This is a genomic window from Bradyrhizobium erythrophlei (assembly GCF_900129425.1).
GTDB classification, from domain to species: domain Bacteria; phylum Pseudomonadota; class Alphaproteobacteria; order Rhizobiales; family Xanthobacteraceae; genus Bradyrhizobium; species Bradyrhizobium erythrophlei_C.
In genome coordinates, this window is the sequence record NZ_LT670817.1 from 6,050,574 (window position 1) to 6,161,963 (window position 111,390).

Here is a 111,390-nt window from a genome sequence, read left to right on the forward strand (position 1 = left end):
GGCTCGAAAGGGGACGTCACCAGGGCAATGCCAATTCTCGAACAAATGTGCCGCCGTATCGAACATGTTGGCGAGCTCGGTTCGGGTTCGACCATGAAACTTGCTGTCAATCTGCCGCTGCTGGTGTACTGGCAGGCGCTCGGCGAGGCCCTGACGATCTGCAAACCGCTCAATCTTCCCGCCGACCGGTTGATCGATATTCTGTCCGACACCGCCGGCACCCCGACCGCCATGAAGGGGCGTGGCGCCGTTATCGCCAAGGTATTGGGCGGAGCCCCGCTGGGTGAAGCCGCATTCGGCCTCAACGCCGCCAAAAAGGATCTGGCCACCGCGGTTCAATTCGGCGCCTCCATTCATGCCGAGCTTCCGGTCACGGCGAGCGCGGCCGCCTGCTATGAGGAAGCCGAAGCGGCAGGCCTTGGCGATGCCGACGCAACCGCGATTTCGACCCGCTGGGGGCAACGCTCGACGCCCGCGGCAAAATCGTAGCCACTCGACGCGTCGCCGCGTTCCGAACAATCAATTCAACAGCAGAGTCATATCAATGATCGACCGCAAGAACCGCTACGGCCGCACTGCCGCACGTAATCACGACGCCGACGGCCTCGCCCGGCGGCCGTCATCGGCTACGATCGATATACACGCTCACATCGTGGTGCCCCAGGCCGCCAAGCTGGCGCAACCGCATGTCGACATCAGCCGGATCCCGCTCGCCTATTTCGCGGATGGGCCAACCAGGGAAATCAACGCGCAGCAGGAGAAGGATGTCAGCGAGGTCATGACCACGATTGATCGCCGTCTGTTCGATCTGGACAAAATGGGCATCGATATTCAGGTCGTGGCGCCGGCGCCGGGCCAGTGCTACTATTCGGTTGATTCCAAAATCGCGGAAGCCGCCCATCGCCTCGCCAACGACGGCGTGGTGGAATATTGCTTGCGCAAGCCCGACCGCTTTGTCGGGCTCGGCGTCGTCACCTTGCAGGAGCCGGAAATCGCCGTTCGTGAACTCGACTACATCATGAAGGACCTGAAACTGAAGGGGGTCGAGATCCTGACCAACGTCGACGGCCAGGAATTGTCAGATCCGAAATTCAGGCCCTTCTTTGCCAGGGCCGAGCAACTCGGGGCATTCATCATGATGCATCCGAACGGATTCACTCATGGCGAACGCCTGACCCATTTCTACCTCAACAACGTGCTCGGCAATCCGCTCGATACCACGCTTGCGCTGCATAACCTGATCTTTTCGGGCACGCTGGCGCGCTTTCCCGATTTGAAGTTGATGGCGGTGCATGGCGGTGGCTATTTGCCCGGCTATTCCGGGCGGATCGATCACGCCTGGGGCGCGCGGCAGGATTGCCATGGCGAATTGCCATTGCCGCCGACGACCTATCTGCGGCAGGTTTATCTCGACACCGTGGTTTTCTCCTACCACCAACTGGCATATCTGATCGATGTCTTCGGCCCGGACCGCATCGTGATGGGCACCGACTACCCGTTCGACATGGCCGAATATAATCCGATCGGACATGTCGCCGGCGTGAGCGGCATGGACGAGGGAACGCTGGCCCAGATCGCCGGCGGCAACGCCGCCAGGGTGCTTGGCCTGGATGTGTAGCTTGCAACTGCCTCAGTGGTGCGCAGTTGCAGTCTTATAGCCGGGCTGTTCGAACGGATGTGAGGTCGCGAAGGCCGGCATCGCAAAGCAGCGGTCGGCAAGTTGAGCCACCGCCGGAAATGCGTTCATTTCGAGTTTGAGAAAATGCGCGCCCACGACCTGGCCGGCGATACAGATATCCGCAAGGCCCGGCTCGGTACCCAAGGCAAAGGGAGCAGGCGCACGACGCTCGAGCAGCCGTTCGTAGGTCGCAAGGCCCTCGGTTGTCCAGTGCTTGCCCCAATCCTCGATCGCTTTGGCATCGGCGCCAAACGTCTTCGCGAGATGGTTGCGGACGCGTGGCACAACGAGCGGATGCGCATCGGCAATCGTCATCAGTGCCAGCGATCGCGCATAGGCGCGCTCCTTGGCGTCCTCCGGCATCAACCGCGGTTCGGGTTGGATATCGTCGAGATATTCGATAATTGCCAGTGACTGGAATACGGAATGGCCGTCGTGAATAAAGGTCGGTACGACGCGTTCGGCATTGACAGCCTCATAGCCCGGCTTGAATTGCTCTCCGACGAGAATGTCGATCGGAATTTCCTCGAACGGCAGTCCCTTCAACCTCAGGGCAACCCTCACCCGGAATGAAGCAATCGACCGCCAGAAACCGTAGACCTGTATGCTCACCGGGAAACCTTTTGATAGCCGTCGAAACGCTGCTGGAACATCTGCCAATACATAGCACCTTTCAGACAAGCCGATTGTCAATTACTCTGCAATATCGCACCATTAAACGCCGGAAACCGCCGAAGTGGAAGACATGTCCCGCCCAAAAAACGTTCTCTGGATCATGTGCGACCAGCTTCGCTTCGATTATCTGGGTTGCACAGGGCATCCGACCCTGAAGACGCCGAATATCGATGCGATGGCAAGGCGGGGGGTGCGTTTCTCGAACGCCTACGTGCAATCGCCAATCTGCGGCCCATCGCGCATGTCGTTCTATACCGGCCGCTACATGCGTTCGCATGGCTCGCACTGGAATGGCTGGCCGCTACGGGTGGGTGAACCGACATTGGGCGATCATCTCAAGAAAATCGGCGTGCGCAACGTGCTCGTCGGAAAAACCCATATGGCGGCTGACCTTGAAGGCATGAAAATGCTCGGGATTGCGCCGGATTCGATCATCGGCGTGCATGTGGCGGAATGCGGTTTCGAGCCCTATGAGCGCGATGATGGCCTGCATCCGACCGGCAAGCCCCGCCCCAAATACGATGCATATCTGCGCGAGCACGGATACGACGCGCCCAACCCCTGGGAGCATTGCGCCAACTCGGGCGCGGCCGCGGACGGTACATTGCAAAATGGGTGGCTTCTCGTCCACGCCGACAAGGCGGCTCGTGTTGCAGAGGAAGATTCCGAGACGCCCTACATGACGCGCCGTGCGATGGATTTCATTGCGGAGTCGGAAGCGGACGGGCGGCCGTGGTGCCTGCATCTGTCCTACATCAAGCCGCATTGGCCCTATATCGCGCCTGAACCCTACGCCGACATGTACGGCGCCGGCGACATAAAGCCGGCGATTCGCTCCGAGCAGGAAAAAGAGAACGCACATCCGGTTTTCGCTGCCTACATGGACATGCGTTACTCGAAAAACATGGCGCGCGACGAGGCGCGCGAAAAGGTCATTCCAACCTATATGGGCCTGATCAAGCAGATCGATGATCAGATGGGCGTGCTAATGCATTTTCTGGAAGCGCGCGGCTTGCTGGACACCACCATGATCGTATTTACGTCCGATCACGGCGACTACCTCGGCGACCACTGGATGGGCGAAAAGGATCTGTTCCACGATCAGTCCGCCAGGGTTCCGCTGATCGTGATCGATCCGTCTGACGCGGCCGATCGTACAAGGGGCACGGTATGCGACGCTCTGGTCGAGGCGATCGACCTTGCGCCGACCTTCATCGAATATTTCGGCGGCAAGCCGCCGGATCACATTCTTGAAGGACGCTCGCTGATGCCTTTCATGCGTGGCGAAACGCCGGCCGACTGGCGCAAGGTGGTATTCTCGGAATACGACTATTGCATGCAGGATGTTCGGCTCAAGCTTGGCCAGCCGATCGAGCAATGCCGACTGTTCATGGTGTTCGACGGGCGCTGGAAATATATTCACGCCTCCGGCTTTCGGCCGATGCTCTACGATCTCCTTGATGATCCGGAGGAACTGATGGACCGCGGGCAGGACCCCTCCTGCGCCGATGTTATCGCCCGGCTGCAGTCAGCGTTGTTCGACTGGGCGCTGCATCCAAAAGGTCATATTACGACCAGCCGGGAGAAGATCGCTGTCTATGCGAACCAGCAGCTCCAGGTCAAAGGGGGAATCCTGATTGGTATCTGGGATGAAGCCGAGCTATCTGCGATCCGGCAAAAGATCGGTATGACAGAGCTCAATTCGTGATCTTATAGCCGGTAGCCTTGACGATCGGTTGCCAGAACGCGGTGTTGGCCGCCAACTCCTGGGCGAGGCCTTCGGGCGTTGTCCCAACCGGGATTAGCCCGATTGCCAGCAGCTTCTCGCGCACATCCGGCTTCGCAAGCGAGGTGACCACCGCCGCACTGAGTTGCCTGGCAAATTCCTTGGAGCTTCCCGCCGGCAGCCACATTCCGTACCAGCCATCGGCGACGAGATCGATGCCGTTCTCCTTCAGAGTTGGGACATCGGGCAGGAAGGGGGAGCGCTCGGCGCTGCTCACCGCAAGGATTTTGATGTTGCCTGCACGATGTTGCGGAATCGCATCGGCGATCGTGACAATGGCAAACGGCAGGTGGCCCCCGATCAGGTCGTTGATAGCAGGCGCACTGCCGCGATAGGCCACCCGCGTCATCGGAATCCCCAGCACCTCTTCGAGCTTCGACCCCGTGAAATGCGGAATGGTGCCGTTGCTCGGCACGCCAAATGTCGCCTTGGTCGGGTTGGACTTGAGCCAGGCCACAAATTGCTTGAAGTCCCTCGCATCCACCGCAGCGCCTGCGACAACGCCGAACTCGAAGCGCGCCAGTAGCGAGACCGGCACAAAATCCTTGTTAAGGTCAAAGCTCGGTTCGGTCTCGACCATGGGCAGCAGATACATGGTCGGACCTGTCGTCACGAGGACGGTGGTTCCGTCGGGCTTAGCATTCTGGACCCACTTGATGCCGATCAGCCCGTCTCCGCCGGTGCGATTTTCGACGATGACAGTACGATCGAGCAATTGGCCTGCATGTTGCGCCAGCAGCCTGCAGAGCGTGTCCCCGCCACCGCCGGCCGAGAACGGAAAGATCATCTTCGTCAGAGGGCCGGCCTCCCCCAACGCATCGCCCGCTTTGGCGGCCAACGACAAACCAACGCACCCTGCCATGAAACTTCGGCGATCCACGCTTTTTCCTCCCCGATAGATTTGGCCTATTACACCAGACTGCGATGCCGATTGAAACCGTCCAAAGGGCTGGCGGAGCAAGCCGCACAGCGGCCGACGTCAGGCCGTTGAGGTGTGGCGCCAGCTTAGCCGTGACGGATCATCGGATTTTTTCAGAACTAAATCATCCAATCCTTGTATCCGACCTTAGTCGGGCCCGATCGTTGCAGATCGCTGCCTCACGTCAGCACGCACCTCGATCGCCCGCCCACGTTGAACCCCGATCCGTTTCGGGGCGACACATGGCGTGCTGGCTTCGCCGGCACATTCTGCATGCCGGGGGTACCATGGAAGACCTGCTCCAATTCCTGTTCGGCGCCAGCGGGCGTATTAACCGTGCCAAATACTGGCGCTCGGTTCTATTCTTTAGCCTCACCGGGCTGATGACGGCCGTGATCCTGTTCACGGCCGTCAGCATTGCCGCGTCGTTCTTCATCGTTATGGTCGTCCTGATCTTCATCCCATGGCTGCTTTGGGGGTTCTCCTTCACAACCGAGCGGCTGCATGACCGTGACAAGAGCGCGTGGTGGTTGGTGGTTTTCTACCTGGCGCCCGGCGTGATCGGCCAGTTCGCGAAAGCGGCATGGTTTGCCGGAAGCGCAGGCGCGGTTCTTCACTACATGCTGGCGCTGGCAGGATTCGCGATCACGGCCTGGGGATTTGTTGAAATCGGCTGTTTGCGCGGCACCGCCGGATCGAATACATATGGACCCGACCCGCTCGTAAGGGTTAAACGTCTACGCTGAGAGAGGGGCGATGGATTCAACACGCTCCTACCGAATGCCGAAGGCACCGAGATCGCCGAGCTCAAGTCGAAGCTGTCAGCCCGCCGCTAAAGCGGCGGCCCAGCTAAAACCGTAATGCGAGCTTACCGCTTTCATCACAACGACTGCGGCCAGCACAAAAATGATCTGCACCAGGGTTTTGGTCGTGAAAACCTTGCTCAACAGCGTCATGTGATGCTCCCTCGCTTTCGTATAGGGCATCATGAGGTCCGATACAATCGGCTACCGGCAATGCCCAAAAAGCAAAAAAGCCCGGTGGCCGTCAGGCCACCGGGCGGGTTCAGGAATTTCAGTCCGATGCCGATGCCTCACAAGGGCACGGTTGGAGCGCTCAGATCATCGCAGCATCTCTGGAGCAGAACATACCGCACCATCTCATTTGTTCAGAGTGCCCAGCGGGAGGTGATCGGGACGCTTACTTTCATTTGATGCGCTTGCGCCTGATGGATTTGCGCCAATACAGCGTGTTCGGCCACGCCCACGGATATTGCGGCCGGTACAGCCGATAGCCGGCCCGGATGAAATTGTTGGCGGAGGCCAGATTGTCGGTGGTATCCGAAATAATGCAGGTCCATCCATTGTCTCGCGCGCGAGTTTCCAATGCGCGCATCAGGCGCAATTGAAGGGCGTTGCCGCAGTGCTTCTTCAACACGCCGACACGACAAAAATATCCCGCATTGAAGGCACGCTTCGACGGGACGACGCCGGCAAAGGCCACCGGGATGGTCTCCTGGAAAGCGAGCCACCAATGCCCCCAATCGAATTCCGGAATGGAAGCGCCGTCAAAAAATGTCAGGCGGTGAAGGTCGGTAAGCGTGTCCGCGATTTCGTCGTCATGGCCATCGACCTCCCGAATTCTGTACATCGGCCGACCTTCATAAATCACTGCCATTGAATCGACTGAATTTCCGCCCCGCCCGGGGGTCGGCTCACGCCGCCATTTTTGGTGCCCGGTCAGAATTCAGCGTGGTGCGGCCGGCGAACTCTGCTCGGTAAAAATCGGTCACAACGCAACTTTTGACTTGCCGAGGCTGCTCCCCGCCCCTCGGCGCTTGCTGACGCGCCGTCGCAATTGCCAAAAATGCAACAATTCCGAATGGAACTTCAGCGAATGAAGCTTGTTGCAGGATGTGCGGAGATTCAGATGGCGCAAAAACACACGCGACGAAGCAGGAATGTCGTTCCGGCACCCGGCAAGATTTCTGTGGCGCTGATTGTCAACGGACTCGAAACAAAACTCGAAGTTGCGCCCTGGACGACTCTGCTGGACGCATTGCGGGATCGTCTCGACCTGACCGGTACCAAGAAGGGGTGCGACCACGGTCAGTGCGGTGCCTGCACAGTGCTCCTAGACGGGCGGCGTATCAATTCCTGCCTCACCTTCGCCGTGATGAAGGACGGCGCCAAGGTAACTACTATTGAAGGCCTGGGGACGGAGGGCGCCCTGCACCCGCTCCAGCAGGCGTTCATTGACCATGATGCGTTCCAGTGCGGCTATTGCACGCCAGGCCAGATCTGTTCGGCGGTAGGCTTGATTGCCGAAGGCAAAGCGAAAACCGCCGACGAAATTCGCGAATTGATGAGCGGCAATATCTGCCGCTGTGGTGGGTATCCGAACATCGTGGCAGCGATCCAGCAGGCAATGGATCAGACTGGCAGCATGCCATGATCAATTTCCAGTACACGCGGGCAAACGACGTCGCCGACGCGGTGCGCCAGATCGCCGCTGATCCGACCGCCAAATTCATCGCAGGCGGCACCAATCTAATCGATCTGATGAAAGAGGATGTCGAACGCCCTTCCCGGCTGATCGACATCTCGCGGCTGCCGCTCAAAAGCGTGGAGGAGACGAAAGACGGAGGGTTGCACATCGGTGCGCTGGTATCGAATTCCGACGTCGCCTATCATCCGTTGATCGAGCAGCGTTATCCGCTACTCTCGAGCGCAATCCTGGCGGGCGCGTCGCAGCAGTTGCGGAACATGGCGTCAACCGGCGGAAATCTCTTGCAGCGCACGCGCTGCTTTTACTTCTACGACACGGCGACGCCGTGCAACAAGCGCGAGCCCGGCTCTGGATGCTCGGCGACCGGCGGCCTCAACAGGATCAGTGCCATCCTCGGAACCAGCGAGGCCTGCATCGCGACACACCCTTCCGATATGTGCGTGGCGCTCGCCGCGCTCGAAGCCAGAGTGCATGTAGCGGGCCCCGAAGGAGAACGGGCAATCGCGTTCGACGATTTCCATCGACTGCCCGGAAACACACCACAGTGCGATACTAGCCTGCATCCGAACGAGATCGTCACCGCCATCGAGCTTCCCGCGCAGGGTTTTGCGAAGAACTACTCCTACCTGAAGATCCGTGATCGCCTCTCCTATGCCTTTGCGCTGGTATCGGTCGCCGCCGCATTGGAGCTCGATGGCGGCACGATCAAGCAAGCGCGGCTGGCACTCGGCGGCGTCGCCCACAAGCCGTGGCGCGACATGGCGGCGGAAGCTGCGCTACGCGGGAAGCCGGCCAATCAGGCGGCCTTCGCGCACGCAGCCGATCTTCTGCTGCGCGACGCCAAGGGTTTTACGCACAACGCCTTCAAGATCGACTTGGCGCGGCGCAGCATCTTCCGGACGCTGACGCAGGCTGCGCAGGCGACACCACAATCCCAGTCCGACAAGAAAATCCGATGAGCCAGCGCACGAATTACATCGGCACTCCTACCTCACGCGTCGACGGTCGCGCCAAGGTGACCGGCGAGGCTAAATATGCCGGCGAGTTCAATGCCAGCGGCCTCGCTTATGGCACCGTTATTGAGTCGACCATCCCCCGCGGCCGCATCGCGCGCATCGACACCAGCGAGGCGTTGCGCGTCGAGGGCGTCCTCGACGTGCTGACTCACAAGAACCGTCCTCCGATGGCCAGCACCGACCAGGCATGGAAGGACGATATCGCGCCGGAGGAAGGTTCGCCGTTCCGTCCGCTCTACGACGACAGGATCCTGTTCAACGGCCAACCGATCGCGTTGGTGCTCGCCAAGGAATGGGAAATCGCGCGGTACGCAGCCTCGCTCGTTCACGTCGAGTACGAGAACCACGGGTTCGTCACCGACCTGCACAAGGGGCGCGAGCAGGCGTTTGTCGTCAAGAAGCCCGAAAAGCAGCGCGGCGATGCCGGCCGGGCCTATGCAGCGGCCGAGGTGCGTCACGAAGCCGAATATTTCATTCCAACCGAGCACCACAACCCCATGGAATTGTTCGCCTCTACCGTGATGTGGGATGGCGGCGGCAAGCTCACAGTCTATGACAAGACGCAGGGCGTTCAGAACGTGCAGCGATATCTGTGCGGCGTATTCAACAAGAAGGCGAACGAATTGCGTGTGGTCTCGCCGTTCGTCGGCGGAGCGTTCGGCGCCGGGCTCCGCCCGCAGTATCACGTGGTACTGGCGGTGTTGGGAGCGCTGGCGCTGGAACGCTCGGTACGCCTCGTGCTCACGCGCCAGCAGATGTATGGGCTCGGCTACCGCCCGGCCACCATTGAGCGGCTTGCGCTCGGAGCGCAGGCGGGTGGAGCACTTGACGCGGTCACCCATGAGGCGATCGCCGTCACGTCGCAATTCGAAGAGTTCTCCCGCAACGACACCGGTTGGGCGGCGCAGCTCTACAAGTCCGCAAACGCGAAATACGTGCACAAGCTGGTGCGGCTCGACGTTCCCACATCAAGCGACATGCGTGCGCCTGGCGCGGCTACCGGCGTGTATGCACTCGAAAGCGCGATGGACGAACTGGCGGTGGCCCTCAAGCTCGATCCAGTGGAACTACGACTGCGCTGCTATTCAGATCGGGACCAGAACGAGGATATTCCCTACACCAGCAAGCAGCTCCGCGAATGCTATCGCCAGGGCGCGGACGCCTTCGGCTGGCACAAGCGCAAGGCCGAACCGCGCTCGATGCGCGACGGCAACGAACTCGTGGGCTGGGGCATGGCGACGGGCATCTGGGAGGCATTGCAGGTGCCCGTGGCTGCCCGCATCGTGCTGACCGTAAACGGACACGCGGAGGTCTCATGCGCGGCTTCCGATATCGGCACCGGCACCTACACGATCTTGGCCCAGGTTGCGGCCGACACGCTCGGGCTGCCGATCGAGAATATCAGCATCAAGCTTGGCGACTCGACGCTGCCGCAAGCACCAGTGGAAGGCGGATCGTGGATGGCAGCCTCTGCATCGCATGCGGTCCTAACGACCGCCAACGAGATCCGCAAGGAACTGCTGGCCTTGGCGAGAAAAATGAAGGATTCGCCGCTGGCCGGCGCAACACTTGACGACGTCGTGCTCTCCGACGGCAAGGTTATGAGCAAGCAGGAGGCTGGCCGGGCCGTCTCGATCCCCGATGCAATGCGGCACAGTGCGATCGACAGAATCGAAAAGGAAAAGACCAACAGCTTTCCGGAAGACAGCTCACACGCGCGCAACACGCATTCGGCTGTGTTCGCCGAGGTGAAGGTCGATGACCAGCTCGGCGTGATTCGCGTCACCCGTGTCGTCAGCGCGATCGCAGCCGGGCGCATCCTGAACACCAAGACGGCGCACAGCCAGATTGTGGGCAGCGTCGTGGGGGGTATTGGCATGGCGTTACACGAGGAAACGCTGTTCGACCACAGGTTCGGCCGCGTCATGAACGCCAACATCGCCGAATACCACGTTCCGGTGAATGCGGACGTGCAGGATATCGACGTGATCTTCGTCGACGAGCCGGACGATATCATCAATCCGCTCGGACTGAAGGGACTGGGTGAAATCGGCATTGTCGGCGTTGCAGCGGCAATTGCAAACGCGGTCTATCACGCGACCGGTAAACGCGTACGCGATCTGCCGATTACGCTGGACAAACTGCAACGATAAGAGGAGCCGCGCCCGTCGAGATTCCTGCGCTTTGGCCGGTCCTCGTAACGCTCTTCAGGAAGCCACCACCCCAGTGAATTTCGGGTGCGACGCTGGACCGCCGTCGCGGATCAGGAAGACGCAGCGCCAACAGAATCACTTGAGGCACCGCCTCGCCGTCTCGATCTCCTTTTCCGAAATGCCTTTTGCTCGCGCCCATGATTCCACGGCCGCCTCGCCATATTCAGCGACGGCTTTTTTCACCACCCAGCAGGGAATGGCGTGCGCCGGGAATGATAATGAAAGCCCGACGACTACGACGCAGGCGCGGATCATTTGCCAAGCATGACCTTGACGCCGAGCCACACCGCGCCGACGAGGCCAGTGACGATGACAGTAATAACCGCCTTGAAGGTGTAACTCTGCATGCCGCGAAAGATGATGAGGCCGTCGCCGGGCGTTTCGATCTTGTCGCTGAAGATTTTGAAGTGGCTGCCGACACCCAATGCGGCTATCTTGCTTTCGATCAGGCGCTTGGAAGATTGCGCCAGCGTCCTTTGTGCTTCGCGAATGCAGACCGCCGACGTGCCGCGCTCGGCCTGACAGGTCTCCACCAGAAGTTCGCCGAAGAAGTGCGATTTACCAGAGCCCCTCCCCCCATACACCGCCTTGTACCGGCAGCGCTGCAAAAGGGGTTCGAAGATTTCAGCTGTCGGGATTTTCAGGGTGGACAATGACGCGCTCGATTCGGTGGATCAGTTCGAGAGCGCCGTCTTCGCCGGTCTCGATTGGCTGCGTGGCCTTGCCCCAGCCGCGGTCCAGGATGGCGTTGGCGGCGGCAATGCGCGCCGGCGGCGGCGCCTTGGTGTTCCGCATCACTGCGACCAGCACATTGAGCGCGTGCCTGGTGTGGCTTCGCGCCAGCGAGCGGATTTCGGTAAGGGTTTTAGGCATCTCTGGATTCCACCGGCGGCGTTTCCGGCCAGACGTATTCGCAAGGCGCGGTATCGGCATGGTCCATAGTGAAGTCGTCGGGCCGTACCGCTGAGCGAAATACGATGGTGGGAAACTCTGTCCGCTGGGATTTGCGGTTAGGGCATATGAATTGGATGATCTCTGCACTCACGAGAATGCCTCCCACACCGCGATCGTGACCAGGCCGGCCAGGGAAAGCGATATCAAATATGCGGTCATGTTGCTGGCCTCTCTTGCTATCGTCTTGTCATTGCGAGAAGCAAAGCGCTGGAGCAATCCAGTCTTCGCGACTCAAACCTGGATTGCATCGCGGCTACGCTCATCGGGAGCGTCCGCGATGGCCGTGGGCTCGCAATGACGAACAAAATATGCGGCATGATCGCTGACGCAATCATTTCAGGCGCGAACCCTATCCCTCCAAGCGCGATCCGCATGGCGGATCGTCGCGGCGAGACCGCGTGCGACGTGGACTAAAGCCCACGCCGCGGCCGGCACGTTCGCGCGCGCCAGCCAATAAGGCAGATCCGGAAAAGTGTGTTACGGTTTTCCCTCCGGACAAACGCGAAGCGTTTGCCCGGAGATCAGCCAAACTATAAGGGTTCGGACGGCAGCTCGCTTGCAGACGCGTCTTGCAGCGTTGCGCTGACGTGGGAGGATGGTGCGTCGCAAATGCGGCTACCGTCCGATTGAAAAAGCCCGCGACCGGTTTCCCGGCGCGGGCTCTAAAATTCTTGCGATGATGAAGATATGCCGGTGATTTGCCCGACGTGTCAAATTTTTTCCAAATCGTTTAGCGACGATCGGATTGCTTCTTCGCTTTGCACCTCGCAATGGCGAAAAAACGCGGCTCGATTGAAAAAGCCCGCGGCCAGTTTCCCGGCGCGGGCTCTGAAATTCTTGCGATGATGAAGATATGCCGGTGATTTGCCCGACGAGTCAAATTTTTTCCAAATCGTTCGGCGACGACTGGATTGCTTCTTCGCTTTGCTCCTCGCGATGGCGAAAAAACGCGGCTCGATTGAAAAAGCCCGCGGCCAGTTTCCCGGCGCGGGCTCCAAAATTCTTGCGATGATGAAGATATGCCGGTGATTTGCCCGACGTGTCAAATTTTTTCCAAATCGTTCGGCGACGACTGGATTGCTTCTTCGCTTTGCTCCTCGCGATGGCGAAAAGCGCGGCTCGATTGAAAAAACCCGCGCCCAGTTTCCCGGCGCGGGCTCTAGAATTCTTGCGACGTTGAACATATGCCGGTGATTTGCCCGACGTGTCAAATTTTTTCCAAATCGTTCAGCGACGATCGGATTGCTTCTTCGCTTCTCTCGCAACGGCGAAAAAGGCAGCACGATTGAAAAAACCCGCGACCAGTTTCCCGGCGCGGGTTAGAAATTCTTGACGTTGAACATATGCCGGTGATTTGCCCGGACGGGGCAAGAAATTTTTGAGAGCGTCATTGCGAGCTAACCCGTCGCGCAACCGCGATGCAAAGGCGTCCGCGCCAGGAAAGCGTGCTGCTGGGCAGCGGTCACGATGATTTCGCTGGCTTGGCTAACGCCCAAACCCGTGGTTTCATCGTTTTTCGATGAGCAATCTTACATTGTACTCTAGCATATTTGGTTCTCCAGCGTGTATTTCAACCGCTGAAGCTATCCGGTCAAAGACAGCCATCCGTCTAACTTCTGTTGTTAAAATAATATCAGCCGGACCGGACGGCGGCGGATTGCGCTCCCCGAACCCCGAAATTGCTCCCGGATTTGGAAAATGGCAGGAATTCGGGGCCACCGCCGAGGGCAGTTCTGGACACCAAGTTTGGCCCGGCCCATCATCCACCGGCGCCAGTTGGGGGGCGAGCATAAATGGATGTCGGGACTTGGCTACGCGGTCTCGGCCTCGGTCAATACGAAGCTGCTTTTCGCGAAAGCGAGATCGACATCGACGTTCTGCCCGAGCTGACCGATCAGCACCTCAAAGACCTGGGTGTTTCGCTCGGGCACAGATTGAAGATGCTGCGGGCAATCCGCGAGCTTGCCGGTGATGCACCGATCAAGGTGCAGCGGCAGGACGCCGCCGATCGACGTCAATTGACCGTGATGTTTTGCGATCTCGTCGGCTCGACTGCACTGACGGCGCAACTCGACCCGGAGGACATGGGCGACCTGCTCCGCGCTTTTCAGGGCGTGGTCGCGACCGCCGTAGCGCGCTTTGACGGCCATGTCGCCAAATGGACGGGGGACGGCGCGACGGTCTATTTCGGCTATCCCCGTGCGCATGAAGATGACGCCGAACGGGCGACGAGGGCGAGCATCGCGCTGAACGAAGCTGTTGGCAAACTCGGTCGCGAACGGGGCGTCCCGCTGGAGGTGCGCATCGGCATTTCCACCGGCCTGGTCGTGGTGGGCGAACTCATCGGCGAAGGCGAAGCGCTCGAGCGCGGCGTCGTGGGGGATACGCCGAATCTGGCCGCGCGACTGCAAGCCATGGCCGAGCCTGGCAGCGTCGTGATCTCCGAATCGACGCGACGGTTACTCGGCAAGACCTTCGAACTGAAAGCGCTCGGGCTACAGGAGCTGAAGGGGTTCAGAGCTCCGGTTCCAGCCTGGTCAGTCGTGCGCGAGATCGAAAATGTCAGCCGGTTCGAAGCGTCGCGTTCGGAGGTGTTGACGCCGTTCGTTGGCCGCGAGCACGAGATCGCGCTGCTCCTTGACCGCTGGCGCAGTGCCACGGAGGGCGCGGGTCAGGTCGCGCTATTGTCGGGGGAAGCGGGCATCGGCAAGTCGCGCATCCTGGCAACGCTGCGCGAGCGCATCGGCAGTGAACGCCACCTTGCGCTGCGCTATCAATGCTCGCCGCATCACGTCAACGACGCGTTCCATCCGGTGATCGGCCAGATCTGGCGCGGCGCGGGTTTTGCGAGCGGCGAAGCACCTGCCGCGCGGCTGGACAAACTGGAGACGATGATCGCACGCACGGGCCTCGAAAGTGGCGGGATCACGCCTTACCTGGCATCCCTGCTGGCGATCCCGACCGAAGGGCGGTATCCGGCGCTCGAAATGGCGCCAAGCGAGGTGAAGGAGCGGACCATCGCCGCGATGATCGCTCTGGTGGTCGAGCTTGCGAAAACAGTGCCGCTGCTGATGCTGCTTGAAGACGCGCATTGGATCGACCCCACCTCACTCGATCTGCTCGGCCGGCTCGTCGAAAAAATACAGCACCTGCCCGTGCTGCTCATCATGACGTTCCGGCCGGAGTTTGTAGCTCCCTGGGTCGGCCGCGCGCATGTCACCGCCCTCTCGCTCAACCGCTTTGGGCGAAGCCAGGCCGTAACGATGATCGATCGCATTACATCGGGCAGGACGCTGCCCACGGAAGTGCTTGAGCAGATCGTGGCCAAGACCGACGGCGTGCCGTTGTTCATGGAGGAGTTGACCAAGAGCGTGCTCGAATCCGGCCTGTTGCGCGAGGAGAACGGGACCTATGTCCTGGCCTCCGCACTGACGCCGCTGGCCATCCCATCGACCTTGCACGACTCACTGACGGCGCGGCTGGATCGCCTGTCGCCGATCAAGGAGATCGCCCAGGTCGGGGCGGTGATTGGGCGCGAGTTCTCTCATAATCTATTGGAAGCGGTATCGCCGATCACGGGGCGGGCACTGGATGATGCCCTGCACCAACTGATGGAAGCCGAACTGATCTATCAGCGTGGTGACGCGCCGATGACGAGCTACATCTTCAAGCATGCGCTGGTGCAAGATGCCGCCTACGCCTCGCTGTTGCGCAGCCGGCGTCAGCGCATCCACGCCGACATCGCGCTGGCGCTGAAGCAGCATTTCGCCGACGAGGAATATCCGCCGGCCATTATCGCCCATCATTTCACCGAGGCGGGTCTCGCCGAACAGGCGGCGCCCTGCTGGTTAGCGGCGGCGGAACTGGCGCTCTCGCAGTCGGCCCCAACGGAAGCGGAGCGTCACGCCAGCGCCGGCCTGGCGTTGATCCCGCGCGTGAGGGAGGGACCGGAACGCGACGCCCTCGAACTGGGGCTTCTGGTCGCCCGCGCCAACGCCCTGGTGCCGCTGAAGAGCATTTCCGCACCGGAAACATTCGTCGCCCTGACCGCGGCCAAACAGCTGCTGGACCGAGGCGTCGGCACCAATTTGCAGCGCGTTTCGATTCTGTTCGGGCTTTGCTCCGCCACCACCCTAAGGGCGCGAATGCAGCCGGCGCTCGACCTCGCCCATCAGATCATCGAAGTCGCCGAACGGCAGGACGACCCGACCTACCAGCTTGTCGCCTACCGTATGCTCGGCACCAATCAATATTATGCGGGGCAGAACCGCGAAGCGCTCGAGAGCCTGCAGAGGGGCAAGAAATACCGCGACCCGCGCCGGCAAAGGGCGCTCAGCTACCGTTTCGGATGGGATCCAAGCCTCGCTGTTCTCTGTTTCGAAGTATTGGTGCGGCTGTCACTCGGCCTTCTCGACAGCGCCGCGCAACTCAGCGAACAGGTGAGAACCGAAGTTTCAAGCCACGGGCATGCCACCACGATCGCCTCCGCCACGTTTTGCGCCGGCACCTGGCCCCAGCTGGTGCTGGGCGATCTTGAGGCATTGGAACGCGATAGCGCCGAGCTCGCTGCCTATTGCGCCGAAAAAAAGGTCGAGCAGATCCGCCTGCTGGCCAGCTATCACTACGCCTACGCCCGCGCCATGCGCGAACCGGTTGAGGCAAACATCGCCGCTCATCGCGCCGCCCTCGATGGGGTCCGATCGGCGGGTGGGCTCATCGCCAGTTCCTTGCTTCTATGCAATCTCGCCGAAGCTTCTTTGATGGCGGGTGATGTGGCCCGAGCCGGGGCGGATCTGGAAGATGGCTTCGCCTTCGTCGAACAATCCGGGGAAGGTTATTGGCTTGCCGATTTGCATCGGCTCAGCGGGCATGTTGCGCTCAGGCGGCCGGGGCCGGACCGGCTGCGCGCGGAGGCCTTTTTCAAAAAAGCAATTGAGGTCGCCCATAACCAGGAAGCCCGCCTACTCGAACTGCGCGCTGCGACAGACCTCGCCCGGCTTTGGCGCGACACCGCGTCGGATCGTGATGGCCGCGCGCTGCTGGAGCCGATCCTGGCCACGATCGAAGGCGGCGAGACGACCAGCGATGTCCGCAATGCACGCGCCTTGCTTGCAGGGATCGTTTGAATGAGAGGGTCTTCCGCGCGGCCGTGATCGGCAGCCGTCGCTGCCTGGGCATTCAAATCGACAAATGTCGTAACGTTTGCAAACTTGGCATCAACAGGAATGCGACGCCTTGCAGTCTCACGAAATCAATCAGTCCCTTGATCGCAATCGTGCCCTTGTCGGTGGGAATGCTGAAGGTTGTTGATGCACTGGGTATCGACCGGTTGCCGACCAGGGGATCCTGGCCGTGTCGGTCGCGGTACACGTCGCTGAAATCGGTCTTTCCGATCCAGCGGGTCAGGGAATAGATCTGTTGATTGATATTCGCGCACAGGAACATTCCGACGATTCCGCGATCGCATCCGTCGTCCGTCTCGCCGGTCAAGGGTGGCCCATAAGGCGATCCACGGCGCAGCACACGCGGGAATCCGGCGGGAAACATGGATTTGTTGACAAAATTCAGCGGCTGATCCCGGCCATTAACAATCCGGATGTGCGCGGCGAAAGGGCATTTGAGCCCGTTGGGATCATCCGCATATCCAAAGTCGTTCGCCGTCGCCAGCGCCGGGTTCATCCCGTCGGGAGACAGGCTTAAAGGCGTCCCGTCGCGCCAGCGCCCCATCAATTTTGCCGCAAGCCATTCCTCGGCATCGCCCTGCGGCAAATGAGGTGCGGCGACGGGAGCCCGCTCCCTGAGAAATTTGTTAAAGGCGGCCACATCCTGATGCAGCCAGAAATATCCGACATATGATCCATCCGTCGTCAGCGCCTTCCACGGATCGTCTTTCGGAAACGATTGTGCATTTTCCAGCCAATCGCCAAGCAGGAATTGTCCGCGCGGCAACAGATCCGGCCTGTCGGGGACATCGTCCCAGTTGATCGGCGGATGCGAGATCCCGTCTTCATAACCGAAATGCAGCTTACGCCCGTCATAGGCCCTGCCGGTTATTGCCTCGCCACCGGACGAGGCAAACAGCTCCCGCAATCCCGTCCTGGCCGCGGATTCTCGAAGCCATGTTGTTGTGCTTTCGAGGGCCGCTTCGGTCATGCAGTAGAGGTGGCAAATCAAATCGATGTCGGCGCTTTTGAATTGCTGTCCCCACCAATTGGCCGGTGCACCGGCGCCGAACGCGCCGAGGGATTCCTGATGCGGATCGTCGCGAAAATCCCAGGGAAAAGCCGCTGCCGCCTGATCGACGCCGCCGTTATCGTCGAACGCTCCGATTTTCACCAGGCCGGTCCAACTGATGGCGATATTGATGAGCGGCTCAGGCGTTGCGCTCAGATCGCGACCACCGTGCGCTACGGAATCAACCCATTCCCTCACGAACGCGCGTGCACCCTTCTTGTTACCGATCGAAAAGATCAGATGCCGCGAGATCGGATAGGCGCAGGGCTTCAGGATTATGGCCTGAACATTGCTCCGATCGAACGGCCGGCCCATTGATTCCTCCACTGCAGCAGCGCTGCACGGGCGATCGCCGCCAAAGACAGGAAGAGCTATCGCGCGCGACGCGCCCCTAGTCGGCGAGTTTCGCCAATATGTCTTTCACTTCCCTCTGGCCGTAAGCTGAAAACAAATACCCCGCCACACCGCCGTTAGCATCGGGTTCACCTGTCGTCGATTCGCCGAGCGATCGAACCTGCAGAACTTTCGAAGCGTTGAAAAAATCGTTCTGGTTGTTGATTTGATCCCAGGGCGGGGCACCTTCCGCGAGAGAAAACATCATTTTGAACACGTCGGGCAGATTTACGCGAAAGAATTCCGTGTAGGCCAGGTGATCTCCGTCATACTCGGTCAGGACCATCATATAGCGATCGTCAATCACCAGGATGCGGGCGAAATGAACGAGCTTGCACGACGTGAGCACCGAGTCGATCGCTGGCTGAATCTGGCTGGCGAAAACCTTTTTTACGTCCTGGAGTTTCTGAAGTGTCTCAGCGTCCTGCTTGATTTTAAAAGTCAAATTCAACGCATGTGCCATGGCCTTGTTCTCCTCGCTGCGGGGTCCTGTTCGGCTGTATTCAACACGCGAGGAAGCGGACCCTTACGTTCCATTCCGCGCCGGATCGGCCCACCCAGGACCGCCCACAATTTCATTGCAAATATCAAGTTCAACCAGCAAACTGCACAACGACCGGTTCAGAAACAGGTCATGTGCAACCTCTCAGTATAGAGGCCAAAAAACATAGAGGCCAATAAAAATATTGAAGCCAAGAAATGACCGTTTTGATTTTAAGCGGGCTTTTCAATGATCAACGCCCTACTCGCTCCGCTCCTGGCTATTTTTCGCGATGCCCGGCAGTGGCTTTCCGGACTTGCCGGTCGGAGCCCTGCTGGTGGGCGTACGACGGCGTTAACCGCCGACCCGAAGACACGATGATTGATCGATTGCATCATAGCGCGAGCTATACCGCGCGATAACTTTGGAGGAGAATCCGATGTCGCAAACTGCCGATGGACCGAGCCTTATCGACAAGCTGCGTAGTTTTGAAAGGACAACCGCTCAGGGCCTCAGTTCGATGTGGGGTTTGGTGCTTGACCACCTTTCCGAAAAACATGCCAAGGCTGCAGGCTCCTGGGCGGTCGAGCAGGAAGGCGGCGTCGGGCGCACCTCGGATGGCATTCTGGTGACCAGCAAAGAACTGGTGATGCAGGTTCTGCTCAACGCAGACGGAAATTATACCATCGAGGGCTATCAGGCGCGCATGAACCAAAGCATTGGGCTGATTTATCTCGGCATGGATTGGGGACCGGAATACGTAAAGCAATCGACCAGATCCAACGAAGCGATTGGAAAAGTCACCAGGAGGGAGGCGTTCGAACGCGCACTGAAGGAGACGCGTGCCGCGCTCGCTGCGTTGCCAGATCCCGGCGCCTTCGACATCCAGGAGATTTCGGATGTCGTCTTCGCCGCCTTGTGCAACTATTGGTTCGATATACCCGACGGGGAATTCGTGAGGGCGGGTGGCTTTCGGTTGGCAAATGTTCTTCCGCCAGGACGCTGCCCGGGCGATTACACCCCTCCTTCCGGTTACATTGTCCATCCCGACCCGGATGTCCTGCTCACCTTCCTCGGCCAACGAACCGGCCAGATCCTCAGGGAGGCGGTCGGCAAGTTCGTGGCTGCGCGCCGCGCCTCGGGAAACCCTCCGCTCGGCTCCATTACCAAGGCGCTGTTCGAGGAATTTCCAAACAGTCCCGGCGATGACGACCTGCTGGCGCGGACCATTGTCGGGGTCATGATGGGCGCGCTGCCGACGATCAACGGCAACCTCGTCACCATCGTAAAGACCTGGCAAAAAACCGCGACGCTGCTGGCGCTGCAGGCAAAGCTCAAAAGCAGCACCGAGCCTGACGAGTTTGTTCGCGCCCACGAGGTGATCGAACAGCCGATGCAAGAGACGATGCAGATGACGCCCACGCCGGACGCGCTGTGGCGCATGGCGGTCAAGGACCACACGCTCGGAACCACACATCCGGTGCAGGTCCATGCGGGCGACAAGATTTATCTCAGCGTCGTGAGGGCCACTCAGGAAGACCTCGGTAACGGCATCACGGACGTCCATCCGCTGTTCGGCGGCAATCGAAGCGTGTCGCCTCATCCGACCCACGCCTGCCCAGGGTTTGAGATGGGATTCGGCATCTTGCTTGGCGTCGTCTACGGGGTTGTGGACTGGCGACCCAAAACGAGCGGCGGCTAAGGACGCAATGGCTCAACAAAAGCCCCGGCCGATGCCGGGGCTTTTTACTTTGCTTGTTAGAAACTGAATCAGTACAGCCGGCGACGAGACGGCAAACCCGTGTTAACGCCGGACCAAGTCATATCGAGCACGCGTTGACGAAATAGCCGCACGCGATGGCCTTCTAAAATCCAAAAAGCGGCTTCTTTCGAATGGAACTCGCGGCGAGCAACCCTGAATTTTCTTGATTGCCGGCGAAAAACCACGAATGTCAATCGCGCACGCTTTCCGATTCAATTGATCTCGAACATCAAAGGATTTCATGGCCGAACCCATTCGCTTGGAGACCAAGAAGACCAAGACCGTAAAAGCCAAAAAGCCGGTGAATATGGTGCTTCGGTTGCTCGGGCCGGGCCTGGTGACCGGCGCCGCCGATGACGACCCATCGGGCATCGCAACCTATTCGCAAGCCGGGGCGCAGTTTGGTTACGGCCTGCTTTGGACGGTGTTTTTGACAACGCCGTTCATGATTGCAATCCAGTTGGTGAGCGCACGCATCGGCAGGGTAACCGGCAAGGGACTCGCCGCCAATGTGATGGAGGTGGCGCCGCGCTGGCTGGTGCTGGCATTGGTTTTTCTGCTGGTCGCAGCCAACACGTTCAACATCGCGGCCGATATCGCCGCGATGGGAGAATCGCTCTCGCTTGTGATCGGCGGCCTCAATCACGAACATGCTCTGATCTTCGCAGCGGCATCGACCTTGCTGCAAGTCTTCGTGCCGTACCGCCGGTATACACCGGTGCTGAAATTTCTGACCCTCACGCTGTTCGCATATGTAGCGACCGCGCTGACCGTGAACATTCCCTGGAGCACTGCGCTGCTGGCGGCGATCTGGCCAAAGCCCACCATCAACGCGGACTATTTCCTGATGGTGGTGGCCGTTCTGGGTACCACCATCAGCCCCTATCTGTTTTTCTGGCAGGCTTCGCAGGAAGTCGAGGAAATGAATCAGGGCCGAATAAGCCGTCCGCTTCGGGATCTGACCAGAGGGGGTGACCCGGAGCTTGACCGCATCAAGATCGATACAACAGTTGGCATGATCTTCTCCAACGTGATCGCCTTCTCAATTATTCTGACCACCGCCGCCGTTTTGAACGCCAACGGCGTCACCAACATCAACTCGGCAACGCAAGCTGCCGAAGCCCTGAGACCGCTGGCAGGTGATTTTACTTTTCTGCTCTTCGCCCTCGGTATTATCGGCACGGGCATGCTGGCGATCCCGGTGCTGGCCGGCTCCGCTGCCTATGGAGTGTCCGAAGCCTTCGGATGGCACGCCACGCTGGAAGCAAAAGCTCCGGATGCAGTCGGATTCTATACGATTATCGCAACCGCCACCGTTATCGGATTCGGGCTCGGCTTTACCGGAATAGATGCCATTCACATGCTGGTCTGGAGCGCCGTGCTTAACGGAATCGTCGCGGTTCCGATCATGGCCATGATGATGGTGATCGTCACGAATTCCAGACTGATGGGACGGTTCAGAGCCAAGCGCTGGCTAGTTGTTTTGGGTTGGGTCGGTACCGGGTTGATGGCGGTAGCGGTTGTTGCTTTGTTTTGTTCGTTCCTCCTGGGATAGGAGGCTAACTCGCATAGAGCGGTTGCGGCTATTTCACCCGCCGGCCCTGATAGAAGCCCTTGTTCGTCGTATTTTGCTTGATGTTGGCAGTGTCGCCCTGTTCGGCGGTATTTTGCGCATGATCCTCCTTCACCGAGGTATCACGGGCGGCATCCGCATTGGCGGGTTTGGGTCCCTTGTTGCTTCGATTCCCTGGCGGGATGGGCGGCATATGACTTGTCATCGCGGTTCCCTGCTATTCAAAATGGTCTAGCACCGACTCAAGTTTCGCCTCGGACAATCGTTCGGTGTCATCATCGGCTGATTTCACGCTTGCGTCGCGGGATCAATCAAGCCAGCCTCACCGCACGCCTCAGTGCGGTTCTAGCAAAACTACGCTGACCAAAGTTGTGCCGTTGCCAATCATATCGAGTTCGCGCGCGGCAGCACGGCTTACGTCGATGATGCGACGACGGCCATAGGGGCCGCGATCCGTTATCCGCACGATAACGGTCTTTCCGTTACGGAAATTCGTCACCAGCACGTTTGTGCCAAACGGCAACGTGCGATGAGCGGCTGTAAGTCCCGTCGGACCTGTTACCTCGCCGCTCGCAGTGCGACCGCCGCCGTAGAACGAAGCCATTCCGTTTTCAGCGCGAAGCGAGGTCGTAGCCATTGAAAGCAACACAACTGCTACTGCTACGGACAATTTTAAGACACTCATCGGTTACGAACGCCGGATGAACAACTAAGTTCCCGCTACGGCGCGCCTATAGTTGAACGTTGGGCCTAGATGGCAATCTGCCGCCCGATCTCGACGACCTGATCGGTGGGGAGATTGAAGAAGTCGCTGATATGGACAGCGTTGCGCTCCATCACAGCGAAGAATTGCTCCTGCCAGGCGGGCAAGCCTTTGCCGTCCTCGCGTCCGATCACCGTCTCGTGGCCGACGTAATAGGTGACATCGTCGAGGTCGATCGTACACCCCAGCGCTTTGCTGGCGGCGAGCAGTTCCGGAATATGTGGCCGCTCCATGAACCCGAAATGCGCTTCGGCGCGCCAAAAATTCGGTGCGACTTCCGTAATTGCAATTCGGTTGCGGGATGCGACCCAGGGCACTGACAAGGTATCCACGCGCAGCACGAACAGATGCTCGTGCAGGGCGCGGTTATGCTTGACGTGCCAGACCATAACCGGCGGCGTATCCCGGTCGGTCCGGGTCGGGAACACGGCCGTGCCGGGAACGCGCGGCATGTTTCTTGCGGCGATCTTGGCCATGAATTCCGGGACCGGGATCAGCGCTTCGTGTATCCGTTCCGCGACAGCCGCGGAGCCGCGGTGCCAAATCCACATCACGCTGTAGACCAACACAGCCAGGATCAACGGGACATATCCGCCCTCGGCGATCTTGGTGAGATTGGCAAGAAAGAAGGCACTGTCGACGACAAGAAAACACCCCGCGACTGAGCCGGCAGCCAACGGGCTCCAGCCCCAGATCTCGCGCATCGCAATGAACAGCAGCGCCGACGTCATCAGCATGGTCAGCGACACGGCGATGCCGTAGGCGGCCGCCAGATTGTCGGATTTGCCAAAGCCGATCGTCAACCCGACGGTCACAATCATCAGCAGCCAGTTGACGGCGCCGACGTAAATCTGCCCATACCCTTCCGATGAGGTCTGCTTGATCGAGAGGCGCGGCAACCAGCCGAGCTGGATCGCCTGCCGTGTCATCGAGAAGGCGCCGGTGATGATCGACTGACTGGCGATGATTGTCGCCACCGTCGCCAGCACAATCAGCGGGATCAGCAGAACCGCGGGACAGAGCCGAAAGAAGATGTTGCCGTCCGTCGGGGCGCCTTCAAGCACGAGCGCTGCCTGTCCTGCATAGTTCAGGATCAGGCTTGGAAAGACCACCGCGAACCAGGCCAGTTTGATTGGTCCCCTGCCGAAATGTCCCATATCGGCATAGAGCGCCTCGGCGCCGGTGACGCAGAGAAATACCGCGCCCAGCACCAGAAAGCCTGTTGCGCCATGCGAGAGCAGGTAGGACAGGCCGTAGGCGGGGTTGAGTGCGGCGAATACGGAAGGATGCTGCACAATGCCGGAAATCCCCATCGCCGCCATTGCGAGAAACCAGACCAGCATCACCGGGCCAAACCAGTGACCGATCGATGCGGTTCCGCGTGATTGAATCGCAAAGAGCGCGACCAGGATGGCGACGGCGGCGGGAACGACACAGGGCTGCAGGGCGGGTGTCGCCATGTTGATGCCCTCCAGCGCCGACAGCACCGAGATCGCCGGTGTAATGGCGCCGTCACCGTAGATCAGTGCCGCTCCGAACAAGCCGAAGGCGACGATGGTCGGCCGATGCTGCTTCTTCACCCCCAACAGGGCCATTAAGGCAAGGATGCCGCCCTCGCCGTCATTGTCGACGCTCATGGCAAACGAGACATATTTCACGGTGGTGATGATGAAGAGAGTCCAGAGCACCAGCGAAAGCGCGCCGAGGACAACACTTGCGTCGGGCGAAGCTTCAGCCGTGCCAAGAATGGTTTTGAACGTATAGAGCGGACTGGTTCCGATATCGCCAAACACGATGCCGAGTGCCGACAGGGCGAGAACGGGCAGCTTGCCCTGCGGAGGTTGCCGGGCAGTTTCGACCGCAAGGGGTGCTGGAGTTTCGCTCAATGTGCCGCCAATTCTGTGATGGTATCAGCAGCAGATAAGCCGAACTCAGAGCAACAGCCAATCGGTTTCGTGCAATTATCGCCTTCCATTGCGACAGCTAAACGACCGACGGGCCGATTGTTCCAACCGACCGCGTGCTTCCGGGCCCTATTCCGCGGCCAGCCCGAACCCAGTCGTTTGCCCGTCGGGGGTGGCGATCAGCCGCTCTGGGACCAGCAGCAGGGTTGGAAGGATCAGGGCATAGACGATCGTGATCGCGATGACGCAGACCGTAAAGCCGCCGAAGTGGTCATAAAGGCTGGTCCCGAGAACATCACCAAATCGCGAAACGACGAAATAGAGGCTGCTCGACATCATCAGCGTCGTCCCCTGCAGGCCGCGAGGGCAGGAGCGAATGATCAAATCCATATAGGCGCCGGTGGCGACTCCGCCCATCAGGCCGATGGGTACCGCGGCGATCAGGGCCCCCGTCATCGTATGAATGAAAAGCAACGGAATCATCTGTGAAACGGCAGCAACGGTCCCCCACAACAACAGCGTTTTGAGGGGAAACCTGCGGCAGAGAAATCCGTACGCGATGAACGTCGGAATGAACGAGGCGGCGAAGATCGCATTCCACTGCCCCCATTGGGCATCGGTGGCATGCAGGCTGTTCTGCAGGTGATACTGAAGCGGGGTGGCCGAACCGGGCGCGAAATTCCAGAGCAGCCAGATCAGCAGAGCCGGATAAATCGGCCGGTGACGGACCAGCCGCTTCACATCCGCCATCGGGTGACCGTCGGTCACGTTTTCGACCCTGACGTTGTCGAATACCTCTCGCGGCTTCGACAGCGCATAGAGGGCCACGGCGGTCATGATCGCTGCGCCTACAAGAAACAGGATACGGACGGCCTGATCAGGGTTTTTGACTTCGAGCAGGTCACTAAGCGAGCCCCCGATCAGCAACGCCACCACAGTGGGAATTGACAGAAAGACATTCCACACCGCGCTGATTTGCCCGGTCATCGCGTGTTGCTGTCCGATCGCCGAAGTCAGTCCGTTTTGAGCGCTGGCGACAAAAAGGAATGAGGTCGTCAGCAGGACGACGGCGGCAAACAGTGTTGCGTAGCCCATGGGCGTGAACGCGAAGAAAACGTAGAGCAAGGCGCTGATTCCGCCGAACACCAGCATAAATCCGCGATCCCGCATCCCGAGCGGATTCCATGTATCGCGGATAAATCCGAACACAAACGAGAGATATAGAGGGATCGCAGCTGCTAATCGGAAATTGGCGACCTCATGCGCTGTCAGGTGCAGCCTATTCTTCAGAAAGAAGCTGATCGGAATATCGATCAGGCCGCCTGAAGGTCCACCGAGAGCCAACAGAACGATCAAGATGCCGAGATAAAGAAAAATGCGCAGGCGCACCGGACGTGACAGGTCGGCGGGACCGACAGCGACAGCCTCCGCCGTGTCTGCGGAACGGTCATCCGGCGTCGCACGCGATCTGTCCTCAGGAAATGACAAAGCGAGGCATTTCAAATGTCACTCACGGGTATCGCACCCCAGGGTGCATTTGCGGCAATCACCCTGCAAACGCTGCGATGGCCGCGATCGCTGCCGCGGTCGCAACGCTCAATGGCCAACCGCACGCGCCACCTGGGCAGCGAGTGACTCAGCCAGCATGTGACAGCCCTCGGGAGTCAGATGCACGCCGTCGGGCTGGTGTGGCAATCCACCAAACATGCTGTTTCCGAGCATGATGACCGGAATATTTCGGGCAGAAAGGCGGCTTTGAATCTCCGCCGTCCGGTCAACCGTTCCCTTTCGCCGGTCGTTTCCACCGGGTTGCAAAATAACGGCACTCGTCCCCTTCGGTACGGCCTGGTCTAAACGTCTCAGCATCCCTTCCGTGGTGTCGCCGTTGATCCCGGCATTCACCACGTGGACGCCGGACCCCCTCGCCCGCAATATTGCCTCGAGCTGCGCGGGATAGGCCTGGTTGCGCGCGACGCCCTTGCCGTAGGTATTGCTTGCACCGAGCGCTACGACCGTGGCCGCCTCCGCCGGTGTCCCAAGCAGCAGGATCGCCCCGAACAGCGTCAAGCATCCAATGAGCATCGGGTGAAGAAAACGTGCTTTCATATTTTTCTCGTTGAAAAAATCGCTGAAAATCGAACGAGTGAGACGCCTGTTGGTACCTGAAATCAGAAGGCCGGGGAAGCTCGATGCCGTTGGCCGTCGCCTCATAAACGACGGTGCGTTGATGACTCTGTGCTTCTACACCAACCCTAATTCGGCCGGATGGACCCCCGCAAAAATCCTTCCAACGCTCGCGGCTCTCAGCCGAAACACGCGCTGGCACAGCCATGCGAACATCGCATGATAGTCGGTCAGGACGGGATAGTCCCGGTTTTGAAAAAGATTTGCCAGGTCGATTTTGACCTGTTCGCCGAGAATACGGCCGCCATTAATGCCCCCAGCCCATCGCCCAATAGACCCCCTGCCGTGGCCGTGATCCCAGTTCTCCCGAAGATCGGCCAAACCCGGAGATCACGACCACGACAGAGCCGCCCTCGGAATTGGTCCTCTGGAACAAATTTTCTCCCAAAGGCTTATCCGGAAATGACCGATCCTCTCGAACAGATTCTCGCTCCAGCCGTGGTCGAACGGGCCATGAGTATCTATGAGAGTTTTAGAGACCGTCAGCATGCCGATATCGTTCAGGCGCGCAAAGCGCTCACCCGGCATGTCTACGGTTTGATCTGCGGCGGAGAGACCAGCGGCGAACGGCTGACGGTTTCAGGATTGACCTACCTGAAGCAGCTAGAGCGCGAACGCCAAACCGTTAGGCGAAAGCTGGGCAATCGATGAAAATCCGCAAGCACTCAGAGAGCCATCTGGTGGAACTCGATGACGGATCGAAATGGCAAATCTTTCCCGGTGACCTTGACGTTACCCTGAACTGGCAGCCGGACACGGAGCTGAACCTGGTGCGCATCGCGAACGATGCCAGTTCCCATGCGCTCGTCAGCGAGAGCGACAACAGCAGGGTCCGCGTATTGCCGCAGGACGAGAACTGGCCGGTGAAAGAAGTGAAGAACACTCTCAAGGACGGCTGAGGGATCGGCTAAGTCACAAGAAGCACGGCGATAACCGCACTGGCGATCAACGCAGAATGCCGGATTTCCAGCCGGGTCAGTCCGATGTCGTTGTGGGCGACGTGTCCGAGCATGACGGCCACCAGAGCGGCGCAACCGGCCAAGACGGTAAGCGCGATCATCAAGCCCAGCCGCTTCCTCATGACCCCAGGATCCCCCTCCGAAGCTGCTCTAACCCGCCAGTTCCGAATACCGCGTTGTCGGTACCTCGGCCTCGATCGCCCGCTCCTCGGCGATTATCTTCGGCTTGCGCAACCAGACATAAATCTGGGCTGCGATCAGCACGACGCAGATCAGGAGGAAGAAGGCGCTGATCGGACGATCGATAAAGGTCGTCAGATCGCCGCGCGAGATCAACAGACTGCGTCGGAAGTTTTCCTCGAAACGCGGCCCAAGCACGAAGCCAAGCAGGATCGGCGCGGGGTGGAAATCGAGACGCAGCAGGATGTAGCCTGCAACACCTATGACCAGGGTCTCGCCGACCTGGAACATGTCGTTGTTGGCGGCATAGACCCCGATGCAGACGAAGAACATCGCGCTCGGATAGAGGTAGCGGTAGGGGATGCTCAGCAGCTTCACCCACAAACCGATCATCGGCACGTTGAGAACAACCAGCAGGATGTTGCCGATCCAGAAGCTCGCGATCAACCCCCAGAAGATGTCCGCGTGCTGGCTGATGAGCTGGGGACCTGGAACGATACCGTGAATGATCAGCGCGCCCAGCAGCAACGCCATCACGGTGTCGCCGGGAATGCCGAGGCTCATGGTCGGGATGAAGTCGCCCTGCACCGAGGAGTGCGTCGAGGCCTCGGGACACGCGACGCCTTCGATGGCGCCGTGGCCGAAACGTTCCGGCGTCTTCGATATCTTCTTCTCGGTGGCGTAGGACACAAATGACGCAATCGTCGGTCCGGTACCCGGAATCAGCGCACAAAGACTGCCGATAAAGGTGCCGCGGATCATCGGCCAGAACGCCAGCTTGAGATCGGCCTTCGACGGAAACATGTCGGAGATTCCGACCTTGGCGTATCTCATATCGACGGTTTCGGTATTGTTGATGCTGTTCATGAATTCGGCGATACCGAACATGCCGAGCGCCAGCGCGATGATTTCGACGCCGTCGAACAGTTCGGTGATCCCGAAGGTAAAGCGGGGCTGCCCGGTCTCGATATCGGATCCGACGATACCGACCAGCAGGCCGAGAACCGTCATGGCGATGCCCTTGAGCGGCGATCCCTTCGCCAGTGTCGAGCCTGCGAGCAATCCCACCAGCATCAGTGAACAGACTTCGGCGGGCCCGAATTCGAGCGCCATCTTGACGAGGAACGGCGCCAGGAAAATCATCTCGGTGATGCCGAAGGATGCGCCGATGAAGGCGGCGATGATGGTGATACCCAGCGCTGTGCCGCCCTTGCCCTGCTTTGTCAGTGGAAACCCATCCAGACAAGTCACGGCGTGAGGCGGATGACATGGCAGGTTCAGCAGAATCGAGCAGATAGCTCCGCCGTATTGGGCGCCATAGTAGACGCCGGACAGCATCAGGATCGCGGGCACCGGCGGCATTCCGAAAGTCAGCGGGAGCAGAATTGAAATCGTTGCGACGGGTCCCATTCCCGGCAGCACGCCGACGAGGTTGCCGACCAGCACGCCGAGAAAGCAATACATCAGGTTGTGCGGCTCAAGCGCTACACCGAAGCCGTACCAGAGATCGGTAATTGCAGTTGAAATCACAGGTTGACCCCCCGCAGCAGCGGGAACGGAATGCTCAGCAGATAATGGAACAGCAGCACACCGAACACAGTGACACCGGCCGCCAGGATGGCCGAGGATTTATAGGTGCCCGTCTTGTCTCCGAGCGCGCAGACAAAGACGCAGGTGAATACGGCCGGGATCATGCCGGCGTAGGTGCCCAGGATGATGAACAGGATCGGACCGCCGATGATGCAGAGCCAGCCGAACCATTGCGGGTTGTCCGGAAGGAATTTCTTGTCATCGTCTTCCGACGGTCCCAACGCGGTGCCCGCGATCAGGATGCCAAGAAATGCCAGGACGATGCCCAGCATGACCGGCATGAATCCGGGGCCCATTCTGGCGAGGCTGCCGAACTTGTAGCCGGCACCTGTCACGGCGGCTCCCACGCCGAGCAGAAGCATCAGTCCGCCGGCATAATAATCGCGTTTTAGCTTGAAATTCCCCAGCAAAGGTGTCCTCCCAGGACGGTTTTTGAGCGTTTTGACCCTACCCGTAGAGGCGAGGCCTGTCGATATAGTCCGGGGAGCGGACATTCATCAAGCCGGAACGGCTGTTTGGCGCCGCGACGAATTGGCCGATTTCGATTTCGAGCCAAATCCCCGCGACCGTGGCCTGCGAACGAAGATGACCGTTGCGCGTTGAGCCGAATGCCCAACAAAGCAACACCACCCGTGGAGAGCACCGGGCCTATGGGAATGCAGCCGGCGGAGCATGGCCGGTCGGCGCCGATGCAGATGCTGCCGGCGATGCCGGGCGCCAAGGGAGAAATGAAGGAAGAAGCGGCGGAAGAGAGCAAATCGACGCCCCCCGAGAAGAAACCGCGAACTCGAACCGAAGCCGTTCGCGCCGCGCGCGCCAGAATAACCCGGCGGAAGTCCCTGCGAAAGCAGCGGGACGCCCAGAAGGCCTAGGGGAGCGCCGTCCGCGCGCTGTCGGGGGAGCCCTAGCTGTGTCGCGTTCGCGATCGAGGTATTGCAAATAGATAAGCCTGTGAACGGACAGGCAATGCGGATCATGCTTGCCTTCCATAAAGACCTTCCAAGGATGCTGCGACAGGCGCCCCCGGGTACCCTGTAGCTCAATCGGGCTCGCCTCGTACGCCCTGGTAGTTCGATCGCGCTTCGGACCGGTTGCAATCGCCTTGGGTGACCCGGCGGGCCCATGCGGCGCTACGAAAGTCGACCTTGGGACGCACGAAATCAAAGGGCGACGGCATTTCCGTCTTAGAGGGGTATCGATCGTCGCCCGCCTTCCCTGAGGTAAAGGCAGCAGGCGTTTTCGTTCCGAAAAACTTGCAGCTTCCTTGAAGCTATTTTAGGGGGGCAGACCGGCCGCAAGGGCTTTGCTTTGGCAGAACACCGCCGGGCGCTATAGCCCCCAAAGGCCTAGGCTCCAATCGCCGCTCTCAGTGCATTGACTATTGAGAAATGGCTGGGGGCGGTGACCCAGGGGTCAATGACGCGCAATTCATCATCGGCCCGCCTTCGCGCGACCCGTACGCGGTCGCCGGGTGCTGCCAACTATTCGCTGGTCATTGCCGCCGGCGTCGGGTGAGAAGTCATTCCGCCCGAAATCTGCGATGCTATGAGAAATGCCGCAACGACGGCCGGCAGGCTTATAAGCCTGAGAAATTGATCCACCGAGAGCATAGCGATCGTCCCCCCAAGAGCCGCTTCAGAAGGCTGAGTTCAATTTACCCTTTGCGCGGCCTGCTGACCGCTGGTCAGAAGCTGGTCTGTGTAGGCCGCCCCGGAAATCGCGAGCAGCGCCAAAATCGATATAACGGCCAGTGTCCTCATACCGCGATCGTCGTTTTCGATTGTGGCCAAAAGCGTCAAAGCTTGGCGCATTTTTGAGGCCAACAAGGGAAACATCGTGGCGGCTACTAAGGTGCCGGGACGCTTATTCGAGGCCCCTCGTCAGGGCCGAGCGCCTTGGCGGTCTTGAGATTGACCACGAGGTCCAACTGGCTGGATCGCTGGACGGGAGGCAATTGCCGCCGATGTCATACTCGAAATCGGTAAGGCCGTGATATTTCCGCCCTACCCCGCGGGCGTTCGGCGGACGAGTATTGCCATCAATTGGTCGGCAGCCTACGCCGCTGCGGCGGTCCCGCGCGGACTCAATACGTACTCTTTAAGAACCGTGTTTTTGGCATCGACTTCGACGAGCGATACGTCATAGCTCCAGAGATCGGCAAGATGCTGAAGCACCCGCCTGGCGTCCGTCTCGTTCAATTGGGCGTCTTTCACGACGGCATGGCGCAACATCAGCCGGCGATCGCCGGCCAGGTCGACGTCGACCACCTCGATGTTGGGATCGATGAACCCTACGTCGTACTGCCGCGCCAATTCGCGGCGAACACGACGATAACCGCGCTCATCATGAATAGCATCCACTTTGACGCCGGCGCGTTCGTTCGGGTCGTCATGCAGATGGAACATTCGCAGATGTCGCATCAAGCGTGGGCTGAGGAACTGACTGATGAAGCTTTCGTCGCGATAGTTGGCCCAGACATCGCGCAGCACCGCCATCACGTCACCGGTTCCGGCGATGTCGGGGAACCACTCGCGATCCTCGTCGTCGGGATTTGAAACGATGCGTTCGATGTCCTGCATCATCGCGAAGCCGAGGGCATAGGGGTTGAAACCCGAAAAGCGCGGATCGTCGAAATCAGGCTGAAACACTACATTGGTATGCGACTGCAGGAATTCGAGAAAATTGCCGTCGGAAATAAGGCCCCGATCGTGCAGCGCGGTCATGATGCGGTAATGCACGTAGGTCGCAGTGCCCTCGTTCATGACCTTGGTCTGACTTTGCGGATAAAAATACTGCGCGATGTGGCGCACGATCCGGAGCAATTCGCGCTGCCAGGGCTGCAGGCGCGGCGCCGCCTTTTCGAGGAAATACAGGATATTTTCCTGTGGCAGTCCGAGCAAGCTGCGGCGTCGTTCGCTGCTCAGCAATTCCGCGCTCTTGACCGGCCCCGTCGGAACGGTCCGCCACAAATCGTTGAATGCGCTCTCTTCGTGCAGGCGGCGCTCTCCGGCGCGCTTTTCTTCGGCGCGAAGATCGAGCTTCTTTTTGCCGGGATAGCGATCGATCCCGTGCGACATTAGCGCGTGCGCGGCGTCGAGCGTCCGCTCCACCGCGAGCCGGCCATGCCGCTCGTCGCATTGCGCCACGTAAGCCTTGGCAAAGTCGAGGTAATCGAGAATCCCCTCGGCGTCCGTCCATTGCTTGAACAGATAGTTGTTCTTGAAGAAATGGTTGTGGCCAAACGCCGCGTGAGCGATCACCAGCGTCTGCATGGTCGCGGTGTTTTCCTCCATCAGATAGGAAATGCACGGCGAGCTGTTGATCACGATCTCATAGGCGAGGCCCATGAGGCCTTTGCGGTAGAACGTCTCGTGGTGCGCGAAGTGCTTGCCGAACGACCAATGCTTGTAGAACAGCGGCATGCCGACCGACGAATAGGCATCCAGCATCTGCTCCGCGGTGATGACCTCGATCTGGTTGGGATAGGTGTCGAGGCCCAGTTCGGTTCGCGCAATCTCCTCGCAGGCATCGTGGATACGCTGCAACTTTGGGAAGTCCCAGTCCGCTCCTTCAAAAAGGTGTTCGGCTGCCGCGGTCATGGCGCGGTTTTCTCCTGCTTGCGGCGACGGTGAAACAGGTCGTGAAAGACCGGAAAGATCTCACTGCGCTCGCTGACCTTGCGCATCGAGAGCGGCGCGCCGTCGGCGCGCAAGCGCTGATACAGCGCCCAAAGCGATGACTCGGACATATCGAACGTGCTGCCACCGGCCTCTCCGACTTCCAGGTAGGCAAAGAACTGGCTGACCGGAAGTATCATCTCGGTCAGCAGCCGGCCCACGGCAGCTGCATCCGAACTGGAATTATCGCCGTCGGAGGCCTGGGCGGCATAGATGTTCCAGTCCGCGGGACGAAACCGCGACCTGACGATCTCGTGCATCGCCTGCAGCGCACTCGACACCAGGGTGCCGCCGGACGCCGGGCCGTGAAAGAACGTATCCTCGTCGACCTCTTCGGCCCGATCGGTGTGGCGAATGAACACGATCTCGACATGCCGATAGCGCCGCGTCAAAAACACGTAGAGCAGCATGTAGAAGCGCTTGGCCAGATCCTTCATGTGTTCGGACATCGAGCCGGACACGTCCATCAGACAGAACATCACGGCCTGGGCCACCGGCTTCGGCACGGTTTCGAAGCGGCGAAATCGGATGTCGATCGGATCGATGAACGGAATCCGGCGAAGCTTTGCCTTCAATGCGTCGATCTCGGCCATCAGTTCGATGCGGCGCGCCTCGTCGCAATCTGCAAGTTCGGCCTCCAGTTGAGCGATCGTCTCCGGCCGCGGCCGCCGCAACGCGACCCGCCGGGCCAAAGCGAGCCGAACCGTGCGGCTCACCGAAATATTCGCGGGCGAACCGGAGGTCGAATAGCCGGCCCGGCGAAGTCCTTCGCTTTCCGCCTCGGCGAGCTTGCGTTTGGCGAGATCCGGCAATTCGAGATCGTCCAGGAACAGATCGACGAATTCATCGCGGCTTAGAACGAACCGGAACGCATCCTCGCCGTCGCCTTCGCCCGGCGCGGACGCTTTCCCGCTGCCTTGCCCCGAACGCGGAAGCATGTCGCCTTCGACGAACTTCTTGTTGCCGGGGAGCACCATATCGCGCGTGCCGCCTTCGCGGCGAAACCGCGGCTCATTCATCCCATCGAGCGGGATGCTGACCTCGCCGCCCTCCAGGACATCCTTGATGTCGCGTTCCTGGGAGGATTTCTTGACCGCGCCCTGAACCAACGACTTGGCGCGCCGCAAAAACCGCTGGCGGTTTTCCAGGCTCTTGCTGCCCGGATTCAGGCGCCTGTCAATGATGTGCATAACCACGTTGCATCCACCCTCAACCGGCTTGCTTCACCCGCATATACCATTCGACCAGCCGGCGAACCTGACGCTCGGTATAGCCGCGTGCCGTCATCCGCGCGACAAACTCGCCGTGCTTCTTTTCGGTATCGCCGTCCTTTTTCGTGCCGAACGAGATCACCGGAAGCAGGTCTTCGACCTGCGAGAATATCCGTTTTTCGATGACTTCGCGGATCTTTTCATAGCTGGTCCAGGACGGGTTCTTGCCGCTATTCTGAGCCCGCGATCGCAGCGAGAATTTGACGACCTCGTTGCGGAAGTCCTTGGGGTTGGCGATGCCCGCGGGCTTCTCGATCTTGGTCAGTTCCTGGTTGAGAAGCTCGCGATTGAGCAACTGGCCGGTATCGGGGTCCTTGAAGTCCTGATCCTCGATCCAGGCATCGGCATAGTCGACATAGCGATCGAACAGGTTCTGGCCATAATCCGAATAGGATTCGAGATAGGCCTTCTGAATCTCGTGACCGATGAATTCGGCATAGCGCGGCACCAGTTCGGCCTTGATGAATTCGAGGTAGCGTTTTTCGACTTCCTCGGGAAGCTGCTCGCGGCGGATCGACTGCTCCAGCGCATACATCAGGTGAACCGCGTCTGCGCCCAGTTCCGCGGTGTCGTGATTATAGGTCGCAGCCAGGACCTTGAATGCGAAGCGCGTCGAAACACCGTCCATGCCTTCGTCGACGCCGGCGGCATCCTTGTATTCCTGGACGCTGCGCGCCTTCGGATCGGATTCCTTGAGGCTTTCACCGTCATAGACCCGCATTTTCGCAAACAGCGTCGAATTCTCGTGCTTGCGCAGCCGCGACATCACCGAGAAGCGCGCCAGCGTCTCCAGCGTCGCGGGCGCGCACGGCGCCGCCGCCAGCTCCGATCCCTGAATGAGCTTCTGATAGATTTTCTGCTCCTCGGTCACCCGCAGGCAGTAGGGCACCTTGATGACGCAGATGCGATCGATGAAGGCTTCGTTATTCTTGTTGGCCTTGAAGCTTTGCCATTCGGACTCGTTCGAATGCGCGAGCACGACACCGGTAAAGGGAATCGCGCCGATATTCTCGGTGCCGATATAGTTGCCTTCCTGCGTCGCCGTCAGCAGCGGGTGCAGCATCTTGATCGGCGCCTTGAACATTTCGACGAATTCGAGAATCCCCTGGTTGGCGCGGTTCAAGCCGCCGGAATAGCTGTAGGCATCGGGGTCGTTCTGGGCAAACGTCTCGAGCTTGCGAATGTCGACCTTGCCGACCAGTGAGGAGATATCCTGATTGTTCTCGTCGCCGGGCTCGGTTTTCGCGACCGCGATCTGGCGCAAACGCGAGGGCTGGATTTTGGCGACGCGGAATCGTGAAATGTCGCCACCGAACGCTTCGAGCCGCTTGTAGCACCAGGGGCTCATCAGTCCATTGAGGCGGCGGCAGGGAATGCCGTATTTTTCCTCAATCATCGGACCAAGCGATTCCGGATCGAACAGGCTGAGCGGGCTCTCGAACACCGGACTGAGCTCGTCGCCGGCCTTCAAAACGTAGATTGGATTGACTTCCATCAACGACTTCAGCCGTTCCGCCAGCGACGATTTCCCGCCGCCGACCGGCCCGAGAAGATAGAGAATCTGCTTGCGCTCTTCCAGGCCTTGCGCCGCATGCCGGAAGAACCCGACGATGCGCTCGATGGTTTCTTCCATGCCATAAAATCCGGTGAAGGCAGGATAGACGCGCATGGTCCTGTTCAAAAAAATACGGCCAAGGCGGGGATCCCTGGCCGTGTCGATCATTTGAGGTTCCCCGATCGCAGCCAGTAGCCGCTCGGCGGCATTGGCATATCGCATCGGATCGCCTCGACACGACTCCAGATATTCCGCCATCGACATGTCGGTCTCGCTCCGAGCCTCGTAGGACCGGGCGAAAGCGTTGAACAGAGAATCGTTGTACATGATCCCTCTCCTGGTAAGATCAGCCGCACTGCTCGTCGCGCCGCTTGGGACCATGCCGCCGGAGCGTTGTCCGCATCGAAACGCGAATCAGCATCAGCACATGAGCCCATTGGACACGCGACGGTCTCCACCACGCAATGCAATACTTGTGCTAAAGGATCCGTCATCGCCAATATATGATATGATTCCTGCGCGTTGTAGCCGGTTCGCAACATCCGGATCAGCACAGTCGGCAGGGCTTGCCGGACGTTAACTAAGGCAAACGCCGCCAAAAGCTGGGCTGTTTCGGGACGTCATGGAAGCGATGCCGAGGCATCGAGCTTCCAGAAGTTCCGGGTGTGCTCAATCCGACAGTTTGTTCACCTCCGTTGCGGCAATTGGTTGGATATTTGCTCAAAAAGGATCGTGAGCCGCTTCTTTCAGGACCGGTTTGGCGCTCGAACCGCGGCGTATTTTGCGCTGTATCACAGTGCAGTGACCGGCCTTCTGACGGGTTTGGCCGGCGGAAAATCTTTGCGCCCTTTTGCCGCATGGGTAAGCTAACGACGCCTAAATGGGCGACTGGTCGGAGGCGGGGGCGATGTCGGAGTCAGCGCAGACCCCGGCGGCAACAAACGCGCCGTCGACGGCCAGGTCGGGAGCCGGCCAAAAGCTCGGACGGGCCCCGGCAATCGTCGCCACGGCGGGCGGCCTGCTTATCTTCGCTGCCATCGGAATGGAATTAAAGAAGGCCGATGTCGGTCTTCCCGCGAGCGATACAGCGCCGCCGACGGGCGATAGGGCCGACCCGTCCTCCCCTGTCGTTGCCGGCCGGGCGGTTCTGCCCTAAAGTTGCAAGCAATAATAACAGGGAGGACTTGCCGATGGAGATCGTCCCATTGGGTCCGGGATTCGCCGCCGAACTGCGCGGGGTGAGGCTCGCCGATGTCGCCGCGGACGACGCCGTATATGCGGTGGTGCGCGCGGCCTTCGAGGAGCATTCCGTCCTGGTGTTTCGCGACCAGGAAGTGACCGACGAGATCCAACTCGCCTTTTCGCGCCGCTTCGGCCCACCGGAAGTGACCAAGGTCGGTTCGCAAGGCACGGGTTCGCACTTTGTAACCCTCAGTACCATCGGCCCGGACGGAAAGGTGGTGCCGGCTGACCACCGGCTATCCCTGCGCAGCAAAGCCAACCAACTCTGGCACACCGACTCGTCTTTCAAGCGCGTGCCGGCGCTCACATCGATCCTTTCGGCACGCATCATCCCGGCACGCGGCGGCGAGACCGAATATGTCTCGACCCGACTTGCCTTCGAGCGGCTCGATGCGCCCATGCGCGACAAGCTCGAGAGCTCCTTTGCCTGGCACGACTACGCGCATTCGCGCAGCCAGATTGCGGCAGGCCTTGCAACCCCCGAGGAGCGCGCGGCGCTGCCGCCGCAATGCTGGCGCATGGTGTGGAAGAATCCCGTCAACGGCCGCAGCGCGATCTACCTCGCCTCGCACGCCTACGCGGTCGAAGGCATGGAAGCGGCGGCGGGAAAAAAGCTGATCGAGGAACTGATGGAGGCTGCGACCGCGCCAGGTACCAGCTACCTGCACCCGTGGCGAAGAGGCGACGTCGTCATGTGGGACAACCGCGCCACCATGCACCGCGGACGGCCATGGCCGGCGCACGAGGCCCGCCTGATGGTACGCACCACGATCTCGGCGACCGAGGTCGACGGTGTTGAAACCATGCGCTTGCCGTCATCGCAGGCAGCCGAATAGCGGCGCTCCCCTGCCGGGACCATAATGAAACAAGAAACAACGGGCTTGAAACCGTCATTGCGAACCAACGGGTCGGTGCAACGCCGCCTGATGACAGTCTCCGCGAAACAATCCACGGTATCGACCCGGGATTGCTTCGTCGCATCGCTCATCGCAATGACGGAAAATGCGAGCTGATTGCGTGGGTTGCATTTCGATTCAGGCTTCTGCCGCTACCAAAATAGGGAACACCATGACGAAGACATCGAACGTACAAAGCGTCGAACTGCTCGCTTGCGACGCCGGTTGGAGGAACTACCACTTCGTCAAGGTCACCACGGAAGACGGCGTCGTTGGCTGGAGCGAATTTGACGAAGGTTTTGGCTCTCCCGGCGTCGGCGCGGCGATCCAGCGTCTGTCCGCGCGCGTAGTGGGACAGAATGCTTTTCAGCACGAGCGAATTTATGCCGAGTTGTTCGCGGCGACCCGCCCCGCTGCCGGCGGCGTCGTCGCTCAAGCGCTCGGCGCGATCGAAAACGCCTTGCTCGACGCGAAAGCAAAACTGCTCGGCGTGCCCTGCTACGAATTGCTTGGCGGCAAGATCCGCGACCGCATCCGGGTCTACTGGTCGCATTGCGCAACATGGCGCATCAACCATCCCGACTGGTACAAACCGGCGATCACCGATCTCGAGGGCGTCAAGGCGATCGGCCGCGAGGTCCGCGAAAAGAACTTTACCGCGCTGAAGACCAACATCTTCACATATGACGAAGGCAAGCCCCGGGGCTGGCGTCCCGGTTTCGGCGTGCCCTTCGAACCCGAGATCAACGTCGACCGCAAGGTATTGCGCGATCTGCGCATGCATCTGGAAGCGATCCGCGATGGCGCCGGCCCGGATGTCGACATCCTGCTCGACCTCAACTTCAACGCCAAGACCGAAGGCTATCTCAAGATCCTGCGCGCCATTGCCGACCTCGACATGTTCTGGATCGAGATCGACAGCTTCAATCCCGAAGCGCTCGGCTACATCAGACGGCAAAGTCCGCACCCGGTTTCGTCATGCGAGACGCTGTTGGGGCTGCGCGAATTTCTGCCCTATTTCCGCGAACAGGCGATGGACGTCGCGATCATCGACACGCCCTGGAATGGCGTATGGCAGTCGATGAAGATCGCGGCAAGCGCCGAGGCGCACGAGGTCAACGTTGCGCCGCATAATTTTTACGGCCATCTCTGCACCATGATGAACGCCCATTTCAGCGCGGCTGTGCCGAATTTGCGAATCATGGAGACCGATATCGACCGGTTGGCATGGGATCACGAGCTTTTCACCCACGTGCCCGAGATCGTCGACGGCCATCTTGTCATTCCCGACCGGCCCGGCTGGGGCACCGAGCCCAACGAAGAGGCGCTTCGCGCTCATCCGCCGAGGGGTACGGGTGGGCTACTGAACTATGGTCGAAAGGCCCCGCAGCTGTAGCGGGTCATCCGCGGAGCAAAGCGAGCAGTGTGATCGAATGTCGGCACCGCGACACACCATCTCTCGACGAGCGGCGCTGGCAGGCCTCGCGACACGGCGGATCAAGCGCGCCGCGCCGCCACGGCTGTTCAAACGTTCGGCAGCCGGGAGCCGCTATTCTCATCGTCTTCCTCAATTCGATCGGGGAGAGCCGGCCGGTGAATGGACGGAAAGCGTCGTGAGCCTCGTCAGGCCGGGGCTTGTGTCGATCACAACGGCAACAACGCCAGATATCAGCAGCAGCATGCTGTAGAAGACCAGCATGCCGAGCATCCATTTTCGATAGATGGCTCGATCCTCAGCAGTCGCCCCTCGATAATTGCGGGCTGATAAGCCGCTGGAACAATGACCAGCGTCATCTCCGTCTTTCATCATAACAGCCTCCGTATCCGAATCTCCCAACAGAAAATACCGTTGGATGCCGCTGACCAATGTGATTTCGTTCACAATGGCCGAAGTTAAAAACGGGCGACCTCGGGTACGGCTCCGAGCCAAAAATCATCGGAATGCGGTGGGTTATTTTTTGCGCTTGAACACAAATCCGGCGTCAGCGTTGCGATGGGGTGCCGGGGTGCCGGGGAACGCCCACGGTAAACTGAACAAGCGGCCTCGGGGTCAGGCAGCGCGAGACATGCCAGAATCATTCAACAAGATTGCCGAAGTCACGCTCGCTTTCTGGATTATTAAAATCGCCGCAACGACACTCGGCGAACCGGCGGCGATACCGTCACCATGACGCTCAACTGGGGCTATCTGGCCGGGACCGCTCTCTTCCTCGCTGCCTTGGTAATCCTCGTCAGCCTGCAGATCATGGCGAAGAAGTTTCATCCCTTTCTCTACTGGGCGACGATCCACGACCTTCGGCACCACGATGGCGGATTTCGCCGATCGCTCGCTGGGCGTCGGCTACACCGGCGGCTCGTCGATTTTATTGGTTTGTTTGTTGGCCACGCTTGGCCTTTGGTACTGGTCGTCAGGCTCGATCTCGGTCAACACCGTCAACTCGCCGAAGGCGGAGATGTTTTTTTGGGCCGCCATCACCTTCTCCCAGACGTTGGGGACGGCGCTCGGCGACTGGATGGCCGATTCCACCGGCCTCGGATATGAAGGCGGGGCGCTGGTGTTCGGCGCCGCATTGGCGATTGTCGCGGCGGCCTACTATTGGACCAATGTATCCAGGGTAACGCTGTTCTGGGCCGCGTTTATTCTGACCCGGCCGCTGGGCGCGACGGTTGGCGATTTGCTCGATAAGCCCGGAACCGATGGCGGCCTTGCATTAAGCCGCCCGCTAGCTTCGGCGGCTATCGCCATTTTTATATTGGCGTGTCTGCTTGTTCTGCCGCAACGAGCCGGCTCGCATCCCGGTCAAACTGCCGATGCATAAAAACAGCCCCGCCTTTGGGCCGGAACGAATTTTCCCCGTTCCGGCTTGACTTCGATTATGCTGCCGACTGACCAATGATCCCGGGTAAACTTTTTCGGTTGGCGCAGGCTTCCCTACACGAGGAACGTCTGATGTATTTCGTAGCCGCGGTACTGGCGGTGCTGTCCGGCATGTTTTATGCCGCTGGGCATCAAGAGATCGGTAGCGCCGGTGTCGAGTTATGCCGATACGGCAGCACGTTTTGCGAAAATCCAATCTACGTTTTGGTCGCCGCCATTCTCGCGGCGGTATGGGGCGCGTTCGTCAGCGTTCGGTAAGATCGTCGGTTGGTGTTTTCGGAAGGAGACTCAGGGCGTCGCCGGGTTTGCCGGCTGAGCGGGTTTCGGCCCGGGCGCGGTGGGTTCGAGATCCGTCTTGGGCGCGGTCGGCGTCACGTTGGCTCCGGCTGCTCGCGCAGCGGCGCCCGTGGTCTTGTAGTTGGCGACCTCGGCGGTTTGGACATTCGGATGACTCCACGGACCGTGATCTACGACCAGCATTGCCAGCATGCCGAAGACGGCCACGGCGAGCGCGATCAGCATTGGGGCGCGGCTCGGGGTTCGCGTCCGCCAATCTTTCTTGCTCGAATGACCTTTAGCCATTTGTCCACCCTGACCTGTTTCTTTCTTCTTGCAAAACAAACTTTCGGCGGCGGCGAAGGTTCCTGTCAAACGCCGTGATCCTTCAGAAGGCCTTGTTTTGTTTGAGGAACAATCCTTGATCCCACTCGTTTGAACCTTTGAACAAGGGAGGACCAATCATGGTCACGGAAACAAGAGAAACAGGTTCCCTCATCGGCAGCGATAAGGTCGAGGGAACTGCCGTCTATGGTGCCAACGACACCAAGATCGGATCGATCGAGCGCGTCATGATCGACAAGAAGAGCGGCAAGGTTTCATACGCCGTCTTGAGCTTTGGCGGCTTTCTCGGGATCGGCGACGACCATTATCCGCTGCCTTGGCAATCGTTGAAATACGACACAGCCCTTGGCGGCTATCGCACCGGCATTACCGAGACGCAGCTCAAGGGAGCACCGAAATACGGCAACGATAACGCCTGGAACTGGAGCGACCCTGCGCGAATAGGTTCCGTGAACGATTACTACGGTGTCGCCATTTAGAACCGAAAAGGCCCGCATCCCGCGGGCCTTTTCTTTTCAACAGACGCCTGCCTATTTGTTTCCACAACCCGTCATGCAGTCCGGATTTTTGACGTCGGGACGGGGATCACCGACGAACATACCGCGGTTCGGCATCTTGATCGCGCTCAGTGTTTTGGCATCAAGCGTGGCGTCCGCCGGCAGCAAGCCGTTCATATTAAGGATATAGGCGGACACGGCGTAGACGTCGTCATTGCTGAGGGATTCCGGCGCGTTCTGCGGCATGGCGCGGCGGATATAGTCGAACAGGGTCGTGGCGTAGGGCCAATAGCTGCCGACCGTCTTGACCGGCTTGGGCGACGCCAGTGTGCCCTGCCCGCCGACCAGTTTATCGCCGACGCCGCCCTCGCCCTTGGCGCCGTGACAGGCCGCACATTGCGCATCGAACACCTCATGGCCGTGACCGACGGTGCCGTTTCCCGAAGGCAGGTTGTGGCCGTCGCGATCGATATCGATGTTCCAGCCCGCGATCTCCGCCGGCGTCGCGGGGTGTCCGATGCCGTAAGGACTTTGTGCCTTCGCAGTCGTCGCGCTCAGCGCGGCGACGACAGCGAAGGCTGCGATGTAACTCTCACGCAAGCGCATTGGTCACCTCGCCATTCGCCGCGATGTGCCAGGGCCAGATCGCGTTGTTGTGGTAATAGGAATTGTCGCCGCGCACCGTGAGGAGTTCGGCCAGAGTCGGCTGAACGTAGCCAGTCTCGTCGGTGGCGCGGCTTTGAATCACGGCCGGCTGGCCATCCCAATGCCAGGGCAGCGTGAAGCGGGTCAGAGCCCGGGTCAGCACCGGCTCCTGCAACTGCGCTTCCTGCCAGTTCTTGCCGTCATCGATGGAGACGTCGACCCGCCTGATCTTGCCGTGGCCGCTCCAGGCGATGCCGCTGATTTCGTGGAATCCAGGCGTGGCCAGCTTCTGGCCGCCCGACGGCCGCGTGATGATCGATTTGGCCTCCATGTAGAATGTAAATTCGCGCGCCGAGCCGCCTGGGATCAGGTCGGTGTATTTCGATGTTTCCTCGCGCGAGTAAGACGGCTCAGCAGTAACATGCAGCCGGCGCAGCCACTTGACGTTCATGTTGCCTTCGAAGCCGGGCAGCAGCAGCCGCAGCGGATAGCCTTGCTGCGGGCGCAGCCGCTCGCCGTTCTGGCTATACACCAGCATGGCATCGTCGAGGCATTTCTCAATCGGAATGCTGCGCGTCATCGCCGCCGCATCGGCGCCTTCGGCGATGACCCATTTGGCGTCCGGCTGCAATCCGGCTTCCTGTAGCACCAGCTTCAGGCTCACCCCGGTCCATTCGGCACAGCTCAGCAGACCGACGAGATCGGACGCCGTCTTGCCGTAAGGTTTTGTGTAAACGGGATTGCCGGAGCATTCGAGGAAGTAGATGCGCGATTGGGAAGGAAATCGCCGGATATCGTCCATGGTGAAGATCAGCGGCTTGTCGACGAGGCCGTGGAGCATCAGCCGATGCTGCGCCGGGTCGATCGTGGGAACGCCGCCGTGATGCCGTTCGTAGAACAGCCCGTTCGGCGTGATAATGCCGTCGAGATCTCCAAGCGGTGTCCGTCCGGAAGCGGACAGGTATTGCGACAAGTTTTTCGGAATGTTTTTAACCACGCCCTTCTCGAACGGCGAAGGCGTTCCATAAAGCTGGCTTCCCATCGGATCGCCCGGTGTCTTCATCCACTCGGGAATATTGGGCGGAAGGTTGTCGGCATTCTCTGTAGCCGCCGAAACCTCGCCGCCCGCGAGGCTGCCCAGGACGGCACCACCCATCAAGGCGCTGCCCTCGCGCAGGAAACGTCGGCGCGACGTGACGGCGAGATCATTGTCAGAGTCGGTTGGCTCGGTCATCGGCGTCCTCCGTTCGAAAGCGGCAGGTATGGAACATATCAATGTAGTGGCTGGCAATATGTGCCGCCAAATATTCAAAAAGCGGGTATTTTGGCCGGTGGTGGCCTTAAACCGTCCTCCAGCGAATGCTGAGAGGCCCCTCGGGACGTGTGTCATTCGAAGCCGCGCTCCGCTCATCGCGACACCATCGACAGGGCAAGCAGGGAAAGCACCAGCGCCGGCGGCATGACCACTATCCCCAGCTTCAGGAACCGCATGGCACTGACGTGCTCTCCTTCGCGCCGCAACACGATTAGCCAAAGAATGGTGGCGAGCGAGCCCGTCACCGACAGGTTGGGTCCGAGATCGACGCCGATCAGGATCGCGCCCGTGACGTGTGCCGGAACCTGCGCGGTTTGACTTGTCGTTGCCGCCATCAAACCGACGGGAAGATTGTTCGCAAGGTTCGATGCTATGGCGACCACAACGCCGGCGATCCAGGAAGCGATCTGTGGCGAGGTCGTCGCGGCCTCCTTCAGAACGCGAGCCATGGCTGGCAGAACGCCGGTCCGGTTCAGTCCTTCGACAAGGATAAACAGACCTGCCACCAGCGGCAGCACGGACCACGAGACGTCCTTGAGAACCGGTAGTGGCGACTGACGCCCGAGCATCAATACTATCGCTGTCACGGTCGCCCCCGCGATAAAGGTAGGAAGCCCGAGATCCCGGCCGATCGCCGATGCCGCGAGAAGCACGATCGCCGTCATGGCGATTCCGAACGCGGCGAGCTTGCCACCGAGCGTAAGCCGCGTAATGCCATCTACTGTGGCGACGGTCGAATCGAGCGCATCGCGCTGCGTCAGCCGCAGCGCGAGATAGGTTGCAACGATGGCGACAACCGAAGGCAACGCGAAGATGCGCAGCCAGCCCCCTAGCGGCGGCATCTGCTGGCCGAATACGACGAGGTTGGCGGGATTGGAAATCGGGAGCACGAAGCTCGCCGCGTTCGCGATGAATGCGCAAATGAACAGATACGGCAGCGGTTCGACCTTTGCGGCGCGGGTCGCGGCATAGACGGCTGGGGTCAGAACTACGGCCGTGGCATCGTTGGACAGAAGAACCGTGACGATGGTGCCGACAATGTAGACAATCAGGAACAGCCGCTTTGCCGAGCCGTGCGAATGCCGGACCGCCTGCGCGGCGAGCCAGTCGAACAACCCCTCTTTCCGCGCCACTTCAGCCAGCAGCATCATGCCGATCAAGAAGAAATAAACGTCGGTGCCCTTGGCTGCGGCTGCAAGCGCGTCGGGCCATGGCAGCAGGTTGAGCAGTACGAGCAACGCGGCGCCGGCGACCGCCCAGATAAACTCCGGCAGATTCCACGGCCGTGCGATCACGCCAAGCGTCGCGAGGGCTGCGATTCCCCAGGTGGCGGCATTGGTGTCGGGCATCACTGCGCAGCCGCCCGTGCGGTTGCCTTGCGGCCACCAGAACAATGCCGCCGCGCGACGTTACTCTGCCTCATCGGCCGTCTTGCTCCTCGAACCCGTTGGCGCCTCTGCCCAGTCTGCCACACAGCGCTCCAGATCCTTCAAATTCTGGCGCATTTGCTCGAGCGAAAATCCCAGGGCAAAAAACCGCTCCGCCACGTCTCCAGGCAATCCTCTGGTCAAGCCTTCGCTGCGGACCGAGGCGACCTCGGCTCCGTAAGCCTGCAATGCAGCCTGCACCGGCGCTATCGATGGCGGGAAGGTGGCGTTCCGCAGGGCGGCGGCGGTCTTGCTGAGATATTCGACGATCGCGTCACTGATGCGCGTCAACGGCAAAGCCAGCCGTCGTTGCAACTCGGCGGGCAACGGCACCACGCTGGCGCGCCCGATCATCACCAGATCATGGCGCAGCCGCAGCACGGTTCGCAGCAATGGGCCGGTATCGGGTCCAGTGGTGAGGCGAGCGGCCCGCTCACGCTCAGCCTCGGCGCCGATCGCGTTCAATCCAGCCAGGGCGGCACCGATTCCGTCCTGCAGCCTGCGCAAGGCGTCGTTATCTCGCCCCCGTGTCAGGCCGCACAGCAACTCATTGAGGACGGACGCCATCAATTCCAGCGCATTCGCACCGCTGGCGCGGATCTGACTATGCGCACGCGACGGCAGCACCAGAAAGGAAACCAAAAGACCGGTGAGCGCGCCGACCGTGACTTCCAGCACCCGATCGATCGCCGAATCGAGGGGATCAACGCGGTTCATGACCGGGAGCAGCAGCACGATGATGGCCGTGATCGTGGCGGCATTCAGGCTGGGATTGATAGCTGCGGCGAACGCCAGCGGCGCGACCGCCAGCACCAGGACAAACAGCAATGCGCCTTCGCCGGCGTGCGGAATCAGGATGGCGACCGCCCCGCCATAAATCGCGCCGCCCAGGGTCCCGATCAGATAATCGCGGGTCGCCTTGAGCGATCGCCCGACACTCATCTGGGTGACAATAATGGAAGTAAGCACCGCCCACAGCGGCAGCCTGAGACCCAGCGCCAGCGCGATCACCAAAGCGCCCATGGCCGCCACGGTGACGCGCAAGCCGAGGCCAAGTTCGACTTTTCGGGACCGCAGCCACGCTGCCATAGTCTTGAAAGACGGGGTCATTGGTATCGATCCGGGATATCGGTGTCGGTTGGTAAGGTTACGGGAAATACTCAGGACGTACCGAACGTAATACGCCGCCTTCGGATTCGATCGCACCTTGAATATTTTCGCGTAGCGCGCCTTGATTTCCTCGCTCTGCGCCAGCACCGCCGTCCGGATCGGATTTGAGGAATTTCAGCGCCGACAGCGGTGGGTGACCTGGCTTTTCCTTGATTTGCGCATGGAACGAGCATGGCGATTCCCGTGAGTTGCGCCCCGTCTCTACTGGCCGGTGCGATCAATTGTGGACTGGACTATGGCAGGTTGCGGCGATCTGTATCGGCGGCGCGCACGTTGCACCAGCGCGGTCCAGTCGGCAAGGATGGGAGGACGCAGCACGCCCGGAGGTGAGAGCTGATATTCCACGATGTGGCCGGATTCATCGGTGAGGTGCTGGTCGAGCATGCCGGCGAGCAATTCAGCGTGGCGTCGGTGCAGAGCGAAACTCGGCCGCCTGTCCGCGGCCCACCAGCATCATCCCGCGTACGTTCGATCCGCGAATAGTTCAGCGCATTACCTCGAGCAGCGGGGTTTCGGGTGACTTCGTGTTTGGTGGTCGCGGGGCGATCATTGAGCACGCCGCTCGCAGCCAGTATCATGCGGCGGTACATACCGACACGATGCAGTGTGACGCATGAACACGACCAATATGTTCGAGGGTCGCCGGCGATCGGCGCGGTTGCCGTGATGATCATGAGGCCTCCTACTGGTGCGCAATCCTGCGAAGGATATCCAGCCAAGTCGACGCAAGCAGCATGCCGGACGGATGCCTGCCGCTTGCGGACCCCCCGCGGCGCCCCCCGGAGTTATTGGCCGAACCAACCTTCCGTTCCGGCATTCTGGATACGCTATTCCACTTCAACAGCCAGACATGGAGAAGCAGATCATGCGAAGTGATGTTCTTATCGTCGGCGCAGGCCCGACGGGTCTGGTGCTGGCACTTTGGCTGACCAAGCTAGGGGTCAATGTGCGCGTTGTCGACAAGACGGCCGAGCCGGGTACGACTTCGCGCGCTTTGGCCGTGCAGGCCCGCACGCTCGAACTCTACCGCCAGCTCGATCTCACCGAGGCCGTAGTCGCGGCGGGACACCAGGTTCCTGCCGTCAATCTTTGGGTGAAGGGTGAAGCGGCGGCGCGGCTCGCGTTTGAAACTGTCGGCTCCGGCCTGACGCCCTACCCCTTCCTCCACATCTTTCCCCAAGACCAGCACGAGCGATTGCTGATCGAGCGGCTGCAGGCGCTCGGTGTCGCGGTGGAGCGGAAAACCGAGCTGATCCATTTCGTCGAGCAGAAGGATCGCATCGTTGCCCGCCTGCGCGGACCCAACGGTCAGGAGGTTGATTGCGAGGCTGATTACATTGCCGGCTGCGATGGTGCGCGCTCGATCGTACGCGAGACCATCGGCACCGGCTTTCCCGGCGGCACCTATCGGCAGATATTCTACGTCGCCGACGTCGAGGCCGAAGGCCCTGCCCTGAATGGCGAACTGCACGTCGATCTCGACGAGGCTGATTTCCTTGGCGTATTCCCGCTGGCGAGGCAAGGACGAGCCCGCCTGATCGGGACGGTACGCGACGAGCGCGCCGACCGCGCCGACACCCTCACCTTCAAGGACATCAGCGATCGGGCGATCAATCATCTCAAGGTGGGGATCAAAAACGTCAACTGGTTTTCGACCTATCATGTGCATCACCGGGTGACGGAGCATTTCCGTAAAGGACGGGCGTTCCTGCTTGGCGACGCGGCGCACATTCACAGCCCGGCCGGTGGACAGGGCATGAATACCGGGATTGGCGACGCCATCAATCTTGCGTGGAAGCTCGCGGCCGTCCTGGCCGGGCGCGCGCACGACACTCTGCTCGACAGTTATGAGGCCGAGAGGATCGGCTTTGCCCGGCGGCTAGTCGCGACCACCGACCGCGTCTTCAGCTTCGCGACCGCCGAGGGGCGGATCGCCGACATCCTCCGCACGCGGGTCGCGCCGGTGGTGTTCCCGATGGCTGTCGCCTTCGACGCGGTCCGCGAGTATCTGTTCCGGACGGTCTCGCAGATCATGCTGAATTACCGCCAGGGTCCCTTAAGCCGCGGCACGGCCGGGCACGTGCATGGCGGCGATCGCCTGCCATGGGCACTGGTCGGGGAATCCGACAATTTCGGCTCGCTCGCAACGATGGAATGGCAAGTCCATGTCTACGGCTCTGCCCGCACCGAACTCGCTGCGTGGTGCGCGGCTCACAACGTCCCCTTACAAAAATTCGACTGGAGAACCGAATATGAGGCCGCCGGCCTCGCCCGCGATGCGGTTTATTTGCTTAGACCCGACACTTACGTAGCGCTTGCCGATGGCTCCGGCGATGTCGGCGTCCTTGAACGCTACTTCGAAGATCATGGCATTCGGCCGGCGTGAAGCCTGGCATGATCGCTTCAATCGCCCGGTCCAATTGCATTGCTCGGCGTCGGCCTGTCGGTGATCTGCTGGCCAAACAGGCTCCCGATCAGCTCAACACCGGTGCGCGCGGTACGGCCCCGCTCATCGAGGAACGGGTTGAGTTCGACAATATCGACGGATCGAACCAAACCGGAATCGTGCAGCATCTCCATGACCAGATGTGCCTCCCGATAGGTCGCGCCACCAGGCACCGTGGTGCCAACGCCAGGCGCCAGATGGGGATCGAGAAAATCAACGTCAAAACTGACATGCAGCACGCCGTTGCGGGATTTCACCTTGTCGATGACGCGGCGGATCGACACGCTTACCCCGAACTCGTCGATCTCGCGCATGTCGGCAACGTTGACGCGACGAGTCTGCAGCAACTCATTTTCCAGTCTGTCGATCGAGCGTGTGCCGAATAGCTCAAGTTGATCGGGACTGATAGATGCGCGTGGCTCGTCCCCTACAAGGCTGTCCAGCCCAGGCTCGCCGCACAGGAATGCCGCCGACATCCCGTGCATGTTGCCGGTCAGGGTGGTTGCGGGCGTGTTGTAGTCGGCGTGCGCATCCAGCCACAGCACAAAGAGCTCTCGGCCGGTTTCGTGCCAATGGCGCGCAATGCCATTCACCGAACCCATCGACAGCGAGTGATCGCCGCCGAGAAAGATCGGGATGGAGCCGGACTGCGCCAATTCATAGGCGCGCCTGCTCAATGCCCGCGTCCAGCACTGGATTTCCCGGTAGTGCTTTGCATTGTCAGGTGGAGCATCGGCCAGTTCGGCGAGCCCGTTGATTGACAGATCGCCGTAGTCCTTTACTTCAAGGCCCAGCCCGTCGAGTACGGTGAGAAGACCGGCCGTTCGCAGCGCCGCAGGTCCCATCAGGGTTCCGCGCTGTGACGCGCCGATATCGATGGGAGCGCCGAGTACGGCAATTCGTTTCGCTAGATCGGATTTGAAAGTGTCGATCACGGCACACCCTCCGAGGTGATCAAATATCACTACGTGCTTCGCAAAATCCAGGGAAGAAGTGTTCGGCCCGCCGGCCGAGTATTCGTGTTTCGCTTTCGCGGCTATTTTGGGAGGCCAGTGCAATATCCCACGGAACAAAGCTCCCGCTGCCGCATTTTCACCGCGAGGCCCCGCCGTTCAATACGGCGCCTGTCGCGGATAGCCAAAGGCGGCGGCCTCATCGGATCCCAATCCAGATTCGAGGGGAAGCCATCGTGAACGTCGAAATACCGCAGCCGATCCCGCAACCGGGCATGGCCGAACGCGCCATCGACGCGGCGACGGATGTATCGCGCACCATCACGGAAGTTTCCGCAGCGCTGCGGGTGGCAGTTGACCGGCTAAGTTCTGCCATTGCGACCGCGCGGGAGCCGGGAAAACCGCTCTCGACCATCAGCGCCGTTACCCGGGAGGCTCCGCTCGCAAGCCTGTTCGTCGCATTCTTGTTCGGCATAGCGGTAGCGCGCCGGCGCTAGATTCGCCCTGAAGTCCGCGCCCAGAGTCGCCGCGGCGGTCATCAGCACGATCGATATTTCTGGTAAATTCCCAGTGGGAACCAATCATCGCAACCCGGATTGTTGCAGCGACTGGCCTTTTCGGAGAACCACCATGAAGCCGCTGATCATCTGCACCGCCGTTCTGGGCATCGCATTGGCTCCCGCCGCCGCCGGGGCGAAAGGATGCATCAAAGGCGCTATCGTCGGCGGCATTGCCGGCCATATGGCCGGCCACGGCAAGGTCGGTGTGGTTGCAGGATGCATCATCGGCCATCACGAAGCCAACAAGCGGGACGCCAACAGAACCGATCAAAAGGCATCGCCTCCTGCTCAAGACAATCACATCTGAGCCTCGCCACGCCCCTTACGGGTTTAGCCCGGGTTCCGGCACGTCTCGAACGAGTTAGAAGAGCCCCGGCCTAACCGGGGTTCTTCTAACTTTCGAGTGCGGAGGAGCTTGGTACTTCGTGACCAACTGAACGACGTTCGCAGCGCCGCAGCGAAAATCAAAACGTGAAAAGCACCGCCGCGTACCAGGAATACTGGTCGGTTTCGTTGGTGTTCTCAATGCCGCGGCTGACATATCCCAACAGGTGATAGGTGTCATTCAGATCATAGCGGACGCCGAGGCCTACACTGGTTGTTGCCGGATTGCCGGCGGTGTCGGCCGTCTGGTGAAACAACTCGGTGCCGACCTGCAGCTTGGGCAACAGCTGGTAAGTCAGCACGCCTCCGGTCATACAGAAATTCTGTGAATTACCGCTGCTGATCACACAGCCTCCGCCGCCGAACGCGGACCAACCATTGCTCCAGTCCTTCTCTACCCAAACAGGAAGCAGAAGCGAGGCGAAATTATTGCCCACTGCGCTGGAGCCACTCGGCAGAAACACGCGAGGAAAGATGCTGACGTCCAGACCAAAGGTGTCTTGATGCAAGAAGCGGTACTTCGCAGCAAGTTCGACATTGCTCAAGCCGACGCTGGTATTTCCTCCGGTGGGTTGTCCGAAGGCCGCCGGCACGGTGGCCGTCAGCTGCAGGTCGGGTGCGGCGCCGTAGTTGAAATCGATGCCGGACGCGCCGCTGATTCCACCTTGCGTGGCTGTCCCGCTGCTAAACGAATAGATTTCAAAGTGTTTGTAGTCCGTTGGTTCGGGATCGTCCGACACGTAGGGCGGCCCGGCTGACGCAGGCTGCACCAGCGCCATCAACATCAAGCCAGCAATCTGCGATGTGCGTACCGCTCCACCCAGTTCTATCGGATATGCCGTAACCTTGTGCCGCATGCGACCAATCGAAGACAGCTATTATGGCTGGTGCGTGACGGCCGCCGATTCTGCGGCAAGCCGCGGAACCGTTTGCCCGCGTTCAGCCCGGCAAATCGGCCGCATTATCGCGCTGCTGCTTTCGGGCGGAACGTTTGGCACTCGGAAATTTGACTGGGCGCGGCCCGGTGGTCGCGAAGTGGTGATGTCACCAAGACAACCGCAACTATTCGAACCCCGGCGTGTCACCGCGCGACTTCAGTCATCTTCGGCATCTTCCCGAAAACCCCCGCCTCGGCCAGCGCTGCGATGCGAGCCTCGTCATAGCCGAGCGTCTTGCGCAAAACGTCCTTGGTATGCTCGCCCAGCAAAGGCGCCGCCATCGGGTCCGCCAGCGGTGTCAAGCCGAGACGGATCGGCGGCTCGATGTTGGGGACCGAACCTGCGGCGGGGTGCGGAATTTGGCTGACACGATGGCGCTCGCGCACTTCAGGAGAGTTGAAAGCTTCCGCGACGGTACGGAGATAGCCGACGGGGATGTTGGCCGACTTCATCTTCGCCACCCAGTTTTCGCGAGGGTCTTGCGCAAAAATCCCGGTGAGGATCGCGCGCAGTTTCTCCTTGTTGGCCGTTCGTGAACGCCGGTCGGCGAATTCACCGCTGGCGAGATCGGGCCGGCCAAGCACTTCGATCACGAGGCGGCGATACAGCCGGTCATTGGCGCAGGCGATATAAAACGGCGCGTCCGACGCTGCGTAGACCCCGACGGAGGGTGATCCGTTCGGCGAATTACCCTGGCGGCTCGGATTTGTGCCGGTCATCAAATAGGCCATGCCGTAAAACTGGGTCATCGCCAGCGCGACGTCGAACAGAGCGACCTCGACATGCTGGCCGCGGCCGAGCCGATCGCGGGCGAACAACGCCAGCAGGATGGCGTTGCAGGCTGACATGCCCGTCATCATGTCGACCGCGGGTGGTCCGGTCCGTACCGGCGGCCCATCAGGAAAACCATTGAGTGACATGAACCCGCTTTCGGCCTGCGTGATCGGATCGAAGCCAGGACGGGATGCAAACGGCCCCTGGCGGCCATAGGCCGAGATCGAGCAATAGACCAGGCGGGGATTGGTCGGCCCGACGGAAGCGTAGTCGAGGCCATACTTCTTCATCACACCGGCGGAGAAGTTCTCCACCACCACATCCGCCCGCGCGATCAATTCCCGCGCGATGTCGCACGCCTCGGGCTTGGCGAGATCGAGGGCGATGCCGCGCTTGTTGCGGTTCAAGCTGACGAAAGCAGCACTTTCTCCGGCGAGATCGGCGTGCTCATAGCTCCGCGTATCGTCGCCGCCATCCGGGTTCTCGATCTTGATGACTTCGGCGCCAAAATCGGCGAGGGTTTGCGTGCAGGCAGGACCGGCGACAACCCGGGTGAAATCCACGACCAGCAGACCATCCAGCGCCGTCGGCACGCCCTTGGCTCGCGGCGTGCGATCCGGCAATTGCGGTCTGGCTGTCATGATCGACGCTTCCCTCTATCTCGATTGGCGACCATCGTGAGCGCCGCCCAACGCGACTTTAAGGACTATTTCCAGACCTCCACAAGTACCCGGTGCCCTGCCGGACCGGCAGGTCGAACTTGAAGACGGACAGACTGAAAAAATTCGGGTCTGGTCTCCTCATTGGGAGAAAACAGCCCAATTTCCGGCAGCTACCGGGCAAATCCTGCCGGGGTCGACATCATCAGCGCCAGATCCACATTGATTTGTAACGAAAATTTCATGGCCCGGGATTTGCTGCTCCCTCGGCTGAGATTTGCTCGTGTGTCAGTTGAGTGTGTCAGTTGAGACAATGGGAGTGAATCATGTCGCGACATCATATCCTGCCACCGATCGTCTATGTTCCACAGTCGAAGCCAAAGAAGATCGAAACTCGAAAGAGCCGTGTCCCGACGCGCGCGAGCGGCGCGGTTGAAGATACCGCGGACGTCGAGGAAACCTATGAACCGATCGGCCCCGGCCGATCGACACTGGCCGGTATCCCGCCGGAGAACTTCCTGCCGATCGAGGGATCCGAACACAAGCCACCCTCGACCCTGGGGCGGCTTAGCGAAAGCACGCTGAAGGTGATGCTGCTCGCACAGGAAATGAGTTAGGGCCCAATCGCCCGAAAGGCCATTAAGCGGGTGTAACGGAGTTCAGGAAACGTCAGCGATCGCGAGTTTCCGCAACATCTCGTCGAATGCCAATTTGATGCGAAGCACGAACGGATCCTTGTAGGGAAATTTCTGATTGTGCTCGTGGACCAGCATCGTGGCATTCACTTCGAACACGACAAGATTTCCTGAAGGGTCCAGCCCGCAATCGATGCCAAAATATTCAAGGTCGATGCGCTGCTGGATTGCCCGCAGCATCTGATAGTGTCCGGAATTGAAAACGGTGGTGGGATCGTTGAGGAAGGCCGTTTCCTCCTGTTGCATCCATTGGTGATCGGCCATGTCCGTGTTTTCGTGATGCACCTTCCAATTGTCCGCGATCGCGAGGTGGTACGGCAGGATCTGACCATCCACGAAAATGAACCGATACTTGCGGAAATAGCCGTCGGCTGAGCGATAGTCGACATATTCGATGAAATAGCGGTCGGTACCGGGGCGCTGTACAACAACCGCCTCGAGTTCGATCGGGCTTTCGATCTTTTCGAAATCATCGCCGCCATGCGTCCCGGCAGGCCGGACCAGGATGAAGGACGGAGACGCAAGCGCAGCCCGCAGCGTTGCAACGGAAAGATCCGAACCCGCGTTCTGACGCAGGACCCTTGGGATGCGGCAGCCATGGATCCCCCCCAGCAGACCCGCCACATTGTCCCGCGTGGTTCTCTGGATTTTCCGGGGATCGTTGACCGTCGGCTTGCCAAGCCTGCTGACGAGATCGGCGACCAGAGGCAGCAGCCCGTCGGCCTGGTCCGCATCGGAAACCAGATTGACGACGACCTGTACGCCCTGCCTCAGGCTTTCGGAATCGCATTCGCTGGAGGCAAACAAGGCGAGCGTATCGATGTCGTAGCCGCAATCCTTGAATAGAAATTCGGTCGGCGTGTTGCCGGCGAACGGGGCATAGAGCGCCAGGACACGAAAATCGGCAGGAGATTTGACTGCCGGCCGCCGGATCAGGGGCTGTATTCGTGCGGCTGCGGCGTACGCGGCCTTGGCCGCTTCGGTTTCGCCCATCGTCTGCTTGATGCCGCCTATCCAATAGATGCTTTCAGCATCGGCGGGATTGAGGACGGCAGCCTGCTGAAAACATTCGATCGCGGTATCCAGTTCATTCAACTCAAAGCAAGTCTTGCCAAGCTGATGGCGGATCTGGCCGTCTTGCGGCCGTTCGTCGATCAGCTCCAACAAAATTGCCTTGGCCATGATGTATTGCCGCGTGGCCATCAGGGCCTGAACCAGATTGGTGCGCGCCGGCCAATGCCTTGGATTCAGCCTCAGCGCCTGAAGATAAAACGCGACGGCATCCTGGGGCTTCCCCGTCTTGTGTTGCACGTTGCCTAGGTTGCACCAGCAGTCCGTCAGGTGCGGCGCCAACCGCAATGCGGCCTTATAATTCTCAGCTGCGAGATCGAGATCGCCGCGAACCATGCAGGCGTTGCCGAGCCTTGAATGCAGCTCGGAAATTGTCTCGATCGGCGTCTCAGCGGGCAATTCTTTTTCGACTGCGGCGAGACCGCGTTGATACGCAGCGATTGCCTCCTCAAGCCTGCCGGCAGCGGAACATTCCAGTCCAACGCGGAGCTGTTGCGCAATGAACGAGCCAGCGATATCGGTTTCCCCGGGAGAGGTTGCTGGCGCGGCTGCCGTCATGTGATTTTCACCTTGCTGCGGTGGAAGCGGGAGCCGACCATGTCGGTGCTATGGTAAATAAAGTTTTGCCGCGGCACGAATTTGGGATTGCCGGCGCGAAAAAGTTGCTCCTGGACGTTTCGGACGCCGAAGTGGAAATATTTGGCAATGTTCCCCGTCGCTGGCAACCAGTAAGATTCGGGATACATGCCGAGCGAATCAGCAGATAATTGAGCATTGGAGGCCATCGAGGCCGAGCTTGCGCGCACCGTGACCGGATTGAAACAGAACGCGGCTGACTCGCGTGATATTGCCGGCAGCGGTCGCGGCTGGGCTCCGCGCCTGGCGCAGGAATCGAGGCTAAGGCAGCTTGACGATCGGCTCGCGCGCCAGCCCGTCGAGGAGGCCGGCGCTATCGATGTCGAGATCGAGCGCGCGGTTCTGCTGGGCGCCCTCGACCGGCGGCAGGATGCCCAACAAGCCTTCATCGACATCCTGCGAAGGCAGCCCACCAATTTCAGCGCGCTCAATGAATTCGGGACACTGCTCACCAATATGGGCGCGATCGATGCCGCCTGCCGGGTCTATTCGGAAGCGATCCTCCACCATCCCCTGAATCCGATGGGCCATATCAATCTCGCTAACCTGCTGCTTCGCGCCAACCGGCACGCCGAAGCGCGCGGGCATTACGAGGCCGCTTTAAGGGTCGATCCGGAACACGCCCAGGCGCATCAGGGACTCGGCGCCGTGCTCTCGGATCTTGGCGACCGCGCCGGAGCCCGACATCATTTCCAGAAGGGCTTTCGCGACAATGCCATTTCAACCCTGCCGTATCGCGGGACCAAGCCGCCAGTCGCCCTGCTGCAACTGGTTTCGTCGGGCGGCGGAAATATCCCGACCGCTTCGTTCCTGGACGACTGCACCTTTCTGACATCCGTGATCGTCACCGACTATCTCGATCCATCGATCCCGTTGCCGCCGCATCAACTGATCTTCAATGCGATCGGCGATGCCGACCTCTGCGAACCGGCGCTGGAGGCTGCCGTCCGCCTGATCGCGCGGACGACCGCGCCTGTCATCAACGATCCCCGCGCGGTGATGAAAACCGGCCGTATCAGCAACGCCCGGCTGCTCCGCGCCATACCAGGGGTGAAAACTCCGCGAACCATAGCCATGGCTCGCGACAGCCTCGCCGGCCCGGATGGCGCCGTTTCGATTGCAAGCCAGGAATTTACGTTTCCGCTGCTGCTGCGCTCGCCCGGCTACCACACCGGACGCAACTTCATCCTCGTCGAGACGGCAGCCGAATTATCGGCCGCGGCGGCCGGCCTTCCCGGAGAGGATCTGCTGGTGATCGAGTATCTCGATGCCCGCGGCAAGGACGGCAACGCGCGAAAATACCGCGTGATGATGATCGAAGACCATATCTATCCGCTGCATCTCGCGATATCCCAAAAATGGAAAGTGCATTATTTCACCTCTGACATGGCCGACAAGCCGGACCATCGCCTGGAGGAGCAACGCTTCCTCGGCGATATGCCGGCGGTACTTGGAGACAAGGCGATCGCGGCGCTCGAACGGATTAAAGTCGCGCTCGATCTCGAGTATGCGGGAATCGATTTCGGGATTGGTCGCGACGGTGAGTTGTTGTTGTTCGAAGCCAACGCCACCATGGTGATCGCTCCGCCGGATCCCGACGAGCGCTGGGAATACCGGCGGGCCGCCGTCGGCAAAATACTCGACGCCGTTGTGGCGATGATCATGCAGAAATCGGCCGGGGCAAGCCGAGCCTAGGTCTTTCACCGACGTCTGTTCCCGGCACTGACATTATCGGCCAAGGGGAACCGGTTAAATTTCAAAAATCAGACCGCTTGTCCGGAACCCGACATGGTTGAAACGCTTAGCTCTGACATTGCCGAGGTTCGGCCATGATTGCTGACGGGCGTTCTGCCGAGGCCGCCGTACAGCAACTCCTTCAACTAAGGGCATGCAGACCACTTCGGGAGGCGCTGATGGCCAGCATGAGAGATGATCGCGCTCGCGCGCGCGCCAGAGATTTGCTGGCGGTCGCTTATCCCATTCCTGACGACGTTGAGTTCCACCGGCTACGCGAGCTTGCGATCGAATATATTCAAGAAGCCGAGCGGCTCGAGGCCGAGCACATTGGTCGCGCGATCGAATCCGAGGAGTTGATCTCGGCCGCACTGGATGCCGTGGCCAGAGACTACTTCTCGCGTGCCGTGGCCCGGGCGGCGTCGCAGAAGGCCCGTTAGCAGGCCCGATGATCCGTCAGGCCCGTTCGGACGCTGGAGGACGACGCAGCCAGCGACTACAGCACCATTGTGTTGGCGTTTAGACCCACTGTTTGCGGTCAGGCGGTCATCAGGCGGGTCTCGTTGAAGCGGTGGCTTCAATTTGCTGCAACGCAATAGACTTTCTCAAATTTAATTTTAGCGAACTGACCCAGCCTCATTGCTTGCGCGTTTCAGCACTACCTGTTGAATCAAAAGTGATTGGGATGGAAACAACGATGAAACGGGGAATAACCGTTCTGATATGCCTCTGCGCTCTCGTCGGCGCCGTCTATTTTGCTATCAGCAAATGGGGCATTCGGCACGAGACGCTAAATCTCTTCGACACCGTGCGGCAGCGGCCGGTCGCCGTCGATCTCGCCGTCCGCCGTGACTACGAAATGAAAGCAGATGCCGGTTACTGGAAGCTTCCGGTCGCCATCATCAGCAACGGCAACACCGTCAAGAACACCGAATATTCGTTCCTCGCCAACGTGCTTGCGGCACGGGGATATCTGGTTGCCAGCGTTCAGCAGGATATTCCCACCGATCCGCCCCTGGTGACCAAGGTCGGCCTGCCATATGTCGGCCGGCGCGAAGTGTATGAAAAAGGTGAAGCCAACATTCAGTTTGTGCTTGGACAACTGGAAAAATCGCAACCGAACGCCGATTACGATCATCTGACACTCGTCGGGCATTCCAATGGCGGCGATATCGCGATGTACTACGCCAAGCAACATCCCGAAACGGTATCGAAGGTTGTCACGCTCGATAATTTGCGCGTCCCCTTCGTGCTCAATGACAAGATGAAGATCCTGTCTTTCCGGTCAAAGGACCCCAGATTCCAGACCGATCCCGGCGTACTGCCGACCCCTGAGCAGGCGAAGTTGGACGGTATCGATATCGTCAGGACACAGTTTCAGCATACCGATATGAGCGACCGCGGTCCTTACTCCGTCAAGGAGAGGATTCAGGCCACGCTCGATGCGTTTCTCGGCAGCGGCGGCAGCAGCAGCGAACTGGCGCCCGCACCTACTGACAATCCGATCGTGACCAACGCCGCGGCGCCGCTTCCTTAGGGGGCAAGCTACCCTGAGCACCCGCCATATGCCGGTCGATTGCTGGTTCACCAACGCCTGAAAGCAGTCTCCTGCCCTGTTTTGCCTCCGGCGGAACATATTTCGGGCCTAGCGCTTTGATTCGGGTTCGAGGGTGCGCAGCCGCGCGCTTTTATTCTGGGGGGCAGAATGTCCGGAAAATGGGTGGTTTTGGTCCTGCTTCTTGCCCTTACAACAACGCTGCTGAATCTGGTGATTTTCGCCGGCCAGATATCATCGCCCGCGACCGCGCGCGCCGGGGCCGACGCCAGCAAATTGCTGGATGACGAAGATTTCACCGACCGCCTCACAAAGATGGTTCGGAAAACCGTCCGCGATTACTGCACCGTCGGCAAGAGGAACGCCATTGATTGCTAGGTGCGAACGCCGAAGGGTGCGGGGGTGACAGAATTCACGCGAGCGATGGCTCCCCTTGCCAGCCGTGCGGTCAGCGGTCGAAATATTAATGTCTTCTACTGACCCAACCGAACAACCGATGCTGGCGCCGCTGCTTCGCGAAAATAGACGAAGCCTCTCGCTTTTCATTCTGCTTGCCGGAATGTTTATTTTTGTCGCGGCGGCCGGAGCCCTCTACTTCGCCTTGCGGCCTGAGATCCTGCGTATCGCGGTGGGACCTGCCGGAAGCGACGATCAAAAATTGATTCAGGCGCTGGCGCAGACTTTTGCGCGCGATCGAAGCAGCGTCCGCCTTGCAGTGATCCCAACCGACGGCGCGGCTGAAAGCATCGCGCTGCTGGGCGCGTCAAAGACTGATCTCGCCGTGACCCGGGGCGATCTCGATATGCCGGCGGACGCCCAATCGGTTGCGATCCTGCGCAAGAATGTCGTCGTTCTCTGGGCTCCTTCCGGTCTGCCGGCCCAAGGATCCAAAAAAACTCCGGCGCCCAAGATCAAGAGTCTCGACGATCTGCCGGGACACCGCATTGGCGTGGTCGGCAGAACTCCGGCCAATGTGACGCTGCTACACGTGATTCTTAACGAATCCGGCATCGTTGCCGACAAGGTCGAGGTGGTTCAGTTCGACACAAAACAGATCAATGAGATGGCGCGCGATCCGACCCTGGATGCCTTCATGGCGGTCGGCCCGCTGGACAGCAAGATTACCTCCGAAGCCATCGCCGCCACAGCCCGCGATCGCGGCGAACCCAAGTTTCTCCCGATCGATGTGTCCGAAGCGATCGCCCAGAGGCATCCGCTTTATGAATCCGAGGAGATCCCCGGGAGCACCTTTAGTTCGTCGCCGGCGCGGCCAGACGATAAAATCGAGACCGTCAGCGTCAATCATCTGATGGTCGCGCGACGGGTGTTATCCGAGACGACGGTGGCAACGCTCACCAGACAGCTGTTCGCGGCGCGCCGGTCTCTGGAAAAGGAATTGCCCGGGGCTGCCAACATCGAGACGCCCGACACCGACAAGGATGCGGCGTTACCGGCCCATCGCGGCGCGGCGGCTTATATCGACGGCACCGAGCGGACCTTCCTCGAGAAATACAGCGACTATATGTGGGGCGCGTTCCTGCTCCTGTCCGGGCTCGGCTCGGCCGGAGCCTGGCTGCGCAGCTATCTGAAGAGGGACGAAAAGACCAGCACCATCGCATTGCGGGATCGGGTGCTGGCTCTGATCACCCAGGCGCGGGACGGAAATTCCGCCCAACAACTGAACGAAATGCAGCGCGAGGTTGACGGCATTCTTCGTGAAGCCCTCAATTCCTATGATGGCGGCGCGCTCGAAGAAGGCGATCTCGCGGCATTCGGTCTGGCGTTCGAACAGTTTCACCGTGCCGTCGTGGACAGACGTACGGCGTTAGGCGACATCACCCCGGATCTCGTGCGCTTTCGGAGCCGGCAATAGCCAACGCCTGCCGCCCACGGCGGCATATAGCAGGAACAAGCCGGCTGAAAAAAGCGTACATTTACGGGCACTTACAGCAAAAAAAACGAGAACCCCTGCTTCGAGGTAATTTTGCAAGGGCGTTATGGAACCGAAAACTCCCGATTTCATTCTCTATGGGCGTTTATTCCAACAGGAGACTAAAATGCGAAACTTGCTTATTGCGGCGTGCTGCGCGGCTCTCGTGGGAAGCGTATCGGTCGCTTCCGCTCAGACCACCGGCCCGGCGAGCCAGGAAACCATGAAGACCAATAGTCCGATGGATTCCAATGCCAAGATGAAGAAAAGCAAGACGAAGAAGAGCACGAAGTCCGACGACAGCATGAAGAGCGATGCGCCGAAAGACAGCAGCACCAAGAAGTAAATTTCCTTCGACTAGAAGGCCGCGATATCCCGACGGGGGTGTCGCGGCTTTTTTTGTCGGGGCGATCTTAGGCCGGTATTTTAATTTTGCCAGCGCCAGACAACTGGCCGCGCTTAAGGGCTACAAGCGATCCATCGGCGAATGACTCAACCGCGATCGGTCCGTTATCGGTCCGGCGGAAATTCCAGAGCAGGCTCGCCGTTGTGGTAGGGAATCAGTTGGGTTATGCGGCGGCCATCGGGAAACTCGATCGTGCGCAAGGTCATCAGGGCGAGCGCGGGTTTTTCAGAATGGGCTTGCCGCAAGTGCGGCCGCTTCATCGGTTTTGCGACCGAGACAGCGGCAGTGGATGAAGTAATTTGTTGCTTGTTCGGCGAAACCGACGGCACGGCCTGGGCCGGATGCGTTGCTTCTTGCGCGGCATCTTCGGCCGGAGCGGCCTCAGCGTGTTGGCTAGGTTCGGCTGGCGAAACCTCGGCGATGGCGGAACGGCTTTGCTGATCCTGCGCCGGCCCTGAAACCTCTGCCTTCGCGCCCTGCTCGCCCGCCGCTAGATTCACCTGGGGCCGCAGCGACGGCGGCTGTTCACTCGCACCAGATGCAGCACTATCGCGAGCTGAGGAGCTCGGCTCAGAGACGCTTTCTGCGGAGGAACTAGCTTCGGAAGACGCTGCTTCCGGATTTGCTTCGTAATGCGGAGTTGGCTTTGGCTTGGCCTTTGCCGCAACCACCTTCGCCGGCTCCGGTGCGCCGAGCCAGCTTAACGCGCCGTAACCGCCCCCAAGAAGAAGTCCGACAGCAATCAGATAAGCGAACAAAGCGGGCAGCGCGGGCCTTCACCGGAAACAGGATCGGCCCGCCGAAGTGGAGCCATTGCAGCGCTGCAGTCAGTCGACGACTTGAAGTATCTAACCGGGGAAGAACGTAAGAGTCCGATGGCCGTTCCCAAGGTCCATCAAGTTTCGTGCGAGGAACCTTTCTCACCTTCCAACATTTCCCCGTTAGTCAAATCAAAATGCTGGGAGATTTTTTTATGGAACAAGTGATGCGCCCCGTTGGGGTGATAGACGACGTTGTAGAGCCGTCGGTGGCGGGGGTTTCCTGGGCGGCCATCATGGCCGGCGCAGTTGCTTCCTGTGCATTAACATTGGTCTTGTTGTCATTCGGAGCTGGGCTTGGACTTTCCGTGGTGTCGCCTTGGACCAATTCCGGCGTCTCCGCAACAAGCTTCGAGATCGGCACCGGACTCTACTTCATCGTGATGGCAATGATCTCGTCAGCGCTGGGTGGCTATCTGGCAGGGCGGCTGCGTAACCGGTGGATTGGTGTTCAGAGCACCGAAGTTCACTTCCGCGATACCGCGCACGGTTTCCTTGCGTGGGCGCTGGCATCCGTGCTCGGCGCGATCCTTCTTGCCTCTCCCGCGACCTCGTTGTTGGGCGGTGCCGCGTCAAGCGCGATGCAGGCAGTCTCCTCGCAGGCGAGTGGTCCCATGGACGGCTATGTGGACACGCTGCTGCGGCGCGATAATCTGACTGCCGACAACACCGGCAATAGCGGCGACACGCGGCGCGAACTAACGCGCCTGTTTACCGCCGACTTCCGAAACGGCGCCGAACCCTCAGCAGCCGACCGCAGCTATATCGCGAAGGTGGTTGCGGCGCGAACCGGGCTCAGCCCGGCCGAAGCCGACAAGCGCGTCAGCGACGTGATCGCGCAGGTCAAGGCGGATCTCGATAAAGCCCGCAAGGCGGCTGAGCATCTCGCAATCTGGCTAACGCTTTCGCTGTTCATCGGAGCTTTCTCGGCTGCGCTGGCAGCGACCGAAGGCGGAGGCCTTCGTGACGGCACCTGGGGCAAGAGCGCATCGCGTCGTTAAATCATCATCAGAACAAACCGAAAGGAGAGAACCATGCCGATTCTTCTGTGGCTACTAGGAATACCGATCCCGCTGATCATCCTGATCATGCTGCTGCACCACTGAGCCGCCGATTTAGGCCAACCAACAACCACCTTCGACAACTTAACTTTTCACTGGAGGCTAAAATGAGATCGAAATATCTGGCGGCGGCTCTGCTCGGCACCGCCCTTCTGACCGGAGCGGCGTTTGCGGAGAACGCCACCACCGATCGTTCCAACGTCAATACCGCCGTCCACAAGGAGGGTCAGTTCCGCTCTTCCAAGCTGATCGGCGTCAATGTGTACAATAACAACAACGAGAAAATCGGCGACATTCAGGAACTGATCGTCGACAATTCCGGGAAGGTCGACGACGTCGTGCTTGGCGTTGGCGGCTTTCTCGGCATGGGCGAACACTACGTCGCGGTGCCGATGGAGAAGTTGAAATTCGTCAATGAGCCGGTGCGCACCTCGTCAACATCAACCACGCCCGCGGACAAGTCCACCGTCGGCGCCAACACGACGACCGGCGAAGCCAATCGCGCCAACCGGCCGGAGCGAGCGACCGACGAGAAGTGGTATCCCGACCACGCGATCTACAACGCCACCAAAGATCAACTGAAGGCAATGCCGCAGTTCAAGTATAACTGAGGCCGAACCAACGAACCGCCCTGCCACAACGGCGGGGCGATTTTGTTGCGAACTGGATTCAAGAACTGCGTCGATTTAGGAAACCGCACCGAACTCCGGCCGGCAAGGGAATATCAAACGGGCGCCGGCAATTCGCCTTCGGCAGACGGGCTGGAAATTGAGTTCGGCACCGGAGGCACAGCGCATGGCTGGTGATTGACTCGCTGCAGTTCAATTTCCTTGGTCACCGCTGACACGGAGTTACCCACCTTGCCGACAACGGTCTTCAGCGCATCAGCGGAAACGTGCAGCCGCCGGGTCCATGCACGGACCTGGCCCGGATCGGTCAGGTCAATCTTGTTGCGAACCGGCGGATGTTTGACGCGATGCATGGCGGCATTCCCTCATTAAACACTAACGGCATTCGGGGAGCTTCGTTCCATTTGCCGTTTGACCGCCCGACGTCTCAAGAGCAGATACGACAAAGGCCGCCCGAAGGCGGCCCTGTCGTCCAATTGTTCAAAGTTCGTGAAGATCAGTCGTGATCGATGATGACTTTGCGGCGGTCGTGATCGACGTCCCGATCATGATCGCCCTTTTTGATGATGACCGCATCACGATCGCGGTGATCGTCGCGGTCGCGAATCACTTCACGCTCGCGGACGACATCGCGGTCGCCATGACCTTCGCCGACGGTCACGCCGACCGGTCCCACACCCACGCCAACTTCTTCCGCAAACGCCGGCAACGCAGTTCCGAGCAACGCGGCGGTCGCGATAACAGCAAAACATAATTTCATATGAGTTCTCCATTTTGATATGCGTTGTGACAATCCCGCGCAGGAAAAAATGTTCCGAGGTAGAATGCTCGAAGGAGTTGCATTTGCCGCTTGAACTGCGAATTCATTGACCGGCGACCAAGCGGACCAGGGGCAGATCGATGTGTCCGCCGGGGCGGCTGAGAAAGTCCCCCAATGGCCGGCCACATTCCGCTGCCTTTCGCATTTGCCAAGCTCACCTTGCCGGGCATCGTGTCGTGTGCGAGCTTGCTGGCGCGAGCGCGAGATCCTGGACACGGGGAGGCGACGAGATGGACCAGGGCGAAAACGCTGACGACCTTAAATCTGTCGCGGCCGAAGCATTCGCGGCGCTGTGTGGCGGCCGGCAGATCCCGCCCTTCTCCTCCCGGTCTCAGGGCCTCAGCGTCGACGATGCCTACGGCGTAACGCCGCTGGTGCGGCAAATGTACGAGGCAGACGGTGCCAAGGTGCTCGGGCGCAAGATCGGATTCACCAATCGCACGATCTGGGCCGAGTACGGCGTCCATGCGCCGATCTGGGGCTATGTGTTCGACCACAGCGTGCACGACCTTGCTGACGTCGAAACGCTGGCGCTGGCGCCATTTTCCGAACCGCGCATCGAGCCCGAGATCGTGTTTGGCCTGGCGGCTTCGCCTTCACCGCATATGGACGAGACGACCTTGCTATCGTGCGTCGCGTGGGTCGCGCTCGGCTTTGAGATTGTGCAGTCGATCTTTCCGGGTTGGAAATTTTCCGCCGCCGATACCATCGCCGCCAACGGCGTGCACGGGGCGCTGCTAATCGGGCCGCGGCATCCGTTCGCGCCACGCGCGGCGGAATGGCAGCGGACGCTATCCGAGTTCGAGATCGATCTGGGGTGCGGCGGCCGGCTGGTCGACCGCGGACGAGCCGAAAACGTGCTCGGCGGCCCTCTCTCGGCGCTGCGTCACCTCGTCGGTCTGCTGACGTCCGATCCCGTCAATCCGCCGCTCGCGGCCGGTGAGATCGTCAGCACCGGCACCTTGACCAAGGCGATGCCGGTCGTCGCCGGCGAGGTTTGGACCGCCGCGCCGACCGGAATCGGGCTTGACGCGGTCCGGCTTCGTTTTACCTGAACACCGATTCCAAGGCTCAACTTTTGTGCACGCGGCTTGGTCGAAGCCCCATTTCAATTACGTCAGGAATCGGACATTGTAGCGGCGCCCCTGTGGTCCGAGTCGGGGCGGCGTTTGCGTTTCTTCTTTGGGACATGAGGATACGATGCTGCAAATACCTCGGCCGACGCCGACCTGCACGCGTTTTCAAACCCGCATCGAGATGCCCTGCATTAAATGCGGCGCCCTGATGAGGTTGGCCCTTATCGAGCCGCGAGACCGGAACTTCGATCTGCTGACCTACCGGTGCGCCCCCTGCGCCTCGGATGAGAGCTTTTTGCAGACCATCTAGCTCGACTTCGTTCAGGCATTGCGCGCCCAGTTGCGGCATTCGCAGAGTCGGCTGCGACTGGACACGTCGGGCCGATCTGTCAGCGGCCCATAAGCAAATCCCTGCCAGTTAAAGCCGACAGGGATCAGCAGAAAAGTTGACAGACGGCGAGTGGCGTCACCCGGTGGCCCGTCAAGGACCTGCGCAGCAATTGAAGTCCACGGCGCAAATCCATGCAAGGCTATTTTGTGGGCAAAAATCTTTGGGGTATACGTGTCTGACCACATACCCACATTACCCAGCCATCAAGATTTGCCCTTCGACGCATCTTTGGCCGCAGACACGACCCCGCCGGTGATCTGTCTCATATGTTCGCCGGCATTGGTAAACTGACTCTTCAAGAATTCCGATTGAATTTGCATGGCCTGTTGAAGATCGGTCGCGTGAACCAATTTCCGCGCATGGTCGAACGCAGCCTTCATATTCTGCTCGGTGAACGACAAGGCCTGCTTGGAAATCTCCGTTCCCGGATTTGGGATCGACGTCATCGATTTGTTCGCGGCATCGAAAAACATCCCAAACGCCTTTTCCGCCTGATCGATGGTCTTCTCGGCCAAATCGCGCAATTCGGCCGGCACTTCCAGCTTCGGTTCAGTCATGTCGGCATCCTCCCGTTTGAATTGAGCAGTTAGCACATTTCGGAAGCGGCGTCTTGGCGGTGTTGGCCGGCCGTTCAATCCGCAAACCGGCTTCGGCGAGATCCCGAGGTGCCGCATGAAAGCCCGCCGCATGCGTTCGTCATCGCCCAATCCCGCCCGCTGCGCCGCCTCGACCACGCCGCCGAATTCGCTGCTTTCGAGCAGCAGCCGCGCGGCTTGCCCCTCGACCCGGTTAGCCGGTGCGCAATCTTTCAGGCCCAGCGAACTAAGCAGCGCGCATGCAGGTCGATTTGCCTGCCGACGGCGTTTCACCTCGCCTGGATGGTGCTAGACTTGGCCTGGTTTCTGCGTCGCGCTGCTGACAGCCGGGAAACGGGATTGAACCAGGCTGGGAGCCGCGCCCTTGTCGCCATCCCGGCTCGGCTTATCTACGGCTCATTCCTATCCGTACGGGATAGAGGAAGCCGCCGATGATACCAACGCCTCTTGCAAACCGGCTTGGCAGGCGGGTGACCGCCCACGCTTTGCACGTCGGCGATCGAATCAACACCACCGGCTTTGAAGGCGATGCGCTTTCGGCGGTCCCTCTGGCGGTCCGGGTTGGCAAGGCAGGCGTTGCCGTACTGTTTCGCTATGGCGTCGTAGTGCTGATCAATCTGTCGCCGGAGGAAGAAGTCACCTTACTGGAAAGGCTGTCACCGCGCATCGAAGGACGGTTGACCCGTTTCGAAGAGGAAACGGCGACAGCCGAGCTTTCCAGTGAGATTGAGGATCAGGTCCAGGCGGGAGGGCCGGTTCAGTTGCGAGACATGTCGCCTGAAAGGCTTCTTGTCATTGCCGATGTGCTGGCGAAAAGCGTTGTGCTTGCCCACGACGAGCGCGAAGCCGCCAAAGTGCTGGAGATCATCGAGCCGTTTGCGAAAGAACTGGCCGATCACGGACGAACCCGGCGGAATCGAAAAGGGATTTTGCAACTGATCGGAAATGCACTGCTGGTCCAGCACAGGGTGTCGGGCCGTGTGGCAGTAGCTGAAAAACCCGATGCTTTGTGGGACCGGCCCGATCTCGAGAGACTCTATGCCCGGCTTGAGGACGAATATGAACTCAAGGAGCGTGTCGATGCCCTCAACCGGAAACTTGCCGTGGTGGCCGAAACCGCCAACACGCTTGCTGATATCATCGATACCCGCCGATCGCTGCGCCTTGAACTCATCGTGGTCGTGCTGATCGCATTCGAGATCGTCGGCACGTTCTATCAGATTTACGCCGCCAGGGGCCACTGACGCCGCAAAACGCAAACGTCATTGCGGGGGACGAGGACGGCGCAAGGAAAGCCGGGGTACCGTCATTTGATGGAAATGATTTCCGCGTCGTCGTTTCCAGCTCTCACGACTTCGCCGATGCCTTTTCCAAGCATCGCCCGGGCCAGAGGTGATACGTGCGAGATCGATCCTTTCGCGGGATCGGCCTCGTCCTCCCCGACGATCCGGAAGGTTTGCTCGCGACCGTCGTTGCGAATGATGCTGACCGTCGTGCCGAAACGCACGCGCGAACGGTCGGTGGGAGCCGGCACTAATCGGGCGGTCGCGCGCCGTGCGCTCCAGTACCTCAAATCACGTGCTGCGGCGGCGATCGCCCGCCGATCGGACGAAGCCAGGGCCGTGGCATGAGCCGCCCGCGCCCCTGCGAGGGCGGCTTCGATCTCAGCCATCCCCGTTTCGGTGACATCGTTCGGGTGCTCGGAAACCGGTCGATCAGACACGTCCTCGATGGAGTCGTCCTGGTCCCTCACGAATGCTCTGCTCATGCCGGCTAGACTCCTTCACATAGGCGGCTTTGCCAGATTTGAGGCTCACGCTTTTTCGCCCGGCGGGTCGACCCCCCTGTCCTTCCGGCTGACTTGCTGAGCGCGTTCTTTATCGCGCGGCTGCTCTTCCCCCTTTTGATCGCGCATGATGACTTGATCCGAACCATGCGGAGGCCTGGGCCCGGGCTCCGGCATACCCTTCTGGCCGCCATGTTTGCCGCCCTGATCCTGCACACCTTCGAGATCGTTTTCCCGGGGCATCGCAATCAGACCTCATATTCCCAGGCGGACGGTTTCTCGCTCGCGCGGCCCTTCAATGGGTCCATTCACTCACACGCTTCACGACAGGTCCTCTTCCCGATTCAATGCCGTCCACAGCTACTGGTTCCATCGCTATGCTGACCACCGGTTCCGGCGCGAAAAACCAGCGGACGATTTGGAACACTAATCCGCGCTGCAAGTTTTGAGTCCCGTATCGTTGATCGAAAACGGAGATATTTCATGCGATCCAAACTCGCCATCTCAGCCCTCGTGGTCGCCTCATTGTTCGGAGCGACGGCGATCGCGTCGGCACAGACACAGCCGGCTCCCGGCGCATCCAGCGAAGGCAATGTCGGACCCGGTGCCACCGGTACCAAAATGAAGTCCGGAAAGATGATGAAGTCCAGCAAAACGAAGTCCGGCGCGACCACCGGAATGAGCAGGGGCACCACGCGCAATCCGTCCGGCCAAGGCAACGTTGGTCCGGACGCAGGCAACAATGCCGGCGCCAAGTAAGGCTTTTCGCTGAAAGTTTGACGATCCCCTTCGATGAGGACGCGTATCCGCGAAAGCATCCCCTCGGACGTGGTCCGAGGGGATGCTTTTGATTTCTGCCTCACAGCGAAACGAAGCTTACGCTGACAATGTGGCCCGATCTGCCCTCCAGGTAGGATACGCGCAAATTTTATGAGCCGGAGGCCATCGGTCGCCTGGAACCTATTTCCATGCCGCAAGTTAGCTTTCTCGCATCACCATTAGGGAGGATTTACTGATCGAAGGAGGAGATACCCATGCGTTACAGGCTTGCTATCTCGGCCCTCGTTGTCGCCTCGCTGTTCGGAGCCACGACTATCGCATCGGCACAGATGCAACCTGCTTCCGGTGCGTCGAGCGAGGGCAAAGTCGGCACGGACTCCACCAAGTCCAATCTGAAGCCTGGTACGACGACCGGTTCCGCAACAACCGGTCCGGTAACAAAGACCATCACCAACAAGGGCGTTGCGCGCAACCCTTCCGCCGACAATGACGCCGGCATCGGTCGCGGAAAATAACGGATTTTCACGTTGAAGGGCGGATGTACCCCTTCGACATCAAAGGGCCCCGCCGCCATACGGGGCCCTTTGCTATTGTCACCTGACAGCCGGGATCGATCAATGGCGGTAATGCCGGCGCCGGTGATGCACCGGCGGATGTCCTATATAGGCATAGTTGTTTTGCCAGGATGGATAGCCGCCGTCCGTATAGGGATTGCCTGGCCCCAGATTCTGGCAATTGGCGTCAGGATAGTACTGGGCGCAACGGCCGGGATTCGAGATCACCGGCTGCGCTTGAGACGCGCCCACCAGCGCCGTTGCCGCGACAGCCGCGGCACCCAACAAAGCAAATTTCATTCGTTCTTCTCCTGATTTGCGCGGTCGGCTAAACGTGGTGTCGGAACTCACATTCCCCCAATTATGCTCTTGTAATGGTGATGATAGTGACGCGGAATTTACCCGTGAGACTCATCGACCGGGCGGGGTGACGATTTGCGTCGTGGACTACGGTTTGACCGGCTTCTTCATGTGGACCTCGCCACAGCTGGATGCGACTCGCGTGGTGATTCTTCAAAGCCGCGATGTGCATGGAACACGATGTTCGCAGCGAACCTCGCATTGGTGCGCAGCGCGACCGCGTGGCCCCCTCTTCACACATCACCGACCGATGCCCCAAACGGATCAACCGAACCTTGAAGACGCGCCCACATAGGGCCCATCGGGCGCCGCCTTCATACTTCCGGAATGTTAAGAACGCGCCTTCAACGGCTGCAGCAACCGATTGCGAGGGGAAGGTAGGTCAGGCTCACATTTTAGTGACCCATTCGGCCACATGATTTTCGCGGAGTATCGAAATAAACGATCTGGGCCGATGTTTGCTAAATAGCGCAAAAGCGGCTGGAGAGAGATTTCGCGATGTCTAAGGCTGCCCTAGTCTCCCTCGCGACATCGGTCCCTCCGCACGCTTTCTTACAGAAGGATGTTCTGGCGGCAGCCTGGAATGTGTTCGGTCCCCGTTTTCCCGAGTTCGAAAGGTTTTCGAGCATTTTTTCGAATACCGGAATCGTCAAGCGACATGGCGTGAAGCCATTCGACTGGTATCTCGAGCCCCGGGGCTGGCCGGAGCGCACCGAGGCCTTTCTTGGAGGCGCCGAGGCGCTTTTTGTCGACGTCGCCGAGAAAGCGCTGGCAAGTGCCAACCTCGCCGGCAGCGATATCGACACCGTCGTCACCGTCAGCTCCACCGGAATCGCGACGCCAAGCCTGGAGGCCCGTGTTGCCCGACGAATGGGTTTCCGATCCGACGTCACGCGCGTGCCGGTGTTCGGCCTCGGCTGCGCGGGCGGGGCCTCGGGCTTGTCGATCGCCTCCCGCCTTGCACAGTCGCGACCGGGTACCAACGTGCTGCTGGTGACGATCGAGCTCTGCACGCTTGCGCTTCGGCTCGACGAACTCACCAAGGCCAACATTGTCGCCGTCAGCCTGTTCGGCGACGGCGCAGCGGCGATCGTATTGCGGGCGGGCGATGGCGGCGCGACCCAGATCGAGGATGCCGGCGAACACCTTTGGCCCGATACGCTCGGCATCATGGGCTGGAGTGTCGATCCGGAAGGCTTTGGCGTTATCTTCCGCCGTACCATCCCCGATTTCGTCATTGCGCATCTCAATCCCGCCGTGGCGCAAATTCTTGCGCGCATGCAGTTGTCGATGGCCGACATTGACCGGTACATTTGCCATCCCGGGGGCGCCAAGGTCGTCAGCGCGCTGGAAACCGCACTGGCACTCGATCGGGGTTCGCTCGACCACGAACGCCAGATTATCGCCGACTATGGCAACATGTCCTCACCCACCATCCTGTTCGTGCTTGAACAGGCGCGCGCGAAAGGGTTGCCGGCACGCTCGCTGTTGACGGCGCTTGGACCCGGCTTCACGGCAAGCTGCGTCGCGCTGCGGCACGCCGCGTGACACCGGCCGAAATCATTCTCGGGGCCGTCACGTTGCAGCGTGCCGGTGAACTCCTCATTTCCAGCACCAACACCCGCAAACTGCTGGCCCGCGGCGCCGTCGAGGCGGCGCCCGGGCATTACCCGTTGATCGTCGCGGTGCACGGCGCCTGGCTGATATCGCTATGGGTCCTGGCGCGCGATCAGCCGGTAAATATCGTTGCCCTGCTGCTCTATCTCGCCTTGCAGGGCTTTCGTTTCTGGGTGATGTGGACGCTCGGCTCGCGATGGACGACGCGGATTATTGTTCTGCCGGAACAACGCCTGGTGTCGGCTGGACCCTATCGCTTTTTGTCGCATCCCAATTACGCCGTCGTTGCTGGCGAGATCGCCGTACTTCCGCTGGTTCTGGGTCTGCCGCTGCTGGCCGCCGCCTTCACGGCGCTCAACGCCATGGTTCTCGCGATCCGCATAGCAGCCGAAAACCGCGCCCTCGCCGCGTTTCGTGAGACGATGCAGCGCGGCGCGCGATGAGCGCGTCAGTTACCGCGCCGGATAAGGTCGGCGCTGCCACGTGGTCAGGCTTCGTCCTGATGTGCCTCGGCATGTTCATGGCGATCCTCGACATTCAGGTCGTCGCGACGTCGTTGCCCACGATCCAGGATGCACTCGCGATATCGCGGGATGCGATGAGCTGGATTCAAACCGCCTATCTGATTTCCGAGATCATCGCCATTCCGCTGACGGGATGGCTGACGCGCGTCCTGACATTGCGCTGGCTGTTCGTTGCTGCGATCAGCCTCTTTACGCTCGCGTCCGTCGGCTGCGCGTTCAGCGGCAATTTTCTGACGCTGGTCAGCTTCCGTGTGCTGCAGGGTTTCGCCGGGGGCACACTGATTCCGGCAGTATTTTCTGCTGTCTTCTTACTGTTTCCGATCCGTTTGCATCCAGTTGCCACCACGATGGCCGGCATTATGGCCGTGCTGGCACCCACGATCGGGCCCGTGGTCGGTGGCTGGATCACCGAGACCTATTCCTGGCATTGGCTGTTTCTGATCAACGTCGCCCCCGGCGTCATTGCGGCGGCCGCTACGCCATTCCTGTTGCCCCGCGCGAGAACTTGTTTCGCCAGGCTGGCCACGCTCGACGGATACTCGCTCGCGCTGATGGCCATCTCGCTTGCCAGCCTGGAGATTGGCCTGAAGCAAGCCCCGCATGATGGCTGGTTTTCTCTCCTCTGCTCCAGCCTGTTTCTGCTGAGCGTCGCCGCGGCAATCGGCTTCGCCGTCAGAACGCTCAAGGCCGCGCATCCCTTGATCGAACTGTCGACGCTGAGGATTCGTCCGTTTGCGATCGGCTGTGCGCTGAGTTTTTGTCTTGGGGTCGGATTATTCGGCTCGGTCTATCTCATGCCGGTATTCCTCGCCTACGTTCGACACCACGACGCCTATGAAATCGGTACCATCATGCTCGTCACTGGCGTCTCGCAGCTGGTGACCGCGCCGATTGCCGGCGCACTGGAAAGCAGGCTCGATCCCCGTCTGTTATCGGTGGCGGGGTTCGCTTTGTTCGCGCTCGGACTGGGTTGCAGTGCAATGCAAAGCCGCGTCGCCGATTTTCACGAGATGTTCTGGCCGCAAGTCCTGCGCGGCGTCGCCATCATGTTCTGCCTGCTGCCGCCAACGCGGCTTGCGCTGGGCGCGCTGGCCGAAGCCGAGGTGCCCGACGCAAGCGGCCTGTTCAACCTGATGCGAAACCTCGGCGGCGCGATCGGTATCGCCCTGATCGACACCATCCTCTATGGCCGGACCGGCGGACACGCCGAAGCTCTGCGCGACCGGCTGATCGCGGGCGACATCACGGCGGCGGGGGCGATCGGGCTCGATTTGAACTTGTTCACGCACCGGCCTCCTGGCGCGTCGGACGCTACCGTTGAAGCCTATCTTCGTCCGATGGTCGAGAAGGCGGCTTTCGCGATCAGCACCAACGAAGCCTGGGCCCTGCTCGCCATCGCGGCGCTGCTCGGACTTTTGCTCGTTCCGTTCGCGGGGCAGCCACCGCGAAACTCGGACGCGGACGTGCGGAAAGATTGACAGCGCTGCCGAGCGCAGCGCTCTGGCATTCTTATGGGGAACCAATCAACGGTCCCTGCCGATGTCTGTGCGCCCGATCATTTCGACGCCGAATCCTTCGAGAACAGCGTGATCGCCTCCTGCACGGTGGTCATGAATTGCGCGGGGAAGATGATGGTCGAATTCTTCTCGACCGAGATTTCCGCCATCGTCTGCAGGGTGCGCAGTTGCAGCGCGACGGGATGTTGCGTGATGATGTCGGCCGCCTCGCCGAGTTTTACCGCCGCCTGGTATTCACCTTCGGCGGCGACGATCTTGGCGCGGCGCTCGCGCTCGGCTTCTGCTTCCTTGGCCATCGCGCGTTGCATATTGTCCGGCAGCGTGATGTCCTTGATCTCGACCGCGGTGACCTGGGTACCCCATGGCTCGGTGTGCTGGTCGATGACGTTCTTGATCTGATCGTTGATGCTGGCGGTGTCCGACAACAGCTGATCGAGGCTGAAGCGTCCGACCACATTTCGCACGGTGGTCTGGCTGATCTGATTGATCGCGTTGTAGACGTTTTCGATCGCGATCACGGCCTTTTCCGGATCGGTGATGTGATAGTAAGCGACCGCGGCGATATCGATCGAAACATTGTCCTTGGTGATGATCTTTTGCGAAGGGATCTGCATGGTGACGGTGCGCAAGGACACTCGCACCATCTGCTGAATCGGGACGAAAATCAGCGTCAACCCAGGCCCGCGGACACCTGCAAACTTGCCGAGCAGAAACACCACCCCGCGCTCATATTGCTTCAACACCCGCAGAGAAGCGATGACATAGAGCGCAATCGGTATGACAAGAAAGTAAATCCCGTCCATGGTGTCCTCATCGGTTGTCGCGCCGCACTTCTTCGGTCAGCAGTATAGGCCGACAATTTCATGGCGCCACGTCGCATCGGTGCCAGAGAGCCCAGCAGTGCGTGGTCCAGGCGGCCGCCGCCCCTTGCGTGATGGTGCCGTGCGGTTCACTCGATTGCCGCGTCGGGTGGACGCCAGCCGGTATTGCGCACGGTCAGACCAAGCGCTTTTGCAATCTTCAAGTTGACGATGAGTTCAATCTGTCGGTGCAAAACGGGTAGGTCGCCCAACATTGCGTCCCGTAGGCTTGCTATCCCCCTTCCCGATCGGAGTCGCCTTCCGCCAGCACGGTGCGACGATGGTAGATTAAATTGTCGAGCCGATGGGCGACCGCAATCAACGCCTGCGTCGCTACTGACCCGCTCTCGTCTCGATCAGCGGATTTCAGCAGCTCGGCCCGAAGGATCGCGTCGACTTCATCCTCGATAGCCATCAATTCGGCCTCATCGTCGACTTTTCGTATCCGCCCCGGCAAGATACAAAGTGCATCCAATGAGGGATGTGCTGCCTCGCTCTGCCGAACACCCAGAAATCGCCACGCCGCGGCGAACACGGATGCGGCGGCGCCGAGCACCATCGGCGTCAGATAGATGGCGTTGCCGTATCTGTCCATGAAGCTTTCCTGGGTGCCGTTATAGAAGGCCGCGGCCCCAGGATGCACGGAGATGTAGGCGTCGGCATCGGTGTCAGGCGCGGCGATCCCCGCAAGCAGCGGCTGCTCGCTGACGAGGTCTCTGCGGACGTTCATGACCTTCTTCGCGAGGTCGGCGACCAGGCTGGCGCTGAGGTGCCGGTTCGCCACCAGATAATAACCAACCCGCAAGGTTGTGATGTCGTCATCCGGTACCGGCGGCGCGCCGCGAAGGGTGCCTTTGGGAATATCGAAGCTTTCATATGGTCCTTTGGCATCGGCGATCGCACCGGCCGAATCGATCGGGATCAGCACCGGCGACGAATTTGCCCCTTCGCTGAACAGGCCTTTCACGAACGACAGGTATTTCTCGGTCAACGGCGCCACCACCAGGAGCGCGGCGACCTCTTTCGATTGCACGGCGCGGCGCGCGTCTGAGGGCGCTATATCCTTGAAGACGACGTTGGCGTGGCCGAGATCATATTCCTTCTTCAGCACCTCCACGATCCCGTGATTGATTTCTCCACCGACCACGCCGACGCTGTGGTCCCGCAGCTTGGCAATACTGTTAATAGGCGATCCCGGCGGCGCCACGATCATCACAACACCGTGCGCCGTGAGGGCGACGGTCCGGGCCTGCTGGAGATCGCCGGCGTCCGCGCGGACCACTGCAAGATCGACGGTGCCGGCGGCGAATGCCTTGGCAGCGTCGAGCACATTGCCGGCATTTTCGACCTTGAGCCTGACCGCCGAATTCGTGGTGGCGAGGCGGCCGGCAATGATCGAGGCGATCTGCTTACCCTCGCCGTCGAACGATCCGATCGCAACGGTCAGTGTCGTCGGCTGCATGTAAAGCCGATAGGATATCAACCCCGCCCCTGCGGCGATGGAGAACACCCCCGCCAACAGGACGGCGCGAGCCCAGAGCGGGAATGCTGTCTGCAAGGCTTTCATCTGCATCCGGCGCGGATTCGGTTGTGAGGCAACGGCGTCAAACATCGGTACCGCTCGATCACGTTTCGGTTCGAAGCATCCTGGTTACGAATTGGAAACAATCGGCCTGGAAACGCCCCACCACCAACGCCGACGGGCACGCTTGGCGGTGACGTCAAGGCGCCGATGCCGAATCCTGCGAATTCTCGCGGCGCGGTGCTGCTGACGCGCAGCATGCAGCAGGGACCACGACAGGCAATGATAGCGCGACCATGACATCATTTTCATCGAACCCTCCATCTCCGCGAGGATTGGTGGGTCGCAACCGATGTGCCGTTCAAAACACATTGGTTACAGATTGGAACGCACACGCATGCCGGACATCAACGGCACATGCGAGCGATGCTATCGCGTAAACGTAGTCGCAAAAAATGCCAACGCCTGTTCATCGGCATTAAACATGGGTAATGCACCGAACCGATCTGGCCGTGCCTGCCTCCAACCAGGTGTTAGGAGGTGAATAACATGAAACTTGTTTCTGCATTTGTTGGCCTTACCGCGCTGGGCGGCGTTGCACTCTCTACCCCGGCGTCTGCGATGCCTGTCACCATTCCGGGTCAGGCCTCGCAAGCTTTCAACGTTCGGCAGATCGCTTACGTTTGCAACGAATGGGGCCATTGTTGGCACCGGCCGAGCTACGGTGACGGTTATTTCCAGCCGCATTACGATGGTGGTTGGGGTTGGCACCGCGGCTGGGGATACGGTTGGCATCACTGGCATCGCTGGCATCCCGGCTGGAGGTCTGGTTGGCATCATTGGCACCACTGGCACCACGGCTGGGGGTACTGGCATCACTGGCATCAGTGGTAATCCGGAAGAAAGGGGCTTCGGCCCCTTTCTTTTTGCCAGCCGGCTCTCGTTATATGATGAATACAATCCTACAAAACGAGTTCGGCGCACGGCGCTTCGATCGTTCGAGCAGCTCCCCAGAGAATTGCATTGTTATTTTTCGGCGTCGATGGCGCCGACATCGCACCGATCCCATGTCGGTTTCCGGGGCTGAAACCAAAGACAGGGAAAAATAAGATGAAACAGTTCTTGAAATTGACCGCCGCGCCGGCCACGACGCAGTTCGCGCTGGCGTTCGTCGCGATGGCGACGCCCGCGGCCGCAAGCTCGAACGAGTTCTGCCGCACCGACTCTTCGGGGATGCGAAGCTGCGGCTTTTCCACCATGGAGCAATGTCAGGCGATGTCCTCCGGTCGCGGCGGCTCCTGTACACGCGATCCGTTTTTACCGACTGCCAGCGACGCTCTTGCCTATCAGCCGAAGCATTCCGGTTCAAAGGGCGCCAGGAAACCGGTTCAGAATCGATAAGGCGTACTATCGCTTACAGAGAGCTAATCTTCGTCAGTTCGCGGCCTTTGAAGCCGAGTTCAAAGGCCGCGACAGTGCCGGTCGAGCGAGGCCATATCGACAGCGCGCCCGAGAACGGTCACCGGACCCGCGGTACCAGAACGATACCGCACTCCGCGGATCACTGCTGCTTTTCCCAGAATGACAGCAGGCCCTGCGAGGCCGAACCTCCGATCACGCAGGGGATGCCGACTTCGACCTGCCCGAGCGCCGCTGCCGAGACGCAACCGAGCGCGACTGCGCCGACGCCGATCTGGCCCCAGAAGTCGAGATTCTGTCGGCTATCCGAGCCCTTGGTCTTGAGTTCATCGACGGCGGCGAGCGCATCCTTGCGCACCGCGCCAAGCTGCACCGTATCGGCTGCTTCGATCACCTCGCCGAGCGGCGCCTTGATCGCCTCCGGCTGATTTGCCAGCTCGCTGTGGAGAAACTCGCGCAACCCTGCGTCACGGACGGCGTAGCTCGCCAGGGTGTATCGCGCCATGCTGCCGACCGTCAGCTTGTCGAGGGTGTCACGGCTCTTGGTCCAGGGCAGCATCTGCATGATGCGCAAAATCGGGAGGTGTGAGCCGGTCGCGAAATAATATCCCCACAACGTGTCCAGCAAATCCTGATTGCTGGCGAAGGTTTGCGCCATCTTCAGCTTCTTATCATCCTTGGCGAAAGGATTGCGCGTGAAGACGACGCGCAGCTTGTCGAACATGCCGGGTTTTGCATCTTCCAGCGGAATGTTCGCCAGGGTCGGGAGCGTGCCGGCGAGATAGCTGTCGATCATCACCTGGCGTCCCGGCATCTTTGGGGCGACCTTGCGCAGCAGATTCTTCCAGTCGGGCAAGCCCGAATAGGCGATGGCGCGAACGATCACCCATTCGTCCTCCGGCGCGACCGGAAAGAAACTGGTGACGAGTTGTTCGGCTTTGGCCGGGTTCGATCCGATCGCGCCGGCGATGAAGCCGAGATAGATGCCTGCATTCTCCGGCTCCTTGAAGCTTTGCGCGTGGAACAACACGCGCACGGCGGCCGGGACATGGACGTAATCAGGCTTGGCCCGGTAATTGTAGATCCATTGCTGGACCACGTTAAGCGACGCGCGCGGATCGATATCCGGCGTGACCGCGGCGTCCGCGGACTGCATCAGCAGAAACATGGTGATGAAGATTGCTGGGTAACGCATGTGATGGCTCCTGACGAGCGCTCTCGCATGCGACGGTCGCAGCGCGAGCGTTTCGGCCCTTTACGGCTAGTGAGGATTTGAAGCGGCTATACGACGATTCTGGGAATGCGCGGTTCGGCGCCGCGTCGAAATTATGGCAACCCATTAGCGCTTAAGCCTGCAACTGACCTTACGTCAGACATTCTTTCGCCCCGCGCAGGCAATTCGATCCCAGCCGGTTAAATGGCGGACAGGCGGGACGTGATCAAACAATGCAAGGCGCCGAGCCGGCGAAGTCGCCGGTTGCAGACAGCGATCCTGTTGTTGGCCGCAGTGCTCGGGCTTCTTTCTACACCGGCTTTTGCGGTCGAGGCCGCGGCGCAGGTGCGCGAGACGATCGATGTGCAGGGCAATCGGCGCATCGACGCCGATACGGTACGTTCGTATTTCCATCCCGCTCGCGACGGACGGTTCGACGACGCTGCCCGCGATGCCGGGCTGAAGGCATTGCTGGCAACCGGCCTGTTCGATGATGTCAAGATCGAGCGGACCGGCGAACGGCTGGTGGTGCATCTGCACGAGGCCCCCGTGCTCGATCGTGTGGCATTCGAGGGCAACAAGAAAATACAGGATAAGGAGCTAACGGCCATCATCGAGTCCAAGCCGCGCGGTGCGCTGCAGCGCGCCGTGGTGCAGTCCGACGTCGGTCGCATCCTCGAAGCCTACCGCCATGCCGGACGCGATGATGTCAGCGTGTCGCCCAAGGTCATCGACCGCGGCAACGATCGGGTCGACCTCGTCTATGAAGTGACGGAGGGCGCCAAGACGCCGGTGCGGCAGATCAACTTCGTCGGCAACCAGGTTTTCAGCAAGCGGCAGCTCGCCGCTGTGATCAAGACCTCCGCGACCAACCTGTTGAGCTTCCTGACCGGCGGCGATGCCTACGATCCCGACCGCGTGGCCGACGATCGCGAGCAATTGCGGCTGTACTACCGGAGCAAGGGTTATGCCGACGCCAACGTGACGTCGGCCAAGGCCGAATACGATCCGGCCATCAAGGGATTTACCCTGACGTTTTCCATCGACGAAGGCCCGCTCTATCATTTCGGCGATGTCAACGTCGTCTGCAACGTACCGGGACTGGATTCCGAAAAACTTCGACGCCTGCTGGTGACGCGCTCCGGCGCAGTGTTCGACGGCAATGCGCTCGACAAGACGGACGAAATTCTCGCGATCGAACTGTCGAAACTCGGCTTTCCCTTCGCCCAGGCCACGCCCCGCATCACGCGCGATGCCTCAGCAAAGCGCATCGACGTTTCATTCGTGATTGATCAGGGGCCGCGGACCTATGTCGAGCGCATCGACATCCACGGCAATACGCGCACTCGCGGTTACGTGATCCGGCGCGAATTCGATATCTCCGAAGGCGATGCCTATAACCAGAGCCTGATCGATCGCGCCGAACGGCGGCTCAAGAACCTGAACTATTTCAAGACCGTCAAAATCACGCGCAAGCCCGGATCGGTCGCGGATCGTGTCATTGTCGATGTCGAAGTGACCGAACAGTCGACCGGTGAATTCAACATCGCCGGCGGTTACTCGACGACCGACGGCCTGCTCGTCGAGGTCAAGCTGGGCGACAGCAATTTCCTCGGCAGCGGCGATTCGGTGAAATCCTCCGTGAGTTACGGCGAGTACTCGCGTGGGGTCGACCTTTCGGCTTCGGAGCCGTACTTCCTCGGCACGCGCGTTTCGGCGGGCATCGAGCTTTACGGCAAGCAGAATGACGCCAGCCCGTACCAGTCCTATGGCACCGACGTCTACGGCGCGACGCTGCAGTTAGGCACACCGATAACCGAGCAGTTGGGCGTGCAGTACCACTACTCCCTATATGACCAGAACGTGACGCTGGATCCGGCGTCGCTGGTCGCGCCGCCGTCGCTGCCGATCCAGCAGGCGGCACTCGCCGGTCCGCAATTGGTGTCCGCGATCGGCGAAACCGTCACCTACAATACGCTCGACAATAACAAAAACCCGACCGACGGAATCAAATCGCAACTCACCCAGGATCTGGCTGGCCTCGGCGGCGACGTGAATTTCCTGCGCACGACCGAGGACCTGCGCTACTACCACTCGATCAACGATGACGTGGTCAGCCTGGTTCGCGTGCAAGGTGGCTACATCACCGGCTGGGGCGGCCAGCAGGTGCCGTTGATCAACAGCTTCTTCGGCGGCCCGACCTTGGTGCGCGGGTTTGCGCCCAACGGGTTCGGCCCGCGCGATCTCACCCCCGGCACGACCATGGATAATGTCGGCGGCACCATGTACTGGGCAAGCACCCTGGAATTGCAGAGCGCGATCCCCGGCGTGCCGCAGGAATACGGGCTGAAGGCAACCGCCTTTGTCGATTCCGGCAGCGTCTTCAACTACGGCGGGCCGACGACATTTCCAGGCTCCACGCAAACGATGCAGCTGGCCAATTCCAACATCGTACGATCCTCGGTCGGCGTGGGCCTGATCTGGGCCTCACCGTTCGGCGCGCTCAGCATCAACTACGCGATGCCGGTGACGAAGGCGCCCTACGACGTGACCCAGCCCTTCAGTTTTGGCGCGGGACCGCTCTGAGCCGCCCGGCTTCGCCTGTCAGGCTCGGTCACCAGCAGCCCGCGCAATCAGCGGAATGATGTCGACACCGGTTCACTTCGTCCATCCTGGTGATTCTAGCGATCCCTGTTCATCTCGGATTTAGACGTTTCGGAAAGCCTTTGATAACCGTAAAAAAAGGAACTGCTTCCGCGTTCACTCTTCCGGGGAGCTTTATGCATATGAAGCACATGTGCGGACTTACCCAGGAGGATTGTACCGTGTCCGTTAAAGAGTTTCTCAGTCAGCGGGCTGTCAACATCAACGTTGGCGGGCAGTACACGCTTTCGAACTGGTTTGATCCGCAGGGAAAGCCGCGTAGCTTCGCGTGCCGGACCAGCCGCGTTTCGCCGTTCCGGATGATGGTCGTCGTACCGGTGGTCGGCAAAGTCGGAGATCGCTTCACCTCTTACTTCGACGATTTCGGCAAACTCGACGGCCTCATCACTGACGTCGGTTCCGGCAGCGTCCTGCTCGAACTTGCCATGACGGAGTCCATGCGCGAGAAATTCGCGAGCAAGCTCACTTGGCTGGAAAAGAAGCAGAAAAATCCCAACATCCGCGACGGCCGGAAGCAGGCACGCGTCGTTCCGGCGAGCCAGCATTCGACTCTGACCTTCGCCGATGGCAGCACCCAGGGCTGCTTTGTGATCGACATGTCGGCGTCCGGTGCCGCTGTCTCGGCTGGCGTGCAGCCTCAGATCGGAATGCCGCTCGCCGTTGGGGCCTGCGTTGGTCGCGTGGTCAGACTTTTACCCGACGGCTTCGCGGTCAAATTCGTCGAACAACCGAAACCAAAAGACCTTGAGCGGCTAGTCGTGCGCCCCACGGGTCCGCGGTGCACCGGCGGTGCAGCGCCGTAGGTCGTAACGGGTTGCGCACGCCAGCGATCCCGCGCCAGATGTGTTTTGTCACGCTCGTACCCCCGCCTGCCGGTCCCCCCACGAGGGTCGCGGGATCAGGTGCGCCAGTTCTCGCCCTTGCCGTGCGAACGATGCTCCGGGGTATTCGGCGGCAGCGAAAGGCCACGAAAGAAACCCATCACGCCGAAGGCAATGAGACCCATGCCGAACGCCAAACCAACACATTGCAAGACGCTGGGCAAGACGCTGGCCATCTGCTCCTCACCGTTTCCTGGAGATTGGTCGTGACAAGGCGCGGATCGGTTCACCGCCGGACCGGCGCATCGCCTCCTGCAATCCGGCGACTGCTGCTTGAGACCGATCCTGGTTGTGGTGGCGTCGACAAAGTAGGTCGATCTCGCACCCGTTTCCAAGATATTTGATGCTGTTTCCCAAGAAGCCGCGCGACGCCCGGAAAGACGGCTCTATATCGAGCCGGCATCGCGAGCCTTAACTCGCCACGGCGCCGTGAACTTAAAGGCCGGAGGCGCGACCAATGCATTACGCGCACCGGAGCACGGCGGCCTCAGCAAGGACGCGACGTCCCGGCAAGAACACTTCGCTCAAATTTTTTACGACAAGTTGAGGAAACCAGATGCTGGATGCCCGCCAATTGCTATGGACACAGATTGCCGCCGGCGTCTGCCTGCTGATTTTCGGCGGGTTGCTGTTCAATCTGCTTCGCTTGCGCGGCCAGATGCAGGCGGCCAGCAAATGGGACACGGCGGAAGGCATCATCGCCGCGTCCGAGGTCAAGCAACCATCCTCGCACGTATCCGACGATTTGAACGACGCCAGTCCGGTCATCCGCTATCGCTATCGCGCCGGCGGCCAGGACCTCGAAAGCGACCAGATCAGGATCGGCGGCCAACCGCTGACGACACGCGTGCTCGCCGGCAAGATGGTGGCTAGATATCCGGTTGGCTCACATGTCGACGTCTATATCGATCCGAACGATCCGAAAAAAGCACTGCTGGAGCCGGCTCAGCAAGACAACCTCGCCGCTCAGCTTGCTTTCACGATCACGTTCGGTTTCGCTGCCGCGGTTCTGGTCGCGCATGCGATCGCGGGCCACGTGCTTTACACCGGCAACGGCGTTCCGCTGTTTGCCTTCGCGCTGCCGTTCCTCGCTATCCTTGCCGCTGTCTTCAGCGTTGTCTCCTTTGTGCGCGGGCGACGGCTGGCGAGCGCCAGCGCGGGATGGCCGACGGCCGCCGGCATCATCACAGCGTCAGGCGTGATCGAGGAGGAAATCGAGGACAAGAGCAACACCGACAAGTCATTCATCCGCAAGATCCATCGCTATCAGGTCGATCTGCGCTACGCCTACCAGGTCGGCAAGCGCGACTTCATCGGCACGGCCGGGAATTGGGGATGGACGGGCATCTACGGCCTTCGTGAACTCGCGGAAGCCGCAGCCGGCCGCTATAGCCAGGGTCAGCCCGTCATCGTCTATTACGACCCCGCGCAGCCTGGCAACGCCGTGCTGGAGCCGGACACCCAGCAGGGCTCGCTGGCACCGCTGATCTTTGCTGCAATTGCTGCCGTGGTCGGCGGGGTTATCCTGGCGTTCTTCATCAGGATCGGTTTTAGCAATTAGACAAGCGCCGCGGCTGGTAGCCAGGCGCTGCTTTTGCGCCGGTCGCTTGCGGTCAACGAAAACCCGCCGGATGAAATCCGGCGGGGGCCATGTCTCATGGAGTTTGAGATGCCCCCTGACAAGGAGACAGAAACTTACTTCAACGAGCTATTGATCGAAGTGAACTGGTTGTTAAGGTTGCTGCCCAGGCCGTTCACCACCGCGATAATCGCGAGCGCGATTCCGGCTGCGATCAGACCGTATTCAATCGCGGTCGCGCCCGACTGATCGGACAAGAACTTCAAAAAGCTGCGCTTCAAACCTGCCTCCTTTGGGTTGTCTTTCAATGGTTCAACACCGTAGAGACAAATCGTCTAAGGTTCAGTAAATAGCTCTATCTCAATTTTAGTTACAGTTTCATAGCCGGCGATTTGCCCTGCGCTCATTGCGCGTCATGCGCCGGAGTAGGCCATGACACCAACCCTTTGCTGGCGCGCCTGGGCGCGGCGCTATCGTTAGCGATCCAAGGTCCCACCTGGCAACCACCTGGAAGCACCGAACGAGGACAGAACCACAGCCGTGGGTTCGCCTGTCGCTCCAACTTTGCGCCAAGCAGAGCCTAGCTATTTTCAGAGCACGGCGCTTACCTTCTCTCCGTCGCAAACCGACTCTCCGTCGCAAACCCATAGATCAACGCCAGCCGGTCGAGGCACTCGCGAAATCGCCGCGCGAAATAGTCGATCCAGCGCTGGCCGCACAGCCCTCTCCGCTGCCCGATCTGCTCCATGGTCATGCCGAGAACCAAGACCTCATGCACCAGCGCGGAGCCGTCGGCACCGAGTTCACGTTCGGCGCGGTTCAACCGTAGCACGGCCTTGCGCTGACGCTCAGTAATCGGCTCCCGCACCCGCCCGCCGTCGACATACTCCCGCGTCGGGTCGACCGCCTGCGGGCCGCGCTCGGCCTTCTCCCAATCGTCCTGAAACGCCCTCCCACCCTGATATTGCGCCTCGTCGATCTGGCGATGGCTGTGCAGCCGGCCCAGGGGATCGTTGCGGATCGAGCGCAGCGTGACGATCTTTTCTCCCGGCTCGAGTGCCAGCGGATCGTCGACTTCAACCGCCGCCACTTCCGCATTGCGCGGCAGATCCTGGGATCGGCGATCGTGAACCTTTACTGGTCTATGCGACTTGTTGCGTTTTGCCCGTGCCACCGTCTATTGCTCCGTTTGGTGATTGAATTCAGTGTTTGTCTCCGCCCGCTTGAGGGGCGACGCATCCGGCGCGGGTTTTTTGCCTGTTGGCACCGTCATTTCTTCGCGCAACAGTGCGGCCAGATCTTCCTTTCGGACCGAACCGGCCGGCTGCTCATCAGCGCGCGCAGATGCGCGATGCGATGGCGACGCGCAAGCCGCTTCATCCTGACAACCATGACCGCCGGGTCAGCTTCGGCCCGCGTTTCATGCCGCCTCCCACGATCCTCAGTGTGACTGTCCCGGCCGCCCGTTCCGATGCCGTACCGGGTCCGCGCGTCAGATGGAAATGCGCGGTGCAGTAGCTCGAATTTTCACGCTTCGGATGGCCGCAGAAGGTGATGGCTTCGCCCTCCTCGTCGCCGCCGTAAGGATAGCGGCAATCACCGGATAAGAGATCGACAAGGGCAAGATGACGCGGCGCGATCTCGACACAGCGGAGTTTGACTGGCGCCGCCGCTGCGAAAACCGGCATCGGCACGAGCCGCAGGGATGCGGACGCCTGGCGTTTGCGGAATTTGCGCCGCCGCCGCGCTTTCGCTCGCGCCAGCGACTTGGGCCGGCCGCCGGGACGATCGGGGCCCGCAAGCCCAAGGCGCTTAGCGCGGCCGATCGCGGCACAGCGGGAATAGGAGGTTTTAAACTTCGCGTTGATCGCGTCGGCGATCTCGGAATAGGACATGCCCTTGGCGTGATATTCCCGCAGCGCGGCTGAATGCTCCGGCGTCCAGTTCGTCGATTCCATTGGCTTGCTCTCCCCGAAGCTTGCCGTCGTTGCGAGGAGCAAGCGACCAAGCAATTCAGCCTTTTCCCTGTGCACCTGGATTGCTTTGCCTCGCTGGCAATGCTGGTCGCAGTAGAATCGGGCCACCTTGCGGCCCGGGCCGCCCAATCAATTTCTGATATTCGGAATTAAATGTCAAGCTCGATTTCTGATAATCGGAATTGCAAATGCTTCTGAAATTCGGAAAGGATGGTGCCCATGAAAGGATGGTGCCATGCTGGATATCAGAATGATTGAGCGGGGACTGGCGAAGCCGGGCAAGACCAAGGGCGGTCTGGCGATGGCGATGGGCGTTCGCGCGGGCGCGGTTTCCGAAATATTGGGCGATACCCGCCTGATCAAGGCATCGGAAATCCAGCCCATCATCGATTACCTCGAACTGAACTCGGTTCCGATCATGGGCCGCGTCGGGGCCGGCGCGACCATCGAGCCGGAACACGAGCAGGTGCCGCCGGAAGGCCTTGGCGAGGTGGAGTTGCCCTTCCCTATGGAGGAGGAAACCATAGCATTCGAGGTGGCCGGCGATTCCATGCTGCCGAAATACGAAAATGGCGATATCATCGTGGTCTACCGGGAGCAGCGCCATCCCTTAGGGAGCTTCTACGGGGAAGAGGCTGCGGTCAGGCTGAAGACGGGCGAGCGGTACCTGAAAACCATCGAGCGGGGAAAATCCGCCAGCATGGTCAATCTCACCAGCTTCAACGCCAAGCCGATCAACGGGGTGAAGCTGGAATGGATCGGGGAAATCTGTGTCACCCTGCCGAGGGGCCAGATCGAGCGGTTGCGCGCCAAGGCCGCGGCCCGGGCGCGCAAGGCGACCAAAGCGCATGGCGGGCGCACCTCGGAGAAATGAGCAGGCAATCCCCGTGAGCCCGCTGGTGATTCTCGATCGGATCCGGGGCATTTGCCGCAGCGCAAAGGCTGTTTCGTATTTTCAGAAATAAAGCCCTTGACAAGATTCTGATTATCAGAAACACTCGGCGGCATCCGCCTGCCCGCTTCAGGGCTCGAAGAGAACGCCGCCATGCAGTATTTCGTCGTAATGATCGACTATGGACGGCGCGGGCGCGAGGCCATCGTCGATCCCGAAATCACTCGGCGCGAAGTGATCTCGCGCGTAGCCTCCGGCGAGTACAAGAACATCAGCTTCATCCACGAGATCGCCGATACCGCGGTCGACGATGTCACGGCCGAGATTCTGGCCGAGGCCGCCGTTCCGGAAATCGGCCTGACAGGTTCCGATCTGCAGGCCAGCCGGTTCGACCATGCCCGCGATCTGGCAAAGCACGAGCCAGTTTGAGGCGCGTAATTCGGATCGGACTGCCGTTCGCTGAATTGGCTGACTGTACGGCCTTCGCGCGGCGGCGCGGCACGCAACTATTGCATTCAGTACTACAGTCTGGACCCCGGGCGGCTGATACGCCGGCCCATCTGGCGCAAGTCGCTCGCGTCTTTGCTGCGATGCGGCCTTTCATGACCGGCCTGTCACATGTGAATTATTGCGATCTCGATTTGCAGAACTGGCAAACGGGTTTGGTGCCCACACCTTTCCCGGCTCAGCGCCGTCAGAACGCCTTGCAATCGCGCCGAAATGTTTCATTGACCGCAAAGCCTACCCGTTGGTTCGTGGTCGCCGGATCCGCCTACACCCCGGAACTTTAGCGCCGCGCCGCGGTTATTTGGGTAACCAATGGAGCCGCTCTTGTTAGCTGCTCGTGAAGCGCGGGGACGCTAGAGAGAGCCATGTCAACACTCAAAACCTCAAAATTCAAAATCTTTGCCATTATGGCTCTGACGGCTGCTCTGGCCGGCGCAGCCTACGCGGCTCCAGGAAGAGGCGGCGGTGGCGGTGGACGAGGCGGCGGGGGTGGATTTCACGGAGGCGGTGGGGGTGGATTTCACGGCGGAGCCGGCGGAGCGCATTTCGGCGGTGGTGGAGCTCACATGGGCGGCGGCGCCCATTTCGGAGGCGGCGCGCGCATGGGCGGTGGAGCTCATTTCGGAGGCGGCGCTCGTATCGGCGGTGGGGGCGCACGTTTCGGTGGTGCGCACATCGGCGGCAGGTCTTCGATAGCCCGGTCTTCGGCGAGTCCGGGTTTGCGTGGTCAGCGCTCGTTTGCGGCTCATGGCAATCCGAACCGGGGTGCCGGCCGCAACGCAACGATCAGCGCAAATCGAAGCGCTACCTTCAGCGGGAATCGGAACGCAAATGTAAGATCACGCGCGGTGCGGAACGTGTTGAATTCACACGCCGTCGCTGGTGCGTTGCACAACAGGACCGCGCTGCAAAATCCACGCACGCGGGCTCTAATCGCTGCGAGCGCCGCTACGGCGGGATGGCATGACGGCCGCGGCGGCAGAGGGTGGTGGCGGCATGGCAATGGCGGATATGGCTGGGTCGGCCCGCTGTTTTGGCCGTTCGCCTATTACGACATGTATGACTATGCGATGTGGGGCTACGGCTACGATGATCCGTTCTGGGATTACGGCTACAACGATATCTATGCCGGCCTGTTTTCCCCCTACGGCTACGACGACCTCGCGGGATATGCGGGATACTTGCCGCAAAGCGTAGGCAACGCTCAGGCCCGGGCCGAACAGGCACCTGCCGCTCCGGCGGCGGCGCCGGACCAGTTGGCGCAGATGTGCGGCGAGGACAGCCGCGACATCGCAGGCTTGCCGATCGATCAAATCCAGCAGGCGATCCTGCCGAATGACGCGCAACGCGCGGCGCTCGATGATCTCGCCAACGCCTCGGTGAAGGCGGCGCAGGATATCAAAGCCGCATGTCCGACCCAGCCAGCGCTGACCGCCCCTGCCCGGCTCGCGGCGATGCAACAACGCATCGAGGCGATGATAACAGCGGTCGGAACGGTCGAGCCGCCACTGCAAAAATTCTACGACCTCCTGAACGACGAGCAGAAGGCCAAGCTGAACGCGCTCGGTCAGGATCAACGCAGCGCCAAGGCTGCGCCGGCGACCGGAGGCTCGGCCGCCCAGAACTGCGGGGCGCAAGCGGGCGTGACGCAATGGCCGGCCGCCGAGATCGAGTCGAAGCTTCATCCGACCGAAGCACAGCGCGCCAGTCTTGCCGCGCTACAGGACGCCAGCGCCAAGGCAGCGGACATGCTCAAGACCTCATGCCAGGCTGCAGACGCGATCACCCCGCCGGCCCGGCTCGAAGCCGTCGGCAAGCGGCTGGACACCATGCTGCAGGCGGTCAAGACGGTGCACGCTGCCCTGGACGACTTCTATGGAAAGTTAACCGATGAGCAGAAGGCGCAGTTCGAGGCCATCGGACCGCGCCGCACGGCGCTTTCCGATCAGCCCGCTTCCGATCAGCTTGCCGCGACTCACCAGGCGCATGGTCGCCACCACCACCACGGTGTCAACGTTGCCGGTTTGATCCGGCATTTCATTTGGCTTGGGCGGTAGACCAACGATTACAGCGCGTGGGTCAGGCCGCTCACGCGTGAAAAATAGTACAATCCGTCAGGCCGACGTCACATGGACGCTGTAGAAGCCCGCACTATCGCTAAAGTCTCGAAGCGGCTCGTGCCGTTTCTCATCGTCTGCTACTTCGTCGCGTATCTGGACCGCGTCAATGTGAGCTTTGCCGCACTGACGATGAACCAGGACCTTGGGCTGTCGCAGACCGGCTTCGGCGTCGCCGAGGGGCGCTTCCACGCCGCCTTCCCGCTGTTCGTTGCAGCGGCCGGGATCGCGGTATCGACGACGCTCGACGATCCCACGCTGAAGATGCTCTCGCTCTGCGTGGCCGGCTTCGGCATCTTCGCCTGCCTGCCGGTATTCTGGACGTTGCCCACCGCTTTCCTCTCCGGCGCCGCCTGCGCGGCCGGGGTCGCCGATGATGAAGCGACGCAACGCGCCCCGGTCGCAGCGGAATAAACCAATGCAATATCGGAAGAATTGCGCCATCGCCGGCCTGGCGTTGATATGGGCCGCTGCTTGTATTACGCCGGCTACCGCACGGTCGGGACCACTGGTCGGCACCGCCGCGTTCGGCGATTGGCACGCCGACAGGCCCGGCGTTGCCAGGCTGATAAAGCCTGAAGATCTGCCAAAGCCAGGAGCGACACCTTCGGCCGCCAACGTCTCTCATAAGGTTCGCCGCCCTGCCTCGGCGCTTCCGCAAGTCCCCGCGGGATTCAACATAGAATTGTTCGCCGACGGGCTGAGCGGGCCGCGCCAGATGCGGGTCGCGCCCAATGGCGACATCTTCATCGCCGAAACCCGGGCGGGAAGAATTCGCGTGCTGCGAGCGGTCGACGGCAGCCCAAAACCTTCGGCAAACCAGATTTACGCTAGCGGTCTCCACGAGCCATTCGGCATCGCTTTCTTCCCGAGCGGCGACAACCCGCAATGGGTTTACGTCGCCAACACCAACTCTGTCGTCCGCTTTCCCTACAAGCTGGGCGATCTCAAAGCGGGGCGAAAACCTGAAACCGTCGTCGCGGAGTTGCCCCATGGCGGTGGACATTCAACCAGGGACATTGCCTTCACTCCGGATAACAGGCGGATGCTGATATCGGTCGGCTCCGGCAGTAACGATGCGAAGGGCATGGAAAACGCCGCCGGGGGATTGGCGGCATGGATCGGCAAACACCCGCTCGGTGCAAGCTGGGGGAGCGAGACCAATCGCGCCGACGTGCTATCATTCGATCCCGATGGAAAAAAACCCGGCGTCTTTGCCACGGGCATCCGCAATTGCGTGGGTCTCGCGGTTCATCCCAAAACCGGAGACTTATACTGCTCGACCAATGAGCGCGACGGTTTGGGCGACAATCTGGTGCCGGACTACGTTACGCGGGTGCGCGAAGGCGCGTTCTACGGCTGGCCCTGGTATTATATCGGCAACAATGAAGATCCGCGGCATCTCGGTGAACGTCCCGACCTGAAGGGAAAGATCGCTGTCCCTGATGTCCTTCTCCAGGCGCACTCCGCGTCCCTCGGGCTTACTTTCTATAACGGCAACGCGTTTCCGCCCGAATACACCGGCGACGGATTCGCCGCCGAGCACGGCTCATGGAACCGGTCCAAACGCACTGGTTACAAGGTGATCCGCATCCGTCTCAAAGACGGCATACCCACCGGCGAATACGAGGATTTTGTCACCGGGTTTGTGGTCAATGATTCCGACGTGTGGGGAAGACCGGTTGGCGTCGCCGTGGCACATGACGGTGCGCTGCTCGTTTCCGAGGACGCCAGCGGCACCATCTGGCGGATTACGCACTGAACCCAGACCTGGAAACGCCTTCACTCATGGCTGGAAAGCGGGCTGGCAATGCTTTCCAGCGATTTGCCTTCGGCGTCGATGCCGAACTTCCATTCTGTCACCGCCGCAACGAGAAGCAACAGCGCAGCGAGCGCATATCCGATGCTGACCATCCAGCTCGATCCGGACCCGATCAGCCAGCCGAACAATAGCGGCGACAGGCTTCCTCCGATCGCGGTCCCCAACGCGTAAAAGCAGGCGATCGCCAGCGCCCGGGTCTCCAGCGGGAATATCTCGCTGGCGGTGAGATAGGCCGAGCTCGCCGCCGCCGAGGCAAAGAAGAAAATTACCAGCCACGCGGCCGTCTGTGTCACCCCCGTCAGAATGCCGGCGCCGAACAGCAACGCGGTCAGAAGCAGAAGAAGTCCGCTGATGGCAAATGTTCCACCAATCATCTTCCGGCGTCCGACGGTGTCGAACAAAGTGCCGAGCAGCAGCGGACCGCAAAAATTGCCGAGCGCCAGCGGCAGCAGATAGAACCCGACATGCTGTTCGGGGACGTGGTAGAAGTGCGACAGAATTAGTCCGTAGCTGAAGAACACCGAATTATAGAGAAACGACTGCGCCACCATCAGCGTGAGCGCCAGGATGCTGCGCGTGCGGTATTTTCTCAGCATCGACGCGAAGATCATGCCGAGCCCGAATGATTTTCGAGGATGTACTGTGAGACTGCCCTCAGCCGGCGGAAGTTTTCGTCCCGTCGAAGCCGCGACGTCTTGCTCAATCTTTTTCACCGTCTGGTCGGCCTCGTCCGCCCGGCAGTGCGTCACCAGCCACCGCGGGCTTTCCGGCACAAAGCGCCGAAGCATTAGGATCGAAAGCCCGAGCACGCCGCCGATCCCGAAGCCGAGTCGCCAGCCGACATCGACCGAAAACAGGCTTTGATCGAGCAGCAAGGGCGTGACGGCGGCACCGGCCGCAGCACCTAGCCAGAAGCTGCCGTTCACGATCAGGTCGATACGGCCGCGATATTTCGCCGGGATCAGTTCGTCGATCGCCGAATTCACGGCGGCATATTCTCCCCCGATGCCCATCCCGGTCAGCATCCGGAACAATGCGAAACTCCAAAAATTCCAGGAGACCGCGCTGAGTAATACACCGGCGAGATAGACGATCAGCGTTGCATAAAACACCAGTCGGCGTCCGAAGCGGTCGGTCACCCAGCCGGAGACGAGCGCTCCGATTACCGCTCCCACGACATAGCACGAAGCCACCGCGCCGAGATTTGCACTTGAAAGATGCAGCGTCTGGGGATTTTGCAGCGCGGGTCCGAGCGCGCCTACAATCGTGACTTCAAGTCCATCCAGAATCCAGGTGACGCCGAGGCCGACAACGATGAGAAGATGAAACCGGCTCCAGGGTAAGCGATCGAGACGTGCGGGGACATCCGTTTTTACCGCTGTTGCGCTTGGCGACGATGGTTGTGCAACCGGCATGGCGACAGCCGAACTCCTCAGCGGACCTAACCTGCACGCAATGAAGAGGTTCCTTGGATACGCCGGCATCCCCTCGGGGATTGCTGGCTGAAGTGTCACCTGCAATTCATTTGCCATCGCGATCGCATTGGCGAACAATCGGGCATCTCACCTCACCAGCATGGGAGTTTGGAAGATGCGCTTGCCCATTATTCCGCCAGCCGAACTGAGTGCCGAACAGAAGCCGCTCTATGACGACATGCGCGATGGCATCACCAGGAATTTCCAGGGTTTTGTGAACATTCGCGGCGATGGCGCCCTATTGGGTCCGTGGAATCCATGGATCCAGGAGCCCAAATTCGGCAAGCCGGTCTGGGAGCTGACAAAAGCCATGGTGTCCAATCCATCGCTTCCTGCCAACGTCAGGGAAATCGCGATCCTCGTCACGGGCTCTCACTTTCGCTCGGCCTACGAACTCTACGCACATGTGATCGTCGCCGAACACCGCGGCCTTTCGGATGAAAAGCTGGCAACCATTGTCGCGGGCCAACGTCCCGGCGATCTCACCCGGCAAGAGGCGGTCGCCTACGACTTCGCCTCGGCGCTGGTCAATGGCGGCGTTCTGCCTGAGCTGACCTACCGCGCGGCGGTCGAACAATTCGGCCAGCACGGCGCAGCCGAGCTCTCCTACCTGGTCGGATTGTATTGCCTCGTGTCGGTGACGCTGAACACGTTTGACGTTCCGGTGCCGGACTGAAGGCGAGAGCGACTGCGGCCCGGATAGACACGGGCGAGTCATTCAGCCGCCAAATGTGACGATGCGCATCAACGGCTGAAGCGATATCATCACTCGGCGCTACGCCTTCGCCGCCGTCCCTGGAACGGGCTCGGCCGCTTCACCGAAAATCTCCGCGGCGATGCGGTTGGTCTCGATCGCGGCAGGCACCCCGCAATACATCGCCACCAGCAACAGGACGTCCTGCACCTGCTCCCGGGTGCACCCGTTCGCCAGCGCGCCCTTGGCATGGACGCGGAATTCGGCGGGCTTGTTGCTGGCAGCGGTAATTCCGAGCATGACCAGACTGCGGATGTCGTCAGGCAGGCCCGGCCGCTCCCAGACATCTCCATAGACATAGGCATTGATGATGTTCTGCAGCGGCGCGCCAAATTCGCCTGACGCCGCCATTCGCTTTTCGACATCGGCCTCGCCGAACATCTTTTTGCGCCGGCGCAAGCCGCGTGCGTACAATTCCTTGATGTCCACGTTGTTCGCTCCCCCGCTAGACCTCTGCCACTGATTTTTTTATACGGTCAAATTGTGGGGCGCTCAACCCGACAAATCCCCGCAGGTCAGGCTGCATCTTGCATGGGGTTTATTTGTCCGTATAAATCGTCCAAGAAATCCGAAGAGATTTCCTGGGACGTTTGCGGAGGATTTGAGATGAAGCTGCGAACGGGCGTTCTCTCCGGTTTACTCCTGATGGCACTGGCAGCGCCGCACGCCGTCGCAGCCGCCGACGATTATCCGCAACGCCAGATCAAGATCATCGTGCCATTTCCGGCCGGCGCGGGTCCGGATCAGGTGGCGCGCATGCTCGGCCAATATCTGCAAGAACGCTTCGGGCAGACGGTCGTGATCGAGAACCGCGCTGGCGCGCTCGGCAGCATCGGCGCCCAGGAAGTCGCCCGCAGTGCGCCCGACGGTTACACACTGCTGATGGGAACCAACACCACCCAGGCCGCCAATGTCGCGATGCTGAAAAACCTGCCCTACGATCCGGCCACGGACTTCGCGCCGATCATCAGAACCGTAACGACCGCCATGGTGCTGATCGTCAAGCCGGATTTTCCGGCCAAGGACCTCACTCAATTCATGGAATATGCGCATGCCCACCCCAATCTGACCGCCGGCTATGGCTCCGGCGCATCGCAGATCTCGATCGGGCAGTTGCAAAGCCGCGGCGGCCTGTCGGTGATCGCGGCGTCCTATCGCGGCGTGCCGCAGGCCGTCACTGACGTGATGGGCGGCGCGATCAACCTTGCTTTCGCGGATTTCTCGCTCGCCATCCCGCAGATGAAGGGTGGCACGCTGCGCGGAATCGGCGTGACCTCGCCGGCGCGAAACGAACTGACGCCGGACCTTCCTTCGCTTGCCGAGGCCATGCCCGGTTTTGAAGCCACCATCTGGTACGGGTTGCTGGCACCGGCGGGCACGCCCGCGCCTGTCATCAACAAGCTCTACGCCGAGAGCGCAAAATTCCTCGCAATGCCCTCGACCCGGGAGAAACTCGCAAGCGTGGGTGTAATCGTTTCTCCGATGGCTCCCGACGAATTCGGCGGCTTTATCCGCAGCGAGATCACGCGGTGGACCGCGGATGCCAAGGCTGCCGGCATCGAAGCCAAATAGCAGCGATACCGAAGGGCGGTTCACTCATGCACTCGCACGCGCCCGTCGGGATCATCGGACTGGGCCTGATAGGCACGGCGTTGTCGGAGCGCCTGATCGACTCCGGCGTGCCGCTGATCGGCTTCGATCTCGAAATCTCGCGATGCGAGAAGCTTCGGGCACGCGGCGGCGTGATCGCAAATTCGGTGCGCGACCTCGCCGGCCGATCCCGCACGATTATCATCGCCGTCTATAGTGGGAAGCAGGTCGAAGCGCTGTTCGGCGAAGTTGAAGACGGTGCGGGCTCCGCGCGGCCCGTCGTGGTCTGCACCACGACCTGTGGTCCCGACGAAATCGGCCAGCTTGCCCGACGCGCCACAAGCGCCGGGATTGCGCTGGTGGAAGCTCCGATATCCGGCACCAGCGCCGCCGTGCGCGACGGGACCGCTACGGCACTGGTGGCGGGCGAAGCCGCCAGCATCGAATCCGTCAACACACTTCTCAATATTCTGTGCCCTCGCCGCGTGCGCGTCGGAGCGATCGGCGATGCCAGCCATACCAAACTCGCGATCAACCTGATCCTGCAAAACAACCGGGCGGCGTTGGCTGAAGGAATTGCGTTCGCCGAGGCACTGGGGCTGGACGGACACGCCTTCCTGGCAGCAGCCCGCGAATCGGCCGCATACTCACACGCCATGGAAACCAAGGGCGAGAAGATGCTGACGCGGGACTTTCGACCGCAGCCGCACATTTCGCAGACCCTGAAAGATGCCGAGTTGATTCTCAGCGAAGCCCGACGGCAAAATCTGCATTTGCCGATGACGGCAATCCAGGCCGAATTGTTGCGCGCGGCCATTGCGCTCGAGGGTCCGGATAGCGACAGCGCTGCCGTAATCGAGGCAATCCGGCGACGGCCCGCCGTGACAGAGGTTCTCAAATGATCCGCGCAGCGATTGTCGGCCTCGGCCGCTGGGGCCGCAATCTCGTCACGGCCTCGCACGGCCACGAGCGGCTGAAAATCGTCCGTGCGGTCGAGCCCGCCATCGAGACGGCACGAGGCTTTTGCGCGCAACACCATCTTGAGCTGACCGGCGATCTGGACGCGGTGCTCGGAGATGGCACGATCGGCGCGGTTCTGCTGGCGACGCCGCATTCACTGCATCCGGCGCAGGTCATCGCCTGCGCTACCGCACGAAAACAGATATTCTGCGAGAAGCCGCTCGCGCTGCATCGCGCCGATGCTGGGCGGATGTTCCTGGCTTGCCGCGAGGCCGGCGTCACGCTCGCGGTCGGCCACAACCGGCGCTTCTGGCCGTCGATGCGCGCGCTGCGCGACATCGTCGCAAGCGGCCAGCTCGGCACCATCCTTCACGTCGAAGGCCACAACAGCAACGAGAATTCGCAAAAAGTCGTCGCCGGCTGGCGGTTGTCGCCGGAGGAATCGCCCGGCGGCGGACTGACCGGCGCCGGACTTCATGTGCTGGACGCGTTCGTCAGCGTGCTCGGCCCGGTCCGCCGGGTTTATGCGCAACTGAATTCGCGCGAAGCAGGGCCGCCTCCAATCGATACCGCTTTGATGACGCTCGACTTTGTCAACGGCGTCACCGGCACGCTGGCGACGGTGCGGGCGACGCCGCTGTACTGGCGCGTCCATGTGCTCGGCACGCAAGGTTCTGCCGAGGTGCTGGATGAACTTACCATGGTTGTGCGGAAGACCGGCGGCGAACCACAGCGGACAACCTATCCTGCCATCGACGTCCTGCGCGCCGAACTCAGCGCCTTCGCCGATGCAATCGAGAACAAGGCCCCGTTTCCCGTGCCGGAAGCCGACGTGCTAGCGACGCTGTCGGCTTTCGAGGCAGCACTTCAGTCGATGACGTCAGGCGTGCCGGTGACGTGCCATGGCGCTTAAGAAAGAGCTTCGCAAATCGCCGCGCTATCGCGATATCGCCACCGAGCTGCAGAAGGAAATCCGGCTCGGCAGCAGCCCGATCGGCAAGCTGTTGCCGACTGAGACCGAATTGATGGCGCGGTTTTCCGCAAGCCGCCAGACGGTGCGGGAAGCGCTGCGGATCATCACCGAGCAAGGCCTGATCGTGCGGCGAGCGGGGCTCGGCTCGGTGGTGATCGCGACCGAGCCGCCGGTACTGTTCACCCACAGCGTCAAATCGCTTAACGAGTGGCTGCGATACTCCAACGAAACCTATCGCGATGTGGTGCACACCAGCGAGATCGTCGCCGAGCGCAAGCTCGCGGCGCTGTTGAAATGCGAACCCGGCAAGCACTGGTTCCTGATCGAAGCCGTCCGCCGCTCCGATCAATTCTCGGCCCCGCTCGGCTGGACCGAGATCTATGTGCTGCGCAAGTTCGCCGGCGTCGTGAAGCGGCGTGATCACGGCCGGACCCCGGTCCATGAGCAGATCGCCAGGATGTTCGGCGAAACCATCGAACACGCGCAACTCGAAGTGTTCGTACGCGGCATGCCCGCGAAACTCGCCAGGCCGCTACAGGTGAAGCCGGGTTCGCCGGCGCTGACGATGGTGCGGCGCTACTACGGCCTGCGGGAAGAATTGTTCGAGGTCACCGTCACCACCCATCCGGAAGGCCGCTACACCTATACGATGGATATGCAACGATCGCTGAGGCCGCTGTGAAGGTCACATCAGATGCGGTCCGGCGCCGTCCGCTGCCTCCAGTACCGCCGCACGCCATTCGCGTTTCACCGGCAGGATCGGAGGCATCGGCGCAACATCCGGCTCCATCGTCGGCGGCGCGGTTGCTTCAATGTGTTCGGTACGCGAGGCCTTGCGCATGAAGAGATTGTAAATCAGCCATTGCGCGCGATGCCGCGCGCCGCGCAGCGGAAAACGGCCGGCAATCGAGGAGTTCGAGTAAAACCCCTCATACGCGCTTTGCTGACCGACCCGCAACTCGTCCGGCGACATGCCCGCCGGCAGGTAGGTGACGTGACCCTGATCATACATCGTCCAGTCGAATGAAACGATGCGGCCGGCCCGCTTCATCTCGTACCAGGTCAGCGTGCCGGGATACGGTGTCAGCACCGAATAGGCGCAGGCATCGTATTTGGCGCCAATGTTGAACTTCACCGTGTCGTCAAACACCGAGGTGTCGTCGCCGTCGAATCCAAACATGAACAGGCCGAACACCATGATTCCGTAGGAATGAACCTTCTCCACCAGCGCCAGGAAATTTTCCGGCCGGTTGACGTGTTTGTGCACGCTTTTCAGCGTCTCGCGCGAGATCGATTCGAACCCGATGCTCAGCATCGTGCAGCCGCTTTCGGCGGCAAGTTCGAGCATCCGATCGTCCTGCGCGAGTTTCGAAGTAACGCCGGCCTGCCAGTGAATTCCACGGCCCTTCAGGGCGCGCATGACCTCCTTGGGGCGCTCGGGGGTGCCGAAGAAGTCGGCGTCATTCACGGAGACGGTGCGTGCGCCGCAGTTCTCCATCTCGTGGATGACTTCATCGACCGGGCGATAGCGAAACTTGAGGCCGTTCATCAGCGGTTCGGCGCAGAAGGTGCAGCCCTGGTGGCAGCCGCGTGATGTCTGGACGAAGGTCCGGTTGACGTAACGGCTCTTCTTGAGCAAGTCGTAACGCGGCATCGGCATTCCTGCCATCGGATGCAGCCTATCGGACTTGTAGGTTCCCCGCATCGCCCCTTGCTTGAGATCATCAAGCAGCTTGTCGATGACGAGCTCGACCTCTCCAATCACGACCGCGTCGCAGTGTTTCAAGGCTTCCTGCGGCATAAAGCTGGGATGGACGCCCCCCATAACGACAGGCACGCCTTTGGCGCGAAACTGGTCGGCGACCTCGTACCCGCGGTTGACGTAGCTCGTCATTGCCGAAATTCCGATCAGGTCAGCTTTCAGATCAAAGTCGATGGCCTCGATGTTCTCGTCGGTCAGCACGACCTCGTATTGGTCTTTCGGAATGCAAGCGGCCACGGCCAGCAAACCGGCGAGCGGGGAATACAGCGCTCGATTGAAGTAAATTGGGCGGGTCGTCAGTGAATCGGTCTTGGGATTGATGAGGTGGATGACGCGAGTACGCATGAGAGCCTCCTGTTGCACCGACCTGTCGTGGCCCCGAGCCGCAGCGAACGGAAACGTCTGCCGCAGGTTTGCCTGCAACCAATCGCAGCGACCGCGTCCTTCCCTAGCCTGCCTCTCGAACAGCACGCTGGCGGTATCCTAGGCTAGATGCGTGCCCTATGCCAGTTCAAGCGCTAGAGCAGAAAACGTTCCCGGCCTGACCAGCCTCGGATGAAAGCCTGCGCCTCGTGAATCTTAGGTCCGGTCCCGGACAAAGCTGCAGCATCGATGAACCGGTTTCCTGTGTCGGGCACCAACGTGCAGCCGCGGACCGGAACCCGGCCGGCCATCCGTGCAAGCGCGCGGAATCAGGGTCGGCTACTTCAGCATCCCGGCAAATGTCTTGGCGAAAGTGTGGACGTCTCCCGGCCATCGCGCCGAGACGTAATTGCGGTCGCGGACCACGAAGGCCGGCGTCTCGTCATCCATGGAATCCCGCACCAGGCCCGAGGTCTTGCGGCGATAGTGTGCATCGGCCGTTGGCACATCGCGGAAATCGTCCGCGCTTGCCAGCGCACGCGTCACTTCCTGCTGCACCGACATAAAGCCCTTCGGCTGTCCATCCTGCTCCAGATAGGTCCGATAATAGTTTGGATCCCAGAATCGCGTGACGCGCGCGACCGACCACGCGCTGTTTTCGAACGCCCAGGTCAAGGCCGTCGTCCGATATCCGGAAAGAACCGAGCGCCCGGTCCGTTTCGAGATGCTGCGCGCCGCGAGCAGCACGCCATGGCAGATGGCCGCCACCGGCTTTTCCTGATCAAAAAATCCGGCAACATGGCGTTGCAGAATTTCGCTTTCCAGGTACTCGCGCATGCCCCGCGCACGATGCCCGCCCGGCAACAGCAGCGCATCGAAAGCCGCGGGATCGATCGCGTCCCACCGCAGCGGCGCCAGGTAGTCCGGATCGGCAATCATCTCGGCGTAAGCTTGGCGTGCGTTCCGATTTGCCCGCATCAGGAGCCCGACGAAGGGCAGGTTGCGCAGCAGGGGAACGGCACCCCACAAATCCAGGCCCTTCCCTGTCAGCATCATGTCGTCGGCAATGGCAGGCTGTCCGTGAGGAGTGGCGAACCTGACGAGGTGTCCGGCGTTCACCAGCACCCGCCAGCTTACCGCCGCCTCGCTCGGATCGAAATCTCGCGCAGGTAACAGGAAAAGAACGCGCGCCATCGAGCCCCCTCGCATCGGCGGCAAACCTCATGCCGCCGGGATTTAATCGGTATTCCGCCCAGGGACCATATCCGGCTATACCGTAAAGCAAGAATGATTTGGAGCCAATTCATGAACGGGAAACCGCCGTCACTGCCGCTGGCCGGCATCACCGTCGTCTCACTCGAGCAGGCCATCGCGGCACCTCTGGCCAGCCGGCACCTGGCCGATTGGGGCGCGCGGGTGATCAAGATCGAGCGGCCCGGCAAGGGCGATTTCTGCCGCGACTACGACTACGTGATGAACGGGATGTCGAGCCAGTTCGCCTGGACAAACCGCTCCAAGGAGAGCCTGGCACTCGACGTCAAAAGCAGCGAGGGCAAGCGCGTGCTCGACGCGCTGCTGCCGCAAGCGGACGTGTTCCTGCAAAATCTGGCGCCGGGCGCGGCGCAGCGGCTCGGGCTCGATGCCGCAACGCTGGTCGGGCGCTTTCCGCGCCTGATCGCCTGCGACATCTCCGGTTACGGCAGCGGCGGTCCCTACAGCCAGAAAAAGGCCTACGACCTGCTGGTACAATGCGAAGCAGGATTCCTGTCAGTCAACGGCACCGAGGAACAGCCTGCGAAATGCGGCATCGCCGTCGTCGACACCGCGACCGGCATGTACATCGTGAACGGCGTGCTGATGGCGCTGTTCAATCGCGAGCGCACCGGCAAGGGCATGGCGTTCGAAGTCTCGCTGTTCGATTCCATGACGGAATGGATGAGCTATCCGGCATACTACACCGAGGGCGCCGGCAAGCCGCTGGTCCGCACCGGCACCCGTCACGCCACCATCGCGCCCTACGGCCCGTTTAGGTGCGGCGACGGACGCACCGTCTTCTTCGGAATCCAGAACGAGCGCGAATGGACCGCGCTGTGCGCGCAGGTGTTGGAGGACGCGGCGCTCGCGAGCGACCCGCGTTTTTGCACCAACCCGCAGCGCATGCAAAATCGCGATGCGCTGGAAGCTTTGATCGAGCAAAAATTCGAAAAATTCTCGGCCGAACGGATGCTGCAGCGGCTCGACGATGCCGCCATCGCCAATGCCAATATGAACACCGTCGAAGCCTTCCTCAGGCATCCGCAGCTTCACGCACGCGACCGCGTTCAGAAGGTGGGATCGCCGAACGGACCGCTGACAAGCTTTCTGCCTGCGATCACCATTCCCGGCGTCACGCCGGTCATGGGTGATATTCCCGCTGTCGGCGAGCATACCGACGCAATCCTGGCCGAGCTCGGCCTGCTGGAAACGACACGGACATGAGCGCGCCGCGTTTGACTCGAACATATCTCGCCGTCCCGGCGCATCGCTCACGGCTGGTGCAAAACGCGGCGGCATCAACCGCCGACGCTGTGTTCCTTGATCTCGAGGACGCAGTGCCGCCGGCCGAAAAGGCTGCGGCGCTGGAGGCGGCTGCGACGGCCTTGACCACGCTCGATTGGGGCCAGAAGACCGTAGCGATCAGACTGAACACGATCGACAGCCCGTCGATTCGACAAGAGATCGCCCGCCTCGGCGGCATCCCGCGGCTTGACGCCTTCATCATTCCGAAGGCGGAGGCGGTGGCCGAGGTTACACAAATCGGCGGCTGGATCACCGACGCCGCCGCAAAGCGGCAAGCGCCCGCCGAGATGGAATTACTGATCGAGACCGCACGCGGGCTGATCAATGTGGAAGCGCTCGCGGCCGCCGATCCGCTGGTGACCGCCTTGCATCTTGGCGTCGGCGATTTCGCCGCCTCGATCGGCGCGCGCAGCGCCGAAATCGGCGCATCGCCACCCGGATACAGGCATGTCGGCAGCGCGGCGGATGGATATCCGACGATTCCGCTCGACCTGTTCGCCTATCCGATGATGCGGCTGCTGGTCGCCGCCCGCGCCTTCGGCCTGCGCGCGATCGATGGACCGTGCGGCGCCTTCCGCGATGCGGTCGCTACCTCAGCGACGGCGGCGAAGGCGGCCGCGATGGGTTTCGACGGCAAGCAGGTCATCCATCCCACTCAGATCGAAGCCACGCGCAACGCCTTCATCCCCTCCGACGAAGAACTGGCGAACGCCCAGCGTGTGATCGCGGCGATGGAGGAGGCCGAACGAAACGGCCAGGCCGCCGTGACGGTCGATGGCAGGATGGTGGACTACGCCAACCTGCGGATGATCCGGCGGTTGATGAGTTTCAAGGGATAGCTCTGAGAGGCAGGCACGCCCTGCCCCGCCTCTCCTCGCATCCTTGGGAGCATCCGTTCTCAAACCAGCAGCACCGTCGATCCCGTGGTCTTGCGCGCAGCGAGATCGGCATGCGCCTTGGCCGCGTCCTTCAGCGGATAGGTCTGGTTGACCTCGATCTTGACTGCGCCTGAAAGCACCACGTCGAACAGCTCTTTCGCCATTGCCACGAGGTTCTCGCGCTTGGCGCCATAGGTATTGAGCGTCGGACGGGTGACGTACAGCGAGCCCTTCTGGGCCAGCAGGCCGAGGTTAAGCGGCTCGACACTCCCCGAGGATTGCCCGAACAGCGCCACAAGGCCCAATGGCGCCAGGCAGTCGAGCGATTTCAAAAACGTGTCCTTGCCGACGGAGTCGTAGACGACGGGAACTTTTTTGCCGCCGGTGATCTCCTCGACGCGCTTTACGAAATCCTCGCGGCTATACACAATCGTGTGGGCGCAGCCATGGGCTTGCGCCAGCTTGGCCTTCTCGTCGCTGCCGACGGTGCCGATCACGGTGGCGCCGAGATGCTTCGCCCATTGGCCGAGGATGAGGCCGATGCCGCCCGCCGCGGCATGCAACAGGATCGTCTCGCCGGATTTCACCCGATGGGTCTGCCGGATCAGATATTGCACCGTCAGCCCCTTCAGCATCATCGCCGCGGCGGTCTTGTCATCGATACCGTCGGGCAGTTTGATCAGTCGATCGGCCGGAATCAGCCGTTCTTCGGCATAGGCGCCGAGCGGCGAGCTGCCATAGGCGACGCGGTCGCCGGCTTTTAGATCGGTGACGCCAGGTCCGAGTTCCAGGACCACGCCGGCCGCCTCGCTGCCGAGGCCGCTTGGTAACTGGGTGGGGTAAAGTCCCGAGCGAACGTAGATATCGACAAAGTTCAACCCGACCGCGGTGTGGCGGATACGCGCCTCGCCGGGTCCGGGCTTGCCGACTTCGACTCCTTCCCAGACCAGAACTTCGGGGCCGCCGGTTTGATGAAAGCGGATGGCATGGGTCATGGGATATTCCTCACCTGTGCAACAAAAGAAGGAAAAGTCGGGCGAAAACGTCTCGGCCGAGACGGTCTGCCCCGGTCGTACGATTACAATATGCTCCGATCGAGCGGCAAGGAACAGCCTCGGACCGAGATACTGGCTCGTGTTGATCGCATGCCCGTGGCGGAGAAGCATCGGATCGGCCAGCTCGTCGGCAATCCATTCCCGGGTCGATCGAACAAGACCGTGCGATCTTAACACATTATTTCATTGGACCCTCCGTCCGTCGTTACTACCTCTAGGACACGCGCATTCGGAAAACGAAAAGCGAAGCCAAGCCCTTGCTTGCCGGGATCGCATGGCACCAGAATGAAGACGCGGGACGAGATTGCGCGAGATGGAAGACGGACCGGCGCGGCAGGCCGCCGCCATCGTGTGATGTCGCTGGGCGTTTTTGCCGCCCTCTTCACCCTGATTGCATGTCTGCATCTTGCGTTCTGGGCGCTGACCAAGCCGGATCTCACCGCGGCTTCGGTCGAAGGCAAGTTGCCAAGCGTCTCCTACAACCGGTTCGCCGAACAAACCCCTGACGGGCTGAGGGTACCCGAAGCGCGGATCCGCGCCGACCTCACCGAAATCGCCAAACACGCCAAGGCGGTGCGCACCTATGCTTCGACCCAAGGGCTGGAACGCGTTCCGGAGATCGCGGCTGAGCTTGGACTCACGGTTACGCTTGGTGTCTGGATCGACAAGAACGCGGCCAGAAACGAGCGCGAGATCGCAACCGCCCTCGACCTCGCCCGCCGCTACCATAACGTCACCCGGCTGGTCGTGGGCAATGAAACATTCCTGCGCCATGAGCACACCGCTGCCGGCCTCGCCAACATCATCCGGCGCGTGAAGCGGGACAGTCCGGTTCCGGTCGCGACCGCGGATCACTGGAAGACCTTCCTCGACCATCCCGAGCTGGTCGATTCCGTGGACGAAGTCTTCGCCCATATCCTTCCTTATTGGGAAGGCATGTCGAAGCAGACCGCGGTCGAGGGGTCGCTCGACATCTACGACAAGCTGCGGGCGGCGTACCCGGGCAAGGAAATCGACATCGGCGAATTCGGCTGGCCGAGCGCCGGCCATAATTTTGAGGCGGCGGTACCAGACCCGATCAGCCAGGCCGTGATCCTGCGCAACTTCGTTGCCCGCGCCAACGCTCTTGGCATCGACTACAACATCGTCGAAGCGATCGATCAGCCGGAGAAACTGTTCGAGGGCAATGTCGGTCCCTATTGGGGCATCGCCGATTCGTCGCTGCGGCCCAAATTCGCATGGACCGGACCGATCGCCGACGCCGATTATTGGAACACGGCGCTGCTCGCCGTCCTTGTCGGCTCGTTGTTGTCGATCTCGATTTTGATCCTTCCCGGAGCGACCATCAGCCAGGCCACGCTGCTCGCCATCGCCGACCATCTGGTTGGCGACTGGTGCGCAGGCGTGCTGGTGTACTGGCAGGACCATTATTTCCTGCATGGCGAGGTGGTCACGTTTGCCATCGCGCTTCCGCTGCTGAGCCTGCTGGCGCCGATCCTGCGCTCGCGGATGCACGAGATGACGACCGTCGCGCTTGGCCGCGAGCCCACCCGGTTGTTGAACCTGTCGGCACCGGCACCCGGGCCGGCACCGGCCGCGAAGCCGCCGAAAGTCTCGATCCACATTCCCGCCTACCGCGAGCCGCCCGAGATGCTGTTGCGCACCATCGATTCGGTGGCGCGGCTCGACTACCCCGACTTCGAGTGCGTGGTCGTCATCAACAACACCCCCGATCCGGCGTTCTGGCAGCCGATCGAGCGACGCTGCCGCGAGCTTGGCCCGCGCTTCAAGTTCATTTGCGTGCAGAACCTGGTAGGCTTCAAGGCCGCGGCGCTGCGGCTGGCGATGGCGGAGACCGCCGACGAAGCCGAGATCATCGGCGTGATCGATGCCGACTATGTGGTCGATCCCACATGGCTCAGGGATCTGGTCCCCGGCTTCGCCGACCCCAAGGTCGGACTGATCCAGGCACCGCAGGATCATCGCGATGGCGACCGCAGCCAGATCCACGCCGCCATGAACGCCGAATATGCCGGGTTCTTCGACATCGGCATGGTCGAGCGCAACGAGGTCAACGCCATCATCGTCCACGGCACGATGTGCCTGATCCGCCGTACCGCGCTGGAGGCCGCCGGCGGCTGGTCGAGCGACACGATTTGCGAGGACAGCGACCTCGGACTGACGATCCTGGAGCTTGGCTGGCGCGCCCACTACACCAACCGCCGCTATGGCTGGGGATTGCTGCCGCAGGACTATCTGGCCTTCAAGACGCAACGGTCGCGGTGGGCTGGCGGTGCGATGCAGATCGTGAAGAAGCACTGGCGCCAGTTCCTGCCGGGCATGAGCCGGCTCGACCGCGATCAGAAGCGCGAATTCGCGTTCGGCTGGCTGAACTGGTTCGGCGCCGAAATGATCGCCGTCGCCGCGGCCATGCTCAACCTGGTCTGGGTGCCGTTCGTCGCCTTCAAGATCGTCGCCATCCCCGACGTACTGCTGACGCTGCCGGTTCTCGCTGCCTTCCTGGTATCGCTGGTCCATTTTGTCAGTTCTTACCGGCTGCGCGTCGGGGTGCCGTACCGGCAGATGCTCGGCGCCATGGTGGTGTTCATGTCGGTGCAGTGGACGGTGGCGAGTGCGGCTTTTCAGGCCGCACTGCCGGCGAGCCGCAGCTATTTCCATCGCACCCGCAAGGGCAACGGCGCCATCGTCGGCACCCGCATCATGACGATGCCGGAAACGCTGCTTGGCGGGTTGCTGGTCGCCGGCAGCCTCATCATCTTCGCGACCAACATCTACCGGTTCCTTGCGATCGATTTGTTCGCGACCATCCTGCTGATCCAGAGCCTGCCCTTCCTGTCGGCGGTGGCATTGGTGTGGCTGGAGCGCCGCGGTGAGGGCAGATCGAAAGCGATGGCGGTGGTTCGACCGATCTAGACGGCCCTTCCTGGCAGACCCGCCACTTCCCGACTGACAAGCTTCATTCAAACACCTATACAGTCGGTGCAAGGACAACGCGCCTGTCGCCTGGGAGTTAACCCGTTGCCTCAGCCAAAACATTTGTTGCCGACCACCGTGGTTGGAAGCTATCCGCAGCCCGACTGGCTGGTGGACCGCGAGATGCTGTCCAAATCCGTGCCGCGCACCCGCATGGCCGGGATGTGGCGGATTCCGCAGGCACATCTCGAGCAGGCGCAGGACGATGCGACGGTCGTTGCGATCCGCGACATGGAGCGCGCCGGAATCGATATCGTCACCGACGGCGAAATCAGGCGGGAAAGCTACTCCAACCGTTTCGCTACGGCGCTGGACGGAATCGACGCCGAAAATCCCGCGATCATCACCTCGCGCTCGGGCCAGAAAACGCCGGTGCCCCGCGTGGTCGGCAAGATAGGCCGCAACGGTCCGGTCGAATTGCGCGACATGCAATTCCTTCGCCGCAACACCGATCGCGCCGCGAAGATCACGCTGCCCGGCCCGTTCACCATGAGCCAGCAGGCCAGCAACGAATTCTACAAGGACGATGAGGAACTGGCGATGGCGCTGGCCGCCGCCGTCAACGCCGAGGCGCTGGAATTGCAGAACGCCGGCGCCGACGTGATCCAGCTCGATGAGCCCTGGGTGCGCAACGATCCCGCCGCCGCCAAGCGCTATGCGGTCAAGGCGATCAACCGCGCGCTGCAAGGGATAACCGTGCCCACCGTCGTTCACGTCTGCTTCGGCTATGCCGCCGTCGTCCCCGGCGATACCAAGCCGGCGGGCTATTCGTTCCTCGCCGAACTCGCCGACACCACCGCCGAGCAGATCTCGATCGAGGCGGCGCAACCGAAACTCGATCTCGGCGTGCTGGCCGATCTGTCGCGTAAGAAAATCATGCTGGGCGTGATCGATCTCGGCAATCCCGGGATCGAGACGGCTTCTGTCATCGCAGACCGCATCCGGCACGGCCTCAAATATGTTTCCGCCGACCGGCTGATCCCCGCGCCGGATTGCGGCATGAAATACATGCCGCGCGCCATCGCCTTCGGCAAACTCAAGGCGATGAGCGACGCGGCCGCGATCGTGCGGAAGGAAGTCGGCTAGACTAGTCCCGAATATTTTCGTCGTCCCTGAAGTGTTACCGATCCAATTCCTCAAACAGCCTCGTTTGCTGCGGCCCTACTCACGCTCGTCATCCCCGCGAAAGCGGGGAACCAGTATGCCGCGGCTTATCGATTCAATCACTGACGTCTCGGAGTACTGGATCGCCCGCCTTCCGCGGGCGATGACGATTGGAGTGTGACGCGTTCGTTCTGCGATCGTCATTGCGAGCGGAGCGAAGCAATCCAGCTTTCTTTCTTGCCGCCAAATGGATTGCTTCGTCGCTCCGCTCCTCGCAATGACGGTCAGATACGGCTTCGCGATCTCGCGGCGCGATGCGTCCGAGGTTTGCAATTAATCTCCGCCCTGAAAACAGAGGGCGTGGGGAATGCCGGGCGCCCGATGCACCCGCAGCCTCGTGTGCGCTATGGTAGTAAGTATGCACACGAGTATTCACAGCGAGCCATCGGAAAACACCCGACATTCCCGCACGCAATGGTTTACGGCTTATACCGTGCTCTCCCCGGTGATCGGCTTTCTTGCCACCGTCGTCAGCGGTTACCCGCCAACTTGACACCAGCGTCGGGGTGTCAGGACCACACGTCTTCGCCGTCCGCTGCAAGCAACGCCCGTCAAGCGCGCCGCCGCGTCCACCGCATCCCGCCCCGCGTCCGTGACGTCGCGAGCCGCCCCTCTGAGTGGGACAGGACGCAACAGACATACAACTGATTTGGGTCAGGCCGCAAGCGATATTTCTGAAAATCAGAATTCAATCCGGGCCATTGGCGCGGCCGGCGCTTGTCTCGATCCTTGCGACGCCCGGAGGAACGACGCACACAACGCAGAGCCATAAACCGGCGCTTTTGACCCCAACCAGATATCGATCTCAAAAGGCAAACGATATACACTGAGGTCACGCCGGGTGTTCAATCGGGACCGCAGAGAGCCGGAACGGTGGAAGGAAAGGCGACTACCCCACGGGGGAACATGCTTATGCAGCGACGTCTTGGCGCAGAATTCTTTGGTACTTTCTGGCTGACATTCGCTGGTTGCGGCAGTGCAGTGTTCGCCGCGGGCTTTCCATCGCTGGGCATCGGATTCCTGGGGGTCAGTCTGGCCTTCGGATTAACCGTACTGACCATGGCTTATGCGGTCGGCCACGTCTCCGGCGGGCATTTCAATTGTGCCGTTACCGTTGGGCTCTGGGCCGGAGGCCGCTTCAAGGGCACCGACGTTCTTCCCTACATTCTCACACAGGTGGCCGGCGCCATTGCGGCGGCCGCGGTACTCTATGTGATCGCCTCGGGCAAACCCGGATGGGTTCCTGAAGGGTTTGCGTCCAACGGCTACGGCGATCTCAGCCCCGGAAAATACAGTCTGTTGTCGTGCTTCCTGAGTGAAGTCATCGCGACCTTCTTCTTCTTGTACGTCATCATCGGCACCACCTCGAAAGGCGCGGCGGTCGGATTTGCCGGGATACCCATCGGGCTTTGCCTGACGCTTATTCATCTCTTCCTGATCCCGGTCACCAACGCCTCGGTCAATCCGGCGCGAAGCACCGGCCCGGCGTTGTTTGCCGGCGGAGCATACATCGCGCAGCTCTGGTTGTTCTGGCTGGCGCCCATCCTCGGTGCGGCGGTAGCCGGCGTGATCAGCCGTTGGCAGCATGATACGCCGGACGCGTTCTGAGCGCTGGTTCTTCTCGGAAGAAACGGCGCGTCCGGACCACACGACTTCGCCGTCGGCGTCATTCGCCGGCGACAGCCTCGCGTCCAGCGCATCCGGTCCCGCGTCCGTGACGATCGCGAGCGCCCCGCTGGGGGAGCGGATGGCGCGCGATATATACTGATTTGGGTCAGGCGGCAAGCGCAATTTCTGAAATTCAGAATTGCATCGGCCCCGCCTCATTTCGAGGCGAGGCGTCCGTCAACCGCGGCGGCAAGCTTCTCGGCGCGCTGCAAATGATCCACGATCTTCGGCAGGGTCTGGCGCGCGAACTCCTTGAGCTCAGGATCGGTGCCGTTCTGGATCTCCTGTTCGAACAACGCCGCATTTCCCTTTTGATACTCGACCTGGCCGTTCACATAATCCCGGTCGAACGCAGCCCGACGGTCCGCCTCGAGCGTGGAAAGCATCGCATCATAGGCGCCGTGCAACAGCGTGTTCGACGGAGTAATGTTTTTCTTCTTCAGGATCACATTCAGCGCGTCGACCACCGGAATATGGCTGGTGACCATCAGATGGGCGTAACTGCGGATCGCTGCGCTCGTGCCCTTCGTTTCGGCCAGCCGGCCGGAGTCGACCTGGAAGGGCGCGCCCAGGTTCGCCTGACCGACGAAATTAAAATCGACGGCGGTAAGGGTCGCCGGCGCCTCCGGCGGTGCGGCGGTCTGCGCCACGGCGACGGCAGTTCCGGCGGCCGACCAAAGCAGGGCGCAGGTCAAGCCAAGGCAGCCGACACGAACGGCTGCAGATACTCGTTTCATTTGGGAGCTCCATTTATTCGTCGCCCCCGTAAAGGCAGCTAGACCGCGCGGGATGACAATCAAGGATCCCGATGCAGGCTTGATCTTATCAAAAGATTTATTGGTCTCGAAAACGGCCGGTACCTACCTGAGGAAACAGCGACAGGAGATGGCAGCCGTGAAGATTGTCATGGGAAGAAGGCGCGTGTTGGGAACATTGGCCTTGACCATGGCATCAGGCGCGATCGGCCTTGCATCGGCCGGGACCAAGCCCGCGGCAGCGGCCATAGAATCCGCGCTGACGCCTCCCGGTGCGAAGCACCTCGACATATTGAAGAAGCGTCTCGCGCAGGCACCCCGCCGTCGCGATTTCAAGACCGTGCCGATGATCCTGAATAATCCGGAGCAATGGGATCACGAAGCGTTGATCGAAGTACTCGCATACCGTTACGCGCCCAGGCAGGCCTGGGACAATACCGAGATCGGAGGTCCCTGGCTGAGTCAGATGCGCAACACGCTCAATACACAGATCTGGTCGTTCAAACATCCGGATTTCCTCGCGGTTTCGGTTACGCATGGAACGGCGGATCTTGCGCTCTACGACCAGGCCATGTGGGACAAGTATCAGCTCACCAGACTGGCCGGCGAGAAGTTCAAGACCAATACGCTGATCATCGAGCAAAAGGCCGCTGCTGCCGATCCCGCTAACTATCAGGACCCGGCGGGGCCGTTCTCCGGCGAAGATAATTCCATACCTGCGTTGATGCGGCGCGGCGTTGTTTTTATGTGTT

General features: G+C 60.6%; 113 protein-coding genes and 1 pseudogene (2 of these 114 running past the window's edge). 61 read left to right on the plus strand and 53 right to left on the minus strand.

Features of this window, described 5'->3' with window-relative positions:
* Together B5527_RS29010 and B5527_RS29015 are read left to right on the plus strand one after the other, a co-directional pair.
* Positions 1 to 489, plus strand: partial view of an NAD(P)-dependent oxidoreductase gene (locus B5527_RS29010; RefSeq protein WP_079604563.1) — the 3' portion only. It extends 411 nt beyond the left edge of the window; 489 of the gene's 900 nt are visible here — the last part of the coding sequence; the start codon falls outside the window, past its left edge; it ends in the stop codon at positions 487 to 489.
* Between the two features lie 55 nt (positions 490 to 544).
* Complete coding sequence (locus tag B5527_RS29015; RefSeq protein WP_172842698.1) at positions 545 to 1,618, plus strand: amidohydrolase family protein; 1,074 nt, start codon at positions 545 to 547, stop codon at positions 1,616 to 1,618.
* 12 nt (positions 1,619 to 1,630) lie between these two features.
* On the opposite strand, the gene maiA is transcribed toward B5527_RS29015, so the two are convergent.
* On the minus strand, positions 1,631 to 2,290 hold the full coding sequence (maiA, locus tag B5527_RS29020; RefSeq protein ID WP_172842699.1) for a maleylacetoacetate isomerase: 660 nt from the start codon (positions 2,288 to 2,290) through the stop codon (positions 1,631 to 1,633).
* A 133-nt stretch (positions 2,291 to 2,423) separates the two neighbouring features.
* On the opposite strand from maiA, the gene B5527_RS29025 reads away from it, so the two are divergent.
* Positions 2,424 to 4,061 carry an alkaline phosphatase family protein gene (locus B5527_RS29025; protein ID WP_079604566.1) on the plus strand — a complete coding sequence of 546 codons (1,638 nt, stop codon included), beginning with the start codon at positions 2,424 to 2,426 and terminating at the stop codon, positions 4,059 to 4,061.
* On the opposite strand, the gene B5527_RS29030 is transcribed toward B5527_RS29025, so the two are convergent.
* Entirely contained in the window at positions 4,051 to 5,019 is a 969-nt protein-coding gene (locus tag B5527_RS29030; RefSeq protein ID WP_079604567.1) for a Bug family tripartite tricarboxylate transporter substrate binding protein, read from the minus strand. The genes B5527_RS29025 and B5527_RS29030 overlap by 11 nt on opposite strands.
* A gap of 326 nt (positions 5,020 to 5,345) precedes the next feature.
* Between B5527_RS29030 and B5527_RS45520 the strand changes: the two genes are divergently transcribed.
* Positions 5,346 to 5,804: a DUF805 domain-containing protein gene (locus B5527_RS45520; RefSeq protein WP_172842700.1), complete on the plus strand. Its 459-nt coding sequence runs from the start codon at positions 5,346 to 5,348 to the stop codon at positions 5,802 to 5,804.
* A 75-nt stretch (positions 5,805 to 5,879) separates the two neighbouring features.
* Here B5527_RS45520 and B5527_RS47195 read toward each other — a convergent pair whose 3' ends face one another.
* The gene (locus B5527_RS47195; RefSeq protein ID WP_276329284.1) at positions 5,880 to 6,014 is read right to left on the minus strand and encodes a hypothetical protein; all 135 of its coding nucleotides are present in this window, start codon (positions 6,012 to 6,014) and stop codon (positions 5,880 to 5,882) included.
* A gap of 250 nt (positions 6,015 to 6,264) precedes the next feature.
* Entirely contained in the window at positions 6,265 to 6,708 is a 444-nt protein-coding gene (locus tag B5527_RS29040; RefSeq protein ID WP_079604569.1) for a GNAT family N-acetyltransferase, read from the minus strand.
* Between the two features lie 279 nt (positions 6,709 to 6,987).
* On the opposite strand from B5527_RS29040, the gene B5527_RS29045 reads away from it, so the two are divergent.
* The 3 genes from B5527_RS29045 to B5527_RS29055 are packed head-to-tail and all read left to right on the plus strand — an operon-like array spanning position 6,988 to position 10,735.
* Complete coding sequence (locus tag B5527_RS29045; RefSeq protein ID WP_079607585.1) at positions 6,988 to 7,512, plus strand: (2Fe-2S)-binding protein; 525 nt, start codon at positions 6,988 to 6,990, stop codon at positions 7,510 to 7,512.
* Positions 7,509 to 8,525, plus strand: a complete 1,017-nt coding sequence (locus B5527_RS29050) for an FAD binding domain-containing protein (protein WP_079604570.1) — start codon at positions 7,509 to 7,511, stop codon at positions 8,523 to 8,525. Before B5527_RS29045 ends, B5527_RS29050 begins: the two co-directional genes overlap by 4 nt.
* Entirely contained in the window at positions 8,522 to 10,735 is a 2,214-nt protein-coding gene (locus B5527_RS29055) for a xanthine dehydrogenase family protein molybdopterin-binding subunit (protein ID WP_079604571.1), read from the plus strand. The genes B5527_RS29050 and B5527_RS29055 overlap by 4 nt, the downstream gene beginning before the upstream one ends.
* 311 nt (positions 10,736 to 11,046) lie before the next feature.
* Here B5527_RS29055 and B5527_RS29065 read toward each other — a convergent pair whose 3' ends face one another.
* From B5527_RS29065 to B5527_RS29075, 3 genes are all read right to left on the minus strand, one after another.
* Positions 11,047 to 11,448, minus strand: coding sequence for a phage terminase large subunit (locus tag B5527_RS29065; protein ID WP_079604573.1), 402 nt, complete (start codon positions 11,446 to 11,448; stop codon positions 11,047 to 11,049).
* Entirely contained in the window at positions 11,420 to 11,668 is a 249-nt protein-coding gene (locus B5527_RS29070; RefSeq protein ID WP_079604574.1) for a hypothetical protein, read from the minus strand. The genes B5527_RS29065 and B5527_RS29070 overlap by 29 nt, the downstream gene beginning before the upstream one ends.
* Positions 11,669 to 12,459: 791 nt before the next feature.
* A complete protein-coding gene (locus B5527_RS29075) occupies positions 12,460 to 13,032 on the minus strand; it encodes a hypothetical protein (RefSeq protein ID WP_154072590.1) in 573 nt (190 codons plus the stop codon).
* Between the two features lie 510 nt (positions 13,033 to 13,542).
* On the opposite strand from B5527_RS29075, the gene B5527_RS29080 reads away from it, so the two are divergent.
* Entirely contained in the window at positions 13,543 to 16,875 is a 3,333-nt protein-coding gene (locus tag B5527_RS29080; RefSeq protein ID WP_079604576.1) for an AAA family ATPase, read from the plus strand.
* Between the two features lie 52 nt (positions 16,876 to 16,927).
* Here B5527_RS29080 and B5527_RS29085 read toward each other — a convergent pair whose 3' ends face one another.
* Positions 16,928 to 18,298, minus strand: a complete 1,371-nt coding sequence (locus tag B5527_RS29085; protein ID WP_079604577.1) for a Dyp-type peroxidase — start codon at positions 18,296 to 18,298, stop codon at positions 16,928 to 16,930.
* 76 nt (positions 18,299 to 18,374) lie between these two features.
* The gene (locus B5527_RS29090; RefSeq protein ID WP_079604578.1) at positions 18,375 to 18,839 is read right to left on the minus strand and encodes a hypothetical protein; all 465 of its coding nucleotides are present in this window, start codon (positions 18,837 to 18,839) and stop codon (positions 18,375 to 18,377) included.
* A gap of 457 nt (positions 18,840 to 19,296) precedes the next feature.
* On the opposite strand from B5527_RS29090, the gene B5527_RS29095 reads away from it, so the two are divergent.
* Complete coding sequence (locus B5527_RS29095; protein WP_154072591.1) at positions 19,297 to 20,559, plus strand: hypothetical protein; 1,263 nt, start codon at positions 19,297 to 19,299, stop codon at positions 20,557 to 20,559.
* 367 nt (positions 20,560 to 20,926) lie between these two features.
* On the plus strand, positions 20,927 to 22,174 hold the full coding sequence (locus B5527_RS29100; RefSeq protein ID WP_079607586.1) for an NRAMP family divalent metal transporter: 1,248 nt from the start codon (positions 20,927 to 20,929) through the stop codon (positions 22,172 to 22,174).
* A gap of 28 nt (positions 22,175 to 22,202) precedes the next feature.
* Here B5527_RS29100 and B5527_RS29105 read toward each other — a convergent pair whose 3' ends face one another.
* The 5 genes from B5527_RS29105 to B5527_RS29125 form a co-directional block, all read right to left on the minus strand.
* The gene (locus B5527_RS29105) at positions 22,203 to 22,385 is read right to left on the minus strand and encodes a hypothetical protein (protein WP_079604580.1); all 183 of its coding nucleotides are present in this window, start codon (positions 22,383 to 22,385) and stop codon (positions 22,203 to 22,205) included.
* A 141-nt stretch (positions 22,386 to 22,526) separates the two neighbouring features.
* A complete protein-coding gene (locus B5527_RS29110) occupies positions 22,527 to 22,796 on the minus strand; it encodes a septal ring lytic transglycosylase RlpA family protein (RefSeq protein ID WP_245332302.1) in 270 nt (89 codons plus the stop codon).
* 146 nt (positions 22,797 to 22,942) lie between these two features.
* Positions 22,943 to 24,841 carry a potassium transporter Kup gene (locus B5527_RS29115; protein ID WP_079604582.1) on the minus strand — a complete coding sequence of 633 codons (1,899 nt, stop codon included), beginning with the start codon at positions 24,839 to 24,841 and terminating at the stop codon, positions 22,943 to 22,945.
* A gap of 147 nt (positions 24,842 to 24,988) precedes the next feature.
* On the minus strand, positions 24,989 to 26,347 hold the full coding sequence (locus tag B5527_RS29120; RefSeq protein ID WP_079604583.1) for an MFS transporter: 1,359 nt from the start codon (positions 26,345 to 26,347) through the stop codon (positions 24,989 to 24,991).
* A gap of 108 nt (positions 26,348 to 26,455) precedes the next feature.
* Complete coding sequence (locus B5527_RS29125) at positions 26,456 to 26,965, minus strand: GDSL-type esterase/lipase family protein (RefSeq protein WP_338065043.1); 510 nt, start codon at positions 26,963 to 26,965, stop codon at positions 26,456 to 26,458.
* Between the two features lie 480 nt (positions 26,966 to 27,445).
* Between B5527_RS29125 and B5527_RS29135 the strand changes: the two genes are divergently transcribed.
* On the plus strand, positions 27,446 to 27,694 hold the full coding sequence (locus B5527_RS29135; protein WP_079604585.1) for a hypothetical protein: 249 nt from the start codon (positions 27,446 to 27,448) through the stop codon (positions 27,692 to 27,694).
* Positions 27,691 to 27,942 (plus strand): hypothetical protein, encoded by a 252-nt coding sequence (locus tag B5527_RS29140; protein WP_079604586.1) that lies wholly within the window; start codon positions 27,691 to 27,693, stop codon positions 27,940 to 27,942. Before B5527_RS29135 ends, B5527_RS29140 begins: the two co-directional genes overlap by 4 nt.
* 8 nt (positions 27,943 to 27,950) lie before the next feature.
* On the opposite strand, the gene B5527_RS44660 is transcribed toward B5527_RS29140, so the two are convergent.
* From B5527_RS44660 to B5527_RS29150, 3 genes are all read right to left on the minus strand, one after another.
* Positions 27,951 to 28,124 carry a hypothetical protein gene (locus tag B5527_RS44660; protein WP_154072593.1) on the minus strand — a complete coding sequence of 58 codons (174 nt, stop codon included), beginning with the start codon at positions 28,122 to 28,124 and terminating at the stop codon, positions 27,951 to 27,953.
* A 28-nt stretch (positions 28,125 to 28,152) separates the two neighbouring features.
* Positions 28,153 to 29,646, minus strand: coding sequence for a tripartite tricarboxylate transporter permease (locus B5527_RS29145; RefSeq protein ID WP_425305111.1), 1,494 nt, complete (start codon positions 29,644 to 29,646; stop codon positions 28,153 to 28,155).
* A gap of 62 nt (positions 29,647 to 29,708) precedes the next feature.
* On the minus strand, positions 29,709 to 30,182 hold the full coding sequence (locus B5527_RS29150) for a tripartite tricarboxylate transporter TctB family protein (RefSeq protein WP_245332303.1): 474 nt from the start codon (positions 30,180 to 30,182) through the stop codon (positions 29,709 to 29,711).
* A gap of 240 nt (positions 30,183 to 30,422) precedes the next feature.
* Here B5527_RS29150 and B5527_RS29155 point away from each other — a divergent pair, with 240 nt between their 5' ends.
* Positions 30,423 to 30,644, plus strand: a complete 222-nt coding sequence (locus B5527_RS29155) for a hypothetical protein (protein ID WP_154072594.1) — start codon at positions 30,423 to 30,425, stop codon at positions 30,642 to 30,644.
* A gap of 777 nt (positions 30,645 to 31,421) precedes the next feature.
* Here B5527_RS29155 and B5527_RS29160 read toward each other — a convergent pair.
* The 4 genes from B5527_RS29160 to B5527_RS29175 all read right to left on the minus strand — a co-directional run bounded on the left by B5527_RS29160 (position 31,422) and on the right by B5527_RS29175 (position 36,602).
* The gene (locus tag B5527_RS29160; RefSeq protein ID WP_079604590.1) at positions 31,422 to 31,607 is read right to left on the minus strand and encodes a hypothetical protein; all 186 of its coding nucleotides are present in this window, start codon (positions 31,605 to 31,607) and stop codon (positions 31,422 to 31,424) included.
* A gap of 219 nt (positions 31,608 to 31,826) precedes the next feature.
* On the minus strand, positions 31,827 to 33,371 hold the full coding sequence (locus B5527_RS29165; protein ID WP_079604591.1) for a SpoVR family protein: 1,545 nt from the start codon (positions 33,369 to 33,371) through the stop codon (positions 31,827 to 31,829).
* Positions 33,368 to 34,639, minus strand: a complete 1,272-nt coding sequence (locus B5527_RS29170; protein ID WP_172842702.1) for a YeaH/YhbH family protein — start codon at positions 34,637 to 34,639, stop codon at positions 33,368 to 33,370. Before B5527_RS29170 ends, B5527_RS29165 begins: the two co-directional genes overlap by 4 nt.
* Positions 34,640 to 34,658: 19 nt before the next feature.
* Entirely contained in the window at positions 34,659 to 36,602 is a 1,944-nt protein-coding gene (locus B5527_RS29175) for a PrkA family serine protein kinase (RefSeq protein ID WP_079604593.1), read from the minus strand.
* A gap of 863 nt (positions 36,603 to 37,465) precedes the next feature.
* Here B5527_RS29175 and B5527_RS29185 point away from each other — a divergent pair.
* Both B5527_RS29185 and B5527_RS29190 read left to right on the plus strand, forming a co-directional pair.
* Entirely contained in the window at positions 37,466 to 38,353 is an 888-nt protein-coding gene (locus B5527_RS29185; protein WP_079604595.1) for a TauD/TfdA dioxygenase family protein, read from the plus strand.
* 232 nt (positions 38,354 to 38,585) lie between these two features.
* Positions 38,586 to 39,809, plus strand: a complete 1,224-nt coding sequence (locus tag B5527_RS29190) for a mandelate racemase/muconate lactonizing enzyme family protein (RefSeq protein WP_079604596.1) — start codon at positions 38,586 to 38,588, stop codon at positions 39,807 to 39,809.
* 171 nt (positions 39,810 to 39,980) lie between these two features.
* Here the strand turns inward: B5527_RS29190 and B5527_RS44665 are convergent, their stop codons facing one another.
* Positions 39,981 to 40,223, minus strand: coding sequence for a hypothetical protein (locus B5527_RS44665; RefSeq protein ID WP_154072595.1), 243 nt, complete (start codon positions 40,221 to 40,223; stop codon positions 39,981 to 39,983).
* A 256-nt stretch (positions 40,224 to 40,479) separates the two neighbouring features.
* Between B5527_RS44665 and B5527_RS29195 the strand changes: the two are divergent.
* Positions 40,480 to 41,232 (plus strand): annotated as a pseudogene (locus tag B5527_RS29195) (hypothetical protein).
* A 131-nt stretch (positions 41,233 to 41,363) separates the two neighbouring features.
* Positions 41,364 to 41,549, plus strand: coding sequence for a hypothetical protein (locus B5527_RS29200; RefSeq protein ID WP_079604597.1), 186 nt, complete (start codon positions 41,364 to 41,366; stop codon positions 41,547 to 41,549).
* A 30-nt stretch (positions 41,550 to 41,579) separates the two neighbouring features.
* Here the strand turns inward: B5527_RS29200 and B5527_RS29205 are convergent, their stop codons facing one another.
* Positions 41,580 to 41,813 carry a hypothetical protein gene (locus tag B5527_RS29205; RefSeq protein ID WP_245332305.1) on the minus strand — a complete coding sequence of 78 codons (234 nt, stop codon included), beginning with the start codon at positions 41,811 to 41,813 and terminating at the stop codon, positions 41,580 to 41,582.
* Between the two features lie 218 nt (positions 41,814 to 42,031).
* Between B5527_RS29205 and B5527_RS29210 the strand changes: the two genes are divergently transcribed.
* Positions 42,032 to 42,391, plus strand: coding sequence for a PRC-barrel domain-containing protein (locus tag B5527_RS29210; RefSeq protein WP_079604599.1), 360 nt, complete (start codon positions 42,032 to 42,034; stop codon positions 42,389 to 42,391).
* A gap of 51 nt (positions 42,392 to 42,442) precedes the next feature.
* Here the strand turns inward: B5527_RS29210 and B5527_RS29215 are convergent, their stop codons facing one another.
* The 5 genes from B5527_RS29215 to B5527_RS29235 form a co-directional block, all read right to left on the minus strand.
* Positions 42,443 to 43,015: a c-type cytochrome gene (locus B5527_RS29215; protein WP_079604600.1), complete on the minus strand. Its 573-nt coding sequence runs from the start codon at positions 43,013 to 43,015 to the stop codon at positions 42,443 to 42,445.
* A complete protein-coding gene (gene soxC, locus B5527_RS29220) occupies positions 43,002 to 44,288 on the minus strand; it encodes a sulfite dehydrogenase (protein ID WP_079604601.1) in 1,287 nt (428 codons plus the stop codon). The genes B5527_RS29215 and soxC overlap by 14 nt, the downstream gene beginning before the upstream one ends.
* A gap of 173 nt (positions 44,289 to 44,461) precedes the next feature.
* Complete coding sequence (locus B5527_RS29225; RefSeq protein WP_079607588.1) at positions 44,462 to 45,718, minus strand: arsenic transporter; 1,257 nt, start codon at positions 45,716 to 45,718, stop codon at positions 44,462 to 44,464.
* A gap of 60 nt (positions 45,719 to 45,778) precedes the next feature.
* Complete coding sequence (locus B5527_RS29230) at positions 45,779 to 46,906, minus strand: FUSC family protein (RefSeq protein ID WP_079607589.1); 1,128 nt, start codon at positions 46,904 to 46,906, stop codon at positions 45,779 to 45,781.
* Between the two features lie 261 nt (positions 46,907 to 47,167).
* A complete protein-coding gene (locus B5527_RS29235; protein ID WP_079604602.1) occupies positions 47,168 to 47,350 on the minus strand; it encodes a hypothetical protein in 183 nt (60 codons plus the stop codon).
* A gap of 481 nt (positions 47,351 to 47,831) precedes the next feature.
* Here B5527_RS29235 and B5527_RS29240 point away from each other — a divergent pair, with 481 nt between their 5' ends.
* Positions 47,832 to 49,352, plus strand: a complete 1,521-nt coding sequence (locus B5527_RS29240) for an FAD-dependent oxidoreductase (protein WP_197689225.1) — start codon at positions 47,832 to 47,834, stop codon at positions 49,350 to 49,352.
* Between the two features lie 17 nt (positions 49,353 to 49,369).
* Here the strand turns inward: B5527_RS29240 and rocF are convergent, their stop codons facing one another.
* The gene (rocF, locus tag B5527_RS29245) at positions 49,370 to 50,344 is read right to left on the minus strand and encodes an arginase (protein WP_079607591.1); all 975 of its coding nucleotides are present in this window, start codon (positions 50,342 to 50,344) and stop codon (positions 49,370 to 49,372) included.
* Between the two features lie 257 nt (positions 50,345 to 50,601).
* On the opposite strand from rocF, the gene B5527_RS29250 reads away from it, so the two are divergent.
* Together B5527_RS29250 and B5527_RS29255 are read left to right on the plus strand one after the other, a co-directional pair.
* A complete protein-coding gene (locus B5527_RS29250; RefSeq protein WP_079604603.1) occupies positions 50,602 to 50,862 on the plus strand; it encodes a hypothetical protein in 261 nt (86 codons plus the stop codon).
* A gap of 133 nt (positions 50,863 to 50,995) precedes the next feature.
* A complete protein-coding gene (locus tag B5527_RS29255; protein WP_079604604.1) occupies positions 50,996 to 51,232 on the plus strand; it encodes a hypothetical protein in 237 nt (78 codons plus the stop codon).
* A gap of 157 nt (positions 51,233 to 51,389) precedes the next feature.
* Here B5527_RS29255 and B5527_RS29260 read toward each other — a convergent pair whose 3' ends face one another.
* Together B5527_RS29260 and B5527_RS29265 are read right to left on the minus strand one after the other, a co-directional pair.
* Positions 51,390 to 52,166 (minus strand): transporter, encoded by a 777-nt coding sequence (locus tag B5527_RS29260; RefSeq protein ID WP_154072597.1) that lies wholly within the window; start codon positions 52,164 to 52,166, stop codon positions 51,390 to 51,392.
* Positions 52,167 to 52,390: 224 nt separating this feature from the next.
* Positions 52,391 to 53,662, minus strand: coding sequence for a CaiB/BaiF CoA transferase family protein (locus B5527_RS29265; protein ID WP_079604605.1), 1,272 nt, complete (start codon positions 53,660 to 53,662; stop codon positions 52,391 to 52,393).
* 344 nt (positions 53,663 to 54,006) lie between these two features.
* Here B5527_RS29265 and B5527_RS29270 point away from each other — a divergent pair, with 344 nt between their 5' ends.
* Positions 54,007 to 54,297: a hypothetical protein gene (locus B5527_RS29270; protein WP_079604606.1), complete on the plus strand. Its 291-nt coding sequence runs from the start codon at positions 54,007 to 54,009 to the stop codon at positions 54,295 to 54,297.
* Between the two features lie 42 nt (positions 54,298 to 54,339).
* Here the strand turns inward: B5527_RS29270 and B5527_RS29275 are convergent, their stop codons facing one another.
* Positions 54,340 to 56,004, minus strand: a complete 1,665-nt coding sequence (locus B5527_RS29275; protein WP_079604607.1) for a tetratricopeptide repeat protein — start codon at positions 56,002 to 56,004, stop codon at positions 54,340 to 54,342.
* On the minus strand, positions 56,001 to 56,231 hold the full coding sequence (locus B5527_RS29280) for a hypothetical protein (RefSeq protein ID WP_154072598.1): 231 nt from the start codon (positions 56,229 to 56,231) through the stop codon (positions 56,001 to 56,003). The genes B5527_RS29275 and B5527_RS29280 overlap by 4 nt, the downstream gene beginning before the upstream one ends.
* On the opposite strand from B5527_RS29280, the gene B5527_RS29285 reads away from it, so the two are divergent.
* The 6 genes from B5527_RS29285 (at position 56,221) to B5527_RS29310 (ending at position 61,647) form a co-directional block, all read left to right on the plus strand.
* On the plus strand, positions 56,221 to 57,777 hold the full coding sequence (locus tag B5527_RS29285; RefSeq protein WP_079604609.1) for a tetratricopeptide repeat protein: 1,557 nt from the start codon (positions 56,221 to 56,223) through the stop codon (positions 57,775 to 57,777). The two genes, B5527_RS29280 and B5527_RS29285, sit on opposite strands and share 11 nt — an antisense overlap.
* Positions 57,778 to 57,995: 218 nt before the next feature.
* On the plus strand, positions 57,996 to 58,256 hold the full coding sequence (locus B5527_RS29290) for a hypothetical protein (RefSeq protein ID WP_154072599.1): 261 nt from the start codon (positions 57,996 to 57,998) through the stop codon (positions 58,254 to 58,256).
* Between the two features lie 257 nt (positions 58,257 to 58,513).
* Positions 58,514 to 59,353, plus strand: a complete 840-nt coding sequence (locus B5527_RS29295) for an alpha/beta fold hydrolase (protein ID WP_079607593.1) — start codon at positions 58,514 to 58,516, stop codon at positions 59,351 to 59,353.
* A 168-nt stretch (positions 59,354 to 59,521) separates the two neighbouring features.
* The gene (locus tag B5527_RS29300) at positions 59,522 to 59,749 is read left to right on the plus strand and encodes a hypothetical protein (RefSeq protein WP_079604611.1); all 228 of its coding nucleotides are present in this window, start codon (positions 59,522 to 59,524) and stop codon (positions 59,747 to 59,749) included.
* A gap of 88 nt (positions 59,750 to 59,837) precedes the next feature.
* Positions 59,838 to 61,244, plus strand: coding sequence for a TAXI family TRAP transporter solute-binding subunit (locus B5527_RS29305; protein ID WP_079604612.1), 1,407 nt, complete (start codon positions 59,838 to 59,840; stop codon positions 61,242 to 61,244).
* A gap of 184 nt (positions 61,245 to 61,428) precedes the next feature.
* Complete coding sequence (locus B5527_RS29310; RefSeq protein WP_154072600.1) at positions 61,429 to 61,647, plus strand: hypothetical protein; 219 nt, start codon at positions 61,429 to 61,431, stop codon at positions 61,645 to 61,647.
* Between the two features lie 164 nt (positions 61,648 to 61,811).
* Here the strand turns inward: B5527_RS29310 and B5527_RS44670 are convergent, their stop codons facing one another.
* Positions 61,812 to 62,465: a hypothetical protein gene (locus B5527_RS44670; RefSeq protein ID WP_154072601.1), complete on the minus strand. Its 654-nt coding sequence runs from the start codon at positions 62,463 to 62,465 to the stop codon at positions 61,812 to 61,814.
* A gap of 371 nt (positions 62,466 to 62,836) precedes the next feature.
* Between B5527_RS44670 and B5527_RS29320 the strand changes: the two genes are divergently transcribed.
* Positions 62,837 to 63,526, plus strand: a complete 690-nt coding sequence (locus tag B5527_RS29320; RefSeq protein WP_245332306.1) for a hypothetical protein — start codon at positions 62,837 to 62,839, stop codon at positions 63,524 to 63,526.
* 167 nt (positions 63,527 to 63,693) lie between these two features.
* On the plus strand, positions 63,694 to 64,197 hold the full coding sequence (locus B5527_RS29325; RefSeq protein WP_079604615.1) for a PRC-barrel domain-containing protein: 504 nt from the start codon (positions 63,694 to 63,696) through the stop codon (positions 64,195 to 64,197).
* Positions 64,198 to 64,310: 113 nt separating this feature from the next.
* Here B5527_RS29325 and B5527_RS29330 read toward each other — a convergent pair whose 3' ends face one another.
* Complete coding sequence (locus B5527_RS29330; protein WP_079604616.1) at positions 64,311 to 64,568, minus strand: DUF3606 domain-containing protein; 258 nt, start codon at positions 64,566 to 64,568, stop codon at positions 64,311 to 64,313.
* A gap of 176 nt (positions 64,569 to 64,744) precedes the next feature.
* On the opposite strand from B5527_RS29330, the gene B5527_RS44675 reads away from it, so the two are divergent.
* Positions 64,745 to 64,969: a hypothetical protein gene (locus B5527_RS44675; RefSeq protein WP_154072602.1), complete on the plus strand. Its 225-nt coding sequence runs from the start codon at positions 64,745 to 64,747 to the stop codon at positions 64,967 to 64,969.
* Between the two features lie 296 nt (positions 64,970 to 65,265).
* Complete coding sequence (locus tag B5527_RS29340; RefSeq protein WP_079604618.1) at positions 65,266 to 66,090, plus strand: 2-keto-4-pentenoate hydratase; 825 nt, start codon at positions 65,266 to 65,268, stop codon at positions 66,088 to 66,090.
* 615 nt (positions 66,091 to 66,705) lie between these two features.
* Here the strand turns inward: B5527_RS29340 and B5527_RS29350 are convergent.
* Positions 66,706 to 67,059, minus strand: coding sequence for a phasin (locus B5527_RS29350; RefSeq protein WP_079607595.1), 354 nt, complete (start codon positions 67,057 to 67,059; stop codon positions 66,706 to 66,708).
* A 470-nt stretch (positions 67,060 to 67,529) separates the two neighbouring features.
* Here B5527_RS29350 and B5527_RS29355 point away from each other — a divergent pair, with 470 nt between their 5' ends.
* Entirely contained in the window at positions 67,530 to 68,342 is an 813-nt protein-coding gene (locus tag B5527_RS29355; protein WP_079604620.1) for an RMD1 family protein, read from the plus strand.
* A 62-nt stretch (positions 68,343 to 68,404) separates the two neighbouring features.
* Here B5527_RS29355 and greA read toward each other — a convergent pair whose 3' ends face one another.
* Together greA and B5527_RS29365 are read right to left on the minus strand one after the other, a co-directional pair.
* Positions 68,405 to 68,866 carry a transcription elongation factor GreA gene (greA, locus tag B5527_RS29360; RefSeq protein WP_079604621.1) on the minus strand — a complete coding sequence of 154 codons (462 nt, stop codon included), beginning with the start codon at positions 68,864 to 68,866 and terminating at the stop codon, positions 68,405 to 68,407.
* Between the two features lie 45 nt (positions 68,867 to 68,911).
* Complete coding sequence (locus B5527_RS29365; RefSeq protein ID WP_079604622.1) at positions 68,912 to 69,127, minus strand: hypothetical protein; 216 nt, start codon at positions 69,125 to 69,127, stop codon at positions 68,912 to 68,914.
* Positions 69,128 to 69,367: 240 nt separating this feature from the next.
* Between B5527_RS29365 and B5527_RS29370 the strand changes: the two genes are divergently transcribed.
* A complete protein-coding gene (locus B5527_RS29370; RefSeq protein ID WP_079604623.1) occupies positions 69,368 to 69,643 on the plus strand; it encodes a hypothetical protein in 276 nt (91 codons plus the stop codon).
* A 275-nt stretch (positions 69,644 to 69,918) separates the two neighbouring features.
* On the plus strand, positions 69,919 to 70,179 hold the full coding sequence (locus B5527_RS29375; RefSeq protein WP_079604624.1) for a hypothetical protein: 261 nt from the start codon (positions 69,919 to 69,921) through the stop codon (positions 70,177 to 70,179).
* A gap of 99 nt (positions 70,180 to 70,278) precedes the next feature.
* Here B5527_RS29375 and B5527_RS29380 read toward each other — a convergent pair whose 3' ends face one another.
* A complete protein-coding gene (locus tag B5527_RS29380) occupies positions 70,279 to 70,518 on the minus strand; it encodes a hypothetical protein (RefSeq protein ID WP_079604625.1) in 240 nt (79 codons plus the stop codon).
* A 558-nt stretch (positions 70,519 to 71,076) separates the two neighbouring features.
* Between B5527_RS29380 and B5527_RS29385 the strand changes: the two genes are divergently transcribed.
* From B5527_RS29385 to B5527_RS29395, 3 genes are read left to right on the plus strand one after another with little or no spacing between them, the layout of a single operon-like run.
* The gene (locus B5527_RS29385; protein WP_079604626.1) at positions 71,077 to 72,126 is read left to right on the plus strand and encodes a type III polyketide synthase; all 1,050 of its coding nucleotides are present in this window, start codon (positions 71,077 to 71,079) and stop codon (positions 72,124 to 72,126) included.
* Positions 72,123 to 72,638 carry an isoprenylcysteine carboxyl methyltransferase family protein gene (locus B5527_RS29390; protein ID WP_079604627.1) on the plus strand — a complete coding sequence of 172 codons (516 nt, stop codon included), beginning with the start codon at positions 72,123 to 72,125 and terminating at the stop codon, positions 72,636 to 72,638. The genes B5527_RS29385 and B5527_RS29390 overlap by 4 nt, the downstream gene beginning before the upstream one ends.
* Positions 72,635 to 74,197 (plus strand): DHA2 family efflux MFS transporter permease subunit, encoded by a 1,563-nt coding sequence (locus B5527_RS29395; protein ID WP_245332307.1) that lies wholly within the window; start codon positions 72,635 to 72,637, stop codon positions 74,195 to 74,197. Before B5527_RS29390 ends, B5527_RS29395 begins: the two co-directional genes overlap by 4 nt.
* Positions 74,198 to 74,274: 77 nt before the next feature.
* Here B5527_RS29395 and B5527_RS29400 read toward each other — a convergent pair whose 3' ends face one another.
* Complete coding sequence (locus tag B5527_RS29400) at positions 74,275 to 75,039, minus strand: SPFH domain-containing protein (protein WP_079604628.1); 765 nt, start codon at positions 75,037 to 75,039, stop codon at positions 74,275 to 74,277.
* Between the two features lie 289 nt (positions 75,040 to 75,328).
* The gene (locus B5527_RS29405; protein ID WP_245332308.1) at positions 75,329 to 76,708 is read right to left on the minus strand and encodes a TAXI family TRAP transporter solute-binding subunit; all 1,380 of its coding nucleotides are present in this window, start codon (positions 76,706 to 76,708) and stop codon (positions 75,329 to 75,331) included.
* Between the two features lie 459 nt (positions 76,709 to 77,167).
* On the opposite strand from B5527_RS29405, the gene B5527_RS29410 reads away from it, so the two are divergent.
* Positions 77,168 to 77,512: a hypothetical protein gene (locus B5527_RS29410; protein ID WP_079607598.1), complete on the plus strand. Its 345-nt coding sequence runs from the start codon at positions 77,168 to 77,170 to the stop codon at positions 77,510 to 77,512.
* A gap of 68 nt (positions 77,513 to 77,580) precedes the next feature.
* Here the strand turns inward: B5527_RS29410 and B5527_RS46720 are convergent, their stop codons facing one another.
* Positions 77,581 to 77,877: a hypothetical protein gene (locus B5527_RS46720; RefSeq protein ID WP_245332813.1), complete on the minus strand. Its 297-nt coding sequence runs from the start codon at positions 77,875 to 77,877 to the stop codon at positions 77,581 to 77,583.
* Between B5527_RS46720 and B5527_RS29415 the strand changes: the two genes are divergently transcribed.
* Positions 77,795 to 78,019: a DUF3551 domain-containing protein gene (locus B5527_RS29415; RefSeq protein WP_245332760.1), complete on the plus strand. Its 225-nt coding sequence runs from the start codon at positions 77,795 to 77,797 to the stop codon at positions 78,017 to 78,019. The genes B5527_RS46720 and B5527_RS29415 overlap by 83 nt on opposite strands.
* Positions 78,020 to 78,179: 160 nt before the next feature.
* Here the strand turns inward: B5527_RS29415 and B5527_RS29420 are convergent, their stop codons facing one another.
* A complete protein-coding gene (locus B5527_RS29420; protein WP_079604629.1) occupies positions 78,180 to 79,232 on the minus strand; it encodes a hypothetical protein in 1,053 nt (350 codons plus the stop codon).
* Between the two features lie 282 nt (positions 79,233 to 79,514).
* Between B5527_RS29420 and bamA the strand changes: the two genes are divergently transcribed.
* Together bamA and B5527_RS29430 are read left to right on the plus strand one after the other, a co-directional pair.
* Entirely contained in the window at positions 79,515 to 81,836 is a 2,322-nt protein-coding gene (gene bamA, locus B5527_RS29425) for an outer membrane protein assembly factor BamA (RefSeq protein ID WP_338065044.1), read from the plus strand.
* A gap of 239 nt (positions 81,837 to 82,075) precedes the next feature.
* The gene (locus B5527_RS29430; RefSeq protein WP_079604631.1) at positions 82,076 to 82,717 is read left to right on the plus strand and encodes a PilZ domain-containing protein; all 642 of its coding nucleotides are present in this window, start codon (positions 82,076 to 82,078) and stop codon (positions 82,715 to 82,717) included.
* Between the two features lie 95 nt (positions 82,718 to 82,812).
* Here the strand turns inward: B5527_RS29430 and B5527_RS44680 are convergent, their stop codons facing one another.
* Positions 82,813 to 82,971, minus strand: coding sequence for a hypothetical protein (locus B5527_RS44680; protein WP_154072603.1), 159 nt, complete (start codon positions 82,969 to 82,971; stop codon positions 82,813 to 82,815).
* 380 nt (positions 82,972 to 83,351) lie between these two features.
* On the opposite strand from B5527_RS44680, the gene B5527_RS29435 reads away from it, so the two are divergent.
* Positions 83,352 to 84,356: a DUF3592 domain-containing protein gene (locus B5527_RS29435; RefSeq protein ID WP_079604632.1), complete on the plus strand. Its 1,005-nt coding sequence runs from the start codon at positions 83,352 to 83,354 to the stop codon at positions 84,354 to 84,356.
* 134 nt (positions 84,357 to 84,490) lie between these two features.
* Here B5527_RS29435 and B5527_RS29440 read toward each other — a convergent pair whose 3' ends face one another.
* The 3 genes from B5527_RS29440 to B5527_RS29450 form a co-directional block, all read right to left on the minus strand.
* Positions 84,491 to 84,655 carry a Flp family type IVb pilin gene (locus B5527_RS29440; protein ID WP_079604633.1) on the minus strand — a complete coding sequence of 55 codons (165 nt, stop codon included), beginning with the start codon at positions 84,653 to 84,655 and terminating at the stop codon, positions 84,491 to 84,493.
* Between the two features lie 323 nt (positions 84,656 to 84,978).
* The gene (locus B5527_RS29445) at positions 84,979 to 85,548 is read right to left on the minus strand and encodes a hypothetical protein (protein ID WP_079604634.1); all 570 of its coding nucleotides are present in this window, start codon (positions 85,546 to 85,548) and stop codon (positions 84,979 to 84,981) included.
* 202 nt (positions 85,549 to 85,750) lie between these two features.
* Positions 85,751 to 86,332, minus strand: coding sequence for a GcrA family cell cycle regulator (locus tag B5527_RS29450; RefSeq protein ID WP_079607600.1), 582 nt, complete (start codon positions 86,330 to 86,332; stop codon positions 85,751 to 85,753).
* 253 nt (positions 86,333 to 86,585) lie between these two features.
* Between B5527_RS29450 and B5527_RS29455 the strand changes: the two genes are divergently transcribed.
* The 7 genes from B5527_RS29455 to B5527_RS29475 all read left to right on the plus strand — a co-directional run bounded on the left by B5527_RS29455 (position 86,586) and on the right by B5527_RS29475 (position 91,628).
* A complete protein-coding gene (locus B5527_RS29455) occupies positions 86,586 to 87,224 on the plus strand; it encodes a S24 family peptidase (RefSeq protein WP_079604635.1) in 639 nt (212 codons plus the stop codon).
* A gap of 171 nt (positions 87,225 to 87,395) precedes the next feature.
* Positions 87,396 to 87,671, plus strand: coding sequence for a hypothetical protein (locus B5527_RS29460; protein WP_079604636.1), 276 nt, complete (start codon positions 87,396 to 87,398; stop codon positions 87,669 to 87,671).
* Between the two features lie 173 nt (positions 87,672 to 87,844).
* Positions 87,845 to 88,033: a hypothetical protein gene (locus B5527_RS44685; protein ID WP_154072604.1), complete on the plus strand. Its 189-nt coding sequence runs from the start codon at positions 87,845 to 87,847 to the stop codon at positions 88,031 to 88,033.
* A 181-nt stretch (positions 88,034 to 88,214) separates the two neighbouring features.
* Positions 88,215 to 88,445 (plus strand): hypothetical protein, encoded by a 231-nt coding sequence (locus B5527_RS47430; protein WP_338065045.1) that lies wholly within the window; start codon positions 88,215 to 88,217, stop codon positions 88,443 to 88,445.
* A gap of 161 nt (positions 88,446 to 88,606) precedes the next feature.
* Complete coding sequence (locus B5527_RS29465; RefSeq protein WP_338065046.1) at positions 88,607 to 89,806, plus strand: Spy/CpxP family protein refolding chaperone; 1,200 nt, start codon at positions 88,607 to 88,609, stop codon at positions 89,804 to 89,806.
* A 120-nt stretch (positions 89,807 to 89,926) separates the two neighbouring features.
* Entirely contained in the window at positions 89,927 to 90,280 is a 354-nt protein-coding gene (locus B5527_RS46725) for a hypothetical protein (protein WP_079604638.1), read from the plus strand.
* A gap of 4 nt (positions 90,281 to 90,284) precedes the next feature.
* Positions 90,285 to 91,628 carry a PQQ-dependent sugar dehydrogenase gene (locus B5527_RS29475; protein ID WP_079604639.1) on the plus strand — a complete coding sequence of 448 codons (1,344 nt, stop codon included), beginning with the start codon at positions 90,285 to 90,287 and terminating at the stop codon, positions 91,626 to 91,628.
* Between the two features lie 20 nt (positions 91,629 to 91,648).
* Here the strand turns inward: B5527_RS29475 and B5527_RS29480 are convergent, their stop codons facing one another.
* Complete coding sequence (locus B5527_RS29480; protein WP_079604640.1) at positions 91,649 to 93,103, minus strand: MFS transporter; 1,455 nt, start codon at positions 93,101 to 93,103, stop codon at positions 91,649 to 91,651.
* 175 nt (positions 93,104 to 93,278) lie between these two features.
* Between B5527_RS29480 and B5527_RS29485 the strand changes: the two genes are divergently transcribed.
* Entirely contained in the window at positions 93,279 to 93,839 is a 561-nt protein-coding gene (locus tag B5527_RS29485; protein ID WP_079604641.1) for a carboxymuconolactone decarboxylase family protein, read from the plus strand.
* Between the two features lie 99 nt (positions 93,840 to 93,938).
* On the opposite strand, the gene B5527_RS29490 is transcribed toward B5527_RS29485, so the two are convergent.
* Positions 93,939 to 94,346, minus strand: coding sequence for a carboxymuconolactone decarboxylase family protein (locus B5527_RS29490; protein WP_079604642.1), 408 nt, complete (start codon positions 94,344 to 94,346; stop codon positions 93,939 to 93,941).
* Between the two features lie 177 nt (positions 94,347 to 94,523).
* Here B5527_RS29490 and B5527_RS29495 point away from each other — a divergent pair, with 177 nt between their 5' ends.
* The 4 genes from B5527_RS29495 to B5527_RS29510 are packed head-to-tail and all read left to right on the plus strand — an operon-like array spanning position 94,524 to position 98,122.
* Positions 94,524 to 95,489 carry a Bug family tripartite tricarboxylate transporter substrate binding protein gene (locus B5527_RS29495; RefSeq protein ID WP_079604643.1) on the plus strand — a complete coding sequence of 322 codons (966 nt, stop codon included), beginning with the start codon at positions 94,524 to 94,526 and terminating at the stop codon, positions 95,487 to 95,489.
* A gap of 26 nt (positions 95,490 to 95,515) precedes the next feature.
* Positions 95,516 to 96,409, plus strand: a complete 894-nt coding sequence (locus B5527_RS29500) for an NAD(P)-dependent oxidoreductase (protein WP_079604644.1) — start codon at positions 95,516 to 95,518, stop codon at positions 96,407 to 96,409.
* The gene (locus tag B5527_RS29505; protein WP_079604645.1) at positions 96,406 to 97,380 is read left to right on the plus strand and encodes a Gfo/Idh/MocA family protein; all 975 of its coding nucleotides are present in this window, start codon (positions 96,406 to 96,408) and stop codon (positions 97,378 to 97,380) included. The genes B5527_RS29500 and B5527_RS29505 overlap by 4 nt, the downstream gene beginning before the upstream one ends.
* Positions 97,370 to 98,122: a GntR family transcriptional regulator gene (locus B5527_RS29510; RefSeq protein ID WP_079604646.1), complete on the plus strand. Its 753-nt coding sequence runs from the start codon at positions 97,370 to 97,372 to the stop codon at positions 98,120 to 98,122. Before B5527_RS29505 ends, B5527_RS29510 begins: the two co-directional genes overlap by 11 nt.
* A gap of 3 nt (positions 98,123 to 98,125) precedes the next feature.
* On the opposite strand, the gene B5527_RS29515 is transcribed toward B5527_RS29510, so the two are convergent.
* Together B5527_RS29515 and B5527_RS29520 are read right to left on the minus strand one after the other, a co-directional pair.
* A complete protein-coding gene (locus B5527_RS29515; RefSeq protein WP_079607601.1) occupies positions 98,126 to 99,547 on the minus strand; it encodes a B12-binding domain-containing radical SAM protein in 1,422 nt (473 codons plus the stop codon).
* A 357-nt stretch (positions 99,548 to 99,904) separates the two neighbouring features.
* Complete coding sequence (locus B5527_RS29520; protein ID WP_079604647.1) at positions 99,905 to 100,759, minus strand: type 1 glutamine amidotransferase domain-containing protein; 855 nt, start codon at positions 100,757 to 100,759, stop codon at positions 99,905 to 99,907.
* 111 nt (positions 100,760 to 100,870) lie between these two features.
* Between B5527_RS29520 and B5527_RS29525 the strand changes: the two genes are divergently transcribed.
* A complete protein-coding gene (locus B5527_RS29525; RefSeq protein ID WP_079604648.1) occupies positions 100,871 to 102,043 on the plus strand; it encodes a CaiB/BaiF CoA transferase family protein in 1,173 nt (390 codons plus the stop codon).
* A complete protein-coding gene (locus B5527_RS29530) occupies positions 102,040 to 102,963 on the plus strand; it encodes an HpcH/HpaI aldolase/citrate lyase family protein (RefSeq protein ID WP_079604649.1) in 924 nt (307 codons plus the stop codon). The genes B5527_RS29525 and B5527_RS29530 overlap by 4 nt, the downstream gene beginning before the upstream one ends.
* 59 nt (positions 102,964 to 103,022) lie before the next feature.
* On the opposite strand, the gene B5527_RS29535 is transcribed toward B5527_RS29530, so the two are convergent.
* Positions 103,023 to 103,997 (minus strand): quinone oxidoreductase family protein, encoded by a 975-nt coding sequence (locus tag B5527_RS29535; RefSeq protein ID WP_079607602.1) that lies wholly within the window; start codon positions 103,995 to 103,997, stop codon positions 103,023 to 103,025.
* Between the two features lie 345 nt (positions 103,998 to 104,342).
* Here B5527_RS29535 and B5527_RS29540 point away from each other — a divergent pair, with 345 nt between their 5' ends.
* The 3 genes from B5527_RS29540 (at position 104,343) to aqpZ (ending at position 109,823) form a co-directional block, all read left to right on the plus strand.
* Positions 104,343 to 106,991, plus strand: a complete 2,649-nt coding sequence (locus B5527_RS29540; RefSeq protein ID WP_079604650.1) for a glycosyltransferase — start codon at positions 104,343 to 104,345, stop codon at positions 106,989 to 106,991.
* Positions 106,992 to 107,096: 105 nt separating this feature from the next.
* Positions 107,097 to 108,137 carry a 5-methyltetrahydropteroyltriglutamate--homocysteine methyltransferase gene (locus tag B5527_RS29545; RefSeq protein WP_079604651.1) on the plus strand — a complete coding sequence of 347 codons (1,041 nt, stop codon included), beginning with the start codon at positions 107,097 to 107,099 and terminating at the stop codon, positions 108,135 to 108,137.
* Between the two features lie 990 nt (positions 108,138 to 109,127).
* A complete protein-coding gene (aqpZ, locus tag B5527_RS29555; RefSeq protein WP_245332309.1) occupies positions 109,128 to 109,823 on the plus strand; it encodes an aquaporin Z in 696 nt (231 codons plus the stop codon).
* Positions 109,824 to 110,038: 215 nt separating this feature from the next.
* Here aqpZ and B5527_RS29560 read toward each other — a convergent pair whose 3' ends face one another.
* Positions 110,039 to 110,533: a DUF4142 domain-containing protein gene (locus B5527_RS29560; RefSeq protein ID WP_172842703.1), complete on the minus strand. Its 495-nt coding sequence runs from the start codon at positions 110,531 to 110,533 to the stop codon at positions 110,039 to 110,041.
* Positions 110,534 to 110,672: 139 nt separating this feature from the next.
* Between B5527_RS29560 and B5527_RS29565 the strand changes: the two genes are divergently transcribed.
* Positions 110,673 to 111,390 carry the 5' portion of a transcriptional initiation protein Tat gene (locus B5527_RS29565; RefSeq protein WP_245332310.1) on the plus strand. Its footprint extends 185 nt past the window's final position, so the window shows 718 of its 903 coding nt (coding positions 1–718); its start codon is at positions 110,673 to 110,675; the stop codon falls past the right edge of the window.

What these genes read in the sequence shown, in the direction of transcription:
- B5527_RS29165 (WP_079604591.1), bottom strand. Translation starts at nt 33,371, where the DNA reads ATGACCGCGGCAGCCGAACACCTTTTTGAAGGAGCGGACTGGGACTTC.
- B5527_RS29080 (WP_079604576.1), top strand. Translation starts at nt 13,543, where the DNA reads ATGGATGTCGGGACTTGGCTACGCGGTCTCGGCCTCGGTCAATACGAA.
- B5527_RS29435 (WP_079604632.1), top strand. Translation starts at nt 83,352, where the DNA reads ATGCTGGATGCCCGCCAATTGCTATGGACACAGATTGCCGCCGGCGTC.
- B5527_RS29355 (WP_079604620.1), top strand. Translation starts at nt 67,530, where the DNA reads ATGATACCAACGCCTCTTGCAAACCGGCTTGGCAGGCGGGTGACCGCC.
- B5527_RS29475 (WP_079604639.1), top strand. Translation starts at nt 90,285, where the DNA reads ATGCAATATCGGAAGAATTGCGCCATCGCCGGCCTGGCGTTGATATGG.
- B5527_RS29400 (WP_079604628.1), bottom strand. Translation starts at nt 75,039, where the DNA reads ATGGACGGGATTTACTTTCTTGTCATACCGATTGCGCTCTATGTCATC.
- B5527_RS47195 (WP_276329284.1), bottom strand. Translation starts at nt 6,014, where the DNA reads ATGACGCTGTTGAGCAAGGTTTTCACGACCAAAACCCTGGTGCAGATC.
- B5527_RS29240 (WP_197689225.1), top strand. Translation starts at nt 47,832, where the DNA reads ATGCGAAGTGATGTTCTTATCGTCGGCGCAGGCCCGACGGGTCTGGTG.
- B5527_RS44680 (WP_154072603.1), bottom strand. Translation starts at nt 82,971, where the DNA reads ATGGCCAGCGTCTTGCCCAGCGTCTTGCAATGTGTTGGTTTGGCGTTC.
- B5527_RS29370 (WP_079604623.1), top strand. Translation starts at nt 69,368, where the DNA reads ATGCGATCCAAACTCGCCATCTCAGCCCTCGTGGTCGCCTCATTGTTC.
- B5527_RS29215 (WP_079604600.1), bottom strand. Translation starts at nt 43,015, where the DNA reads ATGCGCTTGCGTGAGAGTTACATCGCAGCCTTCGCTGTCGTCGCCGCG.
- B5527_RS29225 (WP_079607588.1), bottom strand. Translation starts at nt 45,718, where the DNA reads ATGCCCGACACCAATGCCGCCACCTGGGGAATCGCAGCCCTCGCGACG.
- B5527_RS29170 (WP_172842702.1), bottom strand. Translation starts at nt 34,639, where the DNA reads ATGCACATCATTGACAGGCGCCTGAATCCGGGCAGCAAGAGCCTGGAA.
- B5527_RS29145 (WP_425305111.1), bottom strand. Translation starts at nt 29,646, where the DNA reads ATGTATTGCTTTCTCGGCGTGCTGGTCGGCAACCTCGTCGGCGTGCTG.
- B5527_RS29070 (WP_079604574.1), bottom strand. Translation starts at nt 11,668, where the DNA reads ATGCCTAAAACCCTTACCGAAATCCGCTCGCTGGCGCGAAGCCACACC.
- B5527_RS29140 (WP_079604586.1), top strand. Translation starts at nt 27,691, where the DNA reads ATGAAAATCCGCAAGCACTCAGAGAGCCATCTGGTGGAACTCGATGAC.
- B5527_RS29325 (WP_079604615.1), top strand. Translation starts at nt 63,694, where the DNA reads ATGAGATCGAAATATCTGGCGGCGGCTCTGCTCGGCACCGCCCTTCTG.
- B5527_RS29110 (WP_245332302.1), bottom strand. Translation starts at nt 22,796, where the DNA reads ATGGCTTCGTTCTACGGCGGCGGTCGCACTGCGAGCGGCGAGGTAACA.
- B5527_RS29515 (WP_079607601.1), bottom strand. Translation starts at nt 99,547, where the DNA reads ATGCGTACTCGCGTCATCCACCTCATCAATCCCAAGACCGATTCACTG.
- B5527_RS44660 (WP_154072593.1), bottom strand. Translation starts at nt 28,124, where the DNA reads ATGAGGAAGCGGCTGGGCTTGATGATCGCGCTTACCGTCTTGGCCGGT.
- B5527_RS29340 (WP_079604618.1), top strand. Translation starts at nt 65,266, where the DNA reads ATGGACCAGGGCGAAAACGCTGACGACCTTAAATCTGTCGCGGCCGAA.
- B5527_RS29480 (WP_079604640.1), bottom strand. Translation starts at nt 93,103, where the DNA reads ATGCCGGTTGCACAACCATCGTCGCCAAGCGCAACAGCGGTAAAAACG.
- B5527_RS29125 (WP_338065043.1), bottom strand. Translation starts at nt 26,965, where the DNA reads ATGAAAGCACGTTTTCTTCACCCGATGCTCATTGGATGCTTGACGCTG.
- B5527_RS29305 (WP_079604612.1), top strand. Translation starts at nt 59,838, where the DNA reads ATGTCTTCTACTGACCCAACCGAACAACCGATGCTGGCGCCGCTGCTT.
- B5527_RS29350 (WP_079607595.1), bottom strand. Translation starts at nt 67,059, where the DNA reads ATGACTGAACCGAAGCTGGAAGTGCCGGCCGAATTGCGCGATTTGGCC.
- B5527_RS29530 (WP_079604649.1), top strand. Translation starts at nt 102,040, where the DNA reads ATGAGCGCGCCGCGTTTGACTCGAACATATCTCGCCGTCCCGGCGCAT.
- B5527_RS29525 (WP_079604648.1), top strand. Translation starts at nt 100,871, where the DNA reads ATGAACGGGAAACCGCCGTCACTGCCGCTGGCCGGCATCACCGTCGTC.
- B5527_RS29185 (WP_079604595.1), top strand. Translation starts at nt 37,466, where the DNA reads ATGGAGATCGTCCCATTGGGTCCGGGATTCGCCGCCGAACTGCGCGGG.
- B5527_RS29255 (WP_079604604.1), top strand. Translation starts at nt 50,996, where the DNA reads ATGAAGCCGCTGATCATCTGCACCGCCGTTCTGGGCATCGCATTGGCT.
- B5527_RS29510 (WP_079604646.1), top strand. Translation starts at nt 97,370, where the DNA reads ATGGCGCTTAAGAAAGAGCTTCGCAAATCGCCGCGCTATCGCGATATC.
- B5527_RS29025 (WP_079604566.1), top strand. Translation starts at nt 2,424, where the DNA reads ATGTCCCGCCCAAAAAACGTTCTCTGGATCATGTGCGACCAGCTTCGC.
- B5527_RS29155 (WP_154072594.1), top strand. Translation starts at nt 30,423, where the DNA reads ATGGGAATGCAGCCGGCGGAGCATGGCCGGTCGGCGCCGATGCAGATG.
- B5527_RS29540 (WP_079604650.1), top strand. Translation starts at nt 104,343, where the DNA reads ATGAAGACGCGGGACGAGATTGCGCGAGATGGAAGACGGACCGGCGCG.
- B5527_RS29505 (WP_079604645.1), top strand. Translation starts at nt 96,406, where the DNA reads ATGATCCGCGCAGCGATTGTCGGCCTCGGCCGCTGGGGCCGCAATCTC.
- B5527_RS29455 (WP_079604635.1), top strand. Translation starts at nt 86,586, where the DNA reads ATGCTGGATATCAGAATGATTGAGCGGGGACTGGCGAAGCCGGGCAAG.
- B5527_RS29290 (WP_154072599.1), top strand. Translation starts at nt 57,996, where the DNA reads ATGGCCAGCATGAGAGATGATCGCGCTCGCGCGCGCGCCAGAGATTTG.
- B5527_RS29265 (WP_079604605.1), bottom strand. Translation starts at nt 53,662, where the DNA reads ATGACAGCCAGACCGCAATTGCCGGATCGCACGCCGCGAGCCAAGGGC.
- B5527_RS29300 (WP_079604611.1), top strand. Translation starts at nt 59,522, where the DNA reads ATGTCCGGAAAATGGGTGGTTTTGGTCCTGCTTCTTGCCCTTACAACA.
- B5527_RS29450 (WP_079607600.1), bottom strand. Translation starts at nt 86,332, where the DNA reads ATGGAATCGACGAACTGGACGCCGGAGCATTCAGCCGCGCTGCGGGAA.
- B5527_RS29520 (WP_079604647.1), bottom strand. Translation starts at nt 100,759, where the DNA reads ATGGCGCGCGTTCTTTTCCTGTTACCTGCGCGAGATTTCGATCCGAGC.
- B5527_RS29160 (WP_079604590.1), bottom strand. Translation starts at nt 31,607, where the DNA reads ATGTTTCCCTTGTTGGCCTCAAAAATGCGCCAAGCTTTGACGCTTTTG.
- B5527_RS29500 (WP_079604644.1), top strand. Translation starts at nt 95,516, where the DNA reads ATGCACTCGCACGCGCCCGTCGGGATCATCGGACTGGGCCTGATAGGC.
- B5527_RS29260 (WP_154072597.1), bottom strand. Translation starts at nt 52,166, where the DNA reads ATGCGGCACAAGGTTACGGCATATCCGATAGAACTGGGTGGAGCGGTA.
- B5527_RS29415 (WP_245332760.1), top strand. Translation starts at nt 77,795, where the DNA reads ATGGCGACGCCCGCGGCCGCAAGCTCGAACGAGTTCTGCCGCACCGAC.
- B5527_RS29405 (WP_245332308.1), bottom strand. Translation starts at nt 76,708, where the DNA reads ATGTTTGACGCCGTTGCCTCACAACCGAATCCGCGCCGGATGCAGATG.
- B5527_RS29310 (WP_154072600.1), top strand. Translation starts at nt 61,429, where the DNA reads ATGCGAAACTTGCTTATTGCGGCGTGCTGCGCGGCTCTCGTGGGAAGC.
- B5527_RS29200 (WP_079604597.1), top strand. Translation starts at nt 41,364, where the DNA reads ATGTATTTCGTAGCCGCGGTACTGGCGGTGCTGTCCGGCATGTTTTAT.
- B5527_RS29295 (WP_079607593.1), top strand. Translation starts at nt 58,514, where the DNA reads ATGAAACGGGGAATAACCGTTCTGATATGCCTCTGCGCTCTCGTCGGC.
- B5527_RS29100 (WP_079607586.1), top strand. Translation starts at nt 20,927, where the DNA reads ATGGTGCTTCGGTTGCTCGGGCCGGGCCTGGTGACCGGCGCCGCCGAT.
- B5527_RS44685 (WP_154072604.1), top strand. Translation starts at nt 87,845, where the DNA reads ATGACCGGCCTGTCACATGTGAATTATTGCGATCTCGATTTGCAGAAC.
- B5527_RS29275 (WP_079604607.1), bottom strand. Translation starts at nt 56,004, where the DNA reads ATGACGGCAGCCGCGCCAGCAACCTCTCCCGGGGAAACCGATATCGCT.
- B5527_RS29190 (WP_079604596.1), top strand. Translation starts at nt 38,586, where the DNA reads ATGACGAAGACATCGAACGTACAAAGCGTCGAACTGCTCGCTTGCGAC.
- B5527_RS29050 (WP_079604570.1), top strand. Translation starts at nt 7,509, where the DNA reads ATGATCAATTTCCAGTACACGCGGGCAAACGACGTCGCCGACGCGGTG.
- B5527_RS29175 (WP_079604593.1), bottom strand. Translation starts at nt 36,602, where the DNA reads ATGTACAACGATTCTCTGTTCAACGCTTTCGCCCGGTCCTACGAGGCT.
- B5527_RS29460 (WP_079604636.1), top strand. Translation starts at nt 87,396, where the DNA reads ATGCAGTATTTCGTCGTAATGATCGACTATGGACGGCGCGGGCGCGAG.
- B5527_RS29210 (WP_079604599.1), top strand. Translation starts at nt 42,032, where the DNA reads ATGGTCACGGAAACAAGAGAAACAGGTTCCCTCATCGGCAGCGATAAG.
- B5527_RS45520 (WP_172842700.1), top strand. Translation starts at nt 5,346, where the DNA reads ATGGAAGACCTGCTCCAATTCCTGTTCGGCGCCAGCGGGCGTATTAAC.
- B5527_RS29270 (WP_079604606.1), top strand. Translation starts at nt 54,007, where the DNA reads ATGTCGCGACATCATATCCTGCCACCGATCGTCTATGTTCCACAGTCG.
- B5527_RS29055 (WP_079604571.1), top strand. Translation starts at nt 8,522, where the DNA reads ATGAGCCAGCGCACGAATTACATCGGCACTCCTACCTCACGCGTCGAC.
- B5527_RS29385 (WP_079604626.1), top strand. Translation starts at nt 71,077, where the DNA reads ATGTCTAAGGCTGCCCTAGTCTCCCTCGCGACATCGGTCCCTCCGCAC.
- B5527_RS29485 (WP_079604641.1), top strand. Translation starts at nt 93,279, where the DNA reads ATGCGCTTGCCCATTATTCCGCCAGCCGAACTGAGTGCCGAACAGAAG.
- aqpZ (WP_245332309.1), top strand. Translation starts at nt 109,128, where the DNA reads ATGCAGCGACGTCTTGGCGCAGAATTCTTTGGTACTTTCTGGCTGACA.
- B5527_RS29230 (WP_079607589.1), bottom strand. Translation starts at nt 46,906, where the DNA reads ATGACCCCGTCTTTCAAGACTATGGCAGCGTGGCTGCGGTCCCGAAAA.
- B5527_RS29015 (WP_172842698.1), top strand. Translation starts at nt 545, where the DNA reads ATGATCGACCGCAAGAACCGCTACGGCCGCACTGCCGCACGTAATCAC.
- B5527_RS29420 (WP_079604629.1), bottom strand. Translation starts at nt 79,232, where the DNA reads ATGCGTTACCCAGCAATCTTCATCACCATGTTTCTGCTGATGCAGTCC.
- B5527_RS29205 (WP_245332305.1), bottom strand. Translation starts at nt 41,813, where the DNA reads ATGCTGATCGCGCTCGCCGTGGCCGTCTTCGGCATGCTGGCAATGCTG.
- B5527_RS29280 (WP_154072598.1), bottom strand. Translation starts at nt 56,231, where the DNA reads ATGGCCTCCAATGCTCAATTATCTGCTGATTCGCTCGGCATGTATCCC.
- B5527_RS29235 (WP_079604602.1), bottom strand. Translation starts at nt 47,350, where the DNA reads ATGCTCGACCAGCACCTCACCGATGAATCCGGCCACATCGTGGAATAT.
- greA (WP_079604621.1), bottom strand. Translation starts at nt 68,866, where the DNA reads ATGAGCAGAGCATTCGTGAGGGACCAGGACGACTCCATCGAGGACGTG.
- B5527_RS29045 (WP_079607585.1), top strand. Translation starts at nt 6,988, where the DNA reads ATGGCGCAAAAACACACGCGACGAAGCAGGAATGTCGTTCCGGCACCC.
- B5527_RS29135 (WP_079604585.1), top strand. Translation starts at nt 27,446, where the DNA reads ATGACCGATCCTCTCGAACAGATTCTCGCTCCAGCCGTGGTCGAACGG.
- B5527_RS29375 (WP_079604624.1), top strand. Translation starts at nt 69,919, where the DNA reads ATGCGTTACAGGCTTGCTATCTCGGCCCTCGTTGTCGCCTCGCTGTTC.
- B5527_RS29040 (WP_079604569.1), bottom strand. Translation starts at nt 6,708, where the DNA reads ATGTACAGAATTCGGGAGGTCGATGGCCATGACGACGAAATCGCGGAC.
- B5527_RS44665 (WP_154072595.1), bottom strand. Translation starts at nt 40,223, where the DNA reads ATGATGAAAGACGGAGATGACGCTGGTCATTGTTCCAGCGGCTTATCA.
- B5527_RS29380 (WP_079604625.1), bottom strand. Translation starts at nt 70,518, where the DNA reads ATGAAATTTGCTTTGTTGGGTGCCGCGGCTGTCGCGGCAACGGCGCTG.
- B5527_RS29535 (WP_079607602.1), bottom strand. Translation starts at nt 103,997, where the DNA reads ATGACCCATGCCATCCGCTTTCATCAAACCGGCGGCCCCGAAGTTCTG.
- B5527_RS29090 (WP_079604578.1), bottom strand. Translation starts at nt 18,839, where the DNA reads ATGGCACATGCGTTGAATTTGACTTTTAAAATCAAGCAGGACGCTGAG.
- B5527_RS29395 (WP_245332307.1), top strand. Translation starts at nt 72,635, where the DNA reads ATGAGCGCGTCAGTTACCGCGCCGGATAAGGTCGGCGCTGCCACGTGG.
- B5527_RS29085 (WP_079604577.1), bottom strand. Translation starts at nt 18,298, where the DNA reads ATGGGCCGGCCGTTCGATCGGAGCAATGTTCAGGCCATAATCCTGAAG.
- B5527_RS29105 (WP_079604580.1), bottom strand. Translation starts at nt 22,385, where the DNA reads ATGCCGCCCATCCCGCCAGGGAATCGAAGCAACAAGGGACCCAAACCC.
- soxC (WP_079604601.1), bottom strand. Translation starts at nt 44,288, where the DNA reads ATGACCGAGCCAACCGACTCTGACAATGATCTCGCCGTCACGTCGCGC.
- B5527_RS29095 (WP_154072591.1), top strand. Translation starts at nt 19,297, where the DNA reads ATGTCGCAAACTGCCGATGGACCGAGCCTTATCGACAAGCTGCGTAGT.
- B5527_RS29330 (WP_079604616.1), bottom strand. Translation starts at nt 64,568, where the DNA reads ATGCATCGCGTCAAACATCCGCCGGTTCGCAACAAGATTGACCTGACC.
- B5527_RS29495 (WP_079604643.1), top strand. Translation starts at nt 94,524, where the DNA reads ATGAAGCTGCGAACGGGCGTTCTCTCCGGTTTACTCCTGATGGCACTG.
- B5527_RS29365 (WP_079604622.1), bottom strand. Translation starts at nt 69,127, where the DNA reads ATGCCCCGGGAAAACGATCTCGAAGGTGTGCAGGATCAGGGCGGCAAA.
- B5527_RS46720 (WP_245332813.1), bottom strand. Translation starts at nt 77,877, where the DNA reads ATGGTGGAAAAGCCGCAGCTTCGCATCCCCGAAGAGTCGGTGCGGCAG.
- B5527_RS29410 (WP_079607598.1), top strand. Translation starts at nt 77,168, where the DNA reads ATGAAACTTGTTTCTGCATTTGTTGGCCTTACCGCGCTGGGCGGCGTT.